At 41.2% G+C, this 115,343-nt stretch carries 108 protein-coding genes and 1 pseudogene (1 of these 109 running past the window's edge); 53 read left to right on the forward strand and 56 right to left on the reverse strand.

Features of this window, described 5'->3' with window-relative positions; translation table 11 throughout:
• A pseudogene (locus tag PAUR_RS15110) lies at positions 1-273 on the reverse strand (signal recognition particle-docking protein FtsY); the annotation flags it as partial.
• Positions 274-533: 260 nt separating this feature from the next.
• Between PAUR_RS15110 and rsmD the strand changes: the two are divergent.
• From rsmD to serA, 15 genes are all read left to right on the forward strand, one after another.
• Positions 534-1,136 carry a 16S rRNA (guanine(966)-N(2))-methyltransferase RsmD gene (gene rsmD / locus PAUR_RS15115; protein ID WP_192508960.1) on the forward strand — a complete coding sequence of 201 codons (603 nt, stop codon included), beginning with the start codon at positions 534-536 and terminating at the stop codon, positions 1,134-1,136.
• A gap of 125 nt (positions 1,137-1,261) precedes the next feature.
• Positions 1,262-1,477 carry a 30S ribosomal protein S21 gene (gene rpsU, locus PAUR_RS15120; protein ID WP_010362466.1) on the forward strand — a complete coding sequence of 72 codons (216 nt, stop codon included), beginning with the start codon at positions 1,262-1,264 and terminating at the stop codon, positions 1,475-1,477.
• A gap of 20 nt (positions 1,478-1,497) precedes the next feature.
• A complete protein-coding gene (locus PAUR_RS15125) occupies positions 1,498-1,944 on the forward strand; it encodes a GatB/YqeY domain-containing protein (RefSeq protein ID WP_192508602.1) in 447 nt (148 codons plus the stop codon).
• Positions 1,945-2,048: 104 nt separating this feature from the next.
• Positions 2,049-3,806, forward strand: a complete 1,758-nt coding sequence (gene dnaG / locus PAUR_RS15130; RefSeq protein ID WP_192508603.1) for a DNA primase — start codon at positions 2,049-2,051, stop codon at positions 3,804-3,806.
• A gap of 104 nt (positions 3,807-3,910) precedes the next feature.
• Positions 3,911-5,749 carry an RNA polymerase sigma factor RpoD gene (gene rpoD / locus PAUR_RS15135; RefSeq protein ID WP_192508604.1) on the forward strand — a complete coding sequence of 613 codons (1,839 nt, stop codon included), beginning with the start codon at positions 3,911-3,913 and terminating at the stop codon, positions 5,747-5,749.
• Positions 5,750-5,827: 78 nt separating this feature from the next.
• Positions 5,828-6,712 (forward strand): 50S ribosomal protein L11 methyltransferase, encoded by an 885-nt coding sequence (gene prmA / locus PAUR_RS15140; protein WP_192508605.1) that lies wholly within the window; start codon positions 5,828-5,830, stop codon positions 6,710-6,712.
• A 252-nt stretch (positions 6,713-6,964) separates the two neighbouring features.
• The gene (dusB, locus tag PAUR_RS15145) at positions 6,965-7,936 is read left to right on the forward strand and encodes a tRNA dihydrouridine synthase DusB (protein WP_192508606.1); all 972 of its coding nucleotides are present in this window, start codon (positions 6,965-6,967) and stop codon (positions 7,934-7,936) included.
• A gap of 18 nt (positions 7,937-7,954) precedes the next feature.
• On the forward strand, positions 7,955-8,245 hold the full coding sequence (gene fis, locus PAUR_RS15150) for a DNA-binding transcriptional regulator Fis (protein ID WP_005491017.1): 291 nt from the start codon (positions 7,955-7,957) through the stop codon (positions 8,243-8,245).
• A gap of 249 nt (positions 8,246-8,494) precedes the next feature.
• Positions 8,495-10,081, forward strand: coding sequence for a bifunctional phosphoribosylaminoimidazolecarboxamide formyltransferase/IMP cyclohydrolase (purH, locus tag PAUR_RS15155; protein WP_192508607.1), 1,587 nt, complete (start codon positions 8,495-8,497; stop codon positions 10,079-10,081).
• 97 nt (positions 10,082-10,178) lie between these two features.
• Positions 10,179-11,012: a class I SAM-dependent methyltransferase gene (locus tag PAUR_RS15160; protein WP_192508608.1), complete on the forward strand. Its 834-nt coding sequence runs from the start codon at positions 10,179-10,181 to the stop codon at positions 11,010-11,012.
• A 15-nt stretch (positions 11,013-11,027) separates the two neighbouring features.
• On the forward strand, positions 11,028-12,311 hold the full coding sequence (purD, locus tag PAUR_RS15165; RefSeq protein ID WP_192508609.1) for a phosphoribosylamine--glycine ligase: 1,284 nt from the start codon (positions 11,028-11,030) through the stop codon (positions 12,309-12,311).
• 122 nt (positions 12,312-12,433) lie between these two features.
• On the forward strand, positions 12,434-12,973 hold the full coding sequence (locus PAUR_RS15170) for a hypothetical protein (RefSeq protein ID WP_192508610.1): 540 nt from the start codon (positions 12,434-12,436) through the stop codon (positions 12,971-12,973).
• A gap of 2 nt (positions 12,974-12,975) precedes the next feature.
• Complete coding sequence (locus PAUR_RS15175; RefSeq protein WP_192508611.1) at positions 12,976-13,596, forward strand: 5-formyltetrahydrofolate cyclo-ligase; 621 nt, start codon at positions 12,976-12,978, stop codon at positions 13,594-13,596.
• Positions 13,597-13,670: 74 nt separating this feature from the next.
• The gene (rpiA, locus tag PAUR_RS15180) at positions 13,671-14,324 is read left to right on the forward strand and encodes a ribose-5-phosphate isomerase RpiA (protein ID WP_192508961.1); all 654 of its coding nucleotides are present in this window, start codon (positions 13,671-13,673) and stop codon (positions 14,322-14,324) included.
• 12 nt (positions 14,325-14,336) lie between these two features.
• Positions 14,337-15,566: a phosphoglycerate dehydrogenase gene (gene serA, locus PAUR_RS15185; RefSeq protein WP_192508612.1), complete on the forward strand. Its 1,230-nt coding sequence runs from the start codon at positions 14,337-14,339 to the stop codon at positions 15,564-15,566.
• 79 nt (positions 15,567-15,645) lie between these two features.
• Here serA and PAUR_RS15190 read toward each other — a convergent pair whose 3' ends face one another.
• Together PAUR_RS15190 and radA are read right to left on the reverse strand one after the other, a co-directional pair.
• Positions 15,646-16,566 carry a hypothetical protein gene (locus tag PAUR_RS15190; protein WP_192508613.1) on the reverse strand — a complete coding sequence of 307 codons (921 nt, stop codon included), beginning with the start codon at positions 16,564-16,566 and terminating at the stop codon, positions 15,646-15,648.
• 13 nt (positions 16,567-16,579) lie between these two features.
• Positions 16,580-17,950 (reverse strand): DNA repair protein RadA, encoded by a 1,371-nt coding sequence (gene radA, locus PAUR_RS15195; protein ID WP_192508614.1) that lies wholly within the window; start codon positions 17,948-17,950, stop codon positions 16,580-16,582.
• A 209-nt stretch (positions 17,951-18,159) separates the two neighbouring features.
• Here radA and PAUR_RS15200 point away from each other — a divergent pair, with 209 nt between their 5' ends.
• Entirely contained in the window at positions 18,160-20,655 is a 2,496-nt protein-coding gene (locus PAUR_RS15200; RefSeq protein WP_192508615.1) for a PilZ domain-containing protein, read from the forward strand.
• 19 nt (positions 20,656-20,674) lie between these two features.
• On the opposite strand, the gene ampE is transcribed toward PAUR_RS15200, so the two are convergent.
• Together ampE and ampD are read right to left on the reverse strand one after the other, a co-directional pair.
• Positions 20,675-21,529 carry a beta-lactamase regulator AmpE gene (gene ampE / locus PAUR_RS15205; RefSeq protein ID WP_192508616.1) on the reverse strand — a complete coding sequence of 285 codons (855 nt, stop codon included), beginning with the start codon at positions 21,527-21,529 and terminating at the stop codon, positions 20,675-20,677.
• Between the two features lie 13 nt (positions 21,530-21,542).
• Positions 21,543-22,082 carry a 1,6-anhydro-N-acetylmuramyl-L-alanine amidase AmpD gene (gene ampD, locus PAUR_RS15210; RefSeq protein ID WP_192508617.1) on the reverse strand — a complete coding sequence of 180 codons (540 nt, stop codon included), beginning with the start codon at positions 22,080-22,082 and terminating at the stop codon, positions 21,543-21,545.
• A gap of 140 nt (positions 22,083-22,222) precedes the next feature.
• On the opposite strand from ampD, the gene nadC reads away from it, so the two are divergent.
• The 7 genes from nadC to yacG all read left to right on the forward strand — a co-directional run bounded on the left by nadC (position 22,223) and on the right by yacG (position 28,965).
• Positions 22,223-23,080: a carboxylating nicotinate-nucleotide diphosphorylase gene (gene nadC, locus PAUR_RS15215; protein ID WP_192508618.1), complete on the forward strand. Its 858-nt coding sequence runs from the start codon at positions 22,223-22,225 to the stop codon at positions 23,078-23,080.
• 506 nt (positions 23,081-23,586) lie between these two features.
• Positions 23,587-24,033 (forward strand): pilin, encoded by a 447-nt coding sequence (locus PAUR_RS23810; protein WP_192508619.1) that lies wholly within the window; start codon positions 23,587-23,589, stop codon positions 24,031-24,033.
• Between the two features lie 70 nt (positions 24,034-24,103).
• Entirely contained in the window at positions 24,104-25,324 is a 1,221-nt protein-coding gene (locus PAUR_RS15225) for a type II secretion system F family protein (RefSeq protein ID WP_404821701.1), read from the forward strand.
• 59 nt (positions 25,325-25,383) lie between these two features.
• On the forward strand, positions 25,384-26,271 hold the full coding sequence (locus tag PAUR_RS15230; protein WP_192508620.1) for a prepilin peptidase: 888 nt from the start codon (positions 25,384-25,386) through the stop codon (positions 26,269-26,271).
• A 6-nt stretch (positions 26,272-26,277) separates the two neighbouring features.
• Positions 26,278-26,883, forward strand: a complete 606-nt coding sequence (coaE, locus tag PAUR_RS15235; protein ID WP_192508621.1) for a dephospho-CoA kinase — start codon at positions 26,278-26,280, stop codon at positions 26,881-26,883.
• 110 nt (positions 26,884-26,993) lie between these two features.
• Positions 26,994-28,676 carry a type IV-A pilus assembly ATPase PilB gene (gene pilB, locus PAUR_RS15240; protein WP_192508622.1) on the forward strand — a complete coding sequence of 561 codons (1,683 nt, stop codon included), beginning with the start codon at positions 26,994-26,996 and terminating at the stop codon, positions 28,674-28,676.
• A gap of 49 nt (positions 28,677-28,725) precedes the next feature.
• Positions 28,726-28,965 carry a DNA gyrase inhibitor YacG gene (yacG, locus tag PAUR_RS15245; protein WP_192508623.1) on the forward strand — a complete coding sequence of 80 codons (240 nt, stop codon included), beginning with the start codon at positions 28,726-28,728 and terminating at the stop codon, positions 28,963-28,965.
• Positions 28,966-29,056: 91 nt separating this feature from the next.
• Here yacG and PAUR_RS15250 read toward each other — a convergent pair whose 3' ends face one another.
• The 3 genes from PAUR_RS15250 to PAUR_RS15260 form a co-directional block, all read right to left on the reverse strand.
• On the reverse strand, positions 29,057-30,682 hold the full coding sequence (locus PAUR_RS15250; RefSeq protein ID WP_192508624.1) for a PepSY-associated TM helix domain-containing protein: 1,626 nt from the start codon (positions 30,680-30,682) through the stop codon (positions 29,057-29,059).
• A complete protein-coding gene (locus PAUR_RS15255) occupies positions 30,679-30,996 on the reverse strand; it encodes a hypothetical protein (protein WP_192508625.1) in 318 nt (105 codons plus the stop codon). Before PAUR_RS15255 ends, PAUR_RS15250 begins: the two co-directional genes overlap by 4 nt.
• A 709-nt stretch (positions 30,997-31,705) precedes the next feature.
• Positions 31,706-32,146 (reverse strand): Spy/CpxP family protein refolding chaperone, encoded by a 441-nt coding sequence (locus PAUR_RS15260; RefSeq protein ID WP_192508626.1) that lies wholly within the window; start codon positions 32,144-32,146, stop codon positions 31,706-31,708.
• Between the two features lie 152 nt (positions 32,147-32,298).
• Between PAUR_RS15260 and PAUR_RS15265 the strand changes: the two genes are divergently transcribed.
• The 3 genes from PAUR_RS15265 to PAUR_RS15275 are packed head-to-tail and all read left to right on the forward strand — an operon-like array spanning position 32,299 to position 35,334.
• Positions 32,299-32,985 (forward strand): response regulator, encoded by a 687-nt coding sequence (locus PAUR_RS15265; RefSeq protein WP_192508627.1) that lies wholly within the window; start codon positions 32,299-32,301, stop codon positions 32,983-32,985.
• Entirely contained in the window at positions 32,966-34,369 is a 1,404-nt protein-coding gene (locus PAUR_RS15270; RefSeq protein ID WP_192508628.1) for an ATP-binding protein, read from the forward strand. The genes PAUR_RS15265 and PAUR_RS15270 overlap by 20 nt, the downstream gene beginning before the upstream one ends.
• The gene (locus tag PAUR_RS15275) at positions 34,366-35,334 is read left to right on the forward strand and encodes an alpha/beta fold hydrolase (protein WP_192508629.1); all 969 of its coding nucleotides are present in this window, start codon (positions 34,366-34,368) and stop codon (positions 35,332-35,334) included. Before PAUR_RS15270 ends, PAUR_RS15275 begins: the two co-directional genes overlap by 4 nt.
• Here the strand turns inward: PAUR_RS15275 and PAUR_RS15280 are convergent.
• Complete coding sequence (locus tag PAUR_RS15280; RefSeq protein WP_192508963.1) at positions 35,292-36,137, reverse strand: cation diffusion facilitator family transporter; 846 nt, start codon at positions 36,135-36,137, stop codon at positions 35,292-35,294. The genes PAUR_RS15275 and PAUR_RS15280 overlap by 43 nt on opposite strands.
• Before the next feature lie 194 nt (positions 36,138-36,331).
• Between PAUR_RS15280 and trmL the strand changes: the two genes are divergently transcribed.
• The gene (gene trmL, locus PAUR_RS15285; RefSeq protein WP_192508630.1) at positions 36,332-36,796 is read left to right on the forward strand and encodes a tRNA (uridine(34)/cytosine(34)/5-carboxymethylaminomethyluridine(34)-2'-O)-methyltransferase TrmL; all 465 of its coding nucleotides are present in this window, start codon (positions 36,332-36,334) and stop codon (positions 36,794-36,796) included.
• A gap of 47 nt (positions 36,797-36,843) precedes the next feature.
• On the opposite strand, the gene gpsA is transcribed toward trmL, so the two are convergent.
• Genes gpsA through PAUR_RS15305 form a run of 4 tightly spaced genes read right to left on the reverse strand, consistent with a single transcriptional unit; the run spans position 36,844 to position 39,076 of the window.
• Positions 36,844-37,851 carry an NAD(P)H-dependent glycerol-3-phosphate dehydrogenase gene (gene gpsA / locus PAUR_RS15290; protein ID WP_192508631.1) on the reverse strand — a complete coding sequence of 336 codons (1,008 nt, stop codon included), beginning with the start codon at positions 37,849-37,851 and terminating at the stop codon, positions 36,844-36,846.
• A 3-nt stretch (positions 37,852-37,854) separates the two neighbouring features.
• Positions 37,855-38,340 carry a protein-export chaperone SecB gene (gene secB, locus PAUR_RS15295; protein ID WP_119861134.1) on the reverse strand — a complete coding sequence of 162 codons (486 nt, stop codon included), beginning with the start codon at positions 38,338-38,340 and terminating at the stop codon, positions 37,855-37,857.
• Positions 38,341-38,374: 34 nt separating this feature from the next.
• Positions 38,375-38,632 carry a glutaredoxin 3 gene (grxC, locus tag PAUR_RS15300; protein WP_010362429.1) on the reverse strand — a complete coding sequence of 86 codons (258 nt, stop codon included), beginning with the start codon at positions 38,630-38,632 and terminating at the stop codon, positions 38,375-38,377.
• A gap of 12 nt (positions 38,633-38,644) precedes the next feature.
• A complete protein-coding gene (locus tag PAUR_RS15305) occupies positions 38,645-39,076 on the reverse strand; it encodes a rhodanese-like domain-containing protein (RefSeq protein ID WP_192508632.1) in 432 nt (143 codons plus the stop codon).
• Positions 39,077-39,340: 264 nt separating this feature from the next.
• Here PAUR_RS15305 and gpmM point away from each other — a divergent pair, with 264 nt between their 5' ends.
• The 5 genes from gpmM (at position 39,341) to PAUR_RS15330 (ending at position 44,627) form a co-directional block, all read left to right on the forward strand.
• On the forward strand, positions 39,341-40,885 hold the full coding sequence (gene gpmM, locus PAUR_RS15310; protein WP_192508633.1) for a 2,3-bisphosphoglycerate-independent phosphoglycerate mutase: 1,545 nt from the start codon (positions 39,341-39,343) through the stop codon (positions 40,883-40,885).
• Between the two features lie 2 nt (positions 40,886-40,887).
• Positions 40,888-42,021, forward strand: a complete 1,134-nt coding sequence (locus PAUR_RS15315; RefSeq protein WP_192508634.1) for a murein hydrolase activator EnvC family protein — start codon at positions 40,888-40,890, stop codon at positions 42,019-42,021.
• Between the two features lie 94 nt (positions 42,022-42,115).
• Positions 42,116-43,282: a S41 family peptidase gene (locus tag PAUR_RS15320; RefSeq protein WP_192508964.1), complete on the forward strand. Its 1,167-nt coding sequence runs from the start codon at positions 42,116-42,118 to the stop codon at positions 43,280-43,282.
• A gap of 36 nt (positions 43,283-43,318) precedes the next feature.
• Positions 43,319-44,098, forward strand: coding sequence for a divergent polysaccharide deacetylase family protein (locus tag PAUR_RS15325; protein WP_192508635.1), 780 nt, complete (start codon positions 43,319-43,321; stop codon positions 44,096-44,098).
• 109 nt (positions 44,099-44,207) lie between these two features.
• Entirely contained in the window at positions 44,208-44,627 is a 420-nt protein-coding gene (locus PAUR_RS15330) for a CBS domain-containing protein (RefSeq protein ID WP_192508636.1), read from the forward strand.
• 62 nt (positions 44,628-44,689) lie between these two features.
• Here the strand turns inward: PAUR_RS15330 and pepB are convergent, their stop codons facing one another.
• Positions 44,690-45,985, reverse strand: a complete 1,296-nt coding sequence (pepB, locus tag PAUR_RS15335; RefSeq protein ID WP_192508637.1) for an aminopeptidase PepB — start codon at positions 45,983-45,985, stop codon at positions 44,690-44,692.
• Positions 45,986-46,067: 82 nt separating this feature from the next.
• On the opposite strand from pepB, the gene sfsA reads away from it, so the two are divergent.
• From sfsA to PAUR_RS15375, 8 genes are all read left to right on the forward strand, one after another.
• Positions 46,068-46,775, forward strand: a complete 708-nt coding sequence (gene sfsA, locus PAUR_RS15340) for a DNA/RNA nuclease SfsA (RefSeq protein WP_192508638.1) — start codon at positions 46,068-46,070, stop codon at positions 46,773-46,775.
• Between the two features lie 174 nt (positions 46,776-46,949).
• Positions 46,950-47,393: an RNA polymerase-binding protein DksA gene (gene dksA, locus PAUR_RS15345; protein WP_192508639.1), complete on the forward strand. Its 444-nt coding sequence runs from the start codon at positions 46,950-46,952 to the stop codon at positions 47,391-47,393.
• 12 nt (positions 47,394-47,405) lie between these two features.
• A complete protein-coding gene (gluQRS, locus tag PAUR_RS15350; RefSeq protein WP_192508640.1) occupies positions 47,406-48,311 on the forward strand; it encodes a tRNA glutamyl-Q(34) synthetase GluQRS in 906 nt (301 codons plus the stop codon).
• Positions 48,312-48,519: 208 nt separating this feature from the next.
• Positions 48,520-49,905: a polynucleotide adenylyltransferase PcnB gene (pcnB, locus tag PAUR_RS15355; protein WP_409455165.1), complete on the forward strand. Its 1,386-nt coding sequence runs from the start codon at positions 48,520-48,522 to the stop codon at positions 49,903-49,905.
• Positions 49,902-50,384 carry a 2-amino-4-hydroxy-6-hydroxymethyldihydropteridine diphosphokinase gene (folK, locus tag PAUR_RS15360; RefSeq protein ID WP_192508642.1) on the forward strand — a complete coding sequence of 161 codons (483 nt, stop codon included), beginning with the start codon at positions 49,902-49,904 and terminating at the stop codon, positions 50,382-50,384. Before pcnB ends, folK begins: the two co-directional genes overlap by 4 nt.
• Positions 50,385-50,417: 33 nt before the next feature.
• Positions 50,418-51,212, forward strand: a complete 795-nt coding sequence (gene panB, locus PAUR_RS15365) for a 3-methyl-2-oxobutanoate hydroxymethyltransferase (RefSeq protein WP_192508643.1) — start codon at positions 50,418-50,420, stop codon at positions 51,210-51,212.
• The gene (gene panC / locus PAUR_RS15370) at positions 51,212-52,060 is read left to right on the forward strand and encodes a pantoate--beta-alanine ligase (RefSeq protein ID WP_192508644.1); all 849 of its coding nucleotides are present in this window, start codon (positions 51,212-51,214) and stop codon (positions 52,058-52,060) included. Before panB ends, panC begins: the two co-directional genes overlap by 1 nt.
• An 11-nt stretch (positions 52,061-52,071) precedes the next feature.
• Positions 52,072-52,311: a hypothetical protein gene (locus tag PAUR_RS15375; protein WP_192508645.1), complete on the forward strand. Its 240-nt coding sequence runs from the start codon at positions 52,072-52,074 to the stop codon at positions 52,309-52,311.
• Positions 52,312-52,363: 52 nt separating this feature from the next.
• Here PAUR_RS15375 and PAUR_RS15380 read toward each other — a convergent pair whose 3' ends face one another.
• The 11 genes from PAUR_RS15380 to PAUR_RS15430 form a co-directional block, all read right to left on the reverse strand.
• Positions 52,364-53,332 (reverse strand): PstS family phosphate ABC transporter substrate-binding protein, encoded by a 969-nt coding sequence (locus tag PAUR_RS15380; RefSeq protein WP_192508646.1) that lies wholly within the window; start codon positions 53,330-53,332, stop codon positions 52,364-52,366.
• A 70-nt stretch (positions 53,333-53,402) separates the two neighbouring features.
• Entirely contained in the window at positions 53,403-54,737 is a 1,335-nt protein-coding gene (phoR, locus tag PAUR_RS15385; RefSeq protein ID WP_192508647.1) for a phosphate regulon sensor histidine kinase PhoR, read from the reverse strand.
• 34 nt (positions 54,738-54,771) lie between these two features.
• A complete protein-coding gene (gene phoB, locus PAUR_RS15390) occupies positions 54,772-55,461 on the reverse strand; it encodes a phosphate regulon transcriptional regulator PhoB (protein WP_010362411.1) in 690 nt (229 codons plus the stop codon).
• Positions 55,462-55,639: 178 nt separating this feature from the next.
• Positions 55,640-56,596 carry a porin gene (locus PAUR_RS15395; RefSeq protein WP_192508648.1) on the reverse strand — a complete coding sequence of 319 codons (957 nt, stop codon included), beginning with the start codon at positions 56,594-56,596 and terminating at the stop codon, positions 55,640-55,642.
• 503 nt (positions 56,597-57,099) lie between these two features.
• Positions 57,100-58,164: a class II fructose-bisphosphate aldolase gene (fba, locus tag PAUR_RS15400; protein WP_192508649.1), complete on the reverse strand. Its 1,065-nt coding sequence runs from the start codon at positions 58,162-58,164 to the stop codon at positions 57,100-57,102.
• A gap of 172 nt (positions 58,165-58,336) precedes the next feature.
• Positions 58,337-59,515: a phosphoglycerate kinase gene (locus PAUR_RS15405; RefSeq protein WP_192508650.1), complete on the reverse strand. Its 1,179-nt coding sequence runs from the start codon at positions 59,513-59,515 to the stop codon at positions 58,337-58,339.
• A gap of 41 nt (positions 59,516-59,556) precedes the next feature.
• Entirely contained in the window at positions 59,557-60,570 is a 1,014-nt protein-coding gene (epd, locus tag PAUR_RS15410; protein WP_192508651.1) for an erythrose-4-phosphate dehydrogenase, read from the reverse strand.
• Between the two features lie 106 nt (positions 60,571-60,676).
• Positions 60,677-61,303, reverse strand: coding sequence for a 3'-5' exonuclease (locus PAUR_RS15415; RefSeq protein ID WP_192508965.1), 627 nt, complete (start codon positions 61,301-61,303; stop codon positions 60,677-60,679).
• Positions 61,303-63,141 (reverse strand): DUF294 nucleotidyltransferase-like domain-containing protein, encoded by a 1,839-nt coding sequence (locus tag PAUR_RS15420; RefSeq protein ID WP_192508652.1) that lies wholly within the window; start codon positions 63,139-63,141, stop codon positions 61,303-61,305. Before PAUR_RS15420 ends, PAUR_RS15415 begins: the two co-directional genes overlap by 1 nt.
• Positions 63,142-63,253: 112 nt before the next feature.
• Positions 63,254-64,978, reverse strand: coding sequence for a sodium:solute symporter family protein (locus PAUR_RS15425; protein ID WP_192508653.1), 1,725 nt, complete (start codon positions 64,976-64,978; stop codon positions 63,254-63,256).
• A gap of 10 nt (positions 64,979-64,988) precedes the next feature.
• Positions 64,989-65,252: a DUF4212 domain-containing protein gene (locus tag PAUR_RS15430; RefSeq protein ID WP_010362403.1), complete on the reverse strand. Its 264-nt coding sequence runs from the start codon at positions 65,250-65,252 to the stop codon at positions 64,989-64,991.
• A gap of 374 nt (positions 65,253-65,626) precedes the next feature.
• On the opposite strand from PAUR_RS15430, the gene PAUR_RS15435 reads away from it, so the two are divergent.
• Together PAUR_RS15435 and purU are read left to right on the forward strand one after the other, a co-directional pair.
• Positions 65,627-69,064: a PAS domain-containing hybrid sensor histidine kinase/response regulator gene (locus tag PAUR_RS15435; protein ID WP_192508654.1), complete on the forward strand. Its 3,438-nt coding sequence runs from the start codon at positions 65,627-65,629 to the stop codon at positions 69,062-69,064.
• 326 nt (positions 69,065-69,390) lie between these two features.
• Complete coding sequence (gene purU / locus PAUR_RS15440; RefSeq protein WP_192508655.1) at positions 69,391-70,221, forward strand: formyltetrahydrofolate deformylase; 831 nt, start codon at positions 69,391-69,393, stop codon at positions 70,219-70,221.
• Between the two features lie 40 nt (positions 70,222-70,261).
• Here purU and PAUR_RS15445 read toward each other — a convergent pair whose 3' ends face one another.
• Together PAUR_RS15445 and acs are read right to left on the reverse strand one after the other, a co-directional pair.
• A complete protein-coding gene (locus PAUR_RS15445; protein ID WP_192508656.1) occupies positions 70,262-70,915 on the reverse strand; it encodes a response regulator transcription factor in 654 nt (217 codons plus the stop codon).
• 92 nt (positions 70,916-71,007) lie between these two features.
• Entirely contained in the window at positions 71,008-72,948 is a 1,941-nt protein-coding gene (acs, locus tag PAUR_RS15450; protein ID WP_192508657.1) for an acetate--CoA ligase, read from the reverse strand.
• Positions 72,949-73,314: 366 nt separating this feature from the next.
• On the opposite strand from acs, the gene PAUR_RS15455 reads away from it, so the two are divergent.
• Positions 73,315-74,478, forward strand: coding sequence for a DcaP family trimeric outer membrane transporter (locus tag PAUR_RS15455; RefSeq protein WP_192508658.1), 1,164 nt, complete (start codon positions 73,315-73,317; stop codon positions 74,476-74,478).
• A 388-nt stretch (positions 74,479-74,866) separates the two neighbouring features.
• Here the strand turns inward: PAUR_RS15455 and recA are convergent, their stop codons facing one another.
• On the reverse strand, positions 74,867-75,916 hold the full coding sequence (gene recA / locus PAUR_RS15460; RefSeq protein WP_192508659.1) for a recombinase RecA: 1,050 nt from the start codon (positions 75,914-75,916) through the stop codon (positions 74,867-74,869).
• Between the two features lie 67 nt (positions 75,917-75,983).
• Positions 75,984-76,472 carry a CinA family protein gene (locus PAUR_RS15465; RefSeq protein WP_192508660.1) on the reverse strand — a complete coding sequence of 163 codons (489 nt, stop codon included), beginning with the start codon at positions 76,470-76,472 and terminating at the stop codon, positions 75,984-75,986.
• A 22-nt stretch (positions 76,473-76,494) separates the two neighbouring features.
• On the opposite strand from PAUR_RS15465, the gene mutS reads away from it, so the two are divergent.
• Complete coding sequence (mutS, locus tag PAUR_RS15470; RefSeq protein WP_192508661.1) at positions 76,495-79,068, forward strand: DNA mismatch repair protein MutS; 2,574 nt, start codon at positions 76,495-76,497, stop codon at positions 79,066-79,068.
• 59 nt (positions 79,069-79,127) lie between these two features.
• On the opposite strand, the gene rpoS is transcribed toward mutS, so the two are convergent.
• From rpoS to PAUR_RS15520, 10 genes are all read right to left on the reverse strand, one after another.
• Positions 79,128-80,108, reverse strand: a complete 981-nt coding sequence (gene rpoS, locus PAUR_RS15475; RefSeq protein WP_192508662.1) for an RNA polymerase sigma factor RpoS — start codon at positions 80,106-80,108, stop codon at positions 79,128-79,130.
• Between the two features lie 56 nt (positions 80,109-80,164).
• Positions 80,165-80,983 (reverse strand): peptidoglycan DD-metalloendopeptidase family protein, encoded by an 819-nt coding sequence (locus PAUR_RS15480; protein WP_192508966.1) that lies wholly within the window; start codon positions 80,981-80,983, stop codon positions 80,165-80,167.
• 77 nt (positions 80,984-81,060) lie between these two features.
• Positions 81,061-81,699 (reverse strand): protein-L-isoaspartate(D-aspartate) O-methyltransferase, encoded by a 639-nt coding sequence (locus PAUR_RS15485; RefSeq protein WP_192508663.1) that lies wholly within the window; start codon positions 81,697-81,699, stop codon positions 81,061-81,063.
• A gap of 8 nt (positions 81,700-81,707) precedes the next feature.
• A complete protein-coding gene (gene surE / locus PAUR_RS15490) occupies positions 81,708-82,451 on the reverse strand; it encodes a 5'/3'-nucleotidase SurE (RefSeq protein WP_192508664.1) in 744 nt (247 codons plus the stop codon).
• On the reverse strand, positions 82,432-83,478 hold the full coding sequence (gene truD / locus PAUR_RS15495) for a tRNA pseudouridine(13) synthase TruD (RefSeq protein ID WP_192508665.1): 1,047 nt from the start codon (positions 83,476-83,478) through the stop codon (positions 82,432-82,434). The genes surE and truD overlap by 20 nt, the downstream gene beginning before the upstream one ends.
• Entirely contained in the window at positions 83,475-83,951 is a 477-nt protein-coding gene (gene ispF, locus PAUR_RS15500) for a 2-C-methyl-D-erythritol 2,4-cyclodiphosphate synthase (protein ID WP_192508666.1), read from the reverse strand. Before ispF ends, truD begins: the two co-directional genes overlap by 4 nt.
• 1 nt (position 83,952) lies before the next feature.
• Complete coding sequence (gene ispD, locus PAUR_RS15505) at positions 83,953-84,648, reverse strand: 2-C-methyl-D-erythritol 4-phosphate cytidylyltransferase (RefSeq protein ID WP_192508667.1); 696 nt, start codon at positions 84,646-84,648, stop codon at positions 83,953-83,955.
• Positions 84,645-84,926 carry a cell division protein FtsB gene (ftsB, locus tag PAUR_RS15510; RefSeq protein WP_192508668.1) on the reverse strand — a complete coding sequence of 94 codons (282 nt, stop codon included), beginning with the start codon at positions 84,924-84,926 and terminating at the stop codon, positions 84,645-84,647. Before ftsB ends, ispD begins: the two co-directional genes overlap by 4 nt.
• A gap of 37 nt (positions 84,927-84,963) precedes the next feature.
• Positions 84,964-85,599, reverse strand: a complete 636-nt coding sequence (locus PAUR_RS15515; protein ID WP_318782621.1) for a hypothetical protein — start codon at positions 85,597-85,599, stop codon at positions 84,964-84,966.
• 49 nt (positions 85,600-85,648) lie between these two features.
• Complete coding sequence (locus tag PAUR_RS15520; protein ID WP_192508669.1) at positions 85,649-86,128, reverse strand: DUF2947 domain-containing protein; 480 nt, start codon at positions 86,126-86,128, stop codon at positions 85,649-85,651.
• 61 nt (positions 86,129-86,189) lie between these two features.
• On the opposite strand from PAUR_RS15520, the gene PAUR_RS15525 reads away from it, so the two are divergent.
• From PAUR_RS15525 to PAUR_RS15535, 3 genes are all read left to right on the forward strand, one after another.
• Positions 86,190-86,411, forward strand: a complete 222-nt coding sequence (locus PAUR_RS15525) for a DUF1653 domain-containing protein (protein WP_192508670.1) — start codon at positions 86,190-86,192, stop codon at positions 86,409-86,411.
• An 81-nt stretch (positions 86,412-86,492) separates the two neighbouring features.
• Entirely contained in the window at positions 86,493-87,329 is an 837-nt protein-coding gene (locus tag PAUR_RS15530) for an AAA family ATPase (RefSeq protein ID WP_192508671.1), read from the forward strand.
• Between the two features lie 3 nt (positions 87,330-87,332).
• Positions 87,333-88,520, forward strand: coding sequence for a vWA domain-containing protein (locus PAUR_RS15535; RefSeq protein ID WP_192508672.1), 1,188 nt, complete (start codon positions 87,333-87,335; stop codon positions 88,518-88,520).
• A gap of 71 nt (positions 88,521-88,591) precedes the next feature.
• Here the strand turns inward: PAUR_RS15535 and mdh are convergent, their stop codons facing one another.
• Positions 88,592-89,524: a malate dehydrogenase gene (gene mdh / locus PAUR_RS15540; protein WP_192508673.1), complete on the reverse strand. Its 933-nt coding sequence runs from the start codon at positions 89,522-89,524 to the stop codon at positions 88,592-88,594.
• A 483-nt stretch (positions 89,525-90,007) separates the two neighbouring features.
• Between mdh and argR the strand changes: the two genes are divergently transcribed.
• Positions 90,008-90,475, forward strand: coding sequence for a transcriptional regulator ArgR (argR, locus tag PAUR_RS15545; protein WP_192508674.1), 468 nt, complete (start codon positions 90,008-90,010; stop codon positions 90,473-90,475).
• A gap of 13 nt (positions 90,476-90,488) precedes the next feature.
• Here argR and PAUR_RS15550 read toward each other — a convergent pair whose 3' ends face one another.
• The 5 genes from PAUR_RS15550 to PAUR_RS15570 form a co-directional block, all read right to left on the reverse strand.
• A complete protein-coding gene (locus PAUR_RS15550; protein WP_192508675.1) occupies positions 90,489-91,406 on the reverse strand; it encodes a Dyp-type peroxidase in 918 nt (305 codons plus the stop codon).
• 14 nt (positions 91,407-91,420) lie between these two features.
• Positions 91,421-92,467, reverse strand: a complete 1,047-nt coding sequence (locus tag PAUR_RS15555) for an ABC transporter ATP-binding protein (protein ID WP_192508676.1) — start codon at positions 92,465-92,467, stop codon at positions 91,421-91,423.
• Positions 92,467-94,098 carry an ABC transporter permease gene (locus PAUR_RS15560; RefSeq protein WP_192508677.1) on the reverse strand — a complete coding sequence of 544 codons (1,632 nt, stop codon included), beginning with the start codon at positions 94,096-94,098 and terminating at the stop codon, positions 92,467-92,469. Before PAUR_RS15560 ends, PAUR_RS15555 begins: the two co-directional genes overlap by 1 nt.
• Positions 94,098-95,102 carry a Fe(3+) ABC transporter substrate-binding protein gene (locus tag PAUR_RS15565; RefSeq protein WP_192508678.1) on the reverse strand — a complete coding sequence of 335 codons (1,005 nt, stop codon included), beginning with the start codon at positions 95,100-95,102 and terminating at the stop codon, positions 94,098-94,100. Before PAUR_RS15565 ends, PAUR_RS15560 begins: the two co-directional genes overlap by 1 nt.
• 1,330 nt (positions 95,103-96,432) lie before the next feature.
• Positions 96,433-97,107: a tRNA-uridine aminocarboxypropyltransferase gene (locus tag PAUR_RS15570; protein ID WP_192508679.1), complete on the reverse strand. Its 675-nt coding sequence runs from the start codon at positions 97,105-97,107 to the stop codon at positions 96,433-96,435.
• 69 nt (positions 97,108-97,176) lie between these two features.
• On the opposite strand from PAUR_RS15570, the gene PAUR_RS15575 reads away from it, so the two are divergent.
• A complete protein-coding gene (locus PAUR_RS15575; RefSeq protein ID WP_192508680.1) occupies positions 97,177-97,719 on the forward strand; it encodes a GNAT family N-acetyltransferase in 543 nt (180 codons plus the stop codon).
• A 40-nt stretch (positions 97,720-97,759) separates the two neighbouring features.
• A complete protein-coding gene (locus tag PAUR_RS15580) occupies positions 97,760-98,152 on the forward strand; it encodes a DUF2750 domain-containing protein (protein WP_192508681.1) in 393 nt (130 codons plus the stop codon).
• A 92-nt stretch (positions 98,153-98,244) separates the two neighbouring features.
• Here PAUR_RS15580 and lpdA read toward each other — a convergent pair whose 3' ends face one another.
• The 4 genes from lpdA to pdhR all read right to left on the reverse strand — a co-directional run bounded on the left by lpdA (position 98,245) and on the right by pdhR (position 105,218).
• Positions 98,245-99,669: a dihydrolipoyl dehydrogenase gene (lpdA, locus tag PAUR_RS15585; protein WP_192508682.1), complete on the reverse strand. Its 1,425-nt coding sequence runs from the start codon at positions 99,667-99,669 to the stop codon at positions 98,245-98,247.
• A gap of 163 nt (positions 99,670-99,832) precedes the next feature.
• A complete protein-coding gene (aceF, locus tag PAUR_RS15590; RefSeq protein WP_192508683.1) occupies positions 99,833-101,728 on the reverse strand; it encodes a pyruvate dehydrogenase complex dihydrolipoyllysine-residue acetyltransferase in 1,896 nt (631 codons plus the stop codon).
• Positions 101,729-101,739: 11 nt separating this feature from the next.
• Complete coding sequence (aceE, locus tag PAUR_RS15595) at positions 101,740-104,406, reverse strand: pyruvate dehydrogenase (acetyl-transferring), homodimeric type (protein WP_192508684.1); 2,667 nt, start codon at positions 104,404-104,406, stop codon at positions 101,740-101,742.
• A 62-nt stretch (positions 104,407-104,468) separates the two neighbouring features.
• Positions 104,469-105,218: a pyruvate dehydrogenase complex transcriptional repressor PdhR gene (gene pdhR, locus PAUR_RS15600; RefSeq protein ID WP_192508685.1), complete on the reverse strand. Its 750-nt coding sequence runs from the start codon at positions 105,216-105,218 to the stop codon at positions 104,469-104,471.
• A gap of 353 nt (positions 105,219-105,571) precedes the next feature.
• Here pdhR and PAUR_RS15605 point away from each other — a divergent pair, with 353 nt between their 5' ends.
• Positions 105,572-106,045: a hypothetical protein gene (locus PAUR_RS15605; RefSeq protein ID WP_192508686.1), complete on the forward strand. Its 474-nt coding sequence runs from the start codon at positions 105,572-105,574 to the stop codon at positions 106,043-106,045.
• Between the two features lie 184 nt (positions 106,046-106,229).
• The gene (locus tag PAUR_RS15610; protein ID WP_192508687.1) at positions 106,230-106,676 is read left to right on the forward strand and encodes an Hsp20 family protein; all 447 of its coding nucleotides are present in this window, start codon (positions 106,230-106,232) and stop codon (positions 106,674-106,676) included.
• 89 nt (positions 106,677-106,765) lie between these two features.
• On the opposite strand, the gene serB is transcribed toward PAUR_RS15610, so the two are convergent.
• Entirely contained in the window at positions 106,766-107,791 is a 1,026-nt protein-coding gene (gene serB / locus PAUR_RS15615) for a phosphoserine phosphatase SerB (protein ID WP_192508688.1), read from the reverse strand.
• 74 nt (positions 107,792-107,865) lie between these two features.
• On the opposite strand from serB, the gene PAUR_RS15620 reads away from it, so the two are divergent.
• Positions 107,866-108,486, forward strand: a complete 621-nt coding sequence (locus PAUR_RS15620; RefSeq protein WP_192508689.1) for an AhpA/YtjB family protein — start codon at positions 107,866-107,868, stop codon at positions 108,484-108,486.
• Here the strand turns inward: PAUR_RS15620 and PAUR_RS15625 are convergent.
• The 6 genes from PAUR_RS15625 to PAUR_RS15650 all read right to left on the reverse strand — a co-directional run.
• Positions 108,453-109,217, reverse strand: coding sequence for a TatD family hydrolase (locus PAUR_RS15625; protein WP_192508690.1), 765 nt, complete (start codon positions 109,215-109,217; stop codon positions 108,453-108,455). The two genes, PAUR_RS15620 and PAUR_RS15625, sit on opposite strands and share 34 nt — an antisense overlap.
• Positions 109,218-109,235: 18 nt before the next feature.
• Positions 109,236-109,877, reverse strand: a complete 642-nt coding sequence (gene pdxH, locus PAUR_RS15630) for a pyridoxamine 5'-phosphate oxidase (protein ID WP_225738458.1) — start codon at positions 109,875-109,877, stop codon at positions 109,236-109,238.
• 89 nt (positions 109,878-109,966) lie between these two features.
• On the reverse strand, positions 109,967-111,709 hold the full coding sequence (gene argS, locus PAUR_RS15635; RefSeq protein WP_192508691.1) for an arginine--tRNA ligase: 1,743 nt from the start codon (positions 111,707-111,709) through the stop codon (positions 109,967-109,969).
• Positions 111,710-111,817: 108 nt separating this feature from the next.
• Positions 111,818-113,401 carry a peptide chain release factor 3 gene (prfC, locus tag PAUR_RS15640; protein ID WP_192508692.1) on the reverse strand — a complete coding sequence of 528 codons (1,584 nt, stop codon included), beginning with the start codon at positions 113,399-113,401 and terminating at the stop codon, positions 111,818-111,820.
• 133 nt (positions 113,402-113,534) lie between these two features.
• Positions 113,535-114,701 carry a hypothetical protein gene (locus PAUR_RS15645; RefSeq protein ID WP_192508693.1) on the reverse strand — a complete coding sequence of 389 codons (1,167 nt, stop codon included), beginning with the start codon at positions 114,699-114,701 and terminating at the stop codon, positions 113,535-113,537.
• Between the two features lie 91 nt (positions 114,702-114,792).
• On the reverse strand, positions 114,793-115,343 hold the 3' portion of the coding sequence (locus PAUR_RS15650; protein ID WP_192508694.1) for an outer membrane lipoprotein-sorting protein. It continues 250 nt past the right edge of the window; the window shows 551 of its 801 coding nt (coding positions 251-801); its start codon lies off the right edge, out of view — the gene reads right to left on this strand; its stop codon occupies positions 114,793-114,795.

The raw sequence follows: 115,343 nt of genomic DNA on the forward strand, positions 1-115,343 counted from the left end.
GGCTTCGACTCTTTCGGCTTCTGCTCTTTGCGCTTCTGCTCTTTCAGCTTCTGCTCTTTGCGCTTCTGCTCTTTGCGCTTCGACTCTTTGCGCTTCGACTCTTTGCGCTTCTGCTCTTTCGGCTTCGACTCTTTCAGCTTCGACTCTTTCAGCTTCAAGTTGCTTTGCTTGCTCTTTAGCGAGTTGCCCTTCTTGTGACTCTTGTTGTGCTTGCTGTTCAGCTTCTTTCTTGCCAAAACCTAACCAAGACAAAAATTTATTCTTTTTTCCCATACTCGCTAAATACCATGTCAATAAATCTGATAAACTAAACTACAGTTTTGAGTTAACTCCGATGACAGAGCCTGCCCAAAACAACGTGTATGATCAGCCTTACCTTCCTACTTACCAATAGTTAGCATTAAAAGTAAGGAGATAAAGCTGACCTAAAATTAAAAATTGCTGCGCAGTGTAACATGTTCCTAAGGGATGAAAAATGCACGCTAAGTGATTTATAACATATGAAACATTCAGATAGTGCGAACTGGCATACAATGAGAAAGAAAACCCCTGTTAAAAAAGTAAACGCCGATGGATTTATTCGAATTATTAGCGGAAAATTCCGAGGCAGAAAGCTGCCAGTTAAAAACGTAGAGGGGTTAAGGCCCACAACGGATAGAATGAAAGAAACTGTGTTTAATTGGTTAATGCAAGATACCAGAGACGCCAGAGTATTAGACTGCTTTGCGGGTTCTGGTGGCCTTGGTTTTGAAGCAATATCACGCTTTGCTGAGCATACTGATTTTATCGAATTAGACAAATATGCTGCGGCACAAATACAAAAAAATATCGATACATTAGAACTAAACCACGCACAGGTATTTAATAACAATAGTATTACTCTTTTAGAAAAAGGAAATACAGGCAAACCATATAGCTTAGTATTTGTAGATCCCCCTTTTAGAAAAGACTTCGCACACCTTTGCTGTCATGCTTTAGAAACCCACAATTGGCTTACTAATGACGCTATTATTTACGTTGAAATTGAAAAAGAGCTCGATTTTAGCGCCCCAAAAGAATGGCAATTGCTAAAAGAAAAGCAAGCAGGACAAGTACTTTGTAAGCTATATCAACGTTCAGCGCTAGCAAGCAATTAATTTGCACTAATTTAAGCTTTACATATGGTAAGGCTTCAGATTACAATACCGCACCATTTTTGAACCACTTGATCAATCTTTGATCAGCGTGAGCATAGCTCATTAATTAGGTAGGTGAATTTTTAATGCCAGTAATTAAAGTAAGAGAGAACGAACCGTTTGACGTAGCACTTCGTCGTTTCAAGCGTTCATGTGAAAAAGCAGGTATCCTTTCAGAAGTTCGTCGTCGCGAGCATTATGAAAAACCAACAGCAGAGCGTAAGCGTAAAAAAGCTGCTGCAGTAAAGCGTCATATGAAAAAGCTTTCTCGCGAAAACGCACGTCGCGTTAAATTATACTAATTTGTTTAGGTCTTGTATAAATGAGCCTTTTAACTAAGCTAAAAGACGCACAGAAAGATGCCATGCGCGCAAAAGACAAGATTCGTCTTGGTGCAATTCGTATGGTACTTGCTGAAATTAAACAGCGTGAAATTGATAACCGTGTAACACTAGATGACGCAGGTATTACCTCTGTACTAGTGAAACTGGTTAAGCAACGTCGTGACTCATATACTCAGTTTACTGATGCTGGTCGCGAAGATTTAGCTGAAATTGAAGCTAATGAAATCAAGGTGCTTGAAACTTTCTTGCCTCAGCCTTTGACTGATGAAGAAATCATTGCTTTGATTGATTCTGCTGTTACCGATACTGGTGCTGCAGGTATGCAAGACATGGGTAAAGTTATGGGTATAATCAAGTCTAAAGCTGAAGGTCGTGCCGATATGGGCAAAATCTCAGGTTTAATTAAACAACGGTTAAGCGCATAGTCCCAACATACATAAAGTATGATTAAGTAAACCGAGCCTTGCGCTCGGTTTCTTCGTATAAGCATTAAATTTTTGTTAGGAACGCTACAATAGCGACATAGCATATGGCTGGAAAAATCCCAAGACAATTTATTGATGACTTGCTTGCCAGAACCGATATTGTCGATCTTATAGACGCACGTATCGGATTAAAAAAAGCAGGTAAAGATTATCAAGCTTGCTGTCCATTCCATAACGAAAAATCTCCTTCTTTTACCGTCGCTAGAGACAAACAGTTCTATCATTGTTTTGGCTGCGGCGCGAATGGTAATGCTATTTCATTTATTATGGAGTACGACAAGCTCGAGTTTGTTGATGCAATCGAAGAGCTGGCAAACTTACTTAACCTCGAAGTACCTCGAGAGCATGGCTCTGGAGCTCCTGAACGCAGTATTGAACAAAAACGTTCAGATTATGACTTGATGTTACAAACCGCACAGTTTTATCAGCATCAACTTAAACATCACAAAAATGCAGCTAATGTAATTGAGTATGTCAAAGGTCGAGGGCTCTCAGGAGAAACCGTTCAACGTTACATGATGGGCTATGCACCTCCTGAATGGGAAAGCTTATGTCAACAAATCGGCCGCACAAACGCACATAAACAGCAGCTCGTTGAATTAAAGCTCGCCTCAGAAAAAACACCAGGTCGACAGTTTGATTTTTTCCGTGACCGCTTAATGTTCCCTATCAGAGATAAACGAGGACGTGTTATTGCCTTTGGTGGGCGTGTAATGGGCGCAGATCAAGGACCTAAATACTTAAACTCCCCAGAAACCCGTATTTTTCACAAAGGGTTTGAGCTGTATGGTTTATACGAAGCTAAACAAGCGAACAATAAACTTGAGCAAATCCTCATTGTTGAAGGGTATATGGATGTAGTCGCACTTGCTGAGCAAGGAATTTCTTATTCAGTAGCAGCTTTAGGCACAGCAACAACCGCAGAACATATGCAAACTCTATTTCGCACAACCGACAAAGTAATATGTTGCTACGATGGAGATAGAGCTGGGCGCGATGCTGCATGGCGCGCACTTGAACATGCTTTACCGAACTTAAAAGACGGGAAAGCATTACAATTTGTATTTTTACCTGATGGCGAAGATCCTGACTCATTAGTGCAGAAAGAAGGTAAAGATGCATTTGAGGCCCGCTACCACTCAGCTGATGATTTCTCTAAAGTACTTTTTAATAAATTAGCACAAAGCTGTGAATTAACTTCAGATGCTGGCAAAGCTAAATTAATGAGTGATGCATTACCACTCATTAGTAAAGTACCCAGCGAGTACTATCAAGAAGGTTTGCTTAATACCCTTGCAAAATTAATAGGCCGTACACGTGAACAGCTAAGTACAAAACTCACGACACCAAAGCAACAGCAAAACATTGAGCGCAAATTTAAAGTCACTCCGATGCGCAGAGCGATAGGTTTACTTGTACAATATCCTAAATTAGCAACAAATATTGAGTACTTACCTGACTTAGCATTAATGAAAATACCTGGTATTGAATTGCTATTAAGACTTCAATCAGTATGTTTACAGCATCCACAATACACGAGTGCTCAACTCCTAGAATCTTTTCGTGATCAGCCTGAATATGACTCCTTGAGAAAACTCGCAGTGTGGCGCCATGACATCGATGAGCAAGCTCTAGTAAAAGAATTTCAGCATACTTTCAAATTTATTGAAGATCAGTGTTTAAATTTTCGGTTAGAGACACTATTAATAAAAGACAAAACTCAGGGCCTAAATAGTGATGAAAGACTAGAATGTGCATTATTAACTAAAGCTTTGACTAGCAGAAGAACTAGTCAAAATTAATTTTTGCTGTTATAATGTTCTATTCACGTGCGTCACGTAAATTATTCAGGTGTAGTAACTGGCGCCTGTTGTATCAACTTATCAGAGTGGAAGCATAATTCTCTATGGATCAAACTCCTCAGTCACAACTCAAACTTCTGATTCAGAAAGGTAAAGAGCAAGGTTACTTAACGTTTGCAGAAGTTAACGATCACCTTCCACAAGACATAATAGACTCAGATCAAGTAGAAGATATTATAAGCATGATCAATGATATGGGTATTAAGGTTGCTGAAAATGCGCCTGATGCCGATGAATTGATGATGCAGGAAACTACAACCGATGAAGACGCAGCTGAAGCTGCTGCTGCGGCATTGGCAACGGTAGAAAAAGAAATTGGTCGTACAACAGACCCTGTGCGTATGTACATGCGTGAAATGGGTACTGTTGAGCTATTAACTCGTGAAGGCGAAATAAAAATCGCTAAGCGAATTGAAGAAGGTATCAATCAGGTACAAATCTCTGTCGCAGAGTACCCTGAAGCAATTACTTATTTACTTGAACAATGGGATAAATTTGAAGCAGAAGAAATGCGCCTTAGTGACATTGTTTCTGGTTTCTTTGATCCTGATGCTGAAGAGACACAAATTACTGCAACACACATTGGTTCTGAGCTAAGTGATAAAGATTTAGCCGATGAAGACAATGAGTCTGACGACGACGATGACGAAGATGAGGTAGACACAGGGCCAGATCCTGAAGAAGCGCGCGAGCACTTTGAAAAGTTACGTTCGTTATATACAGCAGCTCGTAAAGTATTTGAATCTAAAGGCCGTTCACACCCTGATGCGCAAGTTGCAATTCAGGAAATTGGTGACTTATTCCGTACTTTCAAACTTGTACCTAAACAGTTTGATCGTATGGTTAACAATATGCGTGAAATGATGGACCGTGTTCGGGTTCAAGAACGTATTGTTATGAAGCAAGCTGTACAAATAGCAAAAGTTCCAAAGAAAACATTTGTTAAGCATTTCGCCAACAACGAAACGGATATGGCATGGGTTGACGCTGAAATCGCTGCTGGCGAAAAATATTCAGCTAAACTAGCTGAAGTAAAGCCTGAAATCGAACGCTGCATCAATAAACTGAGTGTAATTGAAGAAAGTACCGGTCTGAGCATCGAGCGTATAAAAGACATCAACCGTCGCATGAGTATTGGTGAAGCAAAAGCTCGCCGTGCGAAAAAAGAAATGGTTGAAGCAAACTTACGTCTTGTAATCTCTATTGCGAAAAAATACACCAACCGAGGCTTACAATTCTTGGATCTGATCCAAGAAGGTAATATTGGTTTGATGAAAGCGGTAGATAAGTTTGAATACCGCCGTGGTTATAAGTTCTCAACTTATGCAACGTGGTGGATCCGTCAGGCTATTACACGGTCAATTGCTGACCAAGCACGAACAATCCGTATTCCTGTGCACATGATTGAAACGATTAATAAATTAAATCGTATTTCACGTCAAATGCTGCAAGAAATGGGTCGTGAGCCTAGCCCTGAAGAGCTGGCTGAGCGCATGATGATGCCAGAAGACAAAATTCGTAAAGTACTGAAAATTGCCAAAGAGCCAATCTCAATGGAGACGCCCATTGGTGATGATGAAGACTCACATCTTGGTGATTTCATCGAAGACACAACGATTGAGTCTCCGATTGATTCAGCAACAATGGAAAGCCTTCGTGGTGCCACCAATGAAGTGCTGGCAGGCTTAACAGCAAGAGAAGCGAAAGTATTACGTATGCGTTTTGGTATTGATATGAATACCGACCATACACTTGAAGAAGTAGGTAAGCAGTTTGACGTAACCCGTGAACGTATTCGTCAGATTGAAGCGAAGGCATTACGTAAGTTACGCCACCCTTCTCGCTCAGATCTATTAAAAAGCTTCTTAGATGTAAAAGGCTAACCCCTTTTTACAAAAAGATTTTTATCTAAAAAGGCCGCTTTAGCGGCCTTTTTGTTGACATATTTATTAGGAATAATCATGGCTTGGATCCAAATCCGAATTCACGCAAACAAAGACTCTGCCGACCAACTTAGTGACTTATTACTGGATGTTGGCTGCCCTTCAGTGACCTTTATGGACGCCAGCAATAATCCTGTCTACGAACCTAAGCCAGGCGAAGTGATCTTATGGCCTGATACGCTTGTGATTGGCCTTTTCGATGCAGCTCATGATATGGATGTAGTCGTTGCTTACCTCAAAGCCAATAGTGACTCTGAGCTTACCTATAAGATTGAGCAGCTTGAGGACAAAGACTGGGAACGTGAGTGGATGGATAACTTTCACCCAATTAAGTTTGGCGAGCGCCTGTGGATCTGTCCAAGCTGGCGAGATATTCCTGAACCAGATGCAGTCAATGTATTACTCGATCCTGGCCTTGCGTTTGGCACCGGGACTCATGCTACCACATCACTGTGCTTAAAGTGGCTAGAACGCCAAGATTTAACCGGTAAAACCGTCGTTGATTTTGGCTGTGGCTCAGGCATCCTAGGCATTGCAGCCATTAAGCTTGGCGCTGAGCGCGTGATCGGTATCGATATCGACCCTCAGGCACTCGCTGCAAGTAAAGATAATGCAGGGCGCAATGGTGTTGCTGATCAGCTTGAAGTCTATTTACCGGAAAACCAACCTGAATTTAGTGCTGATATTGTGGTTGCCAATATTCTCGCTCAACCTCTGCGAGAGCTGCACGAAATCATTTTAGCATTTCTAAAACCAGGTGGTGAAATCGCCATGTCAGGAATTTTAGAAGAGCAAGCTCAGTCTGTTGCAACAGTTTACGCGCCATTTATTCAACTTGATGACATTGCACAAGAGGGTGAATGGACACGTGTAAGTGGCCATAAAAATATCCGTGAGAGTTAGTAGTTTGTAACTGGTAAAGCCTCGCTTTAACAGGCTTTACCATTTATTTTCATAAAACAGTCTGAACATTTTTCAATCACCATGAAAAATTTAGATTAAAAAACAGTCAAATAAATCGAACTCTCAAACTGTTATAAAAAGTCAACCCACTAAGTTTAAAAAAAAAGCAATAATGTTCAATTTATAGCCTTTGATTTTTGCAAAAAAAGCCGTAAACTTAGCGCCCCTTGAAAAGAGGCAGATTGAACTACTGTGCGTATTGGTCCTTACCAACTTGATAACAACATTATTGTGGCCCCTATGGCAGGGATCACAGATAGACCGTTTAGACAACTTTGCCGCCAATTAGGGGCTGGGTTAGCTGTTTCGGAAATGATGTCTTCAAATCCAAAGGTATGGAAAACTGACAAATCGATGAACCGCATGGATCATAGTGGTGAGTCAGGCGTTCGTTCAGTACAAATTGCTGGTGCCGATCCGGAATTAATGGCGCAAGCAGCTCAGTTCAATGTTGCAAATGGGGCACAGATCATAGATATCAATATGGGCTGCCCCGCAAAGAAAGTGAATAAAAAGCTGGCAGGCTCAGCATTGTTACAATATCCAGATTTAGTGGAAGAGATAGTTGATGCGGTAGTAAATGCTGTTGAAGTACCTGTAACACTTAAAATCCGCACAGGATGGAATACGGAAAATCGTAACGGGGTTGAGATTGCCAAAATTGCTGAACGTAATGGCATTGCTTCACTTGCTGTACATGGCCGCACAAAAGCGTGTATGTACAAAGGTGAGGCTGAATATGTCACGATTAGGGATATAAAACGTTCGGTATCAATACCTGTGGTTGCCAATGGTGATATCACATCACCAGAGAAAGCGAAGCAGGTACTGGAATATACGGGTGCAGATGCCATCATGATTGGTCGAGCCGCCCAAGGTCGCCCTTGGATTTTTAGGGAGATAGACCACTTTTTGCGAACTGGAAAACACCTACCTACGCCAGAAATATCTGAAGTACGTAGTATTTTGATGGAGCATTTAATTAATCTTCATCAGTTTTACGGGGAGCCAATGGGAGCGCGTATCGCACGTAAACATGTATCTTGGTATTTGCAAACCCATGACCAAGCAGGTCAGTTTAGGCGAGTATTCAATGCCCTCGAAGCGCCAAATGAGCAAATCGAGGCATTGGAAAAATACTTTGAAACACTAGCAGCTAACTAAGAAAGAAAGAGACATACGATGTTCGAACAAAATGTGACTTCTCCATTTATCACTAACGCTCATGTTCAGTCACAAGAGAAACCGCAACCTTTACGTGATGCAGTAAAAAAAGCTGTTCATCACTATTTAAAGCAGCTTAATGGTCAAGATGTACAAGACGTATACGACCTTGTTCTTTCTGAGCTAGAAGCGCCATTACTTGAAGAAGTAATGACATACACACGTGGTAACCAAACACGTGCAGCAATCTTACTTGGTATCAACCGTGGTACTCTTCGTAAGAAGCTAAAAAAATACGGCATGAACTAAGCACTCGCTTAATTCATCCTAAATACAAAAAGCACTTTAATTGTGCTTTTTGTATTTTATTCCTCTCATTTTGATTTCCAGCATTCTTCCTTGGCACTTAATCCAGACATTAAACCCTTGCTAACCAAATAAATTGTAATTTTCTCAACTGCACTTTTGCCTTTTCCATCGTTTTCTTGTTCCAGATAGGCTAAAATAGCGCCCTTCTAAGCTAGCCCTTAACTTATCATTGAGGAAACCCTAACCATCATGGATATACATCGTCCAATTCGTCGCGCACTATTAAGTGTGTCAGATAAAACCGGTATCGTTGAATTAGCCCAAGCACTAAGTGCGCAAGGCGTTGAGATTTTATCAACTGGCGGTACATACAAATTATTAGCTGATAACGGCATTGCTGCCACGGAAGTATCTGACTATACAGGTCACCCTGAAATCATGGATGGTCGCGTTAAAACACTTCACCCTAAAGTACACGGTGGCATATTAGCCCGTCGCGGCCAGGATGAAGGCGTTATGACAGAAAACGATATTTCTGCAATTGACATGGTTGTGGTTAACTTATACCCCTTTGCACAAACTGTTGCAAAAGCTGACTGCAGCCTTGAAGACGCAATTGAAAACATTGATATCGGCGGCCCAACTATGGTCCGTGCAGCAGCAAAAAATCACAAAGATGTGACTATTGTTGTAAATGCACAAGATTACACCCGCGTTATTGCTGAATTGAATGAAAACAATGGTTCAACAACTTACCAAACGCGTTTTGATCTTGCCATTGCTGCCTATGAACACACCGCACAGTACGACGGAATGATTGCCAACTATTTTGGTAAAATGGTGCCTGATTACACTGAAGAAGCCGCTACTGAGACTAAATTCCCGCGTACTATCAATATGCAATTCACTAAAAAGCAAGACATGCGCTACGGTGAAAACTCTCACCAAGACGCTGCTTTTTATGTTGAAAATGATTTGCAAGAAGCGTCTGTTGCCACAGCAGCACAATTACAAGGTAAAGCGCTATCTTTCAATAATATTGCTGACACCGACGCAGCACTAGAGTGTGTAAAAGAATTTGACGCACCTGCGTGTGTTATCGTTAAACATGCAAATCCATGTGGTGTTGCTGTTGACGAAAACATTTTAGCTGCATACGACAGAGCATTTAAAACCGATCCAACGTCTGCCTTTGGCGGCATTATCGCATTCAACCGCGAGCTCGATGCAACAACCGCTGAAGCGATTGTGGCACGTCAATTTGTAGAAGTAATCATTGCCCCAAGTATAAGTGAAGAAGCGGCGCAAATTGTTGCTGCAAAGAAAAACGTTCGTTTACTAGAATGTGGACAGTGGGATGCGAAAACAACCCAATCTGATATCAAGCGCGTCAATGGTGGTATTTTAGTTCAAGATCGCGACCAAGGCATGGTAACGCTTGGTGATTTAACCGTGGTTTCAAAACGCCAACCGACAGAACAAGAACTGAAAGATCTGCTATTTTGCTGGAAAGTCGCTAAATTTGTTAAGTCTAACGCAATTGTTTATGCCCGTGACGGAATGACAATTGGTGTTGGTGCAGGTCAAATGAGCCGTGTTTACTCTGCTAAAATTGCAGGTATTAAAGCTGCTGATGAGAACTTAGAAGTAAAAGGTTCAGTCATGGCATCTGATGCATTCTTCCCATTCCGTGATGGTATTGATGCTGCAGCGGCAGCGGGTATTACCGCCGTTATACAGCCTGGCGGCTCAATGCGCGATGAAGAAGTTATTGCCGCAGCAGATGAAGCTGGCATGGCAATGGTATTAACTGGCATGCGTCACTTCCGTCATTAACCTACTCGCACGAAGCGTTTATCGTTTCGTGCTTTTTGTTTGCCCTAAATTCAAGTATTCTGCTTAAAACACAATCACAAAAGTGAAGGACAGAAAAATGAAATTTGGATTAAAAACACTGCTTGCAGCAAGTATCGTAGCCGCTATTGCTGGCTGTGCTAGTAATGGAAGTTCAAGCTCTCAAGCCGCATCTGAACTCGTTTCTGCTGCAAATAATGCTGAGCGTGCGGAAAAAAATCGTGCGCGTGATCAGTATCGAAACCCTGTTGAAACACTTGATTTCTTCGGTCTACAAGCTGATATGACCGTGGTAGAAATTGCACCAGGGGGAGGATGGTATTCTGAGATACTTGCACCTGCTGTTAAAGGCAACGGTACTCTGTATGCTGCGCACTTCCCAGCAGACTCTGAGGTTAAGTACTATCAACGTTCTTTAGCTGGCTTTAAAGATAAAGTTACAAAAGATAACCGTTTTAGCGAAGTGAAAATAACCGAATTTGCACCGCTTACACATTCAGATATCGCGCCGACAGGCTCTGCTGATATGGTGCTTACATTTAGAAATGTCCATAACTGGTATATGCGTCAAGGTGATGAAGGTGTATTAAATGCATTCCAAGCATTTAACAAAGCACTCAAACCAGGCGGTGTACTCGGTGTAGTTGAACACCGTTTGCCTGAACATCGTGATGATGCAGATCAAAAACGATCTGGCTATATGAAACAAAGTTATGTCGTTGATATAGCGAAAAAAGCAGGATTCGAATTAGTGGCTGAAAGTGATGTGAACGCTAACCCCTTAGACAGTGCTAATCACCCAAAAGGTGTTTGGACATTGCCACCACGCTTAGCATTGGGTGATAAAAATGCAGATCAATATAAAGCGATTGGGGAAAGTGACCGCATGACGCTCAAATTTAAAAAGCTTTAATAGGAAAATTAAGCCATGAATGTACTGGTCATTGGCAGTGGCGGTCGTGAACACGCTCTTGCGTTCAAAGCCGCTCAAAACCCTTCAGTAAAAACTGTTTTTGTCGCACCTGGTAATGCAGGTACGGCGCTTGAGCCTAAATTAGAAAATATTGATATCAAGGTGGAAGATCTAGATTCACTGGTATCTTTTTCAAAAGAAAACAATGTTGAACTTACCATTGTAGGCCCAGAAGTACCCTTGGTGCTAGGTGTTGTTGACCGCTTCCGTGAAGAAGACCTTGCGATTTTTGGTCCTACTGCTGCAGCCGCACAACTTGAAGGATCAAAGTCGTTCACCAAAGACTTTTTAGCGCGACATAACATTCCTACTGCTGACTACGAAACTTTTGAACAGATCGAGCCTGCGCTTGCGTACTTGCAAGAAAAAGGTGCTCCGATTGTGATCAAAGCAGACGGCTTAGCGGCAGGTAAAGGTGTCATTGTCGCCATGACAGAAGCTGAAGCTGAAGAGGCCATTCGCGACATGCTCGCTGGTAATGCATTTGGTGAAGCTGGTAGCCGTGTCGTAATTGAAGAGTTTCTTGAAGGTGAAGAAGCTTCATTTATCGTAATGGTTGATGGCAAAAATGTGTTACCGTTCGCCACCAGTCAAGATCATAAACGTGCATTTAATGGCGATTTAGGTCCAAACACTGGTGGTATGGGGGCATACTCTCCAGCACCCGTTGTCACAGGCGACATTCATCAACGGATCATGGATGAGGTTATTTTTCCAACCGTCAATGGTATGGCAAATGAAGGTAACCCATATACAGGCTTTTTATACGCAGGTCTGATGATTGCTGCTGATGGTACACCTAAAGTGATTGAATATAACTGTCGTTTTGGTGACCCTGAAACGCAACCAATTATGCTTCGTTTGCAATCAGATCTTGTTGAATTGATTGAAGCCGCTAACCGACAAGAGCTTGATAGCACACCAATTAAATTTGACCCACGTGCAGCTGTTGGTGTGGTATTAGCAGCGAAAGGCTACCCTGCAAGTTATCCAAAAGGCGATGTTATCTCTGGATTACAGGTGAGCTATGCTGAAGGCGAAAAGGTATTTCACGCTGGTACCAAGCAAGACGGTGAGCATGTTGTTACAGCCGGTGGGAGAGTGTTGTGTGCAACCGCACTAGGACATACGGTGACTGAAGCACAAAAGCGTGCATATGCTTTGGCTGCAGATATAAAATGGGATGGTGTCGAATATCGTACTGATATAGCCTATCGTGCCATCGCTAGAGAACTATAGTTATCTCTAATAAGGCCAGCGCTCGTTGGCCTTTCTTTTATTACCGCACTATCTGTGTGATTCGCATCACATGAAAAATTGGGTATACTCAATCCAATAGTATAATTATTAGGATTGCGCTCATGACGGACAAATATCGCGTTGTATTTACGAGCTTAAATGAAGGTATCTCAGCCGCAGAAGCGACCACAAAGTTAAGCCAAAAGCTGAAAATTCCAGAGTCAAAAGTACAAGCGTTCTTTGCAGGCAAACCCCTATTCTCCATCGCAGATAAAGAAAAAAGTACTAAGCAGCTTAAACTACTTGCTTCATTGGGCATACAAGCAAAACTTCAACCAGCTAGTTCTCCCTCTACTTCACAGCTCGCTCAAAGCCAACGTGATGAGAGATTGTTTGGTGCCTTAGACTATATTACAAGTAGTTTAATTCGAATTGAAGAACGTTTGGAAGAATTAGAGCAGCGCCTTCCTGAACAACTCCCTGAAAGTAATGAAAAAGCCTCAGAACAATGGGAAGATGATGAACTCTTCGAAGAGCTTGAATTAGACTCCCCTCCCCCGAAGCGCAGCAAAACAGTTCAATATGGCTTGGGTGCGATACTCATCATATTATTAATCATATTGGCACTTGCGATTGCTTTTCCTAACCTCGTAGCAATGTAACTATGAGTAACACATTTCAATATGCTTGCGATAAACATAGGCAAGATCGCGCAACAATTCGCCAGTCAGTTAGAAATGCACGTAAATCCCTGACGTGTGAAGAGCAAAAAACAGCCGAAACAGCCCTTTGTATTAATTTTTCTCAACATGTAAAACCACCTAAAAACGCCAAAATCGCCCTTTATTTAAGCAATGATGGAGAACTCAAAACAAACAAATTAATTCAGTATCTTATAAAAGAAAATCACACTGTATACCTGCCTGTAATCCACCCTTTTAACGGCACTACATTACTATTTCAAAAGTATGAAGAAAATTCACCCATGATCCATAACCGCTATGCTATCTTGGAACCTGAGTTGAATTGCAGTCATATATGCCCTTTGTACTCTCTAGATTACTTATTTACACCACTGGTTGCCTTTGATGAGTTTGGGAACAGACTTGGTATGGGGGGGGGCTATTACGATAAAACTTTGGCCAATTATTATCGTAACAACATCGCAAAGCCCATTGTCTTTGGTTTAGCTCATGACTGTCAAAAAGTTGAAAAGTTACCAATAGCGGCTTGGGACGTGCCACTGCAACATATATTAACGCCCACTAAATTTTATACTTGGTAAATTATATCTCAGGTATTTAATCAGATATTTTGCGGTATACTGCGATAAATTTTGATAACAAAGTGAATTGCGTGATGACCCAAGATGAAATGAAAAAAGCGGCTGCATGGGCTGCACTGGATTACATACAAGAAAATACTATCGTTGGCGTAGGCACTGGGTCTACCGTTAACCATTTTATAGATGCACTTGGCTCAATTAAAGACACCATTAAAGGCGCTGTTTCTAGTTCTGAGGCATCTACAGAGAAGCTTAAAGCACTCGGTATTGAAGTATTTGAACTCAATGATGTGGCTCAGCTCGACGTTTACATAGATGGCGCTGATGAGATAAATCATAGTAATGACATGATCAAAGGCGGTGGTGCTGCTTTAACTAGAGAAAAAATAGTTGCTGCAGTAGCAAATAAATTTATCTGCATCGTTGACAATACCAAGCATGTCGAAACACTTGGTACTTTTGCATTGCCCGTTGAAGTTATTCCAATGGCGAGAAGCTATGTCGCACGAGAATTGTTAAAGCTAGGTGGCGATCCGGTATATAGACATGGCGTAACAACGGATAATGGCAATGTTATCTTAGACGTTCATGGCTTAAGTATCTTAGAGCCAAAGCAACTTGAAGAGAAAATAAATCAAATCGTGGGCGTAGTGACAAATGGCTTATTTGCACAACGCGGCGCTGATATTGTTATAACCGGCACCCCTGAGGGTCCCAATATAAATTAACAGGAATGAGACATGAGTACGGTATCGTTAGCTAAAGAGAAAATCAAAATACTACTCCTAGAAGGTATTCACCAAAGTGCTGTAGAAACACTTAAACGTAATGGTTATAGTAATATTGATTATGTCAAAACGTCGCTACCTGAAAGTGAATTGATTGAGCGGATCAAAGATGTCCACTTCGTTGGGATCCGCTCTCGTACACATTTATCTCAGTCAGTGCTTAACGCAGCAGAAAAGTTAGTCGCAGTGGGATGTTTCTGCATTGGGACTAACCAAGTTGCACTCAACGCTGCAAGAGAGCGTGGTATCGCTGTATTTAATGCCCCTTTTTCGAATACCCGTTCTGTTGCAGAGCTGGTATTAGGTGAGATCTTATTACTGCTTAGAGGGATCCCACAAAGAAATGCGATGGCACATCGTGGAGAATGGCTAAAATCAGCAATCGGCTCGTATGAAGCTAGAGGTAAAACTCTCGGGATCATTGGTTATGGACATATTGGCACTCAACTTGGGATCATGGCTGAAAATATCGGAATGCGAGTAGAGTTTTACGATATTGAAGATAAGCTCACTTTAGGCAATGCACAACAAGTACAGAACTTAACTCATTTGTTACAACGAGCTGATGTTATTAGTCTCCACGTTCCTGAAACACCATCGACTAAGAACCTCATTGGCTTAGCTGAGCTAGAGGTTATGAAACGCGGCGCTATTTTAATCAACGCGTCTCGAGGTACTGTTGTCGATATTGATGCATTAGCTGAATCTTTACGTGACCAAAAATTAGCTGGAGCTGCGATTGATGTATTCCCTACAGAGCCTAAATCTAACGATGAAGAGTTTATTTCCCCATTACGAGAATTTGATAATGTGATTTTAACTCCACACGTTGGCGGTTCTACACAAGAAGCACAAGAAAATATTGGTATTGAAGTCGCTGGAAAAATTGCTAAATACTCTGATAATGGCTCAACTTTAAGTGCAGTTAACTTTCCTGAGGTTTCTTTACCTGAGCTTGCTAATCGCAGCCGTTTACTCCATGTACACCAAAACCGCCCCGGAGTATTAACGCAAATAAACCAAGCTTTTGCGCAACACGGTATCAATATTGCTGCGCAATATCTACAAACTGACGACTCCATTGGTTATGTCGTGATTGACGTAGATAGCGATCATTCAGAAGTCGCATTAAAAGAGCTCAGCGCGGTGGAAGGGACTATAAGAGCACGTATCTTACATTAATAGTGACTCACAGATAGGTGTAATTAGTGCTTAACATGACTAAATACACCTGCTCATCGGATAAAAGTCAGTTGTTAAGCTATTTTCCGTGAACTTCCAAGTTCATTAATTTAGCTAATTCTTCAGGCTGTCCTGCAAGAGACATTACATGTTGTGATACTGTTTGAATATCACTATCACCCGGTAGAGATACTGAAACACGCAGTGATTCTTTTCCTTGTGCAAATGCAACAATTGCGTCCTTTGCAATCTGTGGAAGCGGCGCTTGTGTCAGTTGCATTTGTAGCATATTTTCAAAGCTCACTTGATCTAGTCCAGCCATCGCTACTTGATCACTCAATAGTTGTGCCAATTGGCCTTTATTTTCGATCTGAAGCTGTAAAGATTTTGGAGCTAGTTGCTGCATTGCGCCCATAAGTCTAGTTTGTATCTGTAGCTGTTCTTCCACCGTTAACGCGGCAACACTTTGCTGCTTTTGCATATCAAAAGATACATCCATTAAAGGGCCGCTATTGTTGAGCTCCATATCAAAGTCAAACTGTGCAATATTATGTGCTGCTAATGCCAACTTTAATTGGCTATATCCTGTTTCAGCATCAAAGGCCAATGACGTACTAAAATCATACTTCGCATCCAATAAAGGCTTGGGCGTATCAAGACTGTTGTTTTTAATCGCTTCAAAGAGCGAAAAACCATGGATGTTAACTTGCGTAAACTCACTAATGCTTTCTTCTTCATAACCAATAAGAACAATTTCATCAATTCCAAAAGCCGATACACCTTGTGGGTCCGAAACCATCAGACCATTGACAACAATATTACCATTAAACATATTCACTGAGGCATCGGCATAGTCAAACTGCATACCTGAATCCCCAACAGCAATAGCTAGTTGGGTTTGTAATTTCTCATCAACAACTTGATTCATATGTGATTGCAATGCCACATACCCTGCTGCAAGTGCGCCTGTGACTAACAACATAATGACTGATTTTTTCATCTATTTTTCCATTTTAAAATAAAGCTTCAAGGGCATCACTTAAACAGTTAACAGCGATGACTTCCATACCCTCGATGATTTCCTTTGGTTTATTTGCGCTTGGTACAATAGCACGTTTAAAGCCATGCTTAGCAGCCTCTTTTAACCTTTCCTGGCCACTGGGTACAGGCCTAATTTCACCGCCAAGCCCGACTTCACCAAATACCACTAACTCACGGTCTAATGCATAATTCTTAAAACTCGACACCAGTGCGGTAATAAGTGCTAAATCAGCACTTGTTTCCGACACTTTAACGCCGCCCACAACATTGACGAACACATCTTGGTCAGCAACTTGCAAACCTCCATGGCGGTGCAAGACAGCGAGTAACATAGCGAGTCGATTTTGTTCCAAGCCAACCGTTACCCTTCTAGGGTTTGCGAGCTGTGAATAATCCACCAGCGCCTGTACTTCAACAAGCAATGGACGCGTTCCTTCCCAAATAACCATCACCAAAGATCCTGGTGTTTGCTCCTCTCCTCGATTAAGGAAAATAGCCGATGGGTTACTGACCTCTTTAAGCCCTTGCCCTGTCATCGCAAAAACCCCCAACTCATTGACGGCTCCAAAACGGTTTTTGTTACCTCGTAAGGTTCGAAATCGACTGTCGCTACTCCCTTCAAGTAAGATAGAACAATCTATACAGTGCTCCAATACTTTAGGGCCCGCAAGAGAACCATCTTTTGTGACATGACCAACCATGAAAATAGCAACCTGATTTTGCTTCGCAAAACGCGTTAAATACGCCGCACTTTCTCGCACTTGAGATACACTTCCAGGGGCTGATTGAACATCACTCATATGCATCACTTGAATTGAATCAATAACCATAATGCTTGGCTTTTCTTTCAACGCTAACTGACAAATCGTTTCTACATTGGTTTCAGCTAATGTCCTTAATTTGTTGGTCGGTAAACCTAACCTATGGGCTCGCATAGCGACTTGCTGCAGAGACTCTTCACCTGTCACATAGAGCGTGTTCATTGATTCAGCAAGTAAACACATCGTTTGCAACAACACTGTACTTTTACCGGCTCCGGGAGATCCCCCTATCAAAATTGCACTTCCAGGTACAACGCCGCCCCCAAGCACTCGATCGAACTCTTTAAAACCTGTTGAAAAACGAGGTAGACTTTCTAAATTCACTTCATCCAGAGTTTGTACTGTTGCTTCAACCATACCTGCATATCCAGACATTGCTGAACCTTTTGGTGGTGCTTTCACCGACGGTACTCTAAACTCTGTCACTGTATTCCAAGCGCGACATTCTGAGCATTGCCCTTGCCAACGCGCAAATTCCGCACCGCAATCATTACACACAAACGCAGTTTTCTTTTTCACCATAATAAAGGCACACTTATTGCTTAATTAATTTTTAATCTAACTTATCCGGCAATATATACGAAATACTGGCACTAACAAGCTGAGTTTCTGTAATTGTTTACGAATAATGTTAACTATGACCTAATATTGTCATAGTATTGGCTAAGTATTTAGAAAATTATAACGATATAGCCTCAGGGCAAGAATACAGGTAAGAATACGGTTCATTTATGGCTGAAGATAAGCTGCAAAAATATCAACCCCTCATCGACGATTTAAAGTTGCAATTAGGCGATCCTAATTTTGACCAAATTTTTGCACAAACGACTTCTTCGCTGTCAAAACCAGATCAATTCTTATTAAAAATGGAAATGTCTCGACTCTCTCAGCCAGTAGCCCGATTTATTGACTTACGAGGCCAAGTCTCTGGTGAAGTTAAACCTTACGAACATGATGGTAAGCAGCACTTTATGGACAATGTTGCTATTGATGTATTTGAGGAAGAATTAGCAAGACATGGAAAATATACTTTAGCCGTATACGAAGCAGTAATGCACACTGAAAATAATTACAAGGTGATGCAAAAAAACCAAGATGAGCAAGGGGCGTCTTCACAATCTGAAAAGCAGCTAGCCAATGGAACAAAGCTTATACGCTTTGCTTCCTATGAAAGCCGCTGTGAAGAGCGAATGAATTACTCGATTAAAATTACCGTTGACTTAGGTAAAGAAGGCACTGTATCAGCCACTACATCTGACATTTCCCTCAGTGGTGCAAAGATAAAGCTTTCTCCAAATTACTCTCCTGTACCAGAGCAACTCATTGGTATTAGATTGGTTGGCTTAGAACAAGACTTTGAGTTGGGATTAAAAGGAGGCGTTCAATATGAAGTTGTTGCTGTTGAGCCTGTTTCTAGGGACTACCAACACATACGTCTAAAACGGACCTTTATTGAAAATAACTCTGGATTTGATGAATTTTTACAGAGCTTTATACATGGAAATAAGCGCCGCTATAAAATAAATCTCGATAACACAATGGATGCGGTTGTATGTAAAGGATATGAACAATTTTATTTACCTAGGGTGAGCTCATTATTCATATACTTCGCAAAGAAAGGCAAACATTTACTTCCGACCATTGCGCTAACGAATGAAAATAACGCATACATAAACTACTACTTTGAAGACGAACGTAAAATTTCATGCTTATATAGTATTTTTAGTCAAAGTAGGTTAGCGCGAATACTTGCATTTCCAAACGCCGTCAAAGAAGCGACGGTGTATACTTTCACACACTCCAATGGTGGCAAAATATACTACTATTCAGCCTTTGGATATGAACTTGACGAACATCCAGAACTCAAAGCCTTGTTTCTTGGCTTTGGTAGCCAAAAAGAGAGCTGGCGTACCTATAAAGTTCAGCTCATGCCTAGCCATCACGAAGATGCCTTTATTCCTCTATCTTTACCTCTTAGCGCAGGAAAGAATGTCGAAAAGCTCAACAAAAGACCGACGCCTCGAGTGCAAGGTATTATCCAAGACGTAAAATTCTTGATGTTACTAACTGATATTTCAAGTAAACAGCAATTAAATGCTTATCAAGCCCATCAATTTGATAGCAACTCAGTAAATAAGCTAAAAGCATTTGGCCATGGCAAAGCGACAAACCCGCCATCACTCGAAGTTGTTGCGTTAGAATACGTAAATTTACGCTCTCATAAGCGCTATTTATACAAAACAGCCGTCACCATGCACGTTGATTCTGAACACGCTGACTCTGGTAATACCCGAGACTTTTCAGTGATGGGGTTACAGCTCGAGACACCATCACCTTCGACCGTTAAAAAAGGTGATATTGTTCATTTAGAACTGCCCGATTTGCAAAAAATAACCAAACAACATCAACTGAATAACCTTAGATATGAAGTTATGGCTGTCAGTAAGTCTAAAACCATTATCAATCTCAAGGTCAGCAGGTTAACAGATTTACCTCATGTCGGAATGGAGTTTTTTAAACAGCTTATCGATATGAACAAAACTAAGCTGCACGCATGTGAAGAAACACCAAAAATCCCGGGGTTATCTACTGCACTCAGAAACATGGTCACAAAAAGTGTATGCCAATTTCCACTATATATTCATAAAGAATCGGCACTATTTAATATTGGTGCTATCGGCCTTGGCCTATACCCAACAAATCTGCACAAATTATTAATGGCCTATCATAAAGGGGGCGTTGAGCACTTAGATGCCACCAATCTGTTCCCTGAGAACTTCATTGAAGAGCATTTAAACGAGGCATTCCGTCATATTAGCCGCCAAGATAAGCCTTTAAAATATACTGTATTTGTTCGTTTCGACAGTACCAAAGAACACCTATCCGATGCGATAAAAAGTCAATGTATTGCTTTTGATGAACCGATAGAGCCGCTTTACTTATTTTTGAAAAAAGCGATTAAGAAAGACATACTATTTGTATTCCATTTGCATATTTCAAAAACCGGTCGTCCTGATACCGATTATTTGGCAAATGAATTACGATACGTCAGTCACTACGCATTACACAAAGCTAAGGATCTAGAAGAGGCACTTTGGTCTGTAACCGGTGTGTGTGACTTAATCGATATTAGTGATGAAGCAATACGTCAACTTGATGTTGAGCCGCGACTTATCAAAGCCATGTTAGAACGCAAAAAACAGTGGTTAGACGGGCTTCTGCATTAATCAGGGCCCGTATATCACGCTAAGCTAACAACCCAAATAGAGTTAAAGCTGCAACAAGTGCTAAAAACAGCAATACATTACGTTTCACTAATCGCATCATGCATGTTGCCTCATAAGTACATCCAACATATTGCTGCTCTATTTGCTCTGCTGCTAACGCGGTTGTCGTTACAAGTTTGCGGTTTGATGTTGAAAAGTCCAGTGCATACTTAATAAAATGGTGTGTTCCTTTAGAGAAGTTACCAATAATCAAGTAACCAAAACTCGTAAGTCGTGCAGGTAGCCAGTTTAATATAAACAATAATGCATTTAATCGTACTTGATGGCGTGCATAAGGTGATGTTTGTGATTGCTCACTCGCAATATCAAACGCTGAACGAATTGATGCATATAACACCGCGCCGGGTATGCCTAATAGCACAAACCAAAACATCACAGCACAATAATAGCGGAAGTTTATCCATGCTAGCGTTTGCCCGAACCACTCCCCGTCTTGCTCACACTCAGTCCTAATTTGGCCCATTTGCAACGCATAAAGTGTCGCGGCTTCTTTGTCTCCGCGCGTTAAGGCATTTAGATAGCCTTTATACTTTCTCCTCGGCACGGCACACCCAAAACATATAAGGAGCAAAACAGTATTTATAGTGAACTGCCAAACTATGAAATCTGAAACTTGATATACCGCAGCAATCAAAAGCACGGGAAGCAGTAAATAAGATATGAACCCCATATCTTTGTTTAACAATTTACTGATAGTCTTATTGTCATAGCCTGCTTTCAAATAACGCGTCAAATAATAATCTATTTGCCAATGTAAACTACGTGCACCTAATCGCTCTAATGCCAAAGCAAGAATAATAGAGATTAAGATCATAAACTGTCTCTTTTTATGTAATTAAATCTAAAAGTTTTTGCCACTTAAATATAGCGCCAGGGTCTGTTTTTCTTCCCGGTGCTATATCACAATGCCCCACAATTCTATCCAGTGAAATAGCAGGATAATAGTGCCTAATTTCTCGGATCAATGCAGCTAAACTAGCGTATTGCTCAGAGGAATACTCTATGCAGTCTGTTCCTTCAAGCTCTATTCCTATACTAAAGTCGTTGCATCTTGCTCGTCCAGCAAACTCTGAGACCCCAGCATGCCAAGCCCGTTTACCAAATGGGACATATTGCAATACGGAGCCATCTCTGCGAATAAAGCAATGCGCCGACACTTTTAATCCTCGTAAATCAGAAAAGCTCGGATGTGCATCACAATTTAGCTGCCCAGTAAATAAACTATCAACATAAGGCGTACCAAATTGCCCCGCTGGTAGTGAAATATTATGAATCACCAACAATGATATCTCTTCACTATCTGGTCTGTCATCAAAAAATGTACAAGGACGAGGAGATGCCAAATTCGACCAATCTCGTTGAGCCATGTCGTTCACTTATTTAATCATTTAATCTATTTTTACCATAACAAGCTTTATTTAAATTCACTACCTTGATTGTGTAATAGTCCGCTACGCAGTAAAATTTACTGAATTCTCTTAAATATAAACATATAAGTGACGGTACTATGCAAAGCCAACTCATCACATCTGAACTCATTACTTCATTGGTGACCCAAGCATTAAATGAAGACTTAAATTTTCAAACAGCCAGTGATGGTGATATTACCGCACAATTGATCCCTGAAACACAACAAGCAAATGCTTTTGTTATTACGCGTGAGGATTGCATATTTTGTGGCGCAGACTTAATTTTAGAAGTATTCAAACAGGTTGACCCGAGTGTTGTTGTGAATGTATTAGTCAAAGATGGTGAGAAAGTGACTGCAAATACTAAATTATTTACAGCTAAAGGGTCGGCCCGCGCAATATTAACTGCTGAGCGTACCGCTTTAAACTTTGTCCAGTCACTCAGTGGGACAGCAACCACAACCGCACAGTACGTTGCAGCACTTGCAGGCAGTAATACACAACTACTTGATACGCGAAAAACAATCCCAGGCCTACGTGCATTGCAAAAATATGCGGTCACCTGTGGCGGTGGTAAAAACCATAGAATAGGTTTATTTGACGCTTTTTTAATAAAAGAAAACCACATCGCTGCATGTGGTGGGATAAATGCAGCTGTCGCTCAAGCCAAAGCGAATCATGCAGACAAAGCGGTAGAAGTTGAGGTCGAAAACTTAGATGAGTTAAAGCAAGCGCTGGAAGCAGGTGCAGATATTATTATGCTTGATAATTTCAGCGTGCCTGATATTCAAAATGCTGTAGCACTCACTCAAGGGAAAGCCAAATTAGAAGTCTCTGGTAATATGACAATCGAGACCCTTACTACTTATGCGCAAGCTGGCGTGGACTTTATTTCTAGCGGTGCACTTACAAAAAACTTACAAAGTATCGACCTTTCCATGCGTTTCGATACTTAATCGAGATCAATAAGAGGGTGATCAAGTCAAAAATAGCCACCTAATCAATTGACAGGTAAGTGAAAAAAAACTTTAATACGAACAAAGAACCAGAATGTAACAAAAAATTTATCAATAATGGTTAAATTGATGATAAAGTATGGTTAGTTTCAGCTTACCGCTTAGTTACAGGCTAAAATATCATTAATTTTTCTTGTTACTATCAGTAATTGTTATTAAAGTATTAGCCAGCAATGACCGATAATATAGATACAATGTGTTGCGGTGATAACAGAGTTAAACTAGGAAACCTAAATAAATCATTGATAAATATCATAGGTTCATTTGGATAAATTGATTCAATATTCTAGACTTTGTTAACAAAAGCAACAGAGTTAATAAAGGAATATAGGTCAAAATAGCACAAAGCCGATGAGCTTTCGTGAGACTGACAGCTATTGCAATAATTTTAATAATCACCTAACTTTGTAATTGAAGTTAGATATACATCCTTTAGGAGACACATCATGACTAAACAACACCAGGGTGGTTTTACCCTTATTGAATTAATGATTGTAGTAGCAATCATTGGTATTTTAGCCGCGGTTGCATTACCTCAATATCAGGACTATATCGCAAAATCTCAAGCAGCTGAATCTGTAGCGCTTGCTGGCTCTGCCAAAACAGCCATCGCTGAATATCACCAGATCAATGGTTCATACCCAACGGCATCAACTGTACCTGCTCTTAGCGAACTTGCAGCAACAGGGACTTACGGTGCATTAGCAGCTAATGCAAGTGGCGTATTAGTCGTAACAATGAATGCAAGCGGCGTGGCATCAGCTATCGCTGGTAAAGTATTTACTTTTACACCAGATACTTCAGGTAATACTTTCAGATGGACTTGTACTAATAACCTAGGTACGGGTAATGAAGACTTAGCGCCTCAAAACTGTAAGGGTGCGACACCTTAAGCTTTAAGGTAACTATCAATATTAAAAAGCAAGGCTCGTCCTTGCTTTTTCAAGTTAAAGTTGGGCTATTGTGGCAAAAGAAAATGATACTGATGTTTTTCTTTGGGTAGGGGTAAGCGTTCGAGGCAAACGCCTAGAAGGAGAAATGGTAGGAACCAGTATTGCGCTGGTCAAGGCACAACTGCGCAAACAAGGAATAACACCATCCAAAGTTAAAAGAAAACCCAAAGCGCTATTTGGTTTTAACAGCAAACAAAAAATCACAGCCAAAGATATCTCTGTGACAACACGTCAAATCGCAACCATGCTTTTAGCCGGTGTTCCCTTAATCCAATCTTTAGAAATGATCTCATCGGGCGTTAAAAATAAATCCTTAAGTAAACTCATACGCAGCATTGCAGATGAAGTTAAAGCAGGCCAACCGTTTTCAAAATCATTACGGGCTTACCCTCGATACTTTGATGATCTATATTGTGACCTAGTCGCCTCTGGTGAGCAGTCTGGTTCTCTTGACCAAATATTTGATCGTGTTGCACTGTATAAAGAAAAAGCGGAAGCACTCAAGTCAAAGATTAAAAAAGCGCTTTTTTATCCTATTGCCGTGGTGATGGTTGCTATTATTGTTACTTCAATTCTCCTGATTTTTGTTGTCCCTCAATTTCAAGACATTTTTAATGGCTTTGGTGCTGAACTTCCCGCATTCACAAAAATGGTTATTCATATCTCTGAGTTTTTACAGAAGTACTGGTGGGTAGCGTTAATTATTATTGCAGGTGGCGGATATAGCTATAAAGAAGCGCTCCTTCGCTCTAAAGCCACTCGTAACTTAAACGACCGAATAATGCTCAAGCTCCCGGTTGTTGGCATGATTTTACAAAAAGCAGCAGTAGCACGTTATGCAAGAACACTATCAACCACTTTTGCTGCAGGTGTCCCTTTAGTTGATGCATTAGATTCAGCAGCTGGAGCGTCTGGTAACGTTATTTACCGAGATGCCATTTTAGACATTAAAGCCGAAGTTAGTTCTGGTAACCAAATGAACTGGGCCATGCGAAACTCAAAAGTGTTCCCTGACATGGTCATACAGATGGTTTCCATCGGTGAAGAGTCTGGCGCACTAGATAGTATGCTTGCAAAAGTCGCTAATATATATGAACAAGAAGTTGATGATCTCGTAGACGGACTATCCAGTTTACTTGAACCGCTAATAATGGCTGTTTTGGGTGTTTTGGTCGGTGGGCTAATTATTGCAATGTATCTACCTATTTTCCAATTAGGCTCTGTCATTTAACTCGAAGCGCTAGAACACACATTTTCTAGCGTTCACAACTCATTCTAATAAGTATAAAAATGCAAGAAGTAATACAGGTACTACAAACTCAACCATGGTTTTTCCTTCTCACTATAGGCCTCGTTAGCCTTTGTATTGGCAGTTTTTTAAACGTTGTCATCTACCGTATTCCCATTATGTTGAATAAGTCATGGCAGAGCGAGTGCCGTGTTTTACTTGCTGATGAACTTGCGAGCGACAACCCGACAAATGATAATGCTACATTTAATCTTGCTACCCCTCACTCTAGCTGCCCAAACTGTAACAGTGCGATCAAAGCGCGGCACAATATTCCAGTCCTTAGTTGGCTATTATTAAAAGGCCGATGCTTCGAATGTAACGCCAGTATTTCTGTAAGATATCCATTAATTGAAATGGGCACCACTTTAGCTTCTTTGCTCGTTGCCTATTCTTTTGGCCCGACTCAAACAATGATGCTGTATTTAGTCGTTACATGGGCGTTAGTGGCACTGATATTTATTGATATCGACCATATGCTATTACCAGATCAAATTACATTACCATTATTATGGCTCGCATTATTAGCCAGTATTTTTGATTTAACGATTTTACCTGCACAGGCAATTATTGGCGCTGTAGTAGGCTATCTCAGTTTATGGAGTGTGTACTGGCTATTTAAGTTACTCACAGGTAAAGAAGGTATGGGGTTTGGCGACTTCAAATTACTCGCTATTTTCGGCGCCTTGCTTGGTTGGCAAGCAATTTTAACCATTGTATTGTTGTCTAGTCTTGTTGGTGCAATCATAGGAAGTGCTCAGCTTGCAATACAGGGGAAAGATAAAAGCACGCCTATACCATTCGGTCCTTATCTAGCAATAGCCGGTTGGCTTATGCTCTTATATGGGCAACAAATACAAAGTTGGTATTTCAATTTAATTGGGTATTAATACGCTATGGCAAATTGGGTTTTAGGCCTCACAGGAGGAATTGGTGCGGGCAAAACAGCTGTCAGTGATGCGCTGGCTGAAAAAGGCATTTGTATCGTCGACGCCGATATCATTGCACGCGAAGTCGTTGCACCCAGTACCTTTGGGCTAAATACAATTGTAGATAAATTTGGTAAAGACATTTTACAAGATGACGGCAGTTTAAACAGAGCCAAGTTACGCCACATTATCTTCACCAATGATGACCATAAAAGTTGGCTAAACGATTTACTGCACCCCATCATTCGCCAGGCCACACTCACACAGCTGGCGCAAGCCAAATCGACCTATGTTGTCTTGGCTGCACCTTTACTGTTCGAAAACAAACTCGAGCAATTGTGTAATCATACATTGCTGGTTGATGTCAGCGAAGAAACCCAAATAACAAGAACTTCTCAAAGAGATAATGTTGAGAATGAACATGTTAAACGTATTATTGCTTCACAAATGTCTCGGCACGAGAAACGGCAAAAAGCAGACACAATTTTAGACAACAATGGTTCATTAGAGAAAATGTACGATAACCTAAATACACTACATCAAGAATTGATAATCAAAGCGCAATTAACCTAAATTAGTGCGACAAAGCGGCACGCTAATTTAAGATATTTAACCATAGAAAGAGTTTAGTTATTGATATTTTTGCTAAACTGAGTTCAGTATAGGTAAGCATTAGAGGCATTATGGAGCATCACTCACCACTACTACGTAAATTTATTACGTTGGGTAAAGTCACACCGGAGCAGCTCAAGCTAAAACAAGCAGAAGCACAATCAACCGCGGAGTTAATCTGTTTGTGCACAGGTATGAATGGTAAAGAGTTAGCAGAACAATGCCTTGACTTATTTCGAGTTCCTTTATTTGATTTAACCGATTTTGATGTTGAACAGTTACCAACTGAATTAGTTAAAGAAAAACTCATTAAGCAACACCACTTACTTCCTTTAGTTAAAAAGGGGAGAAAACTCTATATAGCGACATCAGACCCTACCGATTATGGGGCATTTGAGAACTTCGAATTTAGCACGGGTCTACAATGCGAAGCCGTTGTCGTTGACTACAAACAACTCGAACAAAAAATTGACCTACTTTTCGACTCCACAGGTGGTCTCTCACTCAGCGATGAAGAATACAAAGAGTTCGCAGACTTAGATGTTGAAGACACGCAAAGCGCACAGCAGCAAAATGATGAGGGTGATAAAGATGATGCCCCAATCATTGTATATATTAATAAAATACTCATGGATGCTATTAAAAAAGGGGCGTCCGATTTGCACTTTGAGCCTTATGAACATAAATATCGAGTGCGTTTTCGCATTGATGGCTTATTGCATGAAATGGCGAGTCCACCAACAAGCTTATCCACGCGCTTATCAGCTCGAATCAAAGTCATGGCTCGCTTAGATATCGCTGAAAAACGAAAACCCCAAGATGGCCGTATTAAGTTAAAAATATCAGAACGTAAAAGTATCGACTTTCGTGTCAGCACCCTACCTACATTATGGGGTGAAAAAATTGTAATGCGTATACTCGATTCATCAAGTGCCATGCTAGGCATTGATGTTTTAGGATATGAAGCTGAACAAAAAGCCCTATTTATGGATGCGCTTGAGCAACCTCAAGGTATGATATTAGTCACAGGACCGACTGGTTCTGGTAAAACAGTTTCTCTGTATACAGGTTTAAATATTCTCAACAAACCACAGCGTAACATCAGTACCGCGGAGGATCCTGTTGAGATCAATCTTGAGGGGATTAACCAAGTACAAATTAACCCTCGTGCAGATATGACTTTTGCCAACGCATTAAAGGCATTCTTACGACAAGATCCCGATGTCGTTATGGTTGGCGAAATACGAGACTTAGAAACTGCTGAGATCTCGATTAAAGCGGCTCAAACTGGGCACTTGGTTTTAAGTACTCTGCATACCAATTCTGCCCCAGAGACATTAACACGATTACTCAATATGGGCGTACCTGCCTATAATGTAGCCAGCTCGATAAGCTTAATTATTGCACAGCGTCTTGCTCGTCGTTTATGCCCTAAGTGTAAACAAGCTGAGACACTGCCTGAAGAGGAACTGCTTAAACAAGGATTTACCTCGGAGCAAATACAAGATATCACCCTATTCTCACCGCAGGGCTGTGAACATTGTACTGATGGATATAAAGGACGTGTAGGTATCTATGAAGTAGTTAAAATTACCCCCGAGATAGCACAGGTGATAATGGAGGGAGGTAACTCGATTAAAATTGCACAAATGGCTGAGCAGTTAGGGTTTGCTAATTTACGCAAATCAGGCCTCAAAAAAGCAGCCTCAGGAGTTACATCACTGTTAGAAATAAACCGAGTGACTAGCTTCTAGACTCGTTGTTTATTACACTGTGGGCTGAGTTAACGACGAGGTTAATTATATGCCCACAGTAGTAAATTGCCCAACCTGTGCAACAGATGTTGTTTGGTCTGAGCAAAGTCAATATCGCCCCTTTTGTTGCAAGCGTTGCCAACTTATTGATTTAGGCGAATGGTCTTTCGAAAATAATAAGATCTCCACAACAATTCAAAGCGATGCTGAGCTAGACCCTCAGGCAGCTCAAGATTTGATTGAAGATATGGAAGCCATGCTTGCAAAAAATGATGATTTTTTCAAATGAGCATTCCATAAGCTTCCATTTAATATATCTTTAAAATAGTCTCATTTTTTGTTTTACATTCAGTGCTTAGGGTAAGTAGATATACCTACCCTTACAATTCGTTAATGGGCGTTTTTGATAACCTTGCTATCGCTGACTTACCTTTTGATATATGCCAAACACTATTGGCCTCACTGCTATACGCGCGTTTCATTACCTTTTGACTCATGATGACAAAAGCAGAACCAAAAACACAGGCTGCGACTTCAACGCTGATGGTTGTGACATTATATGCCGCCCAAATAGGATCAATCGGAAATATAGTCGCTAAAATAGAAGTGAGTGGAATACTAAAACAGAGCACGGCTATAAAACGCATACCAGCAATCGCAGTACGAGCAGCGCCAGACATAAAGCTCATTGCAAGAATTACAAAAAACACGCAATAATACAGATACAGATAAACAATGTTTATATTGACATTGAATAGCCCGATCCACTTTGTTGCGGCAAATGAACTCGCGATACCAGCGATACACCCAATACTAATACCAACGGTTAGGCTTGCCAGTACATTACTTGATTTCGCTTGCTCTGGTACCTGTTTATTTCTGCGCTTTTCTAGCCATAATAAGTTTCCAGAGTAGAATAATACCGCCCCTAATAGCCCCATAAAGAAATAAACCCAACGGCCGAAGTCACCACCAAAGCTTCCGAAGTGTAAACCGAAGAAACTAGAGACGAGATCACTCCATACACCTTGATCTCCTCCACGTACGCTGCTCGTTGAGATCTCAAATGTATAAGGTTGCATATACAGAAAATCGGTAACTGGGCCTCGCATCAGTTTCTCTGTACTTTTTATTTTAATTGCGGCATTAGGACCTGATTCAGATAAACCACTAAAATCAATTTGCGTAATTACATACTCCGGCGCATATTTATTGATGACGTCCTGTAACTCGACTAACTTTGGTAAATTCTCAACTTTATATACAGCTTCAGATCTCGCTTTGCTCTTAAATAAAGGCTTATCACCATAAATTTGAGCGACTCCTCCATAAATCAAATCATGAAAAGCAAATACAAATACTGTGAAGGAGATAATGATATGAAATGGTAAACTGCTAACACCAATTAAGTTATGAGTATCTAACCAAAACCGCGCTTTTGATTTGTTATTACGCAGCGCAAAAAAACTCTTTGTTAGTGTGGGTAATAAAAAGATTACTCCGGAGATTAACGCAATAAAATATAAAAAAGAGGCAACACCTAAAACATATACACCGGCTTGATCATGCCCTATTTCACCCACTATACCAGCGGTTCGGTGCAAGTAATCAACAAGCATTGACAATTCATTGACATGGCGCAATTCTGCAACCAATTCCCCCTGTTCATCAAGCGTTGCATGGTAAACTTGATCGCCTAAAGATATCCCTCGACCATTGCCTGACTCATACCAAGTTATCGGTGAATGGGCTTCTGAAAAATGTAAGCTAATTGAACCGGCAGCTTTGGGGTAATCCGTCAATACTTTTTGGATTAGAATATCATATTGACTGCTGTGCACTTGTGGTAACTGATAGCTTGGCGGTGTTGCCCATTGATCAATTGCACCTCTAAACATGGTTAATGAACCGGCAAAAAAACCAATAAACAACAACAATCCGGCACAAATCCCTGTCCAAGTGTGTAAAACTTGATATGTTTTGATGATATCGGGACGGATTTTCATAATAAATCCTTGAAGAATATCAAGCAACCAAATACACATACATTGCCAATAAGTAAGCTCATTGCTGCTTCTTTGGCTGTTTTAAACAAATATCCAACAGTTACAATAATCATCCATATTGGAGGGACCATCCACATATGTATTTGTGTCTTCCAAAGTAGACGCTCGCCAGATAATTCACTGTTTAAGCTATCTGGTCCAAACCATGCGAATAAGCCAACTAAACCAAAACTCAGCGTTAAACCTAAAACCAAAGAAATCAGAGTTTTCCATAACCACTGAGGCTGAATTTTTCCTTTTTGCCTATCCTTCATTCTTTACCTTCACAAAAAAAATGGTACTGGGTAGTATTATCAGACATAACATCGTCACCACCAGCCAAGTCATCGCTGCTGCAACACCACTCAATTGTAAGTTCACCACATACAAGGCAGCCATACTACAGCACAAGCTGAGCCCCTTATAATGAGTTGGTAATGGTTTTATAAGTAAATATTGATGCTTATTACTGCAATAGAGCAAAATAACTGACGTTATGACCAAGATAACAAATAAGCTTAAAATCACGCCTTACTCCAAGTCATTATTGATAATTGTAAGTACTCTTAATGGAAACAGTTTGAATTATACCCAAAACACCAAAATACAACAACGATAAAAATAACAATGATAACCATTTTCACTTGGTTATTATCCATTACATTCACGCGCAGCTTAAGTAAAAAGGGCTCATCGATGATGGGGTTTATTGCAGTGATACATACTGAGACATTTATTTACTACATAACCTCAGCTTTGGATAAGCGAATTTGCCCAATAATTTTTCTCACTCTCGGCGTTACTTTCATTTGTAATAGCCCGCTGTTACTGCATAAAAGCGCCTTGAAATTGAACAAAATATCATCATTGGATTGTACGTAAGTTTGTTTGCAAAACATTTTCCACTCCAAAATCCCAACCTAAACATGAGGTTACATAAAAAGCGCTTTAGATAAAGCGCTTGTTCGAAGGTGTATTGTTGCACTACATTTCTTTTTGTTGATGTCGCTTCATTTTTTTGCGCTGAATATTTGAGAGCTTTTCTCGTTGCTGAGCATCTAACAGTTGCCAAATTTGCTGTTTGCTTTTCAATTTTGCTAATAAGACTTGCGCTTTCACAGTCTGCATTTTTGCAATCGTCTCTTTAGCTTGTTGCTCATCGAAATTATCAGCTTCCACTATTGCTTTAAATGTACCTTTATTATCAGCTCGGGCTGCCTTTGCCTGCTTAACTAGGCTGCGCTTTTCGGTTAATATTTCACTAATTCTATTTTGCTGCTCGTCCGTAAGAGCCAACTTCATTGCTGCATGTTTTGTAAGTAAAAAATGTTTTCCACTGTGATGAGCTGAACCGGCATATGTCAGCGATGCGAACAACACTCCGGAACACAATACAATTGATGTTAAGCCACTTTTAATATTCATATTTATTACCTTTCCACTGTAAAATTAGACAACACCTTGAGTGTACGCTGCCTAATGAAAAGCAACGCAAAGCAATGTAAAGGCTGTGTAAAGATCTGCAATTTAATATTCATAGAGGTAAACTAAATAAAACGCCCATAATTGTGAACCGCATGAGTAAATTATTATTAATCGAAGATGATCGAGCGCTCAGTGATTTATTGAGTGAGTATTTAACATCTCAAGGCTGTGACGTTGAACAAGCATTTGATGGTTTATCTGGACTAAGACAAGCGACCAGTAATAACTATGATGTTATCTTGCTCGATGTGATGCTTCCACACTTAGATGGATTTGAAGTACTCAAGAAAATTCGTCTTAGCCACCTAACGCCTATTATAATGCTCACAGCAAAAGGCGACGATTTTGACCGTATTTTCGGTTTAGAGTTAGGTGCTGATGATTATCTTCCCAAGCCATTTAATCATCGGGAATTACTAGCCCGCATCCATGCAATCAGCCGCCGAATCGAATTTGTAAAACAAACTGAACAACATGATCAATTACTATCCTCCTCCCACGTCACACTCAATATCGCAGCCCGCAAAGCCGCGGTAAATAATCATCTACTGGTCTTAACTGGCACTGAGTTTTCGATCTTACAAAAGTTAATGTCTAACATTGGCGACGTGGTCAATAAAGATGCCTTAAGTCAGCATGTACTGGGTAGAAGACTAGCCCCATTTGATCGCTCTATTGATATGCATGTAAGTAATTTAAGAAAGAAAATAGCCAAGTATAGTGATATTCAATGTATTCAAACAATCCGAGGAAGTGGCTATGTTTTCTTGGCTGAATAAATATCGCCCTCTTAATTGTACTCTAAGTAAGCCTGGCTCTTTAGTTTACCAAGCTTTTTTTGGATTTTGGTTAACGATATTAGGCATATTTTTAATGCTGCTATTACTCAGTCAATTACACCCAGAGCAATTAGAGTCAAAAAAATTACGGGGTAAAATGTTAGGCTCATTGATACATATTCAGCACAATTTAGAGCGGTTCGTTAATATTAAACACAAACCCATCGCAAAAGCACTTAAGCACCCACGCCTCAGTGAACATAAATGGTTATATTTATCGCATAAGAAAATAGAAGAGAGTGTGAGTTCTCGACCAAACAAGCAACAACTGGATTTGTCCTTGCTTTTTTTTGAATCTCCAACAGAGCCCCTCTTCATTGTCACCGACAAATACTATGCTTACGGGCCGCTTCCTGTCACTTTAAACAGTGAAGAATATCAGTTATTTCAAATTAAAGCTTTGAAAGCACCCGCTTTTCTTACGCGAATAAAAATGCTGCCATTTTGGTTAAAGGGGCTGGCTATACTCTTACCTTCTATCGTGCTGAGTATTTTATTTAGTCGTCGATTAGTGGCTCCTTTGACGGAACTTGGTAAAGCTGCGAAAAAACTCGCGCAAGGAAAATTATCGGCTAGAGTCACCGTTCCAGCCAAACGCCATGATGAAATTGCTTCGCTAATGCACGACTTCAACTTTATGGCTGAACGCTTATCAAGCAGTGTTCATGCCCATAAACAATTGCTTGCCGATGTGTCTCATGAATTGCGCTCGCCATTAACGCGCCTTACCCTTGCAAATGCCATGGCACAAGACACTCAAGGAACCACACAAAATGGGTACCTAATACGTATTGAGAAAGAAGCAAAGTGTTTAGACCAAATGCTTTCTGACGTCCTAACACTCTCTCGCTTAGAACAAAATCAACAAACATTACAATTGGAGGAAGTCAGTTTAGATGCATTGATGAGTAACCTCCTCAATGATGCACACTTTGAAGCAGAGCAAAAAGACCGTATATTTAACAGTCAACCAATCCCCTCTGTTACCCTTATTTGTGACGGGTCTCTATTAAATAGTGCGATTGAAAATGTCATTCGAAATGCAATTAAATACGCACAAAATCATATCTCGGTGTCTTTTTCGCAAACCGCTGACTCTCTCAGCATTTTTGTTCATGATGATGGCTTTGGAGTCACGGATGAGGCGTTAATCCGTTTATGCCAACCATTTTATCGAGTGTCAGATTCTCGAAATCGAAGTTCAGGGGGAATTGGTTTAGGGCTTGCAATCACTAAACGGGCAGTTTGCGCTCATAATGGTAAACTTATACTTAAACATAACACGCCTACAGGGCTCGCTGCAGAGATACGATTACCACTATGAACTTTTATAGCCACAGTACTGAACTTGCTAAACATCAAGTTGCTATTGAGCAACACTGGCAAAACTGCCAGCAAGGCTACTTTTCAACTCCACAGGGAACGTTATTCTACGCCTACCATATACCAAGAGCAGCAAAGTATAGTCTGGTTTTGGTAAATGGCCGTATTGAGTCAGTTTGGAAGTACCAAGAGCTCCTGTGGGAGCTGGCAAAAAATAATATTGCGGTGTTTAGCTATGATCATATTGGTCAAGGTTTATCAACCCGCACACTGGCAAACTCTCATATTGGACATGTGCGTCGCTTCAGCGATTATTCTGAGGACCTCCATTATTTTATAAAAAATATTGTTGAGCCTAATGCCGTAGGAGAAACCTTCATTTTGGCCCATTCAATGGGCGCTGCTATTAGTTACGAGTACTTATGCCACTATGAGAATAGTATTTCAGGCGCTTTCTTCAGCGCTCCTATGTTTGATATCCAGACACACGAGGTGCCCTATGCACTCGCAAAGTTTATCGCTCATCTGGGCTGTATATTCGGGTTTTCCAAACATTATGCATTTGGACAAAAAGACTATGCACCGCCTGAGTTTTGGGAAAACAAATTAACCCAATGCGCAACCCGTTATCAACGGTTCAGAACTTTATATCATAATGAGCCAGAGCTACGCTTAGGTGGCGTCAGTTTTAACTGGTTAGCGCAAGTATTCAAATATGTTGCAAAAGCTAACACTTTATCAACCACCACACCAATACACATTGCCAGTGCAAACAATGACATGATAGTAAACAACCAAGCGCAGTTCAGTATGGCTACTCGACATGACAATGTAACACTGAGCCAATATGTCGAGGCGCGTCATGAGCTGCTATGTGAAACAGATGATATTAGACACGCAGTCCTGACGGATATGTATGAATTTTATGACGCGTTGGCATTTACAGCTAAAGACACCGGGTCTTGATGGATAAGTACATCAACGTCTCCCTCAAATGCCGCTTCAATACTTTGAACCACTTCATCTGCAACATGGTGAGCCCTTATCAAAGGTAAATTATCATCTAATTCTAAATGCAGCTGTATAAATTTCACTTTGCCACTTTGTCGAGTCCGCAGTTCATGAATCCCAAAAACATCCTCATGACTGGATGCCAACAAGACGATTTCACTCTTTTCATCATCTGGCAATTCTTTATCCATCAAATGGTCTGCACTTTCTTTAGCAATATCCCAACAGTTATAGAGTAAGTAACCAGCCACCCCTATAGCAAAAAGCGGGTCTGCATATATAACACCATAGTAGGATAAAAGAATAGCTATCAGGACTGCAACATTCAGTAATATATCGCCTTTATAATGCAAAGCATCCGCTTTAACCGCAATTGATTGAGTCCGTTTCAATACTTGATGCTGTACAAATACCACAAGTAATGTACACACTATCGCAAATAGACTCACCCAAACACCGAGTAGCGAATGGCCTAATTCAACTGGGTTAAAGATACGCTCAATACCATGAAAAACCAATAAGCAGGCTGAGCCAGCAATAAATGCAGCTTGTCCAAGCCCTGCCAAAGCTTCAGCTTTACCATGCCCAAAGCGATGGTCATCATCCGCCGGTCTTAGCGCATAACTCAACACTAAGAAACTCATCATGGACGCGCTAATGTCCAACATAGAATCTGTCAATGAGCCCAACATCGCGGCGCTGCCAGATGACAGCCAAGCCCAACACTTAGTAGCAATCATTAGGCTCACCATAATCATGGTAAATATACTAGAAAATCGGACTAAAACATCATAACTGTGCTTCACAACACCCTCCACCGTTACTAACTTGGCGATACTACTGTACATAACCTAGCACATGCAAATTAACGGCACATGACATCACTTTTAAAATAGTTATCGCACTGGTAACTTTTCGATATACTAACGTTATTACATTATTCGAGGTTACTATGTTAGATATTGTACTATATCAACCAGAGATCCCGCCTAATACAGGCAATATCATTCGTTTATGTGCGAATACGGGCTACGCACTACATTTAATAGAACCGTTAGGGTTCGATTGGGACGATAAACGCGTGAAGCGTGCGGGATTAGATTATCATGAATTTAGCAATGTGCAACGTCACGCCTCATTTGCTGAATATATGGAAAAACAACAGCCAACACGTGTATTCGCTTGCACCACCAAGGGCACTAAATACCATCATCAGCCAGATTATCAAGCCGGTGACTGCCTGTTATTCGGCCCTGAAACCCGAGGCTTACCTGATGATATTATTTTTTCATTACCAGAAGAGCAACGCTTGCGAATTCCAATGCGCCCGGATAGCCGCAGCATGAATTTATCCAATGCCGTCGCAGTGTTTGTTTATGAGTCTTGGCGACAATTAGACTTCGTTAACGCGAAGTAGTAGCACCATCTGATACAATAAGTGGGCATGTACAAAAAGCGGAGAAGTTACTCCGCTTTTTGTTCTCTGCTAAGCAATGCCACCGCAGCTTCTTTAACATCTTTTTGTTGATAAAGGACTTGATAAATTTGTTCAGTGATCGGCATTTCGATGCCTGAGCGTTTTGCTAAAAGGTAAACCTCTTTGGTATTTCTAAACCCTTCAACAACTTGCCCTATACTATCCATGGCCTCTTGCACAGCAAGACCTTTGCCTAATGCAAGTCCAAAACGGCGATTTCTTGATTGGTTATCTGTACATGTGAGAATTAAATCCCCAAGCCCAGCCATCCCCATAAAAGTCTCTGAACGAGCACCCAATGCACACCCTAACCGACATAACTCAGCCAAGCCTCGAGTTATCAAAGCCGTTCGTGCATTTGCACCAAAACCAAACCCATCAGACATACCAGCACCAATCGCAATCACATTTTTAACAGCACCTCCCAATTGGATCCCAATAAAATCATCATTGTTATACACTCTAAATGAGCGCCCACAATGAAGTAATTTTGCCAGCTCTGCTGCAAATTCATTATGCGTAGCAGAAACGGAAATTGCTGTAACTAACCCTGCGGCCATTTCTTTAGCGAACGTGGGCCCTGACAGTACTGCCAGTGGAATAGTATTCCCGAGTTTTTGTGTCGCCACATCTTGTAGCAATCGACCCGTTTCTGGCTCTAGCCCTTTAGTTGCCCAAGCAACTCTGGCATTGGGTAATAAATCATTTCGAACTTGCTCTAAGGTTTGTCCGAAAGCATGGCTTGGAACAACCACTAAAACGAGTTCACTGGCTTGTACGGCTTTCTGTAAGTTTGCTTCTAAAGTCAGAGAATCAGGGAAGATAATGTCCGGTAAGTAACGTTGGTTCTTGCGCTCAGCTGCTAGCGTCTCAACGTCTTGCTTGTTTCTACCCCATAACGTCACTTTATGACCATTTCGGGCAAAACAAATAGCAAGGGCGGTGCCATAAGACCCCGCCCCTAAAACAGTTACAGCTGTATGTGCTGATGTCATCAATTATGCGTCAGCAGTTTGCTCTGCTTGCGCAGCTCGTTGTTGCATGTACTGAGAAAACAATGCATCAAAGTTAACTGGTGCTAGGTTTAACTGTGGGAAAGTACCACGGTTAACAAGGCCTGCTACTGCTTCACGCGCATATGGGAACAAAATATTAGGGCAATAAGCACCTAGCATATGCGCCATTTGTAGCTCTTCCAATTCAGCAATAGAGAAGATCCCTGCTTGTTGAATTTCACATAAAAATGCCGTTTCCTCACCTATTGTTGCAGTCACAGTCAATGCAAGAACAACTTCATATACATTCTCGTCAAGCTTATTTGAACGCGTGTCCATGTCTAGTTTAACTTCAGGTGTCCACTCTTTTTGGAAGATAGCTGGAGAGTTAGGCGTTTCAAACGAGACATCTTTAGTAAAGATACGTTGAATGTTAAATTGTGCGCCTTCTTGTTGCTCTGCCGCTGCGTTTTGATTTTGTTCAGTCATGAGTGTTCCTAAATTAAATTTTTTGTTTGTATAATTATGCTGTTAGCAAGGTATCGAGTTTACCTTGGGCTTCTGTGGCCATAAGGTCGTCACAACCACCAATATGCTTATCATTGATAAAAATTTGCGGTACAGTATATGCCCCGTTCGCTTTATCAATCATTTCATCACGTAGCTCAGGTTGAACACCAATATCATACTCTGTATATGTGACACCTTTTGCATCAAACAATGCTTTGGCACGATGACAAAATGGGCAGTAATCTTTACTGTATATAACAACCTGGCTCATTGAATTCTCTCTTTATTTTCCTGACGTAGTCGGTAAGCCTGCATTTTGCCAAGCTCCCATACCACCATTTAATACGTAAACCTGCTCAAATCCAGCTTTATGCATGGTATTTGCGATGCCAGAAGCAGTCATACCTGTGGTACATACCAATATAATGGGTTTGCTTTTTAGTTTTTCAAGGCCAACAAATTCACTTTGTTTTGCTTTTTCAGCGCTTAAATGTTTGGCGCCGGCTATTTGTCCTGCATTAAACTCTTTTATCGCTCTGATATCAACAACCTGACCTTCTTCTCGGTTAACCAACAACGTCAATTGCTGAGGGTTAATTTGTCTAATTGCAGAAAACTTACTTTTTATAAAGCTGCTCACTATCATTGCGACTATCGCCAACCAAATAATACTCAATACAGCATGATTGCCAACAAATTCAATATATTGTTCCATGAACCTTCCAACTTTAATCTCGCAGCAAAACGCAGCGATTATGTATGATTTTTAATAACCCCGAAGTATACATTTTGCGATCACTTGGGTATAGCCCTTTATTAGTCCACCATTAAACAAATCATCATGCCTCCTTATGCTTCACCGCTTGATTTATCATTTGAACCACTCCAACGTGAGCATAAATCATCGTTCACGGGCTGAACATTGATACAAAACAAGGTATGCTAGAGCTAGACATCGTGCCATATTTCAGGAGCTCAAATGACTGCACAGAAAAAACCACTTGTTTTAATGATTTTAGATGGTTGGGGTTACAGAGAAGAAACAGAAAGTAATGCAATTTTAGCCGCTAATACCCCAGTATTAGATGAGTTATGGCAAACCCAACCTCATACACTCATTTCAGGTTCTGGTTTAGATGTGGGTTTACCTGATGGGCAAATGGGCAACTCCGAAGTTGGCCATGTGAATTTAGGTGCTGGGCGCATCGTTTATCAAGACTTTACCCGTATAACTAAAGCCATTGATGATGGTGAGTTCGCACATAATCCAATACTTGTCTCCAATATTGACAAGGCTGTTGCAGCCAATAAAGCAGTTCACCTAATGGGCCTTCTGAGCCCTGGCGGTGTTCATAGTCATGAAGACCATATTGTTGCCGCTATTGAATTGGCTGCCGCACGTGGCGCAAAGCAAGTTTATTTTCATGCATTTCTAGATGGCCGAGATACGCCACCCCGTAGTGCCGAAGCATCTATCAAACGCATTGAAACTACCTTCGAAGCATTGCAATGTGGTCGATTAGCCTCAGTGGTAGGCCGCTACTATGCGATGGATAGAGATAACCGTTGGGAACGTGTTGAGACGGCGTTTGATTTAATGGTTTGTGCACAAGCACCTAACCACTATAGCTCAGGTATTGAAGCACTGAATGCAGCCTATGAACGTGATGAGAATGATGAATTTGTCACGGCTTCAATTATCCAGCCGCAAGATGCCTCCGCTGCCACAATTAACGATGGCGATACCGTTATATTTATGAATTTTAGAGCCGATAGAGCGCGTCAAATGACCCGTGCTTTTGTTGATAAAGAATTTACTGGTTTTGCTAAAAAGCGCTCTCCAAAGTTAAGCGCCTTTGTTATGATGACTGAGTACGCCGCAGATATCGATGCGCCAGTTGCATTTGCACCTGAAGCACTCCATAACGTACTCGGAGAATGGCTCGCCAAACATAATAAAACTCAACTTAGAATTTCTGAGACGGAAAAATATGCACACGTTACCTTCTTTTTCAGTGGTGGACGTGAAGACCTTTTCGACGGCGAAAAACGAGCTCTTATTCCTTCCCCTCAAGTCGCAACGTATGATTTGCAGCCTGAAATGAACTCTGAACTACTGACCGATACCTTAGTTGAAGCCGTTCATAGCGGTGAGCATGATGTGATCATCTGTAATTACCCAAATGGTGATATGGTTGGACATTCTGGGGTATTTGACGCCGCAGTAAAAGCCTGTGAAGCTGTCGATACATGCATCGGTCGTGTCGTCTCTGCACTCAAAGAAGTCGGCGGTGAAGCGCTCATTACAGCAGATCATGGTAACGCAGAGCAAATGGCTAACCCAGCAACAGGTCAAGCTCATACAGCCCACACCAGTGAACCTGTACCTTTTATTTACGTTGGTCGTGATGCGCAGCCTCATGCAGGCAAAGCGCTCAGCGACGTTGCACCGACCATATTGCACTTAATTGGTATGGAACAGCCAGCTGAAATGACCGGTACTCCAATTATGACGATAAAATAAGTATGCACTCCTCCTTTCTCAGGTGTGTTTTGTTTTTATGTTTACTGGCCGCAACGTATGTTACGGCCAATGAATCTCGTACAAAGCAAGACTTAACCGAAGTACAAAAAGAGCTTAAAAAAAACCAAAAAAACTATCAACAACAAAGAAAAGCAATTTCAGTTTTACAACAAAAATTGCAAGCACAAGAACTCGATATTGCCAAAAATGCGAAAGCTTTATCGTTAACTCAGCGTGGTATCAATGAAAACCAACAACAGCAATATGCACTTTTAAACGAGTCTAAGCGTCTTAATAATAAAAAGCGAAAATTACAAAGTTTACTGGCTGCGCAGCTAAAAAGCGCTTACATGACGGGTACTCACGATTACTCCAAGATGCTATTAAATCAAGAGCTTAGCGCCACATTTGAGCGTACTTTAAGTTATTATGATTATTTTAATAAAGCACGTATAACACAATTAGATACTTTGAAAAGCGTCGTTGCACAACTGGCTGAAAATCAAAATCGTCTCGCTCGAAAAAAAAATCAACTAGCACATTTGCTCACTCAACAAACTGAACGCAAAAGTGCGCTCGCAAAAATGCAGCTTCAACGAAAAAAGAACTTAACGACACTAGATGCAACCTTAAATGAAACGCAAGAAGCCATTTCTTATTTAAAAGAAAATGAACAAACTTTACTAAGCGCATTAGAAAATTTAGCTAAAGTAACAGTCCCAGAAGAGGTGGTTCTCAATGGTCTTGCCCAATACAAGGGAACACTCACACTCCCTAGTAAGGGCCGAATTAAACACCGCTTTGGCCAACGAAAACATGCCGGTATGAGCTGGAAAGGGATCGTCATTCAATCTCCAAATGGACAAGCAATTAAAAGTATCAATCAAGGCCAAGTTGTTTTTGCTGATTGGTTAAATGGATTTGGCTGGGTCATTGTCATTGATCATGGTAGAGGTTTTATGAGCTTATACGGCCATGCGCAAACACTGCTAAAAGATGTTGGTGACCTAGTAACGAGCCAAGAACCAATTGCTTTAGTTGGACAAAGCGGCGGACAATCAAGTTCTGGTCTATACTTTGAAATACGGCATAAGGGAAGCGCTGTCGACCCAGTAAAATGGTGCAGAGCAAGTTAATTGATTAACTGTGCTGCCCAAGACATTGGAGCAGCACATGAAAAAATCACATCAAATAGCAGCGAGCACACACTGCATACATAATCACTGGCAGATGGTTATAACGACGCTGCTATTTTGCATTGCACTACAGCTACATACGGTCAATGCAGCCACGCAATTTGACAATGAACAAATTAATGAAATTGTCTACCATATCCACACTTATTACGTGGAAGATATTCCGCTTAGCCATATTCAAGCAAACAACATAAACTCACTATTTAAAGATTTAGACCCTTACTCAAAATATCTTTCAGAACATGAGCTTGAAGCTATTTTCAGTGCTGCCAATGGTCGCTACACAGGTATTGGGATTGAGGTTGAGCGAGTTGATGAGCGCATTGTCATCGTCAATACTTTACCCGGCTCGCCTGCTGCGCAAGCAGGTATCGAAGGCGGAGATAAACTGGTTGCAATTGGACAAACTGATGTGACGAAAAAAGACATAGCCCATGTATCTAAACTGCTTCGGGCCGCCAAGTTCGCAACCATCAACATCACCGTAGAGCGTGCAAAAACCAACCTGACACTTGCTCTTCGTAGACAGGAAATAAACTTAGAAAGTGTTAGCAGCCAACTGTTAAAAAGCGGAAATGGCTATATTGAATTAAATAGTTTTAATAACCATAGCTATCATGATGTATCACGACACATCAATAAACTTATTAGCAGAAATGGCGCGCCATTAACAGGGCTTATTATTGACTTACGAGATAATCCAGGCGGCACACTCAGCAGTGCGGTGGCAATTTCTGATTTGTTTTTACAGGCCGGCACCATTGTTACAACAAAAGGCCGGTTCTTTGACGCAAACCAGCGTTTCAGTGCAGAGCACGGCGATATCTTAAATGGTGCCCCGATTGTTGTGTTAATCAATGAACAGTCAGCTTCTGCAGCAGAAATACTTGCGGGCGCATTGCAAGATAACGGTAGAGCATTAATTATTGGCAAACAATCCTATGGCAAAGGATCTGTGCAATCTTTAATTCCTTTAGGCAATGGTACCACCGCATTAAAACTCACAACCGCCCGTTACTTTACTCCGTCAGGGCAATCTATTGAAGGTGTTGGCATTAAACCTGATATCATTATCACGCCACAAAGCCTTTCGAATTTAAGCAAAGACGTTATAATGAATGGTGAACAAACGAACAAAATTACCGTGTTAGCAAAGCTGGACTCGCACATCATGACAGCTAAAAGGTTGCTACAAAAATAACGATTAAAACATATAACAATAATTATAGTAGGCACCGTGTTAAAGATATTTGTTTGGGGGGTTATTTGCTTTTGCTTAGCGCTCGCACCTAGTTATGCAAAACAAATTGCCATCGTTATTGATGACGTTGGCAATCATGAACGTGATCTTGAGCTTCTGAACCTCCCGGGCCAGTTGTCTTTTTCGATCTTACCTCATACACCATACTCGCAACTATTTGCTCGCTTAGCGAGTAAAGAAAATAAAGAACTCCTATTACACGTGCCAATGCAATCTATCGAAAATAAGGTACTCGGTCCTGGCGCCCTAACGCTAAAGATGAATAAATGGCAGTTACAAACAACACTTGGCCATGCTCTTGCAACACTTCCTCAAGTAAGAGGCGTAAATAATCATATGGGATCAGCGCTTACGCAATATATTACCCCTATGAACTGGACGATGGAGGTACTCAAAAAACGAGGTTTATTTTTTTTAGATAGTCGTACAACAGAACAAACACAAGCCCAGCATGCAGCTAATTTATACGGTGTGAGAAACATTGGACGCCATGTCTTTTTAGACAATGTCCCCACAGAAGATGCGTTACAATCACAGTTAACACAGCTCAAACTCCTTGCACAAAGTCAAGATTCAGCCATTGCGATTGCTCATCCATACCCAACCACTATTTCATTTTTGAACAAAGCTTTACCTGAGTTAATTGCGCAGGGTTTTGAACTTGTGCCGGTTTCCCAGCTCGTCCAACATAAATATATTCAGTTAGCACAACAACAAAATACGCACTTACCTAACAATCGACGAGGGATTAAATAAAACATTTATACCGATTAATTGATATCGCTCAGGTATTCCCCACTTTACTCTTCAAATTTCGCCAGCTTCAGTTATAACTAATATACCAAGTTTAATTATAGGTATCCGAATGCTACAAACAGTTTCTGATCTGATGACACATAAGCCCTATAGCGTCAATCAAGAGCAATCTTTACGTGATGCTCACGATTTAATGCGCACCAAAAACGTTCGACATATTCCTGTTACCAATGAACAAGGCTCTCTCTGTGGTATGTTAACCCAAAAAATTATGATTGCTGAGGTAATGCGGATCATTGCCACCTATGGGCCGACTGCACTTGAAAGAAAAGAAAAACATACATTAGTAAGTGACATTATGGCCACTGACTTTGTTTGTATTGGACCTGAAGAAAACTTGAGTAAAGTAGCACAATTTTTTGTTGATAATCGCCACGGGTGTATGCCTGTAACTAATGTTCAAAAAGAGCTAATAGGGATATTAACCTCGTCAGATTTTGTTCGCTTGGCGGCTGCTTTGCTCTCGTAAAACACAGCGGGTAAATAAAAAGCATGCTTGGCATACTCTTTATTTACTCACTAAAATACAATTTATGCTTTTTCTTGTAATGTTCTGGCTATCGTGCGCATACCCAATGTCGTTGCTCCAGCAGCCCATTGCCCACCAGCACTATTTTGAAATGCAGCAGCTAAATCAATATGTACCCAACCTTGACCTTCATTTGGAACAAACCGAGCCAAAAAGCCTGCTGCATTTGACGCACCACCAAAACCACCACCTTTTTGTGCTCTGCTATTAGCAGTATCAGCATACGGTGAAGGACAGTTATTCTTGTGCCACGGCTCTAAAGGCAACGGCCATGCGGCTTCAAATTCATCACTGGCAAATTGTTGAACATCATTAACTAACGCTTTATCTAATCCAAATAAGGCGTTATATTCTTGCCCGACCGCTACCAAAGCTGCACCCGTCAATGTTGCTGCATCAATGATAAGCTCCGCTCCCGTTTCACCCGCGGCCATCAAGCCATCAGCCAATACTAAGCGCCCTTCAGCATCAGTGTTAACAATCTCGACCGTTGTGCCATTTTTATAGGTCAAAATATCGCCAAGCTTATATGCGTGACCTGAAATTAAGTTTTCAGCACAACATAAAAACAACTTAATACGCTTTTTCATACCACGCTGGATTGCCAAAGCAAGGCCGGCCGTGACCGTTGCAGCACCACCCATATCGCATTTCATACCCAGCATACCTTCGCTAGACTTGATTGAGTAACCGCCAGAATCAAACGTGATCCCTTTACCAACCAATGCAGCACTCACCGGCGCATCTTTATCCCCTGTCGGATTGTAGTCTAACTCCAACAATACAGGGGGACGTTCACTACCTCGACCAACCTCATGGATGCCTATCCATTGTTGCTCCAGTAGTGCTTTACCTTTGATGATCTGATAACTCACATGCTCTGGCGCTAAAGATTGAATAAACTCTGCTGCATTTCCAGCCAAGCTTTCTGGATACACATCTTCAGCGGTGCCGTTAATCATGCTGCGAGCCCACGTTGCAGACTTCTGTAACGCAATCAATTCATTCAAATCTGACTGTGCATTTTCAATGAATGTAACGCCACTTAACTGTTTAGGACTAACATAACCTTGATAAAACGCCCATTGAGATTCGGTACACCACACATCGCCCAAAAGCGTCACATTTTTTACGCCTTGCTGCGCAATACTTCGTGCGGCCTTTTGAACATTTTTCAATGTTTCAGTTTCTTGCAAGTGAATGGTTGCACCATCTTCAGTGAATGACAGGCTTGTGCCTTGCCCCCAATGAGGGGCAGCAGCTTGCTCACTTAATCGAACAATAAATTTATCAGACATTTTATCCTAACCTTAGCGCTTATATAATGATGAGCAGTGTACACTAGCCCTTTACATCACCCAACTGACTTGCGATTAATATATGAAATTTTCTAGTACATTAAGTCAAGCCCGATTAATTAAGCGCTATAAGCGATTTCTCGTTGATTTAATTGACACTAATGGTGTTGAATTCACAGTTCATTGCGCTAATACAGGTAAAATGACTGGGTGTGCTGACCCCGGTTTTCGAGCCTATTACTCAACGAGTGACAATACAAAACGAAAATACCCCCACTCTCTTGAAATAACTAGCAACCATCTTAAGCAGATGATTTGTGTAAACACCAATCATGCAAATAAAGTGGCTATTGAAGCCATTAAATACCACAAAATACCTGAACTTAGCGATTATCAACACACGCATAGCGAAGTTAAATATGGTAACGAAAATAGCCGTATCGATATCCTATTAAGCGATGATAAGAAACAAGATTGTTATGTCGAGGTCAAGTCGGTAACTCTTTTAGAGCAACAACAAGGATATTTTCCAGATACCCAAACACTTCGCGGGCAAAAACATATCCGAGAGTTAATGACTATGAAACAACAAGGAGATCGAGCCGTACTTTTATTTATTGTTATGCACAGTGGTATCAACTCAGTAAAACCAGCAGCACATATCGATCCCGAATATGCTAAACTGCTTGTTAAAGCAAAAGAAATTGGTGTTGAAATTTATGCTTATAACACCATAATCAGCCTTGATGAGATAAAAATAAAACAACGTGTACCGGTATTAATGGCTTGAGTTTTAAAAACCAGCCCCCATATCGCTGCTCATTAGAATTTAACCTCTATGACTGATTCTTACCCACTCAATTGTTAACTTTTGAGACAAAGTATTTGCTAAGGGTGTGAGATTCTGCTATTTATAGCCGCCGGCGTTAGCTGGGGTGTTGTGTTAAGGATTTAGGAGAATGCTATGCCAGACCAAAAGAAACTAGGGTTGTTGGCTCAAGCCGGTTTACAACCATATCAGGAAAAACCAGGCGAAGAATACATGAATGACGTACAACGTACGCATTTTAAAGCAATATTAGATGCATGGCGTAAAGATCTACGTAATGAAGTTGATCGTACAAAAACGCATATGCAAGATGAAGCAGCAAACTTTCCAGATCCTGTAGACCGTGCAGCGCAAGAGGAAGAGTTTTCTTTAGAGTTACGTACACGTGACCGTGAGCGTAAACTGATTAAGAAAATTGAGAAAACACTGCAACTGATTGAAGATGATGACTTTGGCTTCTGTGAGTCTTGTGGTATTGAAATTGGGATCCGTCGTTTAGAAGCCCGCCCTACAGCTGACTTATGTGTCGACTGTAAAACACTGGCCGAGATTAAAGAAAAACAAAACGGCAGAGGTTAAACTCTGCCATTTATGCTAACCCCAGCATTACCCATCCAAGGGAGCTATCGTGGCCGGTTTGCTCCTTCGCCATCAGGATCACTGCATTTTGGTTCACTTGTAGCTGCACTCGCAAGTTATTTAGCAGCGAAAGTACATGATGGTCAGTGGTTAGTCCGTATGGAAGATATAGATACTCCAAGAATGCTTAAGGGCGCTGATAGTGATATTTTACGCACGCTCGATGCTTTTGGCTTACATTGGGATGGAGAAGTCGTTTACCAAAGCCGTCGGCATGACTACTACAACGATGCGTTAAACACACTCCAACAACAAAATTTAATTTACGCCTGCACATGCACACGCAAAGAAATTAAACTACAAGGCGGTTTATATACAGGGCATTGTCGTCACGCTAATCACCCTCCGACAAACAATGCACTGAGAATTAAACAACATCACCCCATATTACAATACAACGACATGGTACAGGGTAAAGTCTATACGTCTGAGCAAATAGCTCACGAAGACTATATCGTTAAACGCCGTGATGGCCTTTATGCATATCAACTCGTTGTTGTACTCGACGATATAGATCAAGGTATTTCTCATATTGTTCGTGGTGCCGATTTACTTGAACCCACCGCTCGACAGTTAGGTTTATTTCAACAGCTGGGCCACACTCCACCTGAATTTGCCCATATTCCCGTGATTGTAACTAAACCAGGGTTTAAATTGTCAAAACAAAATCACGCGCCTGCAATTAATGAAAGTAATCCAATTCCAACTTTGTGCTCAGCCCTTAAATACTTGGGCGTCGAGACACCTGAAGACATCATGCATACCAATATTGATAATATTCTACATTGGTCACAAGCACACTTCAGCTTAAGCGCGATTCCTGCTGTTTCTGAACGTCAATTTATAGAATACGCCTGATCTACGATTATTTATCACCTGTAACTTAATTTTTTCACGTTGCTGGTATATCATAGCGAGCCTTGCAAAATTGCCTACACTGTAAGCGGTTTCAAGCAACCACCTTAGGCGCCGTATTAATTGCTGATAAATACAGTGATTAACCACTAATAAGTGAGCCTAGTATTAAGTCGAGCATGCATCGGTATGAGTTTTTAGGAGACAGGTTATTATTTCTAAGCTATTAAAATTTTGCAGACAGCTAGTCAATGGTGAGAAAAGCTCATCAGATCTTGTCACCTGTACTGACCCTCAAGTGGTTCCCCGCAGTGAGCACAGTATTTCTCGCAAACAATTTAGCCCAAATGCAATCAAAGTACTTTATCGCCTAAAAGATGGCGGTTACGATGCCTATTTAGTAGGTGGTTGCATTCGTGATATTTTGTTAGGTGTTGAGCCCAAAGACTTTGATGTAGTCACCAATGCAACTCCAGAACAAATAAAAAAGTTATTTCGCAATTGCCGCCTAATTGGTCGCCGGTTTCGCTTAGCCCATATCGTTTTTGGACGTGAAATTATTGAAGTTGCTACCATGCGCGGCCACCACGAAGCCAGTGCCAGTAAAAATCAAACCAGTCAGTCGAGTGAGCATGGCCAATTACTGCGTGATAATGTGTATGGCACGATAGAAGAAGATGCTGAGCGCCGAGACTTTTCTATTAATGCGCTTTATTATTCTATCAAGGATTTTACTATTCATGACTTTGCCAATGGTATGAATGCCATTGCCAATCGAAAAATAGAGCTGATCGGTGACCCTGAAACACGTTATCGTGAAGATCCCGTGCGCATGTTAAGAGCGGTGCGATTTGCCACCAAGTTAGATATGGAAATAGCACAACCAACGAAAGCTCCTATTTCTGAACTAGCTGATTTGCTATCGCATATTCCTGCAGCTCGTTTATTTGAAGAAACATTGAAATTATTTTTAAATGGAAAGGCCGAAGCTAATTATCATATGCTACGTGAGTTTGGTTTATTCAAACAGCTGTTCCCTGCTTTAGACGATATTATCGAAAATAGTGAAACAGGCTTTGAAACGCGCTTTATTGCTCAAATGTTTGCTAACACTGACAAACGTATTAATGCAGAGAAAAAAGTTACGCCAGCGTTTGTTTACGCCGCTTTATTGTGGTTTCCACTATTAAAACGCAGTGAACAGCTACAACAAGAAAACATGCCTATTTTTGATGCCTACGCACAAGCTATGAATCATGTCTTGAGTGAAAACGCACAAAGTGTAGCAGTACCTAAGCGATTTACACTCGGTGCAAGAGATATTTGGCATATTCAATTACGCTTAGATAAACGTGGTGGACAACGCGCATACCGGATCAGTCAACAGCCTCGTTTCAAAGCTGCTTACGACTTCTTATTACTTCGAGTTGAAAGTGGAGAGCAAGAACAAGCTGAATTAGCTGAGTGGTGGACAAACTATTTACAACAAGATATAAACGGTCAGAAAGAAATGGTACGTTCATTAGGCCCTAGTGAGTCAAACAAGCCTCGACGTCGCTTTCGTCGAAAGCCTAAAAAGAAGCCTAGTGAGTCATGAGCACTGTCTATATAGGGTTAGGCGCTAACCTAGATAACCCTAGCGCACAGCTTCACAGTGCAATAGCAACTCTTAAAAAAATAACGACCTGTGAGCTGCTGGCTGTCTCTAAATTTTATGCTTCAAAGCCAATGGGGCCTCAAGATCAACCTGATTACGTGAATGCGGTGGCTAAATTGACAACGTCGCTGGCCCCTGAGCCATTTTTAGATGTTTTACAGTCAATCGAGTTAGAACAAGGCAGGCAGCGTAAAAATGAACGTTGGGGTGCGCGCACTTTAGATTTAGATATTTTGTTATTTGGCAATGAGGTGATTGATTCTCAAAGATTAGTCATCCCACATTATGGGTTATGTGAGAGAGAGTTTGTGGTCTACCCCTTACTCGAGATCGAACCATACCTCGTTTTACCTGATGGTCGAAAACTACAGGACGTCAGTGAACACGTTGCATTAAATAACTTAATAGCACTTAATTAATGAAATGATTACTGTATATCAAGGGGAATGGACATGGCTAAAGTAACAGTGTCAACGTTGGCGAAGATGAAACATGCGCAGAACAAAATTACGGCGTTAACCGCCTATGATGCAAGCTTCGCAAAATTATTTTATGACAATGGCGTGGACATTGTGTTGGTTGGCGACTCACTTGGTATGGTATTACAAGGCGCTGATGATACGTTAGCAGTGACCACCGATGAAATTGCTTACCATACCCGTTGTGTGCGCGCTGGAAGTAAAGAACTATTTGTGGTCGCAGACATGCCATTTATGAGTTATGCAAATCCACAACAAAGCTGTGATAATGCTGCTAAATTAATGCGTGCTGGTGCCAATATGGTGAAGTTAGAGGGTGGCGAATGGTTATATGAAACTATTCAAACTCTCACCCAACAAGGCATTCCTGTATGCGGCCATTTAGGCCTTACACCACAATCAGTCCATGTGTTTGGGGGTTTTAAAATACAAGGTCGAGAACAAGCACAGGCTGATAAAATGGTTGCTGACGCACAAGCCTTAGAACAAGCTGGTGCACAGCTACTCGTCATTGAGTGTATTCCGTCAGCACTTGCCAAACGTATTTCTGAAGCCGTTAATATTCCTGTCATTGGCATTGGGGCAGGTAAAGATACCGATGGACAAATATTAGTAATGCATGATCTTGTTGGGATTTCTGCGGGTTATATTCCTAAGTTTTCCAAAAACTATTTAGCTGAAACGGGCAACATGCCAGAAGCAGTTAAACAATACTGCGCCGACGTTAAATCAGGCACCTTTCCAACTAGCGAACATGAGTTTAGTTAATGCAATCAACCTCAGAAATTAAATCATTACGTAGCCAAATTAAAGCGTGGCGACAGCAAGGGCTGAGCATTGCATTTGTACCAACAATGGGAAATTTGCATTTAGGACACTTTTCACTTGTTGAAAAAGCCAAAACACTCGCAGATAAAGTTGTTGTCAGTATATTTGTCAATCCTATGCAGTTTGGTGAAAATGAAGATTTAGATAATTACCCTCGCACCCTAGACGAAGATAAAAAAGGGTTAGCAGAGCTTGGCACTGATATTGTTTTTACACCTTCTGTTGCATCTATATACCCTAATGGCTTAAGTGCTCAGAGCTATGTCGACGTGCCTGGTATATCACTGGGTTATTGCGGGGGTAAAAGGCCCGGCCATTTTAAAGGCGTTGCAACCGTCGTGACGAAATTGTTTAACATGGTACAACCCGATTTCGCATGTTTCGGTGAAAAAGATTATCAGCAACTGCAAGTCATCAAAACCATGGTACGCGACCTCTCGATGCCAATTGAAGTTGTCGGTGTTGCAACACAGCGAGAATTTTCAGGTTTGGCAATGAGTTCTCGTAATGGCTATTTAAGCGAGACAGAGAAGGAAACAGCGAAAGCGCTTTATCAATCCCTACTAGAGATCTCGACTCAACTTAAAGCAGGTAACCACAACTTTGCTCAATTAGAACTTGATGCAAAAGTGTCACTAGAACAAAAAGGTTTAAAAGCTGATTACTTTGCTATCGCAAATAAAGATACACTAAATCCTGCTACACTTGGAGATGATCACTTGGTGATCTTAGCGGCTGCCTTTTTAGGATCAGTACGCTTAATAGATAACTTACAAGTCTCTATCTAGAAGGAAGTAAGATGAAAACTGTACTGTCACTCTGTGCAATATTACTATTAAGTGCATGCCAAAGTAACAATTCAGCAGAATTGAATCAATGTGCTCAACAAAATTATCAATGTGAAACAAGCTGTGTGAACAGTAATACACCAGAAACAATGTCACATCAAATATGTAATAATGAATGTATTGAAACTTTTAATCAGTGCAAAGTTCAAGCCCAGCAACTGACGAAGAGTAAAACTCGGCAGTACCAATAAGTTAATTTTACAAAAAAACCGCTCAAATGAGCGGTTTTTTTATCTGTTATTCTTACAGTAAACCAAGCTTTTTCAGTTCAACGGTCGCCATTTTGCTTGAAAGTGGTACATAACCGTCTTTCTCAACAATTTTTTGTCCATCTTTTGATAAAACCATTTTTAGAAATTCAGCTTCAATAGGTGACAATGCTTTATTCGGGTGCTTATTTACATAAACATATAAAAATCGAGATAATGGGTATTTCCCTTTAGCAACATTTTCTAATGTAGCATCAACAAAACTATTACCTTTTTTAGCTAATGGTACAGTACGTACACCTGACGTTTTATAACCAATACCCGAGTAACCAATAGCATTCACAGATGATGAAATTGACTGTACAACAGATGCCGAACCAGGCTGTTCATTCACGTTATTACGGAAGTCGCCTTTACACAGAGCTTTTTTCTTAAAGTAACCGTATGTACCTGATACCGAATTACGTCCATAAAGTTGAACATCTTTGGCAGCCCAATCTCCAGCTAAACCTACGTCACTCCAACGCTTAACTTCGTCTGTAGCACCACACTTACGTGTTGATGAAAAAATAGCGTCAACTTGATCAATGCGTAAGCCTTCAATCGGATTATCTTTATGTACAAAAACGGCAAGTGCATCAATAGCTACACGGACTTCTGTTGGCTTATATCCATAACGTTTCTCAAAGGCTTCAATTTCTTTTGACTTCATTTTTCGGCTCATTGGGCCAAAGTTAGAAGTTGCCTCTGTTAATGCTGGAGGCGCTGTTGAAGAGCCAGCTGCCTGAATTTGAATATTCACATTAGGGTAAATACGTTTGTACTCTTCAGCCCAGAAGGTCATCATATTGGCAAGGGTATCAGAACCAACTGAAGAAAAATTACCTGAAATACCACTCGTTTTATTATACTCAACTAGGTTTTTATCTAACGCTGACGCCTGTGTTGCGACAAGTGTTGTTACAGCTACGCCCATAGCGGCGACTAAACTTTTGAATTTCATTTGGGTTGCTCCAATTGTTCTTCCCATTAAATAACGCGATTTATTCTGCCGCGACTTAATGACAATAAAATTACTCTAAAGTGACAGTTTCATGACTTTCACCATCTGTCATAATTTTTACTTTATCTTGCGTGAAGGAAAAAGAAAAACATGATCCTTCTCCCAACGTGCTTTGGATCTCTAAACTAGAATCATGCCTTGTTAGCACATGTTTAGTGATTGCTAACCCCAACCCAGAGCCACCCGTCTTACGGCTACGTGCTTTATCAACACGATAAAAACGCTCCGTCAATCTATGAATATGCTCAGGGGCAATACCATCACCATTATCTTTCACTGAAAAACAAGCTGATTTATCATTGTACTGCCAAGAGACAACGACTTTGCCATGTGGTTTTGTATAATGAATCGCATTAAACACCAGATTAGAGAACGCACTGCGTAATTCATCAGCAGACCCTAAAATATCTAAAAGTGGATCTACATCAAATACAACTTCGTGCTGCTTGTCTTGGTTAACAGATAATGCTTCAGTTTGAATTAAGGCAAGCATAGCTGGTACATTAACGGGCCTGTCTTTCTCATGTCGCCTTGCACCTTCAATACGTGATAATGATAATAATTGATTTACTAGGCTATCCATGCGTTTGCATTGTTCAATCATGGTTGTATGCGCTCTCTCCCACATCATAGGCGGTGGCATATTATCAGCATCCATCATTTCTAAATAACCCGTAACAACCGTCAATGGTGTTCTCAGTTCATGTGAAACATTTGCCACAAAGTCTTTACGCATTTGTTCTAGTTGCTTTAAACGCGTGATATCCCGGACGACCATCATCAACTGTTCAGCATATGGCATAACACGAAATTCGAGTACCTGATCATTTGCATGGCTTGAGTCTAGCTCTAACGGCTCATCAAAGTGATGCAGTTGCATGTATTTAACAAACTTAGGATCCCTGATCAAATTATCTAATCGCTGACCGTGATCTGTTGGCCACTGCAACCCAAGCACTTTTAAAGCAAGTTGATTACACCACACAATACTGAGATCTTGTTGTAATACTACAACCGCATCAGGTACCGCCTCTGCACCTTCGCGGAAGCGGCGTATCAATTCTGCTAACTCATTGCGCTTTTTGCGGTTTCGATGTTGTAAATGATATATTCCTTCAAATATTTGTTCCCATGCCCCTTCACCTTCAGGAGGGTTAAAGCTTCGTTGGTTAAGCAACCAATCACTTAATCTATATAGCTGGTGATAATGCCAAAGCAGTAAAGACAATGCACCTATAAACAATAAAATAAAAGGTGCACCAATCAAAATACCGATCAAAGTTAGTGGTAAAAAATACAAAAACAGGCGCTTAAACAACGCCTGTTTATTAATCACTCGGTACATATACGATGGACCCTAAATATAATTCATCATGCCGCTACAGTTTACTTGAAAACCGATAGCCGGCACCGCGCACAGTTTGTACTAATCTATCATGACCCAGAGGTGCTATCGCTTTACGTAGACGACGGATATGTACATCAACAGTACGATCTTCAACATAGACATTAGTACCCCAGACATGATCAAGTAATTGCTCTCGGCTATATACTCGCTCTGGGTGTGTCATAAAGAAGTGTAATAAACGAAACTCGGTCGGTCCCATATCTAACTCACTACCAGCCGACGTTACACGGTGTGATATAGGATCAAGGCGCAGACCATGAACTTCGATGGCCTCCTCTAAAGAAGTCGGCGATACTCTACGGATCACTGCTTTGATCCTCGCCATCAATTCTTTTGGAGAAAAAGGTTTCGTGACGTAATCATCAGCGCCAACCTCTAAGCCTTTTACTTTGTCTTCTTCTTCACCACGCGCAGTTAGCATAATAATTGGTATCTGACGCGTATATTCACTTTGCTTAAACTTTTTCGCGATTTGAATCCCACTGCCACCGGGTAACATCCAATCCAACAGCACCATATCTGGGTATGGTTCGACCATCGCCGTAATTGCTGAATCGTAATCTTCTGCTTCAATCGCTTGAAACCCGTTTTGTTCCAGCACAAATACCAGCATCTCCCTGATAGGTGCTTCATCATCAACTACAAGTACTTTACGTGACATTCCCAATATTCTCTTTCATTACCGAAGATGTTTTCATTATTATGACTAAGTGTGACAGTTTTATGAAAGTGTAACGTGGATCTACAAAACCTGCTAAAAAATCGCTTAACTATTTGCGCTAAGCGATTTTTTTAACAAGGTATTATGACTATATCATGTCATTTTTTAGGAAGTTTTTTTAAAAATCATAACGTAATGTTAACGCCATATGATCTTGATCTGCTGAGTTATCAAGATCAAATTTGGAATACCATAAATACATACGCGCTTGTTTAGATAGCTTTTTCTCAACACCTAACGACGTCGAGTTTCCAGAATCTTTCAATTTACCTTCAGCACCATCGGTGTCTTGATATTGAGCTAATAATTTATAACTATTCGGGAGTTTATACGCGGCACTGACAACAAAGCTATCAACAGAATCATCACTATCCACTTTTTCACTTTGCTGGTATAAGCCACCTAATGTCACATCGCCTAGCTTTCCTTGCAATACAACCCGTGTAATGTCGCGTCCTGCAACTTTTGAATCCCTAGCAACACTGGCGTAAACAGGTGTTTTTTTCAATTTACTATCACCGTACACGCCCGCAATAGATACCCCTGTTTCTCCATCTTGTTTACTGTTATCTTCCGCAATATAGCTAACCACAAACTTCATATGGTTAAGTGATGGAGAGGTATATTGAATCGTATCTCCCAGGCGGTTATCCCCTGCAAATAGTGCCTTATTGTCAGAGGTAAAATCATTCATTAAATCAACTTTTCCTTGCGACTTTTTCACTGGAGTGTCATTTCGTCCAACAAGTACTTCCCCGTAGCTACCTTTTAACCCAACATATTGCGATCGGGCGGTGATGTTATCACCATCTTTACCATCTTTATCGTTATCTACTGGATTAACTTCGAATTCATATTTAAAGAAAACATCAACACCCTCATTTATCTTCGCTTTACCCTTAAGGCCCATCCTCGACGCATAGCTTTTAATCGATGTTTCATCTTCATCGCCCGTATCGCTAAACTGTAAACCGGCGTGAACTCGACCATAGACTTTAACTTCATTCGCTAGCGTAACATCAGATATTACAAGCAAGCAGAGTGTAAAAAGAGAGAGTAATAATTTGGTTTTCATATTAGCGCAGCCTCATAATTGTAAGAGGAAAACACCGAGTCCATACGATGCTCATATAATTATCGTCTAAATTAAAAATTAGCTGTAATTCTAAATAGATCAAGTCAGCGATTAGGAACAGATCAAATTTATATCAACCCAACTTATCAGGATCAAAATCTTACTAACGCGATCCTGTTTGGGATCAGTTTTTTACTAGCTTTACACCACTTTAGTTAGATCAAACAGTATAAACATAATGACTAACACGGCGTAAACCAAGTGAAATAGGCATTAAACCGTGATCAATTAGTACAATCTTGATCTACATTGGATATCGTTAGTACAATCGTGATCCCAACATGATCTTAACATCAACTTGCTCTAATTGAGGCTCTGAGAATAAATTATTATTTTTTATCAATATGTTATGAGTTTACTTGTGAATAAAGAAAGTTAATAAAATAATGATCCAAAAAAAAGCCCCGTATTCGGAGCTTTAATTTATTCAGGTGTGTTAGTTATTATTTGATCTGTTGATCAAGTTCACCCGATAAGTACTTCAAGTGCATATCGTCTAATGAAATTGGTTTGATCTTAGCTGCATTTCCTGCTGTACCAAATGCTTCATAGCGGTCAACACAAATTGCGGTCATTGCTTTCGTTGCTTCAGCTAAGTATTTACGTGGGTCAAAGTTAGCAGGGTTCTCTGCTAAATGACGGCGAATTGCCCCCGTTGAAGCTAAACGTAAATCGGTATCAATATTCACTTTACGCACACCGTGCTTAATCCCTTCGATGATCTGCTCTACTGGCACACCATACGTTTCAGGAATTTGGCCACCATGCTCATTGATCACGGCTAACCAATCTTGGGGAACTGAAGAAGAACCATGCATTACAAGGTGTGTATTAGGGATCCGTGAATGGATATCTTTGATTCTGTTAATCGCTAATATGTCCCCTGTCGGCGGACGTGTAAATTTATAAGCGCCATGAGATGTACCACAAGCAATTGCAAGCGCATCAACCCCTGTTTTACTTACAAAATCAGCTGCTTCCTCAGGATCTGTTAGTAACTGATCTAAGCTTAACTTGCCAACTGCACCAATACCATCTTCTTCACCAGCTTCACCGGTCTCCAATGAACCAAGCACGCCTAGTTCACCTTCCACCGAAACACCACATGCGTGTGCCATATCAACTGTGCGACGCGTAACATCTACATTATACTCGTAACTTGAAGGCGTTTTACCATCCTCAAGCAAAGAGCCATCCATCATCACAGATGAAAAACCAAGTTGAATTGAGCGCTGACAAATTCCAGGTGATGTCCCATGATCCTGATGCATTACTACTGGAATGTGAGGCCACTCTTCAACGGCCGCAAGGATCATATGACGAATAAATGGTGCACCAGCATAAGCGCGTGCACCAGCTGAACCTTGAACAATAACAGGACTATTTGTCTTGTCTGCTGCTTCCATAATGGCGCGCATTTGCTCTTGGTTGTTTACGTTGAAGGCAGGAACGCCATAACCATACTCTGCTGCATGATCAAGTAATTGACGCATACTGATTAAAGCCATATTGCTTTCTCCAATAGTCGATGACAGTCATTATCATCTAGTTTGAACGGGATAATTTGTGTGTGATTTACATCACATTGTCTGTTTCAGACAATATTTAAGTACCAAATATCAAATGTGAGAGCGATATTTAGTAAATAATTAGGCCAGCAATCGCTGGCCAAAATTCATATTAAGCGTTTGCCCTTTTCTCAAGCATAGCTACTGCTGGTAATTTTTTCCCTTCTAAAAACTCTAAAAAGGCACCACCACCAGTTGAGATATAAGAGATATTATCTGCTACACCATATTTATCAATGGCTGCCAGCGTGTCTCCACCACCGGCTATTGAAAATGCATTAGACTTTGCTATGGCATTTGCAATTGCCTCTGTGCCATTTCCAAATTGATCAAATTCAAATACGCCAACAGGGCCATTCCAAACCACTGTACCCGCTTTTTCTATAATTTTTGCTAACGTGTTCGCTGTATCTGGACCAATATCGAATATCATGTCTTCCTCAGTCACATCAGCAACATCTTTTATTGTTGCAACTGCTGACTCAGAAAATTCGCTGCCAACGACAACATCAGTTGGTACTGGGATCTCACCATTGTTCAACTTTGCAGCTGCAGTAAGCTTATTAGCCTCAGCAATTAAATCAGCTTCATACAAAGATTTACCCACCGGGTTTCCAGCAGCTGCGATAAACGTATTTGCAATTCCACCACCAGCGACCAGCTGGTCAACGACCGTAGAAAGCGAATCTAGCACAGTTAATTTTGTAGAGACTTTAGAGCCACCTACAATGGCAACTAAAGGACGCGCAGGGTTATCAAGTGCTTTTCCTAACGCTTCTAGTTCATTGGCTAAAAGCGGGCCTGCACATGCTGTTTCGGCAAATAAGCCTACGCCATGTGTTGATGCTTGAGCACGATGTGCTGTACCAAACGCATCCATAACATACACATCACACAATGCTGCTAATTGCTTAGCAAGCGTTTCATCGTCTTTTTTCTCGCCAACATTAAAACGAACATTTTCAAATACAACAACTTCGTTTTCACTTACTTCTACGCCGTTTAAATAATCTTTCTCTAAACGCACTGGTTGCTCAAGTGCATCGTTTAGATAATCAACAACTGGTTGTAATGAATATTGCTCATCATACTCACCTTCAGTTGGACGCCCTAAATGAGACATAACCATTACTTTAGCACCTTGCTGTAACGCTAATTTTATAGTGGGTAAAGATGCGCGGATCCGTGCATCAGAGGTCACTTTACCTCCTTTAACAGGCACATTTAAATCTTCACGAATTAAAACGCGCTTGCCGCTTAAATCTAAATCCGTCATTTTAATGACTGACATTAACATCTCCTTACTAAACGATACTTATGAATATGAACTCTTTATTTGGCAACCATCATGGCTACAGCAGTGTCGAGCATACGGTTAGCAAACCCCCACTCGTTATCACACCACACTAATAATTTTACGAGTCGTTTATGACTAACACGTGTTTGTGTGCCATCAATAATACAAGAATGCGGATCATGATTAAAATCTACTGAGACCAATGGTTCCTCGGTGTAGCTTAAAATTCCATCAAGGCGGCCACTGGATGCGGTTTCTAGCACTTGATTAATGGAAGATAACTCCACATCTTGGTTTAACGTCACACTTAAATCCATTGCGGTTACATTTATCGTCGGGACACGCACCGCAATTGCTTCAAAACGTCCATGAAATTTAGGAAGTATACGCTCAATACCCCGCGCGAGTTTTGTATCAACGGGAATAATTGATTGGCTCGCAGCTCGTGTCCGTCGTAAATCGCTATGATAGGCATCAATCACTTGTTGGTCATGCATTGATGCATGAATCGTTGTTATTGCGCCTGACTCGATACTAAAAGCATCATCTAACACTTTTATCACGGGTACAATACAATTGGTTGTGCATGAGCCATTCGAAACAATATTGTCTGTTTCTAATAACTCATCATCATTAATGCCATAAACAATGGTCGCATCAACATCGGCATCTGCTGGTTGAGAAAAAAGTACTTTCTTTGCACCCGCTTTTAAATGAACGTTTGCATCTTGTCGTGAATGAAATACACCAGTGCATTCCAATACCACGTCAACATCTAATGCTTGCCAAGGCAAATTTCCAGGGTCTGGCTCTGAAAACAACTGAATATGATCTCCAGCAACGTTCAAATATGGGGCCTCATATTCCACCTCAAAGGCAAAGCGACCATGCGACGTGTCGTATTTAAGTAGGTGCGCAACCCCTTTGGGATCCGCCAGCTCATTTATCGCAACGATTTGGATCTCGTGTTGACGAGCAGATTCATACAGGGCGCGTACAATATTACGTCCTATACGACCAAAACCATTTATAGCCAGTTTGATTGCCATTGAATTGAAAATCCAGCCTTTAGCATAGATGATAGGGATGTTCCCTTTTGAGATGGCGCTATTGTAATCGACCAAGGAAAAATGTCTAAGGGAAATGGCAATATTTTTAAATAATTATACTCAGTTTTTCTCGGCGACCCATGCTGATAGCCGAATATTGGGCTAACAGTAGTTCTGCAGTTGCCAATGCATCACATAATGCATCGTGTTGTTTATATTCGGGCAGGCCATAACGGGCACGACATGCAGATAATGTCAAACTATCCTGAGTTAATGGTCTTCCTTGTGCTAACAAACGTCGCTTTTCTATCTTCATCGTATCAATAATCGCTTTAGGCGTAATTCGATATTGATACACTGATGCGACTCGTTGAATGAACCCCCAATCAAGTACAGCATTATGACACACTAATACGTGACCATTAATTGCTGTCGCCAAAGACGCTATAAGTCCTCTTAAACTGCTCCCTTCCAGCAAAGCGTCATCATCAATACCATGATAAATCGTACTCTGCGACAAATCTTGCACTTCTTTGTTCAACATATAACCTGCAGTGCATAAATCAATTTTAGAGGCACGCATATTTAACCATGCAGCTGAAACAATTTCATGCTCACCAGGGATTAACCCCGTTAATTCTAAATCAATAATTACGTATTTTTGCTGATCAAAATAACTCTGCTTTAACTTATACTCTCTCAAGTACCTCAGCAACCAGGGATACAGCCCCATCACAAGCTCGCCCTAGCAAATTTGAATGCACTCGCTTGCTGTGCATGTCGCACTAAGTGAAAAGCTTCTTTTAACTGATGCTTCTCCAATGACGTTAAAGTCTTTGGATCAATGCAATTACTCGGCAGCCCTTCCCGTTTTATCTGAGTTTTCAAGCGAAGTTGTGTCAGGTAACGCCAACAGTCTTTCAGGTCATACACATCGTTACTACTCAATACGTCAAATTTTAATAAAGCATCCAATCGCTCCAACGTGTTTGCTTTATAAATGCCAACATTTAACGCATAAAGGCGGACAAGATCATTAATGATCACAATGCCACGTCGCTTTAGATCGAGATGCTTATGTTGGGTGTTCCCTTTTTCTAGTTTAAATTGGTGAAATAACCCAATAGGGACTGAATTCGTATTAATGTCTGTAGCCATAGCTGCAAAAAACAACTCATCTCTACGGATCATATCTAATGCAGCGCATAAATCTTGATAAAGCGACTTTGATCCATCAATCAGGCGTAGATCAAAATAGATTTTACAATTAAGCATCGCTTTAGGAGTCGGCTCCTTAATCCAAGTAACAAACCGGCTTTGCCATTGTGTAACTGTGCCTCTACAGGCTTCATTGCTGGCCATTATATTGCCGGGACAACGTTTGATCCCGCACTCAACTAACTGCTCGCATACCGTTGCCCCCAAATGTGCAAAGTACACTCGCTGTTTCGCTGTGATGTTTGCATCCAACAAGATGCCATTGTCTTGATCTGAGTGCAGTGTTTGCTCCTCTCTAGCTTGTGAGCCAAAGCAAATCCAGCTAAACGCGCAAGGCGCTTGGCCGTATTCTAATTGATATAAATGCACTAATCGAGCGGTTAATGCATCGGTTAATCCGCTCAACAATTTTCCAATAACCGAAATATCTTCAATATTGTTTGAAAACTGCTTTAGTAACTCCGGAATGTCACTTGAATAACGCTTCACTTCCGCCACACTGCTTGCTTTGTAAATTTTCCCAATAAGTTGTACTGGATCACTCTTTTGTTGACGCAATAGATCTGTACTGGTGATAACACCTAACGGCTTATACGCTTCATCTAGTACTGGGAGGTGATGAATATTATGTTTAAGCATTAAATGTAAGGCTGAAAATGCTCGGTTATTCTCGAAAATAGATTTTGGGTTTTTAGTCATGACCGATTGGATTGACGTGCTCGGCGCAATGTCTGAAGCTAAAACACGATTACGTAAATCTCGATCCGTTACGATCCCAAGTAACGTATTTTCATCAGTAATAACTAACGATGATACCCCATAGTGACGCATTTTCATGGCTGCTTCTGTGATACTCACTTGAGCACTAGCGGTAATAATATTCGATGACATGAGTTCACTGATTTTACGCTCAGACCAGCTTTGGTCACGTGTTTTATATTGAGAACTGAGCAACCGGTTGGCATGAGCTCTCACAAAATGTTGTTCAAATCCCCTATACTCTCTGCGTAAATAATCAAAACTTTGCTGATCTAATACATAAAGTAAACCCGCAGTAACAACCTGTAAATGGCTTTGTATTTTATCGCCAGTCAATAATGAAGGAAAACCAAAGTAATCACCTTCAGTTAAGCGTGCAATGGTATCACCGTGTATAGAGACCAAATCAAACACACCAGAACGGACTAAATATAAATTGACCCCCCCAGTCTGTAGCCATTGCATTTGATTTTCTCGGGTTAAATATACAACTTGCAAATGACGAGCAAAATAGGATGTTGCACCATGAGGTAAATGACTAAACGGCATTTGTTTATGACTAAATTCCACAACATCCTGTACTTGTGCCGCCATATTTCATTCCTTTATAAACAATTTTCAGGAAAATACTTATGCGTATATACGCTTCACTTTACTAAAAATTGTTGGCCCAGAAGAGACTCTGAGCCAACGGCTTTTTTACTCTTTAATGTACATGCGCCGCGAGAGATCCTTTTGGATTGCGGATGCTCTCCACCATATCTTGCACTTCTTTTGGCGTGTCAGCGGTCAATTTCAATACTACTGCAGCAATTAAGAAGTTAACGGCCATTCCAACAATGCCAATCCCTTCAGGTGAAATACCGAACAGCCAATTTGCCGGTGTATTTAATTCAGGGCTGACAAATTTGAAATAGATGATATAAGCTGCTGTGAAGGTGATCCCTGACACCATACCTGCAATAGCACCCTCTTTATTCATACGTTTAGAAAAAATCCCCATGATAATAGCAGGGAAAAAACTCGCTGCCGCGAGGCCAAATGCAAAGGCAACCACGGATGCGACAAATCCAGGGGGATTAATACCAAAGTATGCTGAAATCACAATAGCAACCATGGCCGCGAGCCGTGCAGCGAGTAATTCTTGTTTATCACTGATATCAGGCTTGAGTGTTCGTTTCAATAAGTCATGAGATACCGACGTAGAGATAACCAATAACAAACCAGCTGTCGTCGATAACGCTGCCGCAATGCCACCTGCCGCCACTAACGCAATAACCCATGCTGGTAAGTCTGCTATTTCAGGGTTTGCCAATACCATAATGTCACGGTCAATTTTTACCTCATTGGCACTATTTGGATCGCTAACTTTACCCGCAGAATAAGACATTTTTCCATCACCATTTTTATCTTCAAACGTGATTAAGCCGGTCCTTTCCCAGTTTTTTACCCATGCAGGAGCTTCGCTATACAGCGTGCCACTACCATCTTTGCCATTAATGGTATCAACCATATTTACTCGAGCGAATGATGCAACAGCAGGTGCCGTCGTATAAACAATGGCGATAAAAACCAATGTCCAAGCAGCTGAAATACGCGTATCTTTCACTCTTGGAACCGTAAAAAATCGAACAATAACATGAGGTAAACCCGCTGTACCAACCATTAAAGCAGCTGTAATAGCGAATACATCTATCATACTTTTGGAACCTTCAGTATATTGTGCAAACCCCAATTCAGCACTTAGTCCATCGAGCTTATCTAATACATACATACCGGAGCCATCAGCCAATGTTGCTCCAAACCCTGTTTGTGGTAGGAAATGTCCAGTCATCATCAAAGAGATAAAAATTGCGGGTACCAAATATGCGAATACCAATACGCAATATTGTGCAACCTGCGTGTAAGTGATCCCCTTCATACCCCCTAGTACCGCATAAAAGAACACAATGACCATACCGATATAAACGCCGGTTTCAATATCAACTTCTAAGAATCTTGAAAACACGACGCCGACACCTCTCATTTGCCCTGCGATATACGTAAAGCAAATAAAGATAGCACATAGAATAGCGACAATTCGTGCTACTTGTGAGTAATAACGGTCACCGATGAAGTCTGGTACAGTGAACTTGCCAAACTTTCTCAAATAAGGTGCCAAACACAAGGCTAACAACACATAACCCCCCGTCCAGCCCATTAGATATACCCCACCATCATATCCAGCAAAAGAAATGATCCCAGCCATGGAAATAAATGATGCTGCACTCATCCAGTCCGCAGCAGTTGCCATACCATTGGCAAATGGTGGCACGCCTCCGCCCGCCACATAAAATTCATTCGTTGAGCCTGCACGAGCCCAAATTGCAATACCGATATAAAGCGCAAAGCTCAAACCGACAATAATAAATGTGAGATTTTGTACGTCCATCTTCTTGCTCCTATTCGTCTACGCCATACTTTTTATCAAGCGAATTCATTTTGAATACGTAGACAAAAATCAGAGCGACAAAGGTGTAAATAGCGCCCTGTTGTGAAAACCAAAAACCCAATTTAAACCCAAAAAAACGGACTTCATTTAGTACGTCAACCAGTAAGATGCCAAAACCAAATGACACTACAAACCAGATTGCCAATAACTTAAACATTAGCGCGAGGTTTTCTGACCAGTATGCTTTTGCTTGTTCTTCGTCTTTAAAAGCCATTTGTATCCCCTTTCACTTCTTCACAGCCAGGCTGTATTGGTGTTAATTGTCACTATTTACCTTAGCAACGTCACTGCAATATGAAATTGAGACCTTAGTCGTAACGCAAGCCTTACGTTTACGTAAACTGTAAGGCAATCAGCTTTATCTATTAATAAAGTTAATAAATAACATAAACTTACAATGAATGACGAAAAAATCACATTGATGAACTAATCACAACATTGGTTATAAGACATTAGTCTAAAATATCGTCCTAAAATGCCACATAGCCTTATAAAACAAAAAGTTAAATATAGTTGTCGTGAATGAGATTGCAGACATAATTTGCTTATGTGATAAGCTAAAAATACCTTCATAGAATAAGAATAGCCATGACAGCAGCTTTAACATTGGTAGCACTTTGCTACATAGGTGCCCTATTTTGGATTGCAAACTGGGGTGATAAAACGACTCCGCGTGCATTAAAGATTAGCCACCACCCATTTGTATATGCGCTATCATTAGGAATTTATTGTACTTCATGGACTTATTACGGTTCGGTAGGTACTGCCGCAGCTAGTAGTTGGCATTATTTACCCATTTTGTTGGGCCCTGCATTATTATTTTTATTCGCCCACGGTTTTTTGCGAAAGCTGGTGTTGGTGAGCAAAAAACAAAATATTACCACAATTGCTGACTTCATTTCCGCTCGCTACGGCAAACGCCAAAGCACTGCCGTACTCGTAACCCTCATTGCTTTATTAGCGACGATCCCCTACATAGCCTTACAATTAAAGGCACTCAGCAGTAGTTTTTTATTGTTACAGCAAGGTGAAAAAATCTCTGGCACAATTCTAGCGTTAAGTGGCACCTTAATTATGGCCTTATTTGCAATATTTTTTGGAACGCGAAAGGTTGATGTCACAGAATATCGCTCTGGTTTAATGCTGGCAGTCGCGTTTGAATCTTTAATCAAACTCATTGCATTGGCGGCTGTCGCAGTATTGGCGTTTGTCACATTATACAAACAACCCAATACACTTTCCTCTTTGTTGATACATTGGCAAAACTTTGATTTGGTGAATTTTAACTTCATCGGTCAAACTTTGATGGCCGCGGCTGCCATTATTTGTTTGCCCCGTCAATTCCACGTCACCGTCGTTGACAACCAAGATCGTCGTCATTTACATACTGCTCGTTGGGCATTCCCTTTATACCTTATGCTTACAGCTGCCATGATCATTCCCATCGCAACAGCCGCCATACACCCTCAAATAGGCGTAGGCGTCGCTGCTGATAGTTTCGTATTGGCACTTCCTTTAATGCAAGGACATCCCATTATTACCACCTTTGTATTCATTGGTGGCTTATCTGCGGCAACAGCCATGATTGTTGTTGCAACACTGACACTCAGTACCATGCTGTCCAATGACGTCGTTTTACCACTTCTATTAAAACGTAAATTTAAGCTCAATACGCTAACCAAAAACTATAAGTCACAAATTCTACTTATTCGCCGATTTATCATCGCAGCTATCTTGCTGCTTGCCTATTTGTACCAACAGTGGTTTGGCCATGGAGAAGCACTTGCCAGTATGGGACTCGTTGCCTTTTCCTTAGTGACTCAATTACTACCCGCTATTATTTTCGGTTTGTATTGGCGTAAAGGTCATGCTTATGGTGTCTACGCAGGTTTATTTGCTGGATTCATTTGCTGGGTATTATTTTTAATGTTGCCAGTACTGGATGCTGGTGCAGTAATGAGTTATGACTTTCGTCAAAGTGTTATCACTCAGGGGACACTTATCGCTCTATTTGCAAACATTTTTTGCTACGTGAGCTTTTCTTTAGCTGCGCATGAACGTTTAATCGATAAAATTCAAGCTGCAGCATTTGTTAATCCAAAAGAACAAGCCACACTGGCTAAACGCTTAAATAAAAATGTCAAAGCGACCATCTATGATTTTAAAGTACTATTACAAACCTTTCTAGGTGTCCAACGTTCAAACCAACTGCTAAGCCATTACATGCTTAGTCATGATATTGATGATAACAATGCCCATCCCCCTCCCGAATTTATCGCGTATTGTGAACGTTCGCTAACCGGTGTACTGGGTGCATCATCAGCACAAGCACTCATACACACCGTCGCTTCAGGAAAGCAAATGGCATTCGAAGAAGTGGTCAATTTCTTTGACGAGACGACGCAAGCTTTACAGTTTAACCAAAATCTGCTCTTCACCTCACTAGAAAATCTCAGCCACGGTATTTCCGTAGTAGACAAAGAACTCAAACTCGTTGCTTGGAATAAACGCTATAGTGAAATGTTTGATTATCCTGAAAGCTTTCTAGAGGTTGGGCTACCGATTGAGCAAGTTATCCGATTTAATGCCAAACGCGGAGAATGTGGCCCAGGTGAAATAGAGCGCCAAGTAGAGAAACGAGTTCAACACTTGCGCAATGGGACTTCACATCACTTCATCCGTCACCGCCAAGATGGCCAAGTATATGAGATGATTGGTAATCCGTTACCAGAAGGCGGATTTGTTACCAGCTTTTCTGATATCACAATGCACATAGCCACCCAAAATGCGTTAGAAGAAATCAATATGGATCTCGAAAATAGAATTGAAGCACGCACCCAAGAGATCAGAACAATCAATACTGATTTAGAAGCACAAATTGCCAGCCGGATAGAAACCGAGCATGCGCTGATGGGCGCAAAAAAAGAAGCCGAACGTGCAAATGATAGTAAAACCCGCTTTCTAGCACTTGCCAGTCATGATATTTTGCAGCCCCTCAATGCTGCAAGACTCTATCTAGCAGCCATAAATGCGCACACCTTAACACCCCACGATCAAGGAAACTTTAATAAACTCGGAGACAGCCTAGATTCTACAGTCCACCTAATGTCTGCCTTGCTTGATATTGCTAAGCTGGAACAAGGTGCGATGAAACCCTCTCCAAGACACTTTGATATTGGAGATATTCTCACGCCGCTTGCAAATGAATATGCCATGCTATCCAAAGAAAAAGGTTTACAGCTCAAAGTACACAGCGCACATCATATTGTACATAGCGACACCACTTATTTACGCCGAATTATTCAAAACCTAGTCTCTAATGCAGTTAAATATACCGCTTCAGGCAAAGTATTGATTGCTTGTCGCTCTCGTAAACATAGCCTGCGATTAGAAGTCTGGGATACAGGCCCAGGCATAAATAAATTGGAACTTAACAAAATTTTTAATGATTTTTATCGAATACAAAACCACGATAATAAAGGAGTAGGATTGGGACTTGGTGTGGTAAAGCGACTATGTGATCTACTTTGTATTACCCTTCAAGTTCACTCAATTCCTGGTACTGGAAGCCGTTTTAGCATTGAAGTGCCCTATGGCGATGAATTACTCTCACCTCAGCGCCAAGAACTAGGTTCACTATTACAACATAATCATAGTAACCAGCACCCATTCTCTGTCATTGCAGTAGACGATGATCCTAACAATCTAGCCGCGATGGCAAGTCTCTTAAAGAAATGGCAAGTTCACTACCAGCTCTTTGAGCAAGTTAATGACGTTTTACTTTTTGCAAAAGAGCATAAAGCACCTGACATGATATTAATGGACTACCAGCTGGGCGTTGAATGTGACGGTATTACACTTATTAAAACTTTACGGGAAATTTGGCAACACCGTGTACCGGCAATATTAATTACAGCAATGCGCGATGTAGAGCTAAAAGCACAAGTCAAAGCGCTTAATATCCATTATTTGTCAAAACCGATTAAGCCTGCAAAACTGAAAGCGTTATTAAACCATCGTCGTTAATGACTGATATCCATGACGCAAAACATAGAATAAAAGGTGAATGAAAGGTTTTTTGGTTGAAATAATTATTCTATATTAACCTCAGGTTTGGATAAGGGTTTTGGAATAGAAAATGTTTTGTAAACAAGCTTACGTACAATCAAATGATGATATTTTGTTCAATATCAAGGCGCTTTTATGCGGTAATAGCGGGCTATTACAAATGAAAGCAACGCCGAGAGTGAGAAAAATAGCTTTATTGGGCAAATTCGCTTATCCAGAGCTGAGGTTATATTAGCTTGCTGATTTTAAAAACATACACACACATCATATAGGAATGAGGATTGATGAATTATATATTAACCACACAATGTACGGATGATGTCGGCTTAATCGCCAAAATCACCAACTTATGTTTTGAGCACAACCTAAACATTACGCGTAACAACGAATTCGTAGATAAAGCCGGGGCTCGCTTTTTTATGCGCACTGAATTAACAGGGCAACCCAGTGATAACTTCCTAAATCAATTACGTCAACAGCTACCCAATGGCGCTGATGTTGCTTTACATAATAATGAAAAAACCAAATTAGTGTTACTCGCGACCAAAGAAGCGCATTGCTTAGGAGGTGCGCTGCTTAAACAGTTCGAGCAAGCGTTAAATATTGAAATATTAGCGGTTGTTGCTAACTACCCAGATTTGGAACCTCTCGTTAAAGGCTTCGGTGTACCATTTCATTGCGTATCTCATGACGGCCTCTCCAGAGAGCAACATGATAAAGTCACTGGTGATTTGGTTGCGAGCTATCACCCTGATCTTATTGGATTAGCCAAATACATGCGCATCTTGAGTCCCGATTTTGTAGCACGCTTTAACAAAAAAATAATTAATATTCATCATTCATTTTTACCGGCTTTTATTGGCGCGAAACCTTACCACCAAGCATTTGAACGCGGCGTAAAAATAATCGGTGCAACAGCACACTTTGTTAATGATGAACTCGATGAAGGGCCAATTATTGTGCAAAATGTAACACAAGTAAGTCATGCAGATACCGCACAAGCCATGGCTAAAATGGGCAGAGATGTTGAGAAAACGGTGTTCTGTAAAGCGTTGCAATTAGCATCAGAACACAAAGTTTTCATTAACGGCAATAAAACCGTCGTTTTTAACTAATTATGGCAGGAGTGATACTGAGCTCATTCCTGATTTCGCATTAAGCTAACGCTTCAACTGGTTCCAATTGCAATTTCGATGCAATGAGCACAGCCTGAGTACGATTATATACCCCTAACTTTCGAAATATTGCCGTTATATGCGCTTTCACTGTCGCCTCTGATATATGTAATTCAAAAGCAATTTGTTTATTCAATAAACCTTCATGTAAATATCGTAGCACTTTATATTGTTGAGGTGTCAATGAGGCGACCTGCTGTGCCACTTCTTGCTCTTCGCTTTTTAGACCCGCAACTTTGTCTTTAATGGCCTCGGGTAGCCAGCTGTCTCCTTCCAGCACTTGCTTTATCGCACTGGCAATATCCTGTGAAGATGATGCTTTAGGAATAAACCCCATAGCGCCATAACCCATTACCTTAGAAATAATTGCCAAATCTTCACTGCCTGAAATAACCACAACAGGCAAGCTTGGGTAATCTTCTCTAATTCGGATCAAACCATACAAATCACCACTGCCTGGCATATGTAAATCTAGCAGTAATAAATCTAGCTCCTCTTGCACAGAAAGAACCGATAAAGTTGTTTCAAAGTTTTCAGATTCAAAAACTTCCAACCCTTCAAATTGAGTTTGAAGCGCACCTTTCAAAGCCTCCCGAAATAAGGGGTGGTCATCTGCGATTAAAAATTGATTCATGTTTTACTCCTAAAAATTCGGCTGTCACCTTAAAGAGGACAGCCGATATAGTACGTTTAGAATCCAATGAAATTCAAGTTTTTAACGCATTATTAACGATTTAACCTGTTTTCGATGAGTTCCTCTACTACACTCGGATCAGCAAGTGTAGACGTATCCCCTAACTGTTGATATTCATTTGCTGCTATTTTCCGTAAAATTCGGCGCATAATTTTACCGGAACGTGTTTTTGGTAGCCCAGGTGACCATTGGATCATATCTGGCGACGCGATAGGGCTTAACTCCTTACGCACCCAATTTCTAACCTCTTTGGTTAACGCCTCATTAATTTCTATTCCTTCATTTGGCGTCACATAAACGTAAATACCCTGACCTTTAATTTCATGTGGATAGCCAACAACTGCGGCCTCAGCAACAGCTTCATGTGCTACCAGTGCACTTTCTATTTCTGCAGTTCCTAAGCGATGACCAGATACATTAAGCACATCATCCACACGTCCTGTGATCCAGTAGTAACCATCTTCATCGCGGCGGCAACCATCACCTGTAAAATAAACCCCCGGATAAGCCGAAAAATAGGTTTGCTCAAAACGCTCATGATCGCCATAAACCGTTCGAGCTTGCGACGGCCAAGAGTCTAAAATAACTAAATTACCATCCGTTGCCCCACCTAACGTATCACCTTGCGCATCAAATAATGCAGGTGCAATACCGAAAAATGGTCGAGTTGCAGATCCTGGCTTCATATCTGTCGCGCCAGGCAGTGGTGTGATCATGATGCCACCCGTTTCGGTTTGCCACCAAGTATCAACAATTGGGCACTGGCTGTTACCGATACTTTCATAATACCAAGTCCATGCTTCAGGGTTAATTGGCTCACCTACAGAACCTAAAACTCGCAAGCTGGAGCGCTGCGAAGTGGCTGTGGGTTCATCTCCTTTGGCCATGAGCGCACGGATCGCGGTGGGTGCTGTATATAAAATTGTCACATTATGTTTATCTACAATTTCTCCCATACGACCTGCTGTTGGATATGTTGGCACCCCCTCAAACACAACCTGTGTACACCCATTAATCAAAGGTCCATATGCAATGTAACTGTGTCCGGTGATCCAACCAACATCAGCGCTACACCAGTAAACATCATCTTCTTTTAAATCAAAAACGTATTCATGTGTCATTGAAGAATAAACCAAGTACCCTCCAGTCGTATGGACAACCCCTTTCGGCTGGCCTGTTGACCCAGATGTGTAAAGTATAAAAAGAGGGTCTTCTGCATTCATTGGAGTTGGCTCACAACTAGCGGGCAGATCAGCCACTAGATCATGCCACCACACATCATGTGCATGCCATTCAACTTCACCTGCTGTAAGCTGATGTACGATCACGTGCTCGACGCTTGTCACCCCTTCTTGTGCAACAGCTTCATCCACGTTGGCTTTAAGTGGCACTGCATTACCACCACGACGACCTTCATCTGATGTAATGACAATCTTAGCGCCCGAATCTTTAATTCTGTCAGCAATTGCAGAAGGAGAGAAACCACCAAATACAACAGAATGCACCGCGCCAACTCGTGCACATGCTTGCATTGCATAAACAGCCTGAGGTGTCATAGGCATATAGATAGCGACACGGTCACCCTTTTCAACGCCTAACTTCTTCAAACCATTTGCCAATTTAGCAACTTCATCATGAAGTTGCTGATACGTTATATTTTCACCATCATCAGGATTGTCACCTTCCCAAATCAAGGCGATTTTATCAGCCTTATCTTCCAAATGACGATCTATACAATTGAAAGATGCATTTAATTCCCCATCTTCAAACCATTTAATCGCAATATGTCCCTTATCAAATGAGGTGTTCTTTACTTTAGAATAGGGTTTAGACCAGTCTAATCTCTGCCCATGCTCAGCCCAAAAACTTTGCGGATCATCAATCGATTTCTGATACATTTCATTGTATTGATCATTATCAATAAGTGCGGCGTTCTTGATTGATTCAGGAACAGGATAAATGCTCTGTGACATAGTCATCTCCAAGGTAAATTACTTGCCAAACGGCTTTCATCAAGGATCACTCAGCAGCGCACAGGAGAGTATTAGACCTTAGTTGTATATGAAGTGAGTTTTTTAACAACTTCACCGCTCTACACGTTTTACTATTTCAAACATCATAATAATGCGAATTACACGACAATATTGATAAATCACATAATTTTATATGATATCCATCGTCCCTTAAATGGGTATAATCCACTTCAACTCAACCTTGCCACCTTAGTCTAATAGACCAATAGATAATTGAGTAAAGCGCATGGTTCATCAAAAGTGATGATGAACCGTTACTATATTAAGCGTCGTTGTCTACCAGCGTGGCTATAAGGAACAATCATTATGACAATAAAAAATTTAACAATAAAAACCCTTACAGCGTTCGCTGTTTCTAGTGCATTGAGTGCACCGGTTTATGCGGCAGCCATTGGAGATACCACTGTCAATTATGGCGGATATGTAAAGTTAGATGCCATATGGAGTGACTTTTCTGATGGCACATTACCTAGTGCACACATAGGAAGAGATTTTTACGTGCCTGGTACAACCCCCGTGTCAGCAACACACTCTGAAGATGCCGTATTCGATATGCATGCTCGTCAATCTAGATTCAACTTTGGTACAGCAACAAAGCTTACTGATGGGAGTGAGATAAAAACTAAAATCGAATTAGATTTTATTGTTTCAACTGGCGGTAATGAACGCGTGAGTAATTCCTACTCACCACGTTTAAGGCAAGCTTTCGTAACATACAAAGGCTGGCTATTTGGTCAAGCATGGTCAAACTTCCAAAATGTGGGCGCATTACCTGAAACGCTCGACTTTGTCGGCCCAGGAGAAGGAACTGTATTCGTACGCCAAGCAATGGCGAAGTACTCGGTCGGTAATTGGTCTTTTTCAGCAGAAAACCCCGAAAGCACCATCACTACTGCGGACAAAGGAAGAGTTGTTACCGATGATGCGAGTATGCCCGATTTTACAGCTAGGTATAACCATCAAGCAGATTGGGGAAATATTGTTATCAGTGCCCTAGCTCGCCAACTTACTTACAAGATAGGCGAGGCTGACGAAAGTGAAACTTCGCTCGGCGTTAGTGCATCCGGTCGAGTTAATTTAGGTAAAAACAATATCAAATTCATGATCACACAAGGTAAGGGGCTTGGCCGGTATGTTGGGCTAAACGTTGCCAATGGTGCGGTGTATGATGGCACAAATTTACACGCCATTGACTCAACCTCTGGCTTCATTAGTTATCAGCATCATTGGAATACACAATTACGTTCTACTTTTTTATATTCGTTCTTTTCTGCTGACAATGAAACAAGCTTACTGACAATCACTGGCGACCCGACCGAATCGAGCATGAGCTACAGTGCAAACCTCCTTTATTCTCCAGTAAAAAAACTCACATTTGGTGCTGAATATAAAGTCGGTACTCGAGAAACACAAAGTGGCTTAGACGGTGATATCAACCGTTTACAACTTTCCGCGAAATATGCCTTCTAAATATTAAACATCTTCCAACACTGATATAGGTGTCTTATTACATACCTATATCAGTAACCACTTCAAGCGGCAATTTTGTCGCTTTTTTATTAACCAACGATTGCACTTGTACTATTTAACCTCAGCTCTGGATATGCGAATTTGCCCAATAAAGCTATTTTTCTCACTCTCGGCGTTGCTTTCATTTGTAATAGCCCGCTATTACTGCATAAAAGCGCCTTGATATTGAACAAAATATCATCATTGAATTGTACGTAAGTTCGTTTACAAAGCCTTTTCTATTCCAAAACCCTGGCCCAAATCTGAGGTTATTTAAATAACACTTTGATGCTATTCACCCACAAAAAAACCCAGTATTTACTGGGTTTTTAGTTATCGCTCGCGATTTTTATGCTTCGGCGTCTGCCGCAGCTAGGCCTTGATCTTCACCATCTTCAGGAGTTATTGTTGCTTGCAGCAATAACATTTCACGTAACTTATTCTCAATTTCATTCGCAATTTCTGGGTTTTCTTTCAAAAATTTAATTGAGTTAGATTTACCCTGACCAACTTTGCTGCCTTTATAGCTATACCAAGCACCTGCCTTCTCGACAAGCTTATGCTTAACGCCAAGGTCAATTAACTCTCCATGCTTAGAAATACCTTGGCCGTACATAATAATAAACTCAGCTTGTTTGAAAGGTGGCGCCACTTTGTTTTTAACAACTTTCACACGAGTTTCGTTACCAACAACCTCATCACCATCTTTTACTGAGCCAATACGACGAATATCAATACGTACTGAAGAGTAAAACTTTAACGCATTACCACCTGTAGTTGTTTCAGGGTTACCGAACATAACACCAATTTTCATACGTATTTGGTTAATGAAAATACATAACGTATTTGAGCGCTTAATATTACCTGTTAATTTACGCAAAGCCTGAGACATCAAACGCGCTTGTAAACCAACATGGTGATCACCCATATCGCCTTCAATTTCTGCTTTTGGCGTTAAGGCTGCTACGGAGTCGACAATTACCACATCAACAGCACCTGAGCGTACAAGCATATCGCAAATTTCTAAAGCCTGTTCACCAGTATCAGGTTGAGATACGAGTAGTTCGTCCACATTTACACCTAACTTCTCTGCGTAGACTGGATCAAGCGCATGTTCAGCATCAACAAAGGCACAAGTCTTGCCTTTCTTTTGTGCTTCCGCGATAACTTGCAATGTTAGGGTTGTTTTACCAGATGACTCAGGACCATAAATCTCCACTATTCGCCCTGTTGGTAAACCGCCTATACCCAACGCAATATCAATTCCAAGTGAGCCTGTTGAGATAGCTTCAATATCTAAAGCCTGGCTATCACCCAACTTCATAATCGAACCTTTACCAAATTGACGTTCAATTTGTGACAATGCAGCATCTAGCGCTTTTTGTTTGTTATCGTTCATTTGCTTCTCCAATCTTGCGTGATGCGAGTAAGTATACTGTATGGAATCACAGTATCAAGCATATTTTTTACTTTAATTCATTTATTATAATATTCAGCGCAAAAGCAATAACTTGCATCCTAACCTGAGCTCTATTACCTGAAAAAATTTGTTTTTTGCTCTGTAATTTCCCGTTTATTACCACGCCAAACCAAACTAATCCAACCGGTTTTTCTTCACTTCCTCCCCCAGGCCCTGCAACCCCTGAAACCGCCACTGCAACATCTGCATTTGCTTGTGTCGCTGCTCCAAAAGCCATTTCCTGTACCGTTTGCTCACTCACAGCACCATATTGAGCTAACGTCTGATCAGATACACCCAATAATTCCTGCTTCGCACTGTTGCTATAAGTAACAAAACAACGGTCAACATAAACAGAGCTGCCTGGCGTGTCAGTCAACGCATAGCTAATTCCCCCTCCAGTACATGATTCAGCAGTAGTGATTGTCTGACGTTTATCCGTTAAAATAGCGCCCAATTGTGCTGCGAGAGTTGTGATCTCTTGTTGTAGCTCCATATTCACCCTTTTAGGTAGATGCATGTCGATAGATTTATATTCTGAACATACTATAAAACAACAAACTCCTATGATGCAGCAATATCTTAGGATTAAAGTAGAACATCAAGATATCTTATTATTCTATCGCATGGGCGATTTCTATGAGTTATTCTTCGATGATGCAATTCGTGCTGCGCAGCTATTAGATATCTCTCAGACTCATCGTGGCAAAGCCGGTGGCGCACCAATTCCAATGGCGGGAGTACCTTATCACGCAGTTGAGAACTATTTAGCCCGCTTGGTACAAATGGGAGAGTCTGTCGCACTATGTGAACAAATTGGCGACCCAGCGACCAGTAAAGGTCCTGTCGAACGTAAAGTTGTCCGCATTGTAACACCTGGCACCGTGACAGATGAGGCGCTACTGCAAGAGCGCCAAGACAATTTACTCGCCAGTATTTGGCAAAATAAACAAGGTCATTATGGCCTTGCATATTTAGATATAAATTCCGGCAGTTTTAATATCGTTGAGCTAAAGACAGATGAAGCACTCAGTTCAACACTGCAACGATTACAACCTGCTGAATTGCTCTACCCTGAATCATTTCAAAATTTATTGTTAATCGAGCCAATTAAAGGCTGTCGTCGTCGCCCTGAGTGGGAGTTTGACTTAGACACAGCCAAACACTTGTTATGCCAACAATTTAATACCAAAGATCTAGTTGGCTTTGGTGTTGAAAATGCACACTCAGGGCTAATTGCCGCTGGTTGTGTCATGCAATACATAAAAGATACTCAACGCACAGCACTGCCGCACATTCGCGCGATTACACTAGAAAAAAATGAGCATGCGGTTATTTTAGATGCTGCAACTCGGAAAAATCTCGAGTTAACGGTTAATCTGTCAGGGAGTATCGACAACACACTTGCACAAGTCCTTGATAAAACATCAACTCCAATGGGCTCACGGCTTTTAAAACGCCGAATTCACACGCCCATTCGTAACCGCCCGGAACTCAATGCAAGATTATCTGCAATTTCAAGCTTAATTGAAGCACAGCTTAGTATCGAAGTGTATGATGCCTTAAAGCAAATTGGTGACGTTGAACGTGTCGTTGCTCGGTTGGCACTATGTAATGCGCGCCCCCGAGATTTAACCCGATTGCGCAGCGCATTGCAGGCTATTGCGCCGCTCCACAGCATACTCTCGGAATGTAATGACCCCCGTATTACGCAGATTTGCGAACAATCACCTTCCTTACCTAAATTACAAGACCTTTTAGAGCGCGCGATTATTGATAACCCGCCTGTACTGATCCGAGACGGAGGGGTAATTGCAACAGGCTACAACCCTGACCTTGATGAATGGCGAGCATTAAGCCAAGGTGCCACTGATATTCTAGATCAATTAGAAGAACGAGAACGTGCACGCACAGGGATCAGCACATTAAAAATTGGCTATAACCGAGTTCACGGGTTCTACATTGAGATAAGTCGCGCCAACTCACATCTGGTACCTGTTGAGTACATTCGCCGACAAACATTAAAAAATAATGAACGTTACATCATCCCTGAGCTCAAAGAACACGAAGATAAAGTGCTGGGTAGTCAAAGCAAAGCACTTGCTTTAGAAAAGCAATTATATGAACAATTATTTGAATTTATCGCCCCTTATTTGGAGCAATTACAGATCATGGCTGCATCACTGGCCGATTTAGATGTGTTAAATACATTAGCGGAAAGGGCACAAACACTTGACTATTGCAAACCACAGTTAACTGAGGAAGATGAAATCTCCATTGAAGCAGGGCGCCACCCCGTTGTCGAGCAAGTCAGCAAAGACCCCTTTATTGCCAACCCAGTACACCTCAGTGAACAACGTAAAATGCTAGTTATAACTGGCCCTAACATGGGTGGTAAATCAACCTACATGCGTCAAACGGCCTTAATTGTATTAATGGCGCATATTGGAAGTTATGTCCCTGCAAGCCACGCGATTATCGGGCAAATAGATCGTATTTTCACCCGCATTGGTGCCAGTGATGACTTGGCATCGGGCCGCTCTACTTTTATGGTTGAAATGACCGAAACTGCCACAATACTGAATAATGCATCACACCAATCATTAGTATTAATGGATGAAATTGGCCGAGGCACCAGCACCTATGATGGCTTATCTCTGGCTTATGCAACTGCAGATTATCTTGCTCGAAAAATTAGCGCCAAAACCTTGTTTGCAACACATTATTTTGAACTCACTGAACTTGCCAATCAGCAAAGTGGACTAGTCAATGTCCACCTTGACGCAGTCGAGCATAACGACACCATTGCGTTTAAACATACGGTATTAGAAGGCGCAGCAAGTAAAAGTTTTGGTTTACAAGTTGCTGGACTTGCAGGAGTGCCAAAAGAAGTACTTAAGGTTGCCAAACAAAAACTCGCGATGTTAGAAAATCACCAGAGTGTCGTCGATTTAAATGTGCCCACACAGCAAACATTGGTTCTGAACAATGGACCATCAAAGCTTGAAACATCAATCCAAACGCTTGACCCTGACGAATTAACACCACGAGAAGCACTCTCACTTTTATATCAGTTGAAAAAGCTTGTATAAAAAGTAATGATATAAAAAAACCACTCAATGAGTGGTTTTTTTATTAAAGGTTATATCGCTTACAATTGCTCAAATAAGCTATCTGTACTCAAACCTTCATGCTGTAGTATATCTTTCAAGCGCCGTAATGCTTCTACCTGGATCTGGCGAACACGTTCACGTGTTAAACCAATTTCACGCCCAACATCTTCAAGCGTAGACGGTTCATATCCTAAAAGCCCAAAACGTCTTGCAAGCACCTCACGCTGCTTAGGATTCAATTCACCAAGCCAATCAACAATATGCTTATTAATATCATTGCTTTGTACTTCATTTTCTGGGCCATGGCCCTTTTCATCTGCAATAATATCTAATAACGCTTTGTCATTTTCACCACCAATTGGTGTATCAACTGAGGTGATTTTCTCATTCAAGCGCAACATTTTTGTGACATCTTCAACTGGCCTGTCTAAGCACTCGGCTATCTCTTCGGCTGTTGGCTCATGGTCTAGCTTTTGTGTTAACTCTCTCGCCGTACGCAAATATACATTAAGCTCTTTCACAACATGGATAGGCAAGCGAATGGTACGAGTTTGGTTCATTATCGCACGTTCAATGGTTTGACGGATCCACCATGTGGCGTACGTAGAAAAGCGAAAGCCTCGTTCTGGATCAAACTTCTCAACTGCACGAATAAGACCCAAATTACCTTCTTCGATGAGGTCCAGTAACGCTAAGCCACGATTGTTATATCTGCGCGCTATTTTTACAACTAAACGCAAATTACTTTCAATCATTCTTTTTCGAGACGCTTCACAGCCTTTCAAAGCTTTACGTGCAAAATACACTTCTTCTTCAGCACTAAGCAGCGGTGAGAAACCAATTTCACCTAAATATAACTGAGTTGCATCTAAGTTTTTTACTGTTTCATCTTTCGCGAAAATATCTTCTTCTTCAATGTTCTCTAAAAGTTCAGTTTTAGAGTTTGTTAAAGTGACATCCTCATTTTTTTCTTCAAAATCGTCCGTTTTTTTGGTCTTAACATTTGCAGTTTGAGCCATATGCATCCTCCCAAGCGAATGAATGGTATAAAATCATCATACTGTCTGTCAGTGTCTTAATCCTTAGGTAAAAACCTAAGTGGGTTTACAGCTTGCCCTCTATAACGGATCTCAAAGCGTAGTGCAGTTTCAGTGGCATCTGTATTACCTATGTCGGCAATTCTTTGTCCAACTTTAACTGTTTGTTGCTCTTTGACCCATAATTTCGAGTTATGTGCATAAGCGCTTAGGTAATCATCATTATGTTTTAATATGATTAAGTTACCATAACCCCTTAATGCACTGCCCGCATAAACCACAGTGCCCGCTGCGGCGGCTCTTACAGGTGTTCCATGTTTATTAGCAATTAGTAATCCTTTATAACCATTTTCCTTAACAGAAAAACGCTTAATTACTTTGCCAATAACAGGCTTTCGCCACTGTACCTTTTTAGAAATCATCTGCTTAGGCACTTTGACACTGCTTTTCTGTTCTTTTTGAACATACTCCCGTTGTTTTGGCTTATCAAGTTCTTTTTTCTGTTGTTTGTTACTTTTTTGTATATTTATTTTAGAGTTAACGACTTTTACTGCGTGTTTTTTAACCTTTTTATTTTTATTTTTAGAATTCTCTAGGTAGATTTTCTGCCCCGGATAAATCAAATAGGGTGGGGTTATATTATTAATTTTAGCGACAGCACGTACATCTTTATTTGCACTAAAAGCAATAGAAAATAAGGTGTCACCTTTTCGTACTTTATACTGATTATTTTTAATGTGAATTTTATGCTTCGAAGAGGTCTTACCTGATGATAGATTAGTAACAGGCGCAGGTTTATGGTTCGTAGAGCAAGCACTCAAAAATAAGATGACTAAAAATAGTATCTGTATGTTTATTTTAATCATCTTTGATTTTTTGCCATAATATTTACTTCATCTATTTGTAATATTTAATATAAAAAATAAGGCTAAACTCAGATGATATCACCAGCAACTAAAGGGACAAACTTTACAGGAGCTAAAGGGTGTTCAATAAATTGCTCACCTTGACGAACAAACAACGTCAAAATCTGCTCTTGCTCACCTAACGGAACAATTAATGCGCCTCCGTCTTGTAATTGATGTAACAATGATTGTGGCACTGATTTCGCTGCTGCGGTAACAATAATCCCTGAAAAAGGCGCTTTCGATGACCAGCCTTGCCATCCATCCCCATGTTTCATTGCAACATTATATAAATCGAGCTGATGTAAACGGCGTTTGGCTTGCCATTGTAAACTCTTTATCCGCTCGACAGTAAAAACATCGTCAAATAATTGTGCCAAAATCGCGGTTTGATAACCAGATCCAGTGCCGATTTCTAACACCTTACCCGATACCCCCACCTGCCTTAAGATCTCCGTCATTTTCGCGACAATAAATGGCTGAGAAATAGTTTGCCCCTGACCTATTGGCAACGCGGTATTCTCATATGATTTATGCTTTAATACATCATCCACAAATACATGTCTTGGCGTATTTTCCAATACAGACAAGACTTTTCGGTCGGTTACTCCTTGTGCCCTAATTTGCTCAATTAAAGCACTTGCACTACGCACATAATTATTTAGCACCCTATCCCCTATCTCTTTAACCAACAAGCCATTGCATCAAGACTCTCATGAGCTGTCATGTCTACTTTTAACGGCGTTACAGCCGCATAACCTTGATTAATGGCATGAAAGTCCGTGCCTAGACCTGCATCACTTTCATGACCCAATGTACCATACCAAAATACCTCTCTACCCCAAGGATCAGTTTGTTTTGTCATTGTTTCCGCTTTGTGACGTTTGCCAAGCCGACACACCTTTACCCCTTTCAATTCATCTAGCGGAATATCTGGCACATTGATATTGATTATTTGATCTTTGGGCAACGGGTGTGACTGTAATTGTTTAATAATGTCTATCGTGATCTGAGCAGCGGTATCATAATGATTTTCATATTTAGAACATAGTGACACAGCAATAGCTGGTAGTCCCATATGGCGACCTTCTATTGCGGCTGCAACAGTCCCTGAATACAATGTATCATCACCTAAGTTAGCACCTTTATTTATACCCGCGACAACAAGATCTGGTAAGTCAGCCATTAACTCGCTAACACCGATATGCACGCAGTCCGCGGGTGTGCCATTTACTGATAAAAATCCATTATCTAAAGTGGAAACTCGTAATGGGTTCATCAATGTCAAAGAATGGCTAGCCCCACTACAATTTCTATCTGGCGCAATCACAATTACTTCAGCAATTTCACACAATGCTCGATATAAAACCGCAATGCCTTTTGCATCAACCCCATCATCGTTACTGAGTAATATTCTCATCTTGGTTACTATCCATTAAGTTATCTTTCGATGCATCTCTATGTATCACTAACTCTCTTAGCAAGGCCGTTGCAAAAGTCCCTTTTGGTAAACTAAAGGTCAACTTTATCGTTGTATCATCGACTGTTTTCACCTGTAAGTGTTTTGGAATTAATCTCAATGCGCGCCTTTCGTTCTTTAACCCTAATTCAGCTAAGCCCGCTTGCCAAGCACTAAAAGGCACTAACCAGTTTCGCTCTTGCTCAGTTAACCCTTTATCTCCTTTGCCAACTAGCGGTGCTGACAATAAGATATCCCCACTGGTTAAGCGTTCAATCGTGTCATCACTGATATTTTCTTCAAAGAATGCATTACTGCCACTGAGCATGAATACTTCTTGATGCCATGTCTTAGCCAATCCATGTTCAGCAACGCGTTTGCTAACAATCTCATTAAATATATGTGATCTCGCCGCGGATATAATAATACCACGTAACTTTTTATCTCGAATGCGCTCTCCCGCAAACATCCGCTCAGCCATTTGCAAATTATGCCCATCATGACCAAAACGTTGCTCTCCAAAATAATTTGGTACCCCTTGCCGTACAGCATTAATACGAGAAAGAATATCTAATGGCGCACTGACATTACGTAAAGTGATCTCAAATTTATTACCTGAATGACACCCTGTACGTAATTTGCGATTGTGTCTGATTTGTTTAATAACAAACACACTATCACTGTTTAGCTCGGTAAAGTCGAGATGTTGTTTAATGGGTACTGGCACGCTAAACCATTGACTACACACGCCATGCCTGTCTTTCAACCCCGCATAACTCACATCTCTTGGTGCGACCCCTGCAAACTTTGCCAGCATCTTCGCAATGTATTGCGTATTTTCACCTTTTTTTATAACATGCAAACATACGTGTTCACCTTCACCCGACAGCTCAATACCCAGCAATTCATCAACAACAAAATCTTCAGCGCACGATTTGTAATCCGCCGACGACTGAGGTTTACCATACAAGTAATTCAAATTTTTCATCGCTTCATCACCAGTACAACAGCATGCGCTGAAATACCTTCTTTTCGCCCTTCGAAACCCAACTTTTCAGTGGTCGTGGCTTTAACATTGACCTGATCAATACTGACACTACAATCGACAGCCAAGTTTGCACGCATTGCATCAATATGGGGTCGCATTTTTGGTGCTTGAGCGACTATAGTTACATCACAGTTGCTTACTTGGTAACCTTTGTCTTTGACTTGCTTCATCACTTGTCGCAGCAAAACTCGACTGTCTATGTTTTCAAATTCTGCCGCTGTGTCAGGAAAATGCTTACCAATGTCGCCAAGTGCTAAAGCGCCAAGCAATGCATCGCATAAGGCATGCACAGCCACATCACCATCTGAGTGCGCAATAAAGCCATGTTCAAAGGGAATTTTCTCACCACAAATCATCAATGGACCTTCTCCACCGAATTTATGTACATCAAATCCATGACCAATTCTTATCATTTCACACTCTCTTATGCTGTTTTGAAATCAGAAAACATGCCAAGTCATAATCTTCCGGCGTCGTTATTTTTATATTATCTGTTCGTCCAGGAATTAATTGAACGGGCTGCTGTTGCCACTCCATTGCCGACGCCTCATCGGTGATCGCCACGCCTTGTTGTAACGCACAACTCAATGCTGAACGTAACGTCATAAACGGAAACATTTGTGGCGTTAATGCTTGCCATAAATCATCTCTTGGCACTGTACCAGAGCTATGACTACTACCCCGTTTTATCGTATCCTTTACTTTAGCAGCTAAAATACCACCTTGTTGCGCCTCTAAGCAGTGTGAAATTAAGTTTTCAATATCAGTAACATCAACTAGTGGACGAGCTGCATCATGGACTAATACCCAATCAGGTTTGTATTCTAGTAATGCATCAAGCGCATTGAGCACCGACTCTGCACGCTCTTTGCCACCTGAGGTTCTAATTAACTTCTCACTACAAAAAGCAAGTTTATCAAAAACTGTATCGCTATCACTCACCGCAACAGCAATAACGCAGACATTAGGTACCCTCATCATTTTATTTAAGGTGTGCTCCAATACTGTTTTATCTTCAATCTTTAAATATTGTTTTGGATGAGATAGTTGCATTCGACTGCCCACCCCCGCAGCGGGAACGACGATGGCTATTTTAGGAAGTTTATTCATGGTGTTTTTTTCGGAAGAACTCTGATGAATGTTTCATTGGGTTTTATCATACCTAACTCATGTCGAGCACGCTCTTCAACGCCCTCTAGGCCAAGTTTTAAATCTTCAATATCAGCTTTTAATAGCTTATTGCGTTTTAATAGCTTTTCATTCAGATTTTGATGTGCATCTACTGCACTTTTCAATCTAGTGTAATCCTGTAATCCATTATGGCCAAACCAAAGCTGATATTGAATAAAGGCCGCTAAACAAATTAAAGCAAACTGAAATAAGCGCATTGTTTAGTTCCTACTGTTTATTGTGCATATTACGAGATTAACGTGAGCGTTTTTTTATTATTCTGACATTTTTCCAGTTAATCATACTGGCTAACAACATTTCTCTTAAGCTCAACACTCTAGGTCCAATTGCTTTACTGTATTGCCACTGATGCCCACAGCATGCCGCAACCATTAAGGCTTTTGCCGGTTTAAACATGATTGTAGAAACTCCCTTCTGACTTTGTCCTGAACAATCAAACCATCCATGTTGATTGCAATGAATCATATTGTCTCTTACTTGATCTATGGTGTCTATGACAATACGTGTCAATCCCTTGTGAGATAGCATCACAGGCACAACTAACCCGACCGTCCCATGGCGGGCAAAATAGTGTTTACACACGTCCATTTGCCATTTAGGTTGCGCTTTTTGCGGACTTAACCAAGTGCCATTTTGACTGTCTAATTGCAAGGGCACACTTCCTTGCACTATATCTCGCGCTGCACGCTCAACATAGTAAGGTAAACTTAATAAAGCCCGCGGCAACTGCTCAGCAGTTGCATTTTCTGTCAAAGCTGGAATTTCACGTGCATAAAATACATTAACTAACTCAGCAAATTGTAATCGCTCACGTTCGTCATGCCATAAACTACTTTGCTCGTTTGACATTGCTATATACTGTTCGCCCACGCTACCTCCCAGTCACTGTGAAAGTTATAGCATGGCAGATTAAAGCAAGCTAGCCTTTCGGCTTTTCTCCAAGCCGAGCTTCACCATTTTCCATAAATTGCACGACGCCGGTTCGTTTTTTACCAACCAATAAGCTGCCGTCACATAAAAACATGAAGTTTTGCCAACAACGCTGAAAAACTGCAAAATTTGTCTCGATAACTTGTTCACGTGACATACAAAAATATACAGTGGTATTGGCTTCCCACCCCAAATGCGATGTAATTACGTCAGGAAGCGATTCCTCACCGGCTTCCCAAGGCTTTTCCCAATCAACATTTTCAGACCAGCTATCCTCTTTTCCTACCCACTCAGATGGATTAAAAAAATCAGGGTGATCTTGATCTCGGCTTATCATGGTACTCCACAATACTGCCGCTCGCGCTTTCGTCATTGGCTTAATCGCCGCAAGATCTTGATCTGAGATCGGTAAATCTTGATGTTTAAAAACCCATGCTTTTCTAAACTCATCAAGCGCAATATAATTCATACAACAGCCCAGTCTGGCAAATATTAACGCGCAGTATACCGCACACTAAACGGAACGAACAATGAAGCAAACACTAAAACCCGGTATTTATCAGCATTACAAAGGTCAGCAATATCGTGTCTTCCACATAGCAACTCACAGTGAAACACAAGAAAAAATGGTCGTCTATCAAACCCTCTATGGTGATTTCGATTTTTGGGTTCGTCCTTTTACGATGTTTGTTGAAAACGTCACATGTGATGGCGTTGAAATTCCACGCTTTAAATACCTTGGTGATAAATAAGATACTTCATAACCCCTAGCGGCAGGTCACCTTTTTATGGCAAGATAACTCATTCTCCTCAGACCAGTCGTTAGGTATAAAGTGAACTTCCAAGGTACAAACAATTACATTGCTAGTAGTGCATTAAAACAAGCAGTAAATGCTGCAATTATATTAGAAAAGCCGCTTTTAATTAAAGGAGAGCCAGGCACGGGTAAAACACTACTCGCAGAAGAACTTGCAAAAAGCCTCAATACCAACCTCATTCAATGGCATATCAAATCAACCACAAAAGCACAACAAGGGCTGTATGAATACGATGCAGTATCTCGACTAAGAGACAGTCAACTCGGTGAACAACGTGTGCATGATATTAATAATTACATTGTAAAAGGTAAATTATGGCAAGCCTTCACGGATCCTTCGCGTCCGGTGCTGCTCATTGATGAGATTGACAAAGCTGATATCGAGTTTCCCAACGATTTACTATTGGAGCTCGATAAAATGGAGTTTCATGTTTATGAAACAGGTGAACGTGTTAAAGCAAAAGTCCGCCCGATAGTCATTATTACATCGAATAATGAGAAAGAGCTCCCTGATGCTTTTTTGCGACGCTGTTTCTTTCACTATATCGACTTCCCTTCCACCCAGCAGATGCAAAAAATCATTGATGTTCATTACCCTAATATCAAAGCTAACTTGGTACAACAAGCATTAGAAAGCTTTTTTAAACTCAGGGATGTGCCAGGGCTTAAGAAAAAACCAAGTACCAGTGAATTATTAGATTGGCTAAAGTTGCTAATGGCTGAAGATATCGAGAGTACAACCTTACATGATAAACAGCATCAAGGTGGTTTAATGCCATTATTTGGGGCCTTGCTTAAGAATGAACAAGATGTGAGCTTAATTGAGAAGCTGGCCTTTATAAGTAAGCGTTAACTGATGCTTATCGAATTTTTCTTTACATTAAAACGCTACGGCTTAAAAGTCAGTCCTCGAGAACTGCTTGACTGTATCAACGCACTAAACAAAGGTTTAGCGTTTGCTGACATCGATGCATTTTACGACCTCAGTAAAATTATTTTTGTTAAAGATGAAACCCAGTTTGACAAATTTGACCGCGCTTTTGCCGATTACTTTCAAGGTCTTGAATCTATCGACTTATTATCGCAATTACAGACTAGCAATGAACTCCCCCATGACTGGTTACGAAAAGAATTCGAAAAAAGCTTATCCGATGAAGAAAAACAACAATTAGATGCGCTCGGTGGATTAGATAAGTTATTAGAAACGCTAAAACAACGATTAGCCGAGCAAAAAGAACGCCATGCAGGTGGCAATAAATGGGTTGGCACTGGTGGCACATCTCCGTTTGGCGCGTATGGCTATAACCCTGAAGGGATCCGAATTGGCCAAGAAGGGAACCGACAGCGCCAAGCCGTTAAAGTGTGGGATAAGCGTCAATATCGCAATTTAGACGCTAGCACTGAAATGACCAGCCGAACCATGAAACTTGCACTGAAAAAGCTCAGAAAGTTTGCAAAAAGTGGTGCCAGCGAGCAATTGGATCTTAATGAAACGATAGCTGCAACGGCAAAACAAGGCGGTATGCTCGATGTCAAAATGGTCCCTGAACGACATAATGCCATTAATGTCATTATGCTGTTTGATATTGGTGGTTCAATGGATGAATACATTCATTTATGCGAACAGCTATTTGGTGCTGCACACAGTGAATTTAAGCATTTGGAGTTTTTTTATTTTCACAATTGTGTTTATGAACAAGTTTGGCAAGATAACCAAAGACGCGATAGCGAGTCGCTTGACACATATCAGCTTATCAACCGCTTCGGTAAAGACTATCGACTTATTTTTGTGGGTGATGCCACTATGGGGCCCTATGAGATCACATATTCTGGTGGTAGCGTAGAGCATTGGAACCATGAAGCTGGTAGTGTGTGGCTTCAACGCCTCACTCAGCATTTTGAAAAAGTTGCTTGGTTAAATCCACAACCCACAACGCACTGGCCCTATTACCAGTCAATAGATATCATTGCTGAACTAATGCACAACCGTATGTACCCATTAACATTAGACGGTATAAGTAAAGCGATAAAAGTACTGACTTAATGGTATGGTCAACGTCTAATTTGGACACAAAAAAGCCGCGACGTACGCGGCTTTTTTAATTTCATCGTCTATTAAGACATGAAATCAACACCTTCTTGGATGTCTTTGTTAAGTGTTGCAAGCATATCTTCTTTTGCTTTTTGTTCAAATGCACTTAACTCACCGTAAGACAGAATTTCTTCTACACCGTTTTTACCTAAACGTACAGGGTGCGCAAAATAGGGTGCGTCGCCATTTTCAACGGCAACATACGCGTAATCTACAACATCTTGACCCTGTAAGCCTTTAACAAGTGAGAAGCAGAAACGTGCTGCAGCTGCGCCCATTGAAAGTGTCGCTGAACCGCCACCTGCTTTTGCATTTACCACTTCAGTACCTGCATTCTGGATACGAGGTGTAAGTGCTGCAACTTCTTCATCAGTGAATGAAACGCCTTCAACTTGTGAAAGAAGTGGTAAAATGGTAGTGCCTGAATGGCCACCAATAACTGGTACTTTCACTTCAGATACATCAACACCTTTCAATTCAGCAATAAATGCTTCCGAACGAATGACATCTAATGTTGTAACACCAAATACGCGAGATGCTTCATAAGTACCCGCTTTTTTGAATACTTCAGCAACAATTGGCACAGTACCATTTACTGGGTTAGTGATAACACCCACTAGCGCTTTAGGGCAGCTACGTACAATACCTTCAGCAAGTGTTTTAATAATACCTGCGTTTACGTTGAATAAATCAGCACGGTCCATACCTGGTTTACGAGGCATGCCAGCTGGGATCAATACAATATCAGCACCAGCAAGTGCAGCGTCTAGGTCATCCGCACCAAAACCAGCTACTTTAACTGCCGTTGGGATATGAGAAAGGTCAACAGCAACACCTGGTACTACCGGTGCAACGTCGTATAAAGATAATTCAGAACCTGCAGGTAAACCGTTTTTAAGTAAAAGTGATAAAGCTTGACCAATACCGCCAGCGGCACCCAATACAGCAACTTTCATGTGAATACTCCATAAATTGAAGGTAAATTTAGGGTGCGTCCCTCAATTAAAATCTAAGTTTAAATACCATCTCAGCAATCAGATACATAATGCGTAAACCCCAACACCATTAGGTGACATTGAATACACAACAAAAGCGCTAACATGACAATTAAAAGTAACCATTTCACATGAATTATAATCAACTTTCATACACAAATTTACGTTCTATGTGTACTCAACAGCATAATAAACCCATATTAGTTACTGCAAACTCAGCTAAAAAAGACAAACATACCCAAGAATGCAGTAAAGATAATGAAAAGCGCAGGTAAAAACAAATTAATCCGAGTTATTTTCATGATTTTTTCGACTATAGTTGTAAAGCTAACAGCACTGGCGCTTTACGCCTGTGACAGAACCTGAATATCAGCACAGTAAAATTTGGGTCACAACGTAGTTTTGTGTAGAATCCCAACATCACCATTTGAATTATGGATCGTTATGCAGCCTCAAGAAAAACAAGAAGCGCTGGTTAAAGCGTTTAAAGCTTTACTCAAAGAAGAAAACTTTGGTTCACAAGGAGAAATTGTTGACGCTTTAAAAGACCAAGGCTTTGACAATGTGAGTCAGAGCAAGGTGTCACGCATGCTCAGTAAATTCGGTGCGGTACGAACCCGTAATGCAAAACAAGAAATGGTCTATTGTTTGCCTGCTGAGATGGGAGTGCCGACAGCCAAAAGCCCACTGCGCCAATTGGTCATTGATATTATCCATAATGAAATGATGATAATTATTCGAACTAGCCCCGGCGCCGCACAACTTATTGCCCGATTACTTGATTCGTTAGGAACTGCAGATGGCGTACTCGGCACAATTGCCGGTGATGACACCATATTTATAGCCCCAGCCCAAATCTCAGAAATTGATGCAACGCTTGAGCGAGTAAAAACGTTATTTGACAACGTTTAGGTCGGCCTAAAAATCACTCTTCACAACTTTGTGCCATCGTACTAAGAAATTGGACCGATGGTGCAAAAAATGCCGCCCCCATATCTGCCTGATTATAATCCAACCATAGGTCATATTTATCTGGAGTGCCTAAACGAGACATTAGAACATCTTCAAAAGCTTGGCCATGTGCCGAACAACTCACCCACAAACTACCTTGCTCAAATACATCCCCAAACGGCATGCTTTGATCAAGTAAGGTCGCTAAACCGTCTTCGTTTACTAACTCCGCTAAAGTTGCATGACTATTTTCTTTTTGAGGAGAAATCAGGGTGTTATCTAAGCGCGTTCGGCCCATCACTTGTTCCTGCTCATCAAGTGTTAATATTTGCCATGTGTCAATGTCAAACTTCACTCGTTGAACATGCACATAACTTCCTTGATTATCATCATGCTGCGGGTTATCGACTAAAGCTACTTGACGTTTAAAGCGCCCATGAGGTGCATTTCCACCATAAATAAAGCCGTTAAAGTCTCGGCCATCTAAAAACCGAAAGCCTCTAACATTCGCCACTAGCTCAACACTAGGTGCAAGCATGTGCAATACGCTTTGTGCAAAAAGGTGATTAACATCTTCTCTATCTGAACGGATCACGTACATTAAATCAAAAGGCTGGCTATGCATTAAGTGTTCAGCACTGCTTACATGAGGAAAGCTTTTTAATTCAGGAGGAATATACTCAGGATAAATATGCGGCCAATATTGTGCTCCAATGGCCACAAAGCTACTCACCATCGACTCCGAGAAACGGTCACTCAGTTCATTTTGTAATCGTTCACAATGTGCCAATGTAGCACGCACAGCCTCATCATGCCCATCTAGTACATTAAAAAACAAATGTAAACCATGGAGGTTTGCTTCAGCACAGACTCCTGATTGCGCTTGCGCCATGCTTTTTTCCTTACTTAATTCAGCTCTTGCTCAGAAAAGAAATTTACCGCATGTGCTTTAATTTTAAAAGAGACAGGTAAATCAGTATTAATTGTTTTGTCTGTGGGCGCAGGAACCTCTAACTGTTGCTGTTCAAAACGTACCCGATAAACATATTCAGTGCCCACAAAGCGCTGTTGTTCAACTCGCACTTGCCCATTTGGGTCATTAACCAACTCTAAGTGCTGTGGTCGCACATAAATTTGTCCTTGCTGCTGAGATTGCAACAAAGGAACCATTGAGCTCACGTCACCAAAATCAGTGCTAACACCGGCACCGTTATAACGAGTCGCTTTTAAATAAATTCCTTGACCTAAAAACTCAGCTACAACTTTATTACTGGGCTGTTGGAACAAAGTTTTCGCACACCCTAATTGCGCGATTTGACCTTCATGCATAATCGCTAACTTATCCGAAAATGCAAATGCCTCATCTTTTGAGTGACTGACAAATATAGCTGAGACTTGCTGATCTTTAATAATCGCTCGAATGTCATTAATAAGCTGATATCGAACCTGCGCATCTATATTGGAAAACGGCTCATCTAGCAATAATAAGTTTGGACGGTACGCCAACGCTCTTGCAATCGCAACACGTTGCTGTTGCCCCCCCGAAAGCTCATGAGGATAACGTGACTTAAAATTATTTAAGTGCACTAACTCCAACATTTCATCAACGCGCTTTAAGCGCTCTGGTTTATCAAGCTTATTTAGACCAAACGCAATATTCTGCGCAACCGTTAAATGAGGAAACAACGCATAATCTTGGAACATCATCCCTATATTTCTGTGCTGAGGCGCGACAAAGTGGCGCTCATCACTCATACACTGGCCATTAATCACAACCGATCCATGCTGCGGTTGAATAAGCCCCGCAATGGCTTTCAAAGTTGTTGTTTTCCCACAACCACTAGCCCCTAACAAGCAGACTATTTCATTTTGTTCGACGGCTAAATTAAGCGCTTTAATAACTGATTGACCGTCATACTGATACGACAAATTTTGTAATAGCAAACTACTCATTAGTTGTGTTGCTCCATAGATCGATTAACAAAATATAGCGGAATTAGCCCAACTAAAACAATAAACAAGGCTGATACTGACGCAAGTTCTAACTGCTCATCACTCACATACTGAAATACATGTGTCGCCAGAGTTTCAAAATTAAAAGGTCGTAACAATAACGCTGCGGGGAGCTCTTTCATACATTCAATGAAAACCAATAAAGCTGCCGTGAGAATGCCTCTGCGTAATAACGGAAAGTGAATCAAGGTTAAGGTTTGTAAAAACCCCTTCCCCATGCTTTGGCTGGCCATATCTAGCGACGGGCTGATCCGCACATAACTGGCTTCAACTGCGCCATGTGCAATCGCATAGAATCGCACGACATATGCGAAAATCATCGCAAAAATACTACCGCTTAACAATAAACCAGGTTCAAAACTAGTTTGCGAAAACCAGTCATTAAGTGCCGTATCCAGCAAAGTTAAAGGCAGCAAAACAGCAATCGCCAATACCGTACCAGGCAGAGCATATCCCGTACTTGCGAAGCGCCCAGGAATGGATTTAGTTCTTTCACTACCTATACGTTGGTAAAAAACCACGAGAACGCTAAAGAATATCGCAATAACACTGACCCACAAAGACACTTTCAAGCTCTGCCAAGCATATAAAAAGAATTGGCTATTCCAAGCCTCGTCAAAATAATCAATTGCATAGCCACACAAAATACCCACTGGCAACACAAAAGCAACCAGTAATATAAAGATGCAATACGCAGAAGCGGCCCACGCTGTTTTACCTTTAAGCACATATAACGCTGTATCGTTAACAGATGCTTGGCGTTCATGCACCGTATCATTTTTACGACTTAGTCGTTCTAACATCAGTGACACAAACAAAAATAACAGCATAATTCCTGATATTTTTGCCGCTGCAGTGAGTGAGTAATAGCCAAGCCACGTATCATAAACTGCGGTTGTGAGCGTACTTACAGCAAAATAATGTACCGTCGCAAAATCAGCCATTGTCTCCATACTTATCAAAGCAAGTGCAGCAACAATTGCTCCCCGAGCTAACGGAAGGCTCACCTTAAAAAAGCTCTGACGAGGGCTCATTCCCATCAGCTGACTTGCCTGAACCAATTTAAATGATTGCTCTCTGAGCGCGGTTTTAAATATTAAATATAAATAAGGATAGAGCACCAAAGCGATCATTATGATGGCACCTGGCAATGTACGAATATCAAAAAACCAGTAATCATTTGGTGATTGCCAACCAAACCAATCTCGCAGCGCCACCTGAACGGGCCCAGCATAATCCAATAAATCAGTATAAATATAGGCAATTATATAAGTCGGCATTGCCAGAGGCAGCATTAATGCCCACTCAAATACTTTTCGACCAGGAAACTGGCAATATGCGCTAAGCCAGCCTAAAGGCAAAGCAATCAAACAACTGAGTGAAATAACACCAAGGATAAGTAAAATAGTATTAGAGGTGTAGTCCCAAAGAACGGTATTCCATAGATGGGAGAATACCTCTGAATCTCCTTGCAAAGATTCAAAGATTAAAAAAGCGAGCGGGGCAGATAAACAAATGCCTATCAGCCACGCAAATATCTGCCATTTAGACAGAGAAAACGGTACTTGCATTAAAGATCAAATTTAACCTCATCGATCAGCTTCAGTGCTAATGGACGATATTTACTAATTTCAGACAATGGTAATGCGTCTTCCTTAAACGTGCCCCATGATGCCACCAAATTCGACAATGCTACTCCAGATTTTACTGGGTATTCCATATTCATTGACGCATACATATTCTGTGCTTTATTGTCGGTCATAAACTCTATAAGTTTCAAGGCATTTTCTGGATTTTTAGCATATTTGGTCATTACCACACCTGAAACATTCAAATGGGCACCACGGTCTTTTTGATTGGGGAAATTAATATACACTGAATCAGCCCATGCTTTTTGTTTGCTATCTTGCAGCATTTTTCCAAAGTAATAGCTGTTACCTAGAGCAATGTCACACAAACCTTCTTTTACCGCTTTGACTTGAGCACGGTCATTACCTTGTGGTTTTCGAGCTAAATTACTCTTTACACCTTTAAGCCACTGTTTCGTATCCGCTTCACCATGATGCGCAATCATCGATGCAATCAATCCCAAATTATATGGGTGCTTACCCGAGCGCATACAAATTTTTCCTTTGTAAGTTGCTGAAGCTAAATCTTCATATCCTAAGGCTGAAAGCTTACCTGTTCGTTCCTTTGATGAGTAAACGTTACGTACCCGTTTAGTAAGTGCTACCCATTCACCTTCAGGGTCCCGGAAAGCAACCGGAATATTACGATTAACCACATCACTACTTATCTTTTGCGTTAAATTCATATCTTCTAATTGCATTAATGCACTAAAATTAGAAGTTAGGACTAAATCAGCCCGACTATGCTTTCCTTCTCGCTTAACACGCTCAATAAGCCCTTTTTTAGCGAAAACAACGTTAGTTTTTATACCTGTCTGTTTGGTGAAGTCATCTAATATCGGTTGGATTAAAAACGGCTGACGAAAAGAGTAGATATTAACTTCGCCTGCTGCCAATGCCGGTAAACAACTTAAAGATGTAAGAACAATCGCTAATGCTTTTTTCATTAAAGCCTCCAGATAAAAACAATAATTATTATCAGCTAATAATATCTCTTATGGTGCTAAAAAACACCCTCTGAATAAAACTAGCTTTATGTTGTTGCAAATAACTGTATCACCAAATCAGAAGTTGCTTGTGAGAAATATCTTACTTCTTATGTGGAGATCAATGATCCCTTTGCTGAAAATAACACCAAAATTAATTTAAATAATTGTTTTAAAACAAATTAAGTTTAACTTTTAGTTTTTCTAGAATAATTAAAAGCATTTCCACTGGTTTTGTACCCACCAAAACTCTCTATAATATATCTCGTAGTCAAGGAGATGGTGACTAAGAAATAAATAAGACCACACTGAGTGTAGCTTATTTAAAATTGCGGGATGCAATTACCAAGGACAAACAGCCGGATGCTGTGGTTTATGGAAACGCTATAGGATGTAGCAAACATTACAGGGAAAAGGGACAAACAGCCGGATGCTGTGGTTTATGAAAACGCTATAGGATGTAGCAAATATTACAGGGAAAATGGACAAACAGCCGGATGCTGTGGTTTATGGAAACGCTATAGAATGTAGCAAATATTACAGGGAAAATGGACAAACAGCCAGATGCTGTGGTTTATGGAAACGCTATAGGATGTAGCAAACATTAAAGGAAAAGGGACAAACAGCCAGATGCTGTGGTTTATGGAAACGCTATAGGATGTAGCAACTATTTATAAGGAAAGGGACAAACAGCTGGATGCTGTGGTTTATGGAAACGCTATAGGATGTAGCAAACATTAAAGGAAAAGGGACAAACAGCAGGACGCTGTGGCTTTAAGGAACATGCTACTGGATGTAGCAACTATTTATAAGGAAAGGGACAAACAGCAAGACGCTGTGGCTTTAAGGAAACGTTATAGGATATAACACAACATGGACAAACAGCAGGATGCTGTGGCTAAAAGGGACCAATCACAGGAAGTGGTTAGGAGTAATACTGGAAGTATCTTTTAATGGACTAAACTAGGACATGCGGTAAGCCTTGAAACAGACTCCATCGTTAATAGACGATATATCGTATATTACGGACCAGCGGCAGGTAGCCACGTTCACCGGATGATATAGTGTTTAAGGACAGTTAAAGGACCTTAGCAGTGACGCTGAATTTCGCAGAAATAGAACACTTAGCGAAGCCATGGATGCGGACAGTTTTAGGAGTTGATCAGATCAACATTGCAGGATGCGTTTAGAAGATTCCGTCAGCGCGGCTCTTATGAGTCGCGCGCTTTTCTGTTGTTGTACTTTCATTTATTCACAATAACTAAATTAACGGGTACGCTACTCTCTTCGATTAAAATTTTTTTCGCTTGCTCTTAAGATACGCATCTCTAAAATCAATAAAATGGCTAGTCAGCTTTTCAGCAGCAGCACTTTCTTTATTTTGCTCTAGCACCACACACGCTACTTCTGCGGTACTCAATTGATGCGCATGTGCCGCTACACGTAATTGATAATCAGATAAAGACTCAGGCGATACCGATAAAATTGGCAAATTATCAAGGTAAGGGCTTTTTCGAAACATCTTTTTAGCTTCTCGCCAAGTCCCATCCAAGAAAATATACAAAGGTATTTTGTTCTTACCCCCTTCAACCTTCTTGATCACTCTCGCTAGTTCAGACTCCCTATCATCCACCGGAAAAACAATGACAGGGTAATAATGCGGATCATTGATCAACTCAATCAATTTTGGATCAGGTTCTGTTCTGTCCCATCGAAAAGCGTGATTATCTGGTATAATATCAGCGATCAAACGCCCTGTATTCGATGGTTTAAAGCTTTCATTATGATACATAATGAGGCAGACTGCGCTTTGGCAACTATGTGCCACATTAATGCCATCACAAATACACAAATGCTGTGCAAGTAAACATGCTTCACATCGGCTTAACCTTGATCCTCTGGCTTTATACTCACGCCTTGCAACCGCGATTTGTCGTTGGCGTAGCGCCAATACAGAATTACTCACTCGATACCCTCAAAACAGTTAAGTGTGTATTGTAATAAAATTAAGATATAAAAACAGTAAGGAGCCACGATGAATATTCAAAACTCAGCAAGATTAGGCTTTCGCCTTATGACTGAAAATGACGCACAGTTACTGTATGAACTCGATCAAGACCCTGCCGTCATGGCGCACATCAACGGCGGTATAGCCAATTCAATGACTGATATACAAGAGATTTATATTCCTCGGCTTATCTCATTTACACACAAAGAAAAAGGCTGGGGGCTCTGGCATACCAGCCTATTATCAAATAACGAATTCATAGGCTGGATCCTAGTCAGACCTATGGGCTTCTTTGAAGGTAATAAAAATACTTTAGATTTAGAGCTTGGTTGGCGCTTCAAGCAATCATCTTGGGGCAAAGGATATGCAACAGAAGCCGCTCAACAAGTTGCCAATACCATTTGTAAAGTACACCCTGAGTTACAAGCTCTTTCTGCAACGGCCCTTGTTGAAAATCACGGGTCTTTAAAGGTGATGAAAAACATTGGAATGAAATATATCAAAAACTATATTTACAACGACCCTTGTGGCGATCATGATGCCGTACTGTATCGCAAAAGCTTAAAGTAATGATGAATATCAGCACACAACTATTTAAAAGAGGTATGTCATGACACACTCTATTGATCAACAACGCATGAACTCTATTCTCAGCAATGACAATACACAACGTTACAAATACTTAATCAAAGAAGTCTCAAGCACAGAACTTGTATGGATCCTAACTGACGAACACGGTTGCGTTATGCTAAATAGTGATGATGAGGATTGTGTACCTATTTGGCCTAATGAAGAGTTTGCCATATTATGGGCCACTGGTGACTGGCAAGACTGTAAACCTCAGTCAATTTCACTTAAGAAATGGCATGCTAAATGGACTGACGGCCTAGCAGAAGACGAACTTGCTATTGCAGTATTCCCCATCCCAGATCAAGATGGCTTAATCGTATACCCCGATGAATTTGATTACGAACTCATAAAGTATAGGAAAAATAAAAAATAGCACATACGACAGCACTGATACTCTGTTGTTAACAACTCTCGCTAAAAAAAAACCCAGCAGGTGCTGGGTTTTTTCAATTTAAAGAAAAAGACTTACTTTTTCTTTACTGCTTTTTTATTTGGTAAGTCAGTGATTGACCCTTCAAATATTTCAGCAGCAAGTCCAATAGATTCATTCAATGTCGGGTGAGCATGAATTGTTAGCGCTAGGTCTTCACCATCAGCACCCATTTCAACTGCTAGACCAATTTCACCTAACATTTCACCAGCATTAATCCCCACCATTGCACCACCGATAACACGGCCAGACTCTTTATCAAAGATAAGCTTTGTAGAACCTTCAGTGCGCGCAGACGCAATAGCACGACCAGATGCAGCCCACGGGAATACCGCAGTCTCAATGCTTAGGCCTTGCTCTTTCGCTTCTTTCTCCGTAACACCAACCCATGCAATCTCTGGGTCTGTGTATGCAATTGAAGGAATACATTTAGGGTCGAAGAAATGCTTCTGACCTGAAATCACTTCAGCAGCAACATGTGCTTCATGCACCGCTTTGTGTGCAAGCATTGGCTGGCCAACAACATCACCGATTGCGAAGATGTTATTCACATTGGTACGCATTTGCTTATCAGTATTGATAAAGCCGCGCTCATCAACATTTACGCCCGCTTTATCGGCATCTAATAGTTTACCATTTGGCGTACGGCCAACAGCCACTAATACTTTGTCATAACGCACTGGCTCTGCAGGTGCTTTTTTACCTTCAAACGTCACATATAGACCATCATCTTTCGCTTCAACAGCAACAACTTTAGTCGACAACATCACATTGAATTTGTCTTTCACGTAGCGTTGGTAAATCTTAATGATATCTTTGTCTGCAGCAGGCACTAGCTGATCAGCAAATTCAACCACATCAATTTGAGAGCCAAGTGCACGATAAACCGTACCCATTTCAAGACCAATGATACCACCACCTAATACAAGGAGTTTCTCTGGTACGTCTTTAAGCTCTAAAGCGCCAGTAGAATCTATTACACGATCGTCTTCTGGGATGAAAGGTAGATTAACTGGTTGAGAACCGGCTGCGATAATAGCATTGTCAAAAGTAACTGTTGTAGTACCTGCTTCGCCTTCAACCGCAATCGTGTTAGAACCAGTAAATTTACCATAGCCACTCACTACGCTTACTTTACGCATTTTAGCCATGCCGTCTAAACCACCAGTCAATTGACCGATCACAGACTCTTTCCACGTACGGATTTTATCTAAGTCAATTTGCGGTGCGCCAAATGTAACACCGTGTGAAGACATTTCAGCTGCATCATCAATGACTTTAGCAACATGAAGTAATGCTTTTGAAGGGATACAACCAACGTTCAAGCATACACCACCTAGGGTGTTGCGAGATTCAATTAGTGTAACGTCTAAACCTAGATCCGCAGCACGGAATGCTGCTGAGTAACCACCAGGACCACCGCCTAGTACAACAACTTGAGTTTTGATTTCGTTGCTCATGTTATTACCTTAACTATTATTCGAACGGGACTGTACTCAAAAAGAGTATCCGTACCAAAATGCCTGCCACATACTCAATATTTGGTACAAGGCAGAGAGAGTTTAAAAATTGTATCATTCACACAAAAAGATGTCCCGCCTATTTATAAGGCGGGACAGCAAATTACATTACTAACTGACGGATATCGCTTAAGTAGTTAGCGAGTGTCACAGTAAAGCGTGCTGCCAATGCACCGTCAATTACACGGTGATCATATGAGCAACTTAGCGGCACCATTAAGCGCGGCTCAAATTCTTTACCATTCCACTTAGGTTTCATTTCTGATTTAGAAACCCCTAAGATAGCGACTTCAGGTGCATTGACGATAGGTGTAAACGCCGTACCACCAATACCGCCTAAGCTTGAAATTGTGAAACAGCCGCCCTGCATGTCTGATGCGGTTAACTTACCATCACGGGCTTTCTTAGAAATGTCCATCAATTCACGTGATAGCTCAATAATGCCTTTGTTATTCACATCTTTAAATACTGGAACAACCAAGCCATTTGGCGTATCAACCGCAACACCAATATTGACATATTTCTTCAGAATTAAGCTTTCACCATCTTGCGACAGTGACGAGTTAAAGGTTGGGAACTCTTCCAACGCTTTTGCAGCCGCTTTCATCACAAACACAAGTGGTGTGATCTTAACGCCAAGCTTTTTCTTCTCAGCCAAGACATTCTGTTCTTTACGGAATGCTTCAAGCGTTGTGATATCTGCTTCATCAAACTGCGTTACGTGTGGAATTTGCACCCAGTTACGATGCAGGTTAGCACCTGAGATTTTCTGAATACGCGATAGTTTCTTCTCTTCAACTTCGCCAAACTTAGCAAAGTCAACTTTTGGCCAAGGGATAAGACCAAGCTCACCACCGCCAGAATTGTTGTTATTAGAGATTTGACCTGATTCAACTTTCTTAACCAGCTCTTTCACATAGTTTTGTACGTCTTCTTTAACGACACGACCTTTACGGCCTGTGCCTTTAACACGCGCTAGGTTTACACCAAACTCACGCGCTAAACGACGCACTACCGGAGATGCATGCGCATAAGATGCGTTCGCTTCAAATTCTTCTTTAACATTAGAAGCCGCAGGGACTGAGGCAAGCTTAGCCGCAGCTGCTGCTGAAGAAGCCACTGGCGCTGCTTGCGCAACAGGTGCTGCAACTGGCGCACTGCCTGCTACTTCAAATACAAATACCAATGAACCCGTTGATACTTTATCGCCAACGTTTACTTTAATCTCTTTCACAGTACCTGCAAATGGTGCAGGTACTTCCATAGCGGCTTTATCGCCTTCTACGTTTAAGATTGATTGGTCTTCGCTGACTGTATCGCCAACCGCGACCATAATATCGGTCACTTCAACTTCGTCGCCACCAATATCAGGAACATTCACTTCTTTGTTGGCATTGGCTACTGGTGCCGCAGGGGCTGCTGTTTCAACAGCAGGAGCTGCAACTGGCGCTGAACCGGCCGTTTCGAAAACAAACACTAAGCTGCCCGTTGATACTTTATCGCCAACGTTCACTTTGATCTCTTTAACAGTACCCGCAAATGGCGCTGGTACTTCCATAGCGGCTTTATCGCCTTCTACGTTTAAGATTGATTGGTCTTCGCTAACCGTATCGCCAATAGCAACCATGATATCAGTCACTTCAACTTCGTCACCACCAATATCTGGAACATGGACTTCTTTTAACTCAGAGCTAACCGCTGGAGCAGCAATTTCAGCCTCTACAGCAGGTGTCGCTACTTCAGCCGCAGGGGCAGCTGGCGCTGCACCTTGGCTTTCAAAGACCATAATTAACGACCCGGTTGCAACCGTATCGCCTTCTGAAATTTTTATTTCTTTCACTACGCCAGCATGTGCAGAAGGAACTTCCATAGAAGCCTTATCACCTTCAACAGTAAGTAAAGATTGATCTTCACTTACTGTATCACCCACACTTACTAGGATCTCGGTTACTTCAACCTCATCCGCGCCAATGTCAGGAACATGAATTTCAATTGTCATGATTAAACCTCTTATGCGTAAAGTGGGTTAGTTTTTGTTGTATCGATATCAAACTTCTTAATCGCTTCAACAACCACTGATGATTCAACTTTGCCTTGCTTAACAAGCTCTGTTAGCGCAGCAACCACAACGTAACCCGCGTTCACTTCAAAGTGACGACGTAAATTCTCACGGCTATCTGAGCGACCGTAGCCATCAGTACCTAACACTTTGTAAGAAGTGCTTGGCATAAAGGCACGTACTTGCTCAGCGTAGTTTTTCATATAATCTGTTGCAGCAATGGCTGGTGAGTCACCTAGCACAGTGGCGATATATGGCACTTGCGCATCGTTTTGCGGGTTAAGCATGTTCAAACGTTCAACCGCTTGACCATCTCGCGCTAACTCATTGAATGAGGTTACCGAGTAAACATCAGAAGCAACACCGTACTCTTCACTAAGAATAACAGCCGCTTTACGTACTTCGTTTAAGATAGTGCCTGAACCCAGTAACTGAACATGGGCTTTTTCACCCGTGTTAGATTCTAGCTTGTAGATACCCTTACGAATACCTTCTTCAGCACCTTCAGGCATTGCTGGCTGATGATAGTTCTCGTTCATTAGCGTCAAGTAGTAGAACACGTTTTCTTGCTCAGGACCGTACATACGACGAATACCATCTTGCATAATTACCGCAACTTCGTAACCGAATGTTGGGTCATAAGAAATACAGTTAGGAACCGTTGCTGCTTGAATATGACTGTGGCCATCTTCATGCTGTAAGCCTTCACCGTTTAGTGTTGTACGACCCGCTGTCGCGCCTAATAAGAAGCCACGAGCTTGCTGATCGCCCGCCATCCATGCCATATCACCAACACGTTGGAAACCGAACATTGAGTAATAGATATAGAATGGGATCATCGGTAAATCACTGGTGCTATAAGACGTAGCAGCAGCAACCCATGAAGACATAGCACCTAGCTCATTGATACCTTCTTGCAATACCTGACCTGAAGTTTCTTCTTTGTAGTAAGAAACAATATCACGGTCTTGCGGCGTATAGTTTTGACCATGCGGGTTATAAATACCGATTTGACGGAATAAACCTTCCATACCAAACGTACGTGCTTCATCGGCAATAATTGGCACGATGTTTTTGCCAATACCCTTGTCTTTCAGTAATACATTAAGCGCACGAACAAATGCCATTGTGGTAGAAATGTCACGCTTTTGCTCTTGTAATAATGGCGCAAACGCATCAACTTCAGGTAGTGTCAGAGCTTGTGTAAAATTAGGTAAACGCTGCGGAGTATAACCGTGTAGCGCTTTACGACGAGCATGAAGGTACTCATATTCTTTCGAGCCTTCTTCTACCGTTAAATACGGTAAATCTTTAAGCTGTTCGTCAGTCACCAAGTCCTCTAGTCCTAGACGTGAACGTAAATGCTCAACGTGCGTTAGGTCCATTTTCTTAACTTGGTGTGCAATGTTTTTACCTTCTGCCGCTTCACCCATGCCATAACCTTTCACAGTTTTAGCTAGGATAACGGTTGGACGGCCTTTTTCGTCTTGTGCCGCTTTAAAAGCTGCAAACAATTTAGATGGCTCGTGTCCACCACGTTTCAGGGCAAAAATTTCGTCATCTGTCATATCAGCAACCAACGCTGCTGTTTCAGGGTAACGACCAAAGAAATGCTCACGTACGTACGCGCCATTCTTTGCTTTGTAAGTTTGATAGTCACCGTCGATAGTTTCATTCATCAACTCTAGTAACTTACCAGTTGTGTCTTTAGCCAGTAGCTTATCCCAACCTGACCCCCACACAACCTTGATCACATTCCAGCCAGCACCTTTAAATAGGCCCTCTAGTTCTTGAATGATTTTACCGTTACCCATTACTGGCCCATCAAGGCGCTGTAGGTTACAGTTGATCAAGTAACACAGGTTGTCTAGCTTCTCACGCGCAGCAAACGAGATTGCGCCACGTGATTCTGGCTCATCCATTTCGCCATCACCCAAGAACGCATATACACGCTGTGCTGAGGTATCTTTCATACCACGACCATCAAGGTACTTTAAGAAACGCGCTTGATAAATTGATGCAATTGGGCCAAGACCCATAGATACCGTTGGGAACTGCCAGAATTCAGGCATCAGCTTAGGGTGAGGGTATGAAGAAATACCCTTTCCATCCACTTCTTGACGGAAGTTATCTAGCTGCTCTGCGGTTAAACGACCTTCAAGGAAAGCGCGCGCATAAATACCTGGTGAAATATGGCCTTGGTAATAAACTAAATCACCGCCATCTACTTCATTTGGTGCACGGAAGAAATGGTTAAAACACATTTCATAAAATGCTGCCGACGACTGGTAAGACGCCATATGTCCGCCAAGCTCAAGATCTTTCTTTGACGCACGTAATACGATCATAATCGCATTCCAACGAACGATAGAGCGAATACGACGTTCAATGTTTACATCGCCCGGGTAAGCTGGCTCTTTATCAGCTGGAATTGTGTTTACATAGTTAGTCGTGATGCCAGTTGGCATATCAACGCCATCAAGACGTGCTTGCTCTAATACTTGCTCTAGCAAGAACTGAGCGCGCTCTACACCTTCTTCTTTTACTACCGACTCAAGCGCTTGCAACCACTCTTTGGTTTCTAACGCGTCTACGTCAAATTTATTGACTTCAGACATATGGAGTGTTCCTTATGTTTAAAATACGAATTTATTTATTCAGTTTTAACAAACCAACTTAATTACTGTTGCTTGGTCCGTCTTAGGCTTCGCTCTATTCGAGAGCGCTCTTTACCTGCTTGTAATAAGGCTTCTTCAATGAACGCCAAGTGTGCATTACTCGCTAACCGCGCTTGCTCTGGATTACCATTGATCACGGCATCCATTAATACTTTACGATGTTCAGCTAGCTGCTCACTGACATCTGACTTTTGTACTAGAACCGTTAAGTTCTGTAATACATTTTGTTCCAATAACGTTTGCATTCCGCGCATTAAGTGCAGTAACACCACATTATGTGACGCTTCTGCTACGGTAAAATGAAATGTGTTAATCGCGGCAGCTGTTTGTGCTAAATCACCTTGAACAGAGGCAATACTATCAAAACTATGTTGTACTTTTTCAAAGTCAGTGCCTGTACCACGTAATGCGGCATAATAAGCAGCAATACCTTCCAGCGCATGACGAAACTCAAGCAAATCAAATTGAGATTCAGGGTGTTTACTGATCAAATCAAATAAAGGATCAGTAAGCCCTTCTTCTAATTGGTTCTTTACATACGTTCCGCCACCTTGACGCCGTGTAACCAGTCCTTTCGCTTCTAGCTTTTGAATCGCTTCTCGTAATGAAGGGCGAGACACATCAAACTGTTTGGCAAGCTCTCTTTCTGGCGGCAACTTAGCACCCGGCATCAATGACCCTTCTAAGATCATGTTTTCGAGTTGTTCCAAAATAACATCTGATAACTTAGCTGCTTTTATCTTTAAAGACATTAATCAATCGCCGAATTTAGGTGTATTGCCAACCGCTGAAACCATCAGTAAGTTGGAGTATTAAAACCAAAAGGTAAATTGGTCATACCAAATTTGGACAATACGGTATCAAAATCAAGCTGTACTGTCAAAAATCTGCGGATTATTGCCTTAGACAAGCACAAACTAGAGTCTAAACTTTATACAAAAATATGCATTTGAGAAGTGATATAAAAAAGGTCTGACCAGTTAGTCATTTTAAAATTAATATGTCAGTCATTCAAACTATTTTGTTTTTCCCTACGTACCTTTTTGTAATAAGCGCTCTTATAAACAATAATTAAGTCAAGATCTGAAGTCACTAGAGGTGTTACATGTCAATGGCCGTCGTCGGTGGGATTGTATTTTCAGTCTTTTTAATGATTCTACTTTTCGTCAGAGGTGAAAACATTAAACGAGATCTTAAAAGAGCCAACGCTAAATTAGAATCTACCAGTCGCCAAAAAACACATCTTGGTGGTATTGTTATGGAACTGGCAAAAGAAGAGCAGTTAATGCTCAAAGAGCGTATGGCTAAAGTCCAGAAAGATAGCTCCCCAAACGAGCGTTTTGTGGTCTGTACCAGTCTATTAATCGACGCCAGTGATTCCGTGATCAGCGATGCAGCATTAGATAATCGCACCGTCAGAAAAGCGTTCGAATACTACATTTCTAATTTTTCAGATGTCCCTTACACTGAATTTAAAGCCGTTATATTGCAAGATCAAAAACGAAAACAGCTATGGGCAGGAGACAATATTCACGCTTATTTAGAACTGTGCAAAAGCTGTATTGCCGCCATTGAATAAAGTGTAAAGCAGAAAAATAAAATAAAATCACCTACCCTCCTTGAAAAAATATCTTCTTGTCCATACATCATATTTAGGACGCCGAAAGGGTCCTAGAACGAAATTAACCATATGTTTATATTGGTGTTTATTGCTTTATAAAAAGAATAAACATCACCATTAATCGCTTTATGAGGATTCAAATATGCGAACAATCGACTTAACACCACTACACCGTTCATTCATTGGTTTTGACCATTTATCATCGTTAATGGATGCAGCACAGCGTAACAGTGAAAAACAACCCAGTTACCCTCCATACAACATAGAAGCATTAGATAACGACCGGTATCAAATTACCATGGCTGTCGCTGGTTTCAGCGATGCTGAACTGTCCATTGAGTCAGAAAACAATACCCTTGTCGTCAAAGGTGAAAAACTCAGCAAAGATGAAAAGACTGAACGTACATTCATTCATCAAGGTATTGCAGAACGTAACTTCGAACGGAAGTTTCAATTAGGTGACCATGTTAGAATACTCAGTGCTGAATTAGACAATGGCCTATTGCTTATCGATTTACAGCGAGAAGTGCCTGAAGCACTTAAACCCAGAAAAATAGCGATTAGTTCTGGTAACTTATTGAAAAATTAACTCGCTAAGACATTTTCCTTTCATATTGTTAGTCCGAAATCAGCCATATCACATGGCTGATTTTACGTATTTATCAAATCTAAAAATCGTTACTGTGCAGGTATGCTGAGTATATAAAGCACCTGTAATAATGATCCCTGACAAATAGCCGCATCCGCTTGAGAAACAACTTTGGGTTTTCCATGGACTGCGATACCGGTTCCCGCTTCAGCCATCATTAATAAGTCGTTAGCACCGTCACCTATTGCCACTGTTTGTGCTTTAGGTAAGCCCAATTGCAACCGCAAGTGAGATAATATTGCTGCTTTACTTTGTGCATCAACCACCTGCCCAAGTACTTTACCAGTTAACTTATTATTTGCTATTTCCAACTCATTGGCATAATACTCATCCAACTGAAGTGGTTTTTGTAACGCTTGTGCAAACCACGAAAAGCCACCTGATGCAATGACCAAATGCCAACCATTGCTTTTTAAGTGATGGCATAGTGCTTGGATCCCCTCCATCAATGGTAAGTCGTCCTTTAATGCTTGAATAAGAGACAGCTCCACCCCTTCAAGCTTAGCCACCCGCTGGTTTAAACTGTCATTAAAGGCCAGTTTGCCAGCCATAGCCTGTGCTGTTATATGAGCTACTTCTTCATAAACCCCAGCTAACCGTGCTATCTCGTCAATGCATTCAACTTTTATCGCTGTTGAATCCATATCCATCACCAATAATCCTGGCTGTTGGTTATTGGCTGGATTCATAATACATGCAGCTTGCAACTGTTGATCAGCGCCGATACGCCTCAAACCAGCTCGAAAATCATGCAGTGTTGCTTCCGTCATTTCAACGTCACTGTAAAGCGCCAACGCACTCTCTAATTCCTCATCAGGCTGATAAAGGCAGACAGATTGCACCTTAACGTTATGCTGGTGTGCAAAGGTCAATACCGTCACTAAGCTTATTGCGCTTAACTCGTCGCCAAATAGCGTGATAAACAACCCGTTATGCCGTGAAGGTATTTTTTGACTCTCGATCAATTGGGCATTTTCAACTTGATACCATTTTGCTAAGGTGAGTACTTGTGACAATGGTTTTTCACTAAGGTGAGTAAGGCTGACGGTTGACATGTTTGGCTCCTAAGTAACTTGCAGACCCTTTTTACCATCTAAGGTGTAACCTGTCAGCAAACATCAGGGGCACTATGAAAAATACACAAGCTATTGAATTATTAAAGTCATCCACAGGTAGACGGTTGGTACGTCTATTAATTGCGGCTGCATGTTTTCTCTTGTTAACGCACATTGCATTTACAACAAGCTTTGAATCACATCAACTCTTGCATAAACAAGCCGATAATACCGCTAGGAGCCTTACCGCACAATTGGCACTCAATGCTGCACAGCCCCTCAAACGAAACGATTTACCAGCACTAAGACAATTGGCTAACCACCTTGCCAGCGATCCATTTGTCATGGGGGTAAGCATATACAATCAACAAGGTAAGTTGAAAATTAGTAATGATGGTTTCACTCCGCGACAACCCCTCAATGCACTGCCAAGCGCACTGCCAGGAATAAGCAAAATAAAAACCCCCATTGTAGTGCAAGTCATAGATAATGAAAAAACACCGATAGGCTTCGTTAACACCGTCTATCTCACTGAATCAGCAATGAGCCAAAGCCACCAGCACTTTCATGAACTGGGCCGTATGGTACTTTTAATGTTAGTGATCACCGGAGTTTTCACTTGGCAAATTGGCAGAGCGCTAAAGCGCTGGGAAGTAAAGCGTCAAATTCGAAAAAGTGTGCAGGACGAATCATAAAGCTGCTGCGCTATGTCACTCGGCGTTTCATGACGCAATTGACATAAATATTTAAACACATCTACCACTCGCTCAGGCAAATTAATTTGCCCTTGATGGCCAAACAAAGGCATTGAAGGGGAGTCTGTTTCTAATAAGAGGTGCTGCAAAGCAACAGTCGCAAATACTGCTTTGGTTTTATTGGCTCGCTCGTAACTAATAGTCCCACCAACACCTAACTTAAATCCTTTCGCAATATAATAATTTGCTTGTTGCAGTGACCCAGAAAAAGCATGGATCACGCCACCGTATAAAGGCGGCGTTTGCTTAAATGCTTGTGCTATATAATGGTGGCTTTGTCGATGATGAATGATCAATGGCAGCTTGAGTGCATTTGCAAGTTGAATATGCTGTTGAAACAAGCTTTGCTGATACGTTAATTGTTCACAAGTTGCATCAATACCGCATTCCCCAATCGCAACCAAATCTCCCTGATGTTCATGGGCATATTGCGCTAAGGCGTCAAAGTGGTGCGACTGATGTTGTGTAATAAAATAAGGGTGCAACCCTACAGCAATATAACACCCTGCATGTTCTTGCTTGAAGGTAAGTAATTTCTGGCTTTGCGCTAAAGATACGCCAGGGATCACAAAACCACAAACACCAACAGCATTGGCATTAGTAATATACCGCGCTAAATCTGAGGATAACTCTGGAAAATCTAAGTGGCAGTGACTATCGATAAAGCGCATATTACCTCCTTATTACGCTTAAGGATTCAATCGTTCAATTTTCCACGAGCCAGCGGATTGTTTAACATACATAAAGCGATCATGTAAACGATGGTCTCCACCTTGCCAAAACTCTATTTTAGTTGGTTCTACACAGTACCCCCCCCAAAAATCTGGCAAGGGAATTTCACCTTTCGAAAATTTCGCTTTCATTGCCTGGAACGTTTCCATCAGCACTTTGCGTGATGATACAGGTCGCGATTGTTGAGAAGCCCAAGCAGCCAATTGGCTTTCTTCAGGACGCGACAAAAAATACTTTGCAACCGCGGCCGTTGAAAGCGGCTTTGTTTCTCCATAGACAATGACTTGACGTTCAATTGCATGCCACGGGAAGTGTAAACTAATCTTATTATTACCTTGTAACTCTTGCGCTTTACGTGAGCCCGTATTGGTAAAAAATACAAAACCTTGTTCATCTAAATGCTTTAACAATACAATACGCTGTGATGGCTGCCCAGTGTCATCAACCGTCGCCACTACCATTGCCGTAGGATCGCTAAATTCTGCATCGACAGCTTGTTGTAGCCAAATTTCAAATTGCGTTATAGGATCATCAGCCAGCATCTCGCGACGCAGCCCACCTTTGCTATATTCACGACGAATATCTTCAAGCTTCATCATCTTTCCTTACAAAAAAACCGCACCAACTACGTTGAAATGCGGCTTTAATTATTCGTTTCAGGGTGTATCCCAATGCCAACAAATGTAAATTACATTTGTTCCATAACTTCAATACCCAATAAATCTAAGCCTGTACGTAAAGTATCTGCCACTAAGTTACATAGTACTAAACGGCTATCTCGTACATCTGCTGCCACATCATCTTTTAAGATTGGACACGCTTCATAGAACGTCATATACAAACTAGCCAATTCATACAAGTAACCACACAATACGTGCGGCGTGGCCTCACTGATCATCAGATCTAATACTTCTTCAAGCTGTAACAACTTAATTGCCAGCGCTTTTTCTTGTGGCTGCTCAATATTAATCGATGCAGTTAATGCGTTGCTATCAATATTGGCTTTACGGAAAATACTCCGAACGCGTGTATAAGCGTATTGTAAGTACGGTGCCGTAGCGCCTTCAAAGCTCAGCATACTATCCCAATTAAAGATGTAATCACTGGTACGATGCTTTGACAAATCTGCATATTTAACCGCGCCAATACCCACCTTACGGGCAATTTCACCACGCTCAGCATCAGTCAAACCAGACTCTCGGTCAGCCAACTTATCTGTCGCACGGCTAATGGCTTCTTCAAGTAAATCAGCAAGCTTCACCGTGCCACCGGTACGCGTTTTAAATGGTTTGCCATCACTGCCCATCATAGTGCCAAACGGGCTAAATTCGTAGCTGGTCTCATCTCTTAAGAATCCAGCTTTACGTGCTGTTAATTCAACTTGGTTAAAGTGTAAACTTTGACGTGCGTCAACAAAAATCAAGATACGGTCTGCACCCAATTTATTTGAACGATAATCACAGGCTGCTAAGTCAGTGGTTGCATATAAGAAGCCCCCCCCAGACTTTTGTACAATAAATACCGATGGCTCTCCATCTTTATTTGCTAACTCGTCTAAAAATACAACTTGTGCACCTTGGTCTTCAACCGCAATACTTTTCTCTTTTAGTAATGCAATCACGTTGCTCAGTTCACTGTTATAAGCACTTTCAGCCATGATGTCATCACGAGTTAATGTCACATTCAAACGCTGATACACTTCCTCTGAATGCTTCACTGATGTATCAATAAACAAAGTCCATAATTTCTGACAATGCGTATCACCACTTTGCAACTTTACAACATAATCACGGGCTTTATCAGCAAAGCCCTCTTCGTCATCAAAACGCTTTTTGGCATCACGATAAAATGTTTCTAAGTCAGCCAATGCCACAGACTCTAAATCCACACCTTGATTTAACAAGTCTTCCAAGTGTGCGATGAGCATACCAAACTGTGTACCCCAATCACCCATATGATTTTGACGCACTACCGTATCACCGCGAAACTCTAAAGCACGCACCACTGAATCACCAATGATGGTTGAGCGTAAATGTCCTACGTGCATCTCTTTCGCCAAATTAGGCGAAGAAAAGTCCACAACCACCTTCTGAGGCTGACTATGCTCAGCCACCGCTAGCTTGTCATCTTGGTTAGCCGCTTCCAAACTCTTTGATAAAAATTGCGGTTTCAAATGGATATTAATAAATCCAGGACCCGCTATTTCTGTTTTTTCGGCCAGCTCAGACACATCTAAATTATCAATGATTTTTTGTGCGAGCTCTCGAGGGTTGGTTTTTAGTGCCTTAGCTGCGCCCATTGCGCCATTAATTTGGTAATCACCAAATTGTGGACGTGTGCTTTGCGTTACGGCTGGGTTCGAGCCCTCAGGAATGCCAGCTGCAACCATTGCTGCGTTCGCTTTTTCAATTAATATCGTTTTAATATTCATTATTCGTCCTATTATGTGCTGCTTAGGAGCTTGCTCAACTACCCAGCACACTATAAATCTATCACGTAACTTACACGGTTAAAGCCATTTCATTTGGCTTAGTGCCTATTAATGTTCGCGTGTATGGTGAAACTCTACTTCGGGATAACGTTCCATAGACAAGTTTAGGTTCACACGACTAGGTGCAACGTAGGTTAAGTTATCACCGCCATCTAGCGCTAAATTCACTTCGCATTTACGTCTAAACTCTGCCAGCTTTTTCTCATCACTACAGTTTACCCAACGAGCCGTTTGAACGTTCACACTTTCATAAATTGCATCGACGTTATATTCTGCTTTTAAACGTGCTACAACCACATCAAACTGCAACACACCTACAGCACCCACAATCAGGTCATTGTTTGCCAATGGTCTAAACACCTGCACAGCGCCTTCTTCTGACAGTTGTACTAAGCCTTTCAGCAATTGTTTTTGCTTCAACGGGTCTTTTAGGCGAATGCGTCTGAAAAGTTCTGGCGCAAAATTTGGAATACCACTGAATTTAAGCTTTTCGCCTTGCGTAAAGGTATCGCCAATTTGAATCGTACCATGGTTATGTAAACCAATAATGTCGCCGGCATAAGCATCTTGCGCACGCTCACGGTCACCTGCCATAAAGGTCACTGCATCAGAAATACTGATCTGCTTACCCAAGCGAACGTGATTCATTTTCATACCTTGGCTATATTTACCCGATACAATACGCATAAATGCGATACGGTCGCGATGCTTTGGATCCATGTTCGCTTGAATTTTAAATACAAACCCAGAGAAGTTGTCCTCGTCCGCTTTGACTTCGCGCTCTTCAGTTTGACGTGGCATAGGCGTTGGCGCCCATTCAGTTAAACCATCTAGCATATGATCCACACCAAAGTTACCTAGTGCAGTGCCAAAAAATACCGGAGTTAGCTCCCCTTTCAGAAACAACTCATGATCAAACTCATGTGATGCTCCTATCACCAACTCTAACTCTTCACGCAACTGCTCAACCAGCTCAGACCCTATTTCGGTATCAAGCTCAGGGTTATCTAACCCCTTAATAATACGTTTTTCTTGAATCGTATGACCTTGGCCTGTTTGATACAAAATCGTTTCGTCACGATGAATGTGATAAACCCCTTTGAACTCTTTACCACAGCCGATTGGCCAGCTTACTGGCGCACATGCAATATTTAACTCGGTCTCAACTTCGTCCAGTACTTCCATCGGATCGCGAATATCACGGTCAAGCTTGTTCATAAAAGTTACAATTGGTGTGTCACGTAAACGGGTTACTTCCATCAGCTTGCGAGTTCTGTCTTCGACCCCCTTTGCCGCATCGATAACCATCAAACACGAGTCTACCGCTGTTAATGTACGATACGTATCTTCAGAGAAATCTTCATGTCCCGGAGTATCGAGTAAGTTTACAAGGGCATTATTGTAAGGGAACTGCATTACAGAGGTTGTAACTGAAATACCACGCTCTTTTTCCATTTCCATCCAATCAGATTTAGCATGCTGGTTTGAACCTCGACCTTTTACAGTACCGGCTTTTTGCAACGCCTTTCCGAATAATAAAACTTTTTCAGTGATGGTGGTTTTACCCGCATCCGGGTGCGAGATAATAGCGAATGTACGTCGCTTTTGGGTTTCAGTAACTAAGTTTGACATGTAAGCTGCTTTTACCTGTGCTTGCCAACACGAAAATGTACTGGCTCAAGTGATAATTTTCTTAATTATACCTGTTTTGTACAGGGCAAAAAAGCAGCCAATAGGAGTTATTCATTAATAAAAATGATACTTGCTAAAAATAGAGCTCTAAAGTCAATTGTAAAAAGTCTTCTTTGTTACGCGCATACACAACATTAGTCGGTTCATCAGAGCTAAATAAGTACCCCTCTACTGCAACTCGTAATACATCGCTGAGCCGCTGTGAAGCCTCAAGCTTAAATACAGACGTTCCGCTATCATCCAAATCCAAACTGATACCAGCCAATACTTCCGTGCCAGCCATATCATTAACCGTCAAGCGCCCACCCAAAAATATATCATTTTGTCCCATCGGTGCGCTGACGCCATTTCGGCTATCAAATTGATATTCGACTATCGTCCCAAAATCCATTCGAGTATTTAATATTTGCGAATGACTATACTCGACTCCAGCAACATACGCGTGATGTGTTGCGATAGAGTTTCTCTGTATGGCTTCGAGTTTCAACAACCAACTATCAATCACCCCCTGAAAATCAATACTAAACTGAGTCATTTGTGCATAATGTGGAATCGCTACACCATCGGTGTGTTGCTTAAAGTATGCTTCTCGGTTCGTTCCTGAAAAGTAACTAACTCCCACTTCCCAATCATCATAGTAGTGGCTGTACCTTAGTGCAGTATCTATGTGTCGTGCTGCTTTGCTTGACTCATATGTTGGGTCCGTATTGTCTACGTCAAATGGTAGCCCAAGCCGCCCCTCTTCAGACGCAAATTCCATCTGACGAAAATAAGGCAAAACGAATATCCCAACAGTGCCCCACTCTTTCGAAAAAGTGAGATTCAACATTGGCTGACCTAACTTATCTTCTGAATCAACCCCCTCTAACAAGTCTGTTTGATTAATGACATCGACTAAGTGCAATGATTCAGTCACTCCCCAAAAAACTTTACCAATACCCGCTCTAAACTCATATTCATCTGCCAGATGCAAGAGCATGAACTCTCGTATATCACTATGTGTACGTGTGCTATCTAGCGAGTCAACACGCAAAAATGGCGCAACAAGCAAACTGGTATTAGAGAAAATATCATCGAAGTAAAACTCAGGTTCCAACTTAAGCGACGTTTGATGTACCTGATTATCTTTGTTGCCATGTGATGAGAATTGACGATGTTCAAGATCGACTTGCCCACTTAACTCAAACGCTTGTGCAAAATGCACACTCCAGCCTAAAAATAAGACAAAATAATATTTCAATATAGAAATCCTTTTTAATCATTCGAAATATAAAGCCCGAGTCAGCTACGGGCTTTCACTGCTTCACAACGCACTGCGTCACCGTTGATTATTAACGTACTCGCTTAAGTACATTTTTATTAAAATCTTTATCATTTAAAACAATGTTAAAATTGAATGGTTGATAAGATAATTCGGTTTCCCGTGCATTTTGTATATTTTTCATCCGTAACTGATGTGCTCGCCACACACCATTGTCATATTTTTTATAACCACTTAACGCTAAGTTTTTTAACAGGCCGCCGCGTTTATCAAAAAACTCCACTTTCAGCGGTTGATAATGCGTCGTATCTAACCAAGTCTTTAGTTTGCTATACCCCGAACTTTTCGCTTTTGGTATGGACTCCACAATGTAGACTTGTTTACCTGCAAGCTCTGCTATCACCGCGCTCCCGTAAGTATACTTTTCTACTTCAAAAGAACTCATATCTTCATATGAAAACTCACTTCCCATAAACGAACTAGACTTGTTATTTGAAGATATGCGCTTTACACGTTTCAAGCTCGGCAGGTAAAGCCATTGGTTATCCAACTTATCTACATGTGAATGATTTAAAAAGGCCACACCACTTACATCACGAGGTGTATCAAACACACTTAAGC

It is taken from the genome of Pseudoalteromonas aurantia 208, assembly GCF_014858725.1.
Classification (GTDB): Bacteria; Pseudomonadota; Gammaproteobacteria; order Enterobacterales; family Alteromonadaceae; genus Pseudoalteromonas; species Pseudoalteromonas aurantia.

What these genes read in the sequence shown, in the direction of transcription:
- PAUR_RS15395 (WP_192508648.1), bottom strand. Translation starts at nt 56,596, where the DNA reads ATGAAAACCAAATTATTACTCTCTCTTTTTACACTCTGCTTGCTTGTA.
- lpdA (WP_192508682.1), bottom strand. Translation starts at nt 99,669, where the DNA reads ATGAGCAACGAAATCAAAACTCAAGTTGTTGTACTAGGCGGTGGTCCT.
- truD (WP_192508665.1), bottom strand. Translation starts at nt 83,478, where the DNA reads ATGAAAAATTTGAATTACTTGTATGGTAAACCTCAGTCGTCGGCGGAT.
- PAUR_RS15405 (WP_192508650.1), bottom strand. Translation starts at nt 59,515, where the DNA reads ATGTCAGTCATTAAAATGACGGATTTAGATTTAAGCGGCAAGCGCGTT.
- serB (WP_192508688.1), bottom strand. Translation starts at nt 107,791, where the DNA reads ATGTCAACCGTCAGCCTTACTCACCTTAGTGAAAAACCATTGTCACAA.
- pdxH (WP_225738458.1), bottom strand. Translation starts at nt 109,877, where the DNA reads ATGATGAAGCTTGAAGATATTCGTCGTGAATATAGCAAAGGTGGGCTG.
- pepB (WP_192508637.1), bottom strand. Translation starts at nt 45,985, where the DNA reads ATGTCTGATAAATTTATTGTTCGATTAAGTGAGCAAGCTGCTGCCCCT.
- PAUR_RS15330 (WP_192508636.1), top strand. Translation starts at nt 44,208, where the DNA reads ATGCTACAAACAGTTTCTGATCTGATGACACATAAGCCCTATAGCGTC.
- trmL (WP_192508630.1), top strand. Translation starts at nt 36,332, where the DNA reads ATGTTAGATATTGTACTATATCAACCAGAGATCCCGCCTAATACAGGC.
- PAUR_RS15265 (WP_192508627.1), top strand. Translation starts at nt 32,299, where the DNA reads ATGAGTAAATTATTATTAATCGAAGATGATCGAGCGCTCAGTGATTTA.
- PAUR_RS15560 (WP_192508677.1), bottom strand. Translation starts at nt 94,098, where the DNA reads ATGCAAGTACCGTTTTCTCTGTCTAAATGGCAGATATTTGCGTGGCTG.
- purH (WP_192508607.1), top strand. Translation starts at nt 8,495, where the DNA reads ATGGATATACATCGTCCAATTCGTCGCGCACTATTAAGTGTGTCAGAT.
- rpiA (WP_192508961.1), top strand. Translation starts at nt 13,671, where the DNA reads ATGACCCAAGATGAAATGAAAAAAGCGGCTGCATGGGCTGCACTGGAT.
- PAUR_RS15125 (WP_192508602.1), top strand. Translation starts at nt 1,498, where the DNA reads ATGAGCCTTTTAACTAAGCTAAAAGACGCACAGAAAGATGCCATGCGC.
- PAUR_RS15625 (WP_192508690.1), bottom strand. Translation starts at nt 109,217, where the DNA reads ATGCGCTTTATCGATAGTCACTGCCACTTAGATTTTCCAGAGTTATCC.
- PAUR_RS15280 (WP_192508963.1), bottom strand. Translation starts at nt 36,137, where the DNA reads ATGATTATGGTGAGCCTAATGATTGCTACTAAGTGTTGGGCTTGGCTG.
- ispD (WP_192508667.1), bottom strand. Translation starts at nt 84,648, where the DNA reads ATGAATAAACTTCCTAAAATAGCCATCGTCGTTCCCGCTGCGGGGGTG.
- PAUR_RS15465 (WP_192508660.1), bottom strand. Translation starts at nt 76,472, where the DNA reads ATGGAGCTACAACAAGAGATCACAACTCTCGCAGCACAATTGGGCGCT.
- PAUR_RS15435 (WP_192508654.1), top strand. Translation starts at nt 65,627, where the DNA reads ATGACAGCAGCTTTAACATTGGTAGCACTTTGCTACATAGGTGCCCTA.
- aceF (WP_192508683.1), bottom strand. Translation starts at nt 101,728, where the DNA reads ATGACAATTGAAATTCATGTTCCTGACATTGGCGCGGATGAGGTTGAA.
- ispF (WP_192508666.1), bottom strand. Translation starts at nt 83,951, where the DNA reads ATGATAAGAATTGGTCATGGATTTGATGTACATAAATTCGGTGGAGAA.
- fba (WP_192508649.1), bottom strand. Translation starts at nt 58,164, where the DNA reads ATGGCTTTAATCAGTATGCGTCAATTACTTGATCATGCAGCAGAGTAT.
- PAUR_RS15260 (WP_192508626.1), bottom strand. Translation starts at nt 32,146, where the DNA reads ATGAATATTAAAAGTGGCTTAACATCAATTGTATTGTGTTCCGGAGTG.
- pilB (WP_192508622.1), top strand. Translation starts at nt 26,994, where the DNA reads ATGGAGCATCACTCACCACTACTACGTAAATTTATTACGTTGGGTAAA.
- rsmD (WP_192508960.1), top strand. Translation starts at nt 534, where the DNA reads ATGAGAAAGAAAACCCCTGTTAAAAAAGTAAACGCCGATGGATTTATT.
- gpmM (WP_192508633.1), top strand. Translation starts at nt 39,341, where the DNA reads ATGACTGCACAGAAAAAACCACTTGTTTTAATGATTTTAGATGGTTGG.
- phoR (WP_192508647.1), bottom strand. Translation starts at nt 54,737, where the DNA reads ATGTACCGAGTGATTAATAAACAGGCGTTGTTTAAGCGCCTGTTTTTG.
- PAUR_RS15445 (WP_192508656.1), bottom strand. Translation starts at nt 70,915, where the DNA reads ATGAATCAATTTTTAATCGCAGATGACCACCCCTTATTTCGGGAGGCT.
- recA (WP_192508659.1), bottom strand. Translation starts at nt 75,916, where the DNA reads ATGAACGATAACAAACAAAAAGCGCTAGATGCTGCATTGTCACAAATT.
- coaE (WP_192508621.1), top strand. Translation starts at nt 26,278, where the DNA reads ATGGCAAATTGGGTTTTAGGCCTCACAGGAGGAATTGGTGCGGGCAAA.
- PAUR_RS15420 (WP_192508652.1), bottom strand. Translation starts at nt 63,141, where the DNA reads ATGGCGGCACAAGTACAGGATGTTGTGGAATTTAGTCATAAACAAATG.
- purU (WP_192508655.1), top strand. Translation starts at nt 69,391, where the DNA reads ATGAATTATATATTAACCACACAATGTACGGATGATGTCGGCTTAATC.
- gluQRS (WP_192508640.1), top strand. Translation starts at nt 47,406, where the DNA reads ATGCTAACCCCAGCATTACCCATCCAAGGGAGCTATCGTGGCCGGTTT.
- panB (WP_192508643.1), top strand. Translation starts at nt 50,418, where the DNA reads ATGGCTAAAGTAACAGTGTCAACGTTGGCGAAGATGAAACATGCGCAG.
- grxC (WP_010362429.1), bottom strand. Translation starts at nt 38,632, where the DNA reads ATGAGCCAGGTTGTTATATACAGTAAAGATTACTGCCCATTTTGTCAT.
- panC (WP_192508644.1), top strand. Translation starts at nt 51,212, where the DNA reads ATGCAATCAACCTCAGAAATTAAATCATTACGTAGCCAAATTAAAGCG.
- secB (WP_119861134.1), bottom strand. Translation starts at nt 38,340, where the DNA reads ATGACTGAACAAAATCAAAACGCAGCGGCAGAGCAACAAGAAGGCGCA.
- aceE (WP_192508684.1), bottom strand. Translation starts at nt 104,406, where the DNA reads ATGTCTGAAGTCAATAAATTTGACGTAGACGCGTTAGAAACCAAAGAG.
- PAUR_RS15415 (WP_192508965.1), bottom strand. Translation starts at nt 61,303, where the DNA reads ATGGGGCTGTATCCCTGGTTGCTGAGGTACTTGAGAGAGTATAAGTTA.
- prmA (WP_192508605.1), top strand. Translation starts at nt 5,828, where the DNA reads ATGGCTTGGATCCAAATCCGAATTCACGCAAACAAAGACTCTGCCGAC.
- PAUR_RS15250 (WP_192508624.1), bottom strand. Translation starts at nt 30,682, where the DNA reads ATGAAAATCCGTCCCGATATCATCAAAACATATCAAGTTTTACACACT.
- mutS (WP_192508661.1), top strand. Translation starts at nt 76,495, where the DNA reads ATGTCGATAGATTTATATTCTGAACATACTATAAAACAACAAACTCCT.
- rpsU (WP_010362466.1), top strand. Translation starts at nt 1,262, where the DNA reads ATGCCAGTAATTAAAGTAAGAGAGAACGAACCGTTTGACGTAGCACTT.
- radA (WP_192508614.1), bottom strand. Translation starts at nt 17,950, where the DNA reads ATGGTGAAAAAGAAAACTGCGTTTGTGTGTAATGATTGCGGTGCGGAA.
- folK (WP_192508642.1), top strand. Translation starts at nt 49,902, where the DNA reads ATGAGCACTGTCTATATAGGGTTAGGCGCTAACCTAGATAACCCTAGC.
- PAUR_RS15550 (WP_192508675.1), bottom strand. Translation starts at nt 91,406, where the DNA reads ATGGCGCAAGCGCAATCAGGAGTCTGTGCTGAAGCAAACCTCCATGGT.
- PAUR_RS15190 (WP_192508613.1), bottom strand. Translation starts at nt 16,566, where the DNA reads ATGAAAAAATCAGTCATTATGTTGTTAGTCACAGGCGCACTTGCAGCA.
- argS (WP_192508691.1), bottom strand. Translation starts at nt 111,709, where the DNA reads ATGAATATTAAAACGATATTAATTGAAAAAGCGAACGCAGCAATGGTT.
- PAUR_RS15520 (WP_192508669.1), bottom strand. Translation starts at nt 86,128, where the DNA reads ATGAATTATATTGCGCTTGATGAGTTTAGAAAAGCATGGGTTTTTAAA.
- PAUR_RS15535 (WP_192508672.1), top strand. Translation starts at nt 87,333, where the DNA reads ATGCTTATCGAATTTTTCTTTACATTAAAACGCTACGGCTTAAAAGTC.
- PAUR_RS15230 (WP_192508620.1), top strand. Translation starts at nt 25,384, where the DNA reads ATGCAAGAAGTAATACAGGTACTACAAACTCAACCATGGTTTTTCCTT.
- PAUR_RS15320 (WP_192508964.1), top strand. Translation starts at nt 42,116, where the DNA reads ATGGTTATAACGACGCTGCTATTTTGCATTGCACTACAGCTACATACG.
- fis (WP_005491017.1), top strand. Translation starts at nt 7,955, where the DNA reads ATGTTCGAACAAAATGTGACTTCTCCATTTATCACTAACGCTCATGTT.
- gpsA (WP_192508631.1), bottom strand. Translation starts at nt 37,851, where the DNA reads ATGACATCAGCACATACAGCTGTAACTGTTTTAGGGGCGGGGTCTTAT.
- PAUR_RS15555 (WP_192508676.1), bottom strand. Translation starts at nt 92,467, where the DNA reads ATGAGTAGTTTGCTATTACAAAATTTGTCGTATCAGTATGACGGTCAA.
- mdh (WP_192508673.1), bottom strand. Translation starts at nt 89,524, where the DNA reads ATGAAAGTTGCTGTATTGGGTGCCGCTGGCGGTATTGGTCAAGCTTTA.
- PAUR_RS15255 (WP_192508625.1), bottom strand. Translation starts at nt 30,996, where the DNA reads ATGAAGGATAGGCAAAAAGGAAAAATTCAGCCTCAGTGGTTATGGAAA.
- nadC (WP_192508618.1), top strand. Translation starts at nt 22,223, where the DNA reads ATGCAAAGCCAACTCATCACATCTGAACTCATTACTTCATTGGTGACC.
- serA (WP_192508612.1), top strand. Translation starts at nt 14,337, where the DNA reads ATGAGTACGGTATCGTTAGCTAAAGAGAAAATCAAAATACTACTCCTA.
- PAUR_RS15305 (WP_192508632.1), bottom strand. Translation starts at nt 39,076, where the DNA reads ATGGAACAATATATTGAATTTGTTGGCAATCATGCTGTATTGAGTATT.
- ampD (WP_192508617.1), bottom strand. Translation starts at nt 22,082, where the DNA reads ATGGCTCAACGAGATTGGTCGAATTTGGCATCTCCTCGTCCTTGTACA.
- surE (WP_192508664.1), bottom strand. Translation starts at nt 82,451, where the DNA reads ATGAGAATATTACTCAGTAACGATGATGGGGTTGATGCAAAAGGCATT.
- PAUR_RS15580 (WP_192508681.1), top strand. Translation starts at nt 97,760, where the DNA reads ATGACACACTCTATTGATCAACAACGCATGAACTCTATTCTCAGCAAT.
- PAUR_RS15525 (WP_192508670.1), top strand. Translation starts at nt 86,190, where the DNA reads ATGAAGCAAACACTAAAACCCGGTATTTATCAGCATTACAAAGGTCAG.
- PAUR_RS15430 (WP_010362403.1), bottom strand. Translation starts at nt 65,252, where the DNA reads ATGGCTTTTAAAGACGAAGAACAAGCAAAAGCATACTGGTCAGAAAAC.
- PAUR_RS15455 (WP_192508658.1), top strand. Translation starts at nt 73,315, where the DNA reads ATGACAATAAAAAATTTAACAATAAAAACCCTTACAGCGTTCGCTGTT.
- PAUR_RS15175 (WP_192508611.1), top strand. Translation starts at nt 12,976, where the DNA reads ATGAGTAACACATTTCAATATGCTTGCGATAAACATAGGCAAGATCGC.
- purD (WP_192508609.1), top strand. Translation starts at nt 11,028, where the DNA reads ATGAATGTACTGGTCATTGGCAGTGGCGGTCGTGAACACGCTCTTGCG.
- PAUR_RS15605 (WP_192508686.1), top strand. Translation starts at nt 105,572, where the DNA reads ATGTCAATGGCCGTCGTCGGTGGGATTGTATTTTCAGTCTTTTTAATG.
- ftsB (WP_192508668.1), bottom strand. Translation starts at nt 84,926, where the DNA reads ATGCGCTTATTTCAGTTTGCTTTAATTTGTTTAGCGGCCTTTATTCAA.
- PAUR_RS15200 (WP_192508615.1), top strand. Translation starts at nt 18,160, where the DNA reads ATGGCTGAAGATAAGCTGCAAAAATATCAACCCCTCATCGACGATTTA.
- sfsA (WP_192508638.1), top strand. Translation starts at nt 46,068, where the DNA reads ATGAAATTTTCTAGTACATTAAGTCAAGCCCGATTAATTAAGCGCTAT.
- PAUR_RS15425 (WP_192508653.1), bottom strand. Translation starts at nt 64,978, where the DNA reads ATGGACGTACAAAATCTCACATTTATTATTGTCGGTTTGAGCTTTGCG.
- PAUR_RS15375 (WP_192508645.1), top strand. Translation starts at nt 52,072, where the DNA reads ATGAAAACTGTACTGTCACTCTGTGCAATATTACTATTAAGTGCATGC.
- PAUR_RS15610 (WP_192508687.1), top strand. Translation starts at nt 106,230, where the DNA reads ATGCGAACAATCGACTTAACACCACTACACCGTTCATTCATTGGTTTT.
- yacG (WP_192508623.1), top strand. Translation starts at nt 28,726, where the DNA reads ATGCCCACAGTAGTAAATTGCCCAACCTGTGCAACAGATGTTGTTTGG.
- PAUR_RS15270 (WP_192508628.1), top strand. Translation starts at nt 32,966, where the DNA reads ATGTTTTCTTGGCTGAATAAATATCGCCCTCTTAATTGTACTCTAAGT.
- PAUR_RS15380 (WP_192508646.1), bottom strand. Translation starts at nt 53,332, where the DNA reads ATGAAATTCAAAAGTTTAGTCGCCGCTATGGGCGTAGCTGTAACAACA.
- prfC (WP_192508692.1), bottom strand. Translation starts at nt 113,401, where the DNA reads ATGTCAAACTTAGTTACTGAAACCCAAAAGCGACGTACATTCGCTATT.
- rpoD (WP_192508604.1), top strand. Translation starts at nt 3,911, where the DNA reads ATGGATCAAACTCCTCAGTCACAACTCAAACTTCTGATTCAGAAAGGT.
- rpoS (WP_192508662.1), bottom strand. Translation starts at nt 80,108, where the DNA reads ATGGCTCAAACTGCAAATGTTAAGACCAAAAAAACGGACGATTTTGAA.
- PAUR_RS15170 (WP_192508610.1), top strand. Translation starts at nt 12,434, where the DNA reads ATGACGGACAAATATCGCGTTGTATTTACGAGCTTAAATGAAGGTATC.
- phoB (WP_010362411.1), bottom strand. Translation starts at nt 55,461, where the DNA reads ATGTCACGTAAAGTACTTGTAGTTGATGATGAAGCACCTATCAGGGAG.
- pdhR (WP_192508685.1), bottom strand. Translation starts at nt 105,218, where the DNA reads ATGTCTTTAAAGATAAAAGCAGCTAAGTTATCAGATGTTATTTTGGAA.
- acs (WP_192508657.1), bottom strand. Translation starts at nt 72,948, where the DNA reads ATGTCACAGAGCATTTATCCTGTTCCTGAATCAATCAAGAACGCCGCA.
- PAUR_RS23810 (WP_192508619.1), top strand. Translation starts at nt 23,587, where the DNA reads ATGACTAAACAACACCAGGGTGGTTTTACCCTTATTGAATTAATGATT.
- PAUR_RS15160 (WP_192508608.1), top strand. Translation starts at nt 10,179, where the DNA reads ATGAAATTTGGATTAAAAACACTGCTTGCAGCAAGTATCGTAGCCGCT.
- dnaG (WP_192508603.1), top strand. Translation starts at nt 2,049, where the DNA reads ATGGCTGGAAAAATCCCAAGACAATTTATTGATGACTTGCTTGCCAGA.
- epd (WP_192508651.1), bottom strand. Translation starts at nt 60,570, where the DNA reads ATGGCAATCAAACTGGCTATAAATGGTTTTGGTCGTATAGGACGTAAT.
- PAUR_RS15315 (WP_192508634.1), top strand. Translation starts at nt 40,888, where the DNA reads ATGCACTCCTCCTTTCTCAGGTGTGTTTTGTTTTTATGTTTACTGGCC.
- PAUR_RS15275 (WP_192508629.1), top strand. Translation starts at nt 34,366, where the DNA reads ATGAACTTTTATAGCCACAGTACTGAACTTGCTAAACATCAAGTTGCT.
- PAUR_RS15620 (WP_192508689.1), top strand. Translation starts at nt 107,866, where the DNA reads ATGAAAAATACACAAGCTATTGAATTATTAAAGTCATCCACAGGTAGA.
- dksA (WP_192508639.1), top strand. Translation starts at nt 46,950, where the DNA reads ATGCCAGACCAAAAGAAACTAGGGTTGTTGGCTCAAGCCGGTTTACAA.
- PAUR_RS15575 (WP_192508680.1), top strand. Translation starts at nt 97,177, where the DNA reads ATGAATATTCAAAACTCAGCAAGATTAGGCTTTCGCCTTATGACTGAA.
- PAUR_RS15565 (WP_192508678.1), bottom strand. Translation starts at nt 95,102, where the DNA reads ATGAAAAAAGCATTAGCGATTGTTCTTACATCTTTAAGTTGTTTACCG.
- ampE (WP_192508616.1), bottom strand. Translation starts at nt 21,529, where the DNA reads ATGATCTTAATCTCTATTATTCTTGCTTTGGCATTAGAGCGATTAGGT.
- argR (WP_192508674.1), top strand. Translation starts at nt 90,008, where the DNA reads ATGCAGCCTCAAGAAAAACAAGAAGCGCTGGTTAAAGCGTTTAAAGCT.